Annotated in this window: 102 protein-coding genes and 1 riboswitch (2 of these 103 cut by a window edge); of the genes, 25 read left to right on the forward strand and 77 right to left on the reverse strand. The window is 71.5% G+C overall.

Going from position 1 to position 112234, the window contains the following annotated elements:
* The 5 genes from ACFYX0_RS00790 to ACFYX0_RS00810 all read right to left on the reverse strand — a co-directional run.
* Nucleotides 1-328, reverse strand: partial view of a malate dehydrogenase gene (locus ACFYX0_RS00790; protein WP_355909200.1) — the beginning only. It extends 662 nt beyond the left edge of the window; the window shows 328 of its 990 coding nt (coding positions 1-328); the start codon lies at nucleotides 326-328; its stop codon lies off the left edge, out of view.
* Between the two features lie 568 nt (nucleotides 329-896).
* Nucleotides 897-1862 (reverse strand): XRE family transcriptional regulator, encoded by a 966-nt coding sequence (locus ACFYX0_RS00795; RefSeq protein WP_388964868.1) that lies wholly within the window; start codon nucleotides 1860-1862, stop codon nucleotides 897-899.
* 195 nt (nucleotides 1863-2057) lie between these two features.
* A complete protein-coding gene (locus ACFYX0_RS00800; protein ID WP_388964871.1) occupies nucleotides 2058-2666 on the reverse strand; it encodes a helix-turn-helix domain-containing protein in 609 nt (202 codons plus the stop codon).
* 311 nt (nucleotides 2667-2977) lie between these two features.
* Complete coding sequence (locus ACFYX0_RS00805; protein WP_388964874.1) at nucleotides 2978-3466, reverse strand: DUF3017 domain-containing protein; 489 nt, start codon at nucleotides 3464-3466, stop codon at nucleotides 2978-2980.
* Entirely contained in the window at nucleotides 3456-4310 is an 855-nt protein-coding gene (locus tag ACFYX0_RS00810) for a bifunctional methylenetetrahydrofolate dehydrogenase/methenyltetrahydrofolate cyclohydrolase (RefSeq protein WP_388964876.1), read from the reverse strand. Before ACFYX0_RS00810 ends, ACFYX0_RS00805 begins: the two co-directional genes overlap by 11 nt.
* A 269-nt stretch (nucleotides 4311-4579) precedes the next feature.
* On the opposite strand from ACFYX0_RS00810, the gene ACFYX0_RS00815 reads away from it, so the two are divergent.
* Nucleotides 4580-5239, forward strand: a complete 660-nt coding sequence (locus ACFYX0_RS00815) for an RDD family protein (protein ID WP_355909215.1) — start codon at nucleotides 4580-4582, stop codon at nucleotides 5237-5239.
* A gap of 149 nt (nucleotides 5240-5388) precedes the next feature.
* On the opposite strand, the gene purH is transcribed toward ACFYX0_RS00815, so the two are convergent.
* Both purH and purN read right to left on the reverse strand, forming a co-directional pair.
* Complete coding sequence (gene purH, locus ACFYX0_RS00820) at nucleotides 5389-6963, reverse strand: bifunctional phosphoribosylaminoimidazolecarboxamide formyltransferase/IMP cyclohydrolase (RefSeq protein WP_388964879.1); 1575 nt, start codon at nucleotides 6961-6963, stop codon at nucleotides 5389-5391.
* Complete coding sequence (gene purN / locus ACFYX0_RS00825) at nucleotides 6960-7607, reverse strand: phosphoribosylglycinamide formyltransferase (RefSeq protein ID WP_355909221.1); 648 nt, start codon at nucleotides 7605-7607, stop codon at nucleotides 6960-6962. Before purN ends, purH begins: the two co-directional genes overlap by 4 nt.
* 352 nt (nucleotides 7608-7959) lie before the next feature.
* On the opposite strand from purN, the gene ACFYX0_RS00830 reads away from it, so the two are divergent.
* Nucleotides 7960-8742: a hypothetical protein gene (locus tag ACFYX0_RS00830; RefSeq protein WP_388964882.1), complete on the forward strand. Its 783-nt coding sequence runs from the start codon at nucleotides 7960-7962 to the stop codon at nucleotides 8740-8742.
* 42 nt (nucleotides 8743-8784) lie between these two features.
* On the opposite strand, the gene ACFYX0_RS00835 is transcribed toward ACFYX0_RS00830, so the two are convergent.
* Nucleotides 8785-10383 carry a DUF6350 family protein gene (locus ACFYX0_RS00835; protein WP_388964885.1) on the reverse strand — a complete coding sequence of 533 codons (1599 nt, stop codon included), beginning with the start codon at nucleotides 10381-10383 and terminating at the stop codon, nucleotides 8785-8787.
* A gap of 151 nt (nucleotides 10384-10534) precedes the next feature.
* Here ACFYX0_RS00835 and ACFYX0_RS00840 point away from each other — a divergent pair, with 151 nt between their 5' ends.
* A complete protein-coding gene (locus tag ACFYX0_RS00840) occupies nucleotides 10535-11329 on the forward strand; it encodes an RNA polymerase sigma factor (RefSeq protein WP_388964888.1) in 795 nt (264 codons plus the stop codon).
* Nucleotides 11330-11670: 341 nt separating this feature from the next.
* On the opposite strand, the gene sucD is transcribed toward ACFYX0_RS00840, so the two are convergent.
* The 7 genes from sucD to ACFYX0_RS00875 all read right to left on the reverse strand — a co-directional run bounded on the left by sucD (nucleotide 11671) and on the right by ACFYX0_RS00875 (nucleotide 22560).
* Nucleotides 11671-12555 (reverse strand): succinate--CoA ligase subunit alpha, encoded by an 885-nt coding sequence (sucD, locus tag ACFYX0_RS00845; RefSeq protein WP_355909232.1) that lies wholly within the window; start codon nucleotides 12553-12555, stop codon nucleotides 11671-11673.
* 21 nt (nucleotides 12556-12576) lie between these two features.
* Nucleotides 12577-13758, reverse strand: coding sequence for an ADP-forming succinate--CoA ligase subunit beta (gene sucC / locus ACFYX0_RS00850; protein ID WP_355909235.1), 1182 nt, complete (start codon nucleotides 13756-13758; stop codon nucleotides 12577-12579).
* 419 nt (nucleotides 13759-14177) lie between these two features.
* Nucleotides 14178-15944, reverse strand: a complete 1767-nt coding sequence (locus tag ACFYX0_RS00855; RefSeq protein WP_388964891.1) for a hypothetical protein — start codon at nucleotides 15942-15944, stop codon at nucleotides 14178-14180.
* Nucleotides 15945-16201: 257 nt separating this feature from the next.
* Entirely contained in the window at nucleotides 16202-17410 is a 1209-nt protein-coding gene (locus ACFYX0_RS00860; RefSeq protein WP_388964893.1) for a hypothetical protein, read from the reverse strand.
* Between the two features lie 137 nt (nucleotides 17411-17547).
* Nucleotides 17548-18714, reverse strand: a complete 1167-nt coding sequence (locus tag ACFYX0_RS00865) for a VWA domain-containing protein (protein WP_388965322.1) — start codon at nucleotides 18712-18714, stop codon at nucleotides 17548-17550.
* Between the two features lie 128 nt (nucleotides 18715-18842).
* Nucleotides 18843-21293: a DUF5682 family protein gene (locus ACFYX0_RS00870; RefSeq protein WP_388964896.1), complete on the reverse strand. Its 2451-nt coding sequence runs from the start codon at nucleotides 21291-21293 to the stop codon at nucleotides 18843-18845.
* Nucleotides 21294-21423: 130 nt separating this feature from the next.
* Nucleotides 21424-22560, reverse strand: a complete 1137-nt coding sequence (locus ACFYX0_RS00875) for an AAA family ATPase (RefSeq protein WP_388964899.1) — start codon at nucleotides 22558-22560, stop codon at nucleotides 21424-21426.
* 131 nt (nucleotides 22561-22691) lie between these two features.
* On the opposite strand from ACFYX0_RS00875, the gene ACFYX0_RS00880 reads away from it, so the two are divergent.
* Together ACFYX0_RS00880 and ACFYX0_RS00885 are read left to right on the forward strand one after the other, a co-directional pair.
* On the forward strand, nucleotides 22692-24044 hold the full coding sequence (locus tag ACFYX0_RS00880; RefSeq protein WP_388964902.1) for an SWIM zinc finger family protein: 1353 nt from the start codon (nucleotides 22692-22694) through the stop codon (nucleotides 24042-24044).
* A 41-nt stretch (nucleotides 24045-24085) separates the two neighbouring features.
* On the forward strand, nucleotides 24086-25699 hold the full coding sequence (locus ACFYX0_RS00885; RefSeq protein ID WP_388964905.1) for a DUF5691 domain-containing protein: 1614 nt from the start codon (nucleotides 24086-24088) through the stop codon (nucleotides 25697-25699).
* A gap of 126 nt (nucleotides 25700-25825) precedes the next feature.
* On the opposite strand, the gene ACFYX0_RS00890 is transcribed toward ACFYX0_RS00885, so the two are convergent.
* Nucleotides 25826-26242, reverse strand: a complete 417-nt coding sequence (locus tag ACFYX0_RS00890) for a cobalamin B12-binding domain-containing protein (protein ID WP_311691157.1) — start codon at nucleotides 26240-26242, stop codon at nucleotides 25826-25828.
* A gap of 616 nt (nucleotides 26243-26858) precedes the next feature.
* Here ACFYX0_RS00890 and ACFYX0_RS00895 point away from each other — a divergent pair.
* Nucleotides 26859-27719 (forward strand): alpha/beta fold hydrolase, encoded by an 861-nt coding sequence (locus tag ACFYX0_RS00895; RefSeq protein WP_355909255.1) that lies wholly within the window; start codon nucleotides 26859-26861, stop codon nucleotides 27717-27719.
* 210 nt (nucleotides 27720-27929) lie between these two features.
* Nucleotides 27930-29534: a peptidoglycan DD-metalloendopeptidase family protein gene (locus tag ACFYX0_RS00900; RefSeq protein ID WP_388964908.1), complete on the forward strand. Its 1605-nt coding sequence runs from the start codon at nucleotides 27930-27932 to the stop codon at nucleotides 29532-29534.
* 55 nt (nucleotides 29535-29589) lie between these two features.
* On the opposite strand, the gene pcrA is transcribed toward ACFYX0_RS00900, so the two are convergent.
* On the reverse strand, nucleotides 29590-32112 hold the full coding sequence (pcrA, locus tag ACFYX0_RS00905; protein WP_388964911.1) for a DNA helicase PcrA: 2523 nt from the start codon (nucleotides 32110-32112) through the stop codon (nucleotides 29590-29592).
* A 252-nt stretch (nucleotides 32113-32364) separates the two neighbouring features.
* Nucleotides 32365-32534, forward strand: a riboswitch (cyclic di-AMP (ydaO/yuaA leader).
* 8 nt (nucleotides 32535-32542) lie between these two features.
* Here pcrA and ACFYX0_RS00910 point away from each other — a divergent pair.
* Both ACFYX0_RS00910 and ACFYX0_RS00915 read left to right on the forward strand, forming a co-directional pair.
* The gene (locus ACFYX0_RS00910) at nucleotides 32543-33718 is read left to right on the forward strand and encodes an NlpC/P60 family protein (protein ID WP_388964914.1); all 1176 of its coding nucleotides are present in this window, start codon (nucleotides 32543-32545) and stop codon (nucleotides 33716-33718) included.
* Between the two features lie 140 nt (nucleotides 33719-33858).
* Nucleotides 33859-34827: a tellurite resistance/C4-dicarboxylate transporter family protein gene (locus ACFYX0_RS00915; RefSeq protein ID WP_388964917.1), complete on the forward strand. Its 969-nt coding sequence runs from the start codon at nucleotides 33859-33861 to the stop codon at nucleotides 34825-34827.
* On the opposite strand, the gene ACFYX0_RS00920 is transcribed toward ACFYX0_RS00915, so the two are convergent.
* Nucleotides 34805-35158, reverse strand: a complete 354-nt coding sequence (locus ACFYX0_RS00920) for a hypothetical protein (RefSeq protein ID WP_388964920.1) — start codon at nucleotides 35156-35158, stop codon at nucleotides 34805-34807. The two genes, ACFYX0_RS00915 and ACFYX0_RS00920, sit on opposite strands and share 23 nt — an antisense overlap.
* Before the next feature lie 449 nt (nucleotides 35159-35607).
* Between ACFYX0_RS00920 and ACFYX0_RS00925 the strand changes: the two genes are divergently transcribed.
* The gene (locus ACFYX0_RS00925) at nucleotides 35608-36660 is read left to right on the forward strand and encodes an NlpC/P60 family protein (RefSeq protein ID WP_388965325.1); all 1053 of its coding nucleotides are present in this window, start codon (nucleotides 35608-35610) and stop codon (nucleotides 36658-36660) included.
* Between the two features lie 23 nt (nucleotides 36661-36683).
* Here ACFYX0_RS00925 and ACFYX0_RS00930 read toward each other — a convergent pair whose 3' ends face one another.
* On the reverse strand, nucleotides 36684-37409 hold the full coding sequence (locus ACFYX0_RS00930; protein ID WP_311691141.1) for a response regulator transcription factor: 726 nt from the start codon (nucleotides 37407-37409) through the stop codon (nucleotides 36684-36686).
* Nucleotides 37406-38734, reverse strand: coding sequence for a PspC domain-containing protein (locus ACFYX0_RS00935; RefSeq protein WP_388964923.1), 1329 nt, complete (start codon nucleotides 38732-38734; stop codon nucleotides 37406-37408). Before ACFYX0_RS00935 ends, ACFYX0_RS00930 begins: the two co-directional genes overlap by 4 nt.
* A 141-nt stretch (nucleotides 38735-38875) precedes the next feature.
* Here ACFYX0_RS00935 and ACFYX0_RS00940 point away from each other — a divergent pair, with 141 nt between their 5' ends.
* Together ACFYX0_RS00940 and ACFYX0_RS00945 are read left to right on the forward strand one after the other, a co-directional pair.
* Nucleotides 38876-40405: a PspC domain-containing protein gene (locus ACFYX0_RS00940; RefSeq protein ID WP_388964925.1), complete on the forward strand. Its 1530-nt coding sequence runs from the start codon at nucleotides 38876-38878 to the stop codon at nucleotides 40403-40405.
* Nucleotides 40392-40634, forward strand: coding sequence for a hypothetical protein (locus ACFYX0_RS00945; RefSeq protein WP_355909283.1), 243 nt, complete (start codon nucleotides 40392-40394; stop codon nucleotides 40632-40634). The genes ACFYX0_RS00940 and ACFYX0_RS00945 overlap by 14 nt, the downstream gene beginning before the upstream one ends.
* A gap of 34 nt (nucleotides 40635-40668) precedes the next feature.
* Here ACFYX0_RS00945 and ACFYX0_RS00950 read toward each other — a convergent pair whose 3' ends face one another.
* The 3 genes from ACFYX0_RS00950 to ACFYX0_RS00960 all read right to left on the reverse strand — a co-directional run bounded on the left by ACFYX0_RS00950 (nucleotide 40669) and on the right by ACFYX0_RS00960 (nucleotide 43807).
* Nucleotides 40669-41193: a DoxX family protein gene (locus ACFYX0_RS00950; protein ID WP_388964928.1), complete on the reverse strand. Its 525-nt coding sequence runs from the start codon at nucleotides 41191-41193 to the stop codon at nucleotides 40669-40671.
* Nucleotides 41194-41540: 347 nt separating this feature from the next.
* Nucleotides 41541-42830: a hypothetical protein gene (locus tag ACFYX0_RS00955; RefSeq protein WP_388964930.1), complete on the reverse strand. Its 1290-nt coding sequence runs from the start codon at nucleotides 42828-42830 to the stop codon at nucleotides 41541-41543.
* 182 nt (nucleotides 42831-43012) lie between these two features.
* A complete protein-coding gene (locus ACFYX0_RS00960) occupies nucleotides 43013-43807 on the reverse strand; it encodes a class II aldolase/adducin family protein (RefSeq protein ID WP_355909289.1) in 795 nt (264 codons plus the stop codon).
* Nucleotides 43808-43963: 156 nt separating this feature from the next.
* Between ACFYX0_RS00960 and ACFYX0_RS00965 the strand changes: the two genes are divergently transcribed.
* On the forward strand, nucleotides 43964-44437 hold the full coding sequence (locus ACFYX0_RS00965) for a pyridoxamine 5'-phosphate oxidase family protein (protein WP_388965328.1): 474 nt from the start codon (nucleotides 43964-43966) through the stop codon (nucleotides 44435-44437).
* Between the two features lie 18 nt (nucleotides 44438-44455).
* Here the strand turns inward: ACFYX0_RS00965 and guaA are convergent, their stop codons facing one another.
* The gene (gene guaA / locus ACFYX0_RS00970) at nucleotides 44456-46045 is read right to left on the reverse strand and encodes a glutamine-hydrolyzing GMP synthase (protein ID WP_355909292.1); all 1590 of its coding nucleotides are present in this window, start codon (nucleotides 46043-46045) and stop codon (nucleotides 44456-44458) included.
* 347 nt (nucleotides 46046-46392) lie between these two features.
* On the opposite strand from guaA, the gene ACFYX0_RS00975 reads away from it, so the two are divergent.
* A complete protein-coding gene (locus ACFYX0_RS00975) occupies nucleotides 46393-46731 on the forward strand; it encodes a chorismate mutase (protein WP_388964932.1) in 339 nt (112 codons plus the stop codon).
* Nucleotides 46732-47328: 597 nt separating this feature from the next.
* On the opposite strand, the gene ACFYX0_RS00980 is transcribed toward ACFYX0_RS00975, so the two are convergent.
* The 9 genes from ACFYX0_RS00980 to ACFYX0_RS01020 form a co-directional block, all read right to left on the reverse strand.
* The gene (locus ACFYX0_RS00980; RefSeq protein WP_388964934.1) at nucleotides 47329-49149 is read right to left on the reverse strand and encodes a GMC family oxidoreductase N-terminal domain-containing protein; all 1821 of its coding nucleotides are present in this window, start codon (nucleotides 49147-49149) and stop codon (nucleotides 47329-47331) included.
* A gap of 62 nt (nucleotides 49150-49211) precedes the next feature.
* Nucleotides 49212-50852 carry a succinic semialdehyde dehydrogenase gene (locus ACFYX0_RS00985; protein WP_388964937.1) on the reverse strand — a complete coding sequence of 547 codons (1641 nt, stop codon included), beginning with the start codon at nucleotides 50850-50852 and terminating at the stop codon, nucleotides 49212-49214.
* Nucleotides 50853-50967: 115 nt separating this feature from the next.
* Nucleotides 50968-52698, reverse strand: coding sequence for a protein kinase (locus ACFYX0_RS00990; RefSeq protein ID WP_388964940.1), 1731 nt, complete (start codon nucleotides 52696-52698; stop codon nucleotides 50968-50970).
* A 66-nt stretch (nucleotides 52699-52764) separates the two neighbouring features.
* On the reverse strand, nucleotides 52765-54771 hold the full coding sequence (locus ACFYX0_RS00995) for a glycosyltransferase (protein WP_388964942.1): 2007 nt from the start codon (nucleotides 54769-54771) through the stop codon (nucleotides 52765-52767).
* A gap of 396 nt (nucleotides 54772-55167) precedes the next feature.
* Complete coding sequence (locus ACFYX0_RS01000; protein WP_388964945.1) at nucleotides 55168-56829, reverse strand: serine/threonine-protein kinase; 1662 nt, start codon at nucleotides 56827-56829, stop codon at nucleotides 55168-55170.
* Between the two features lie 281 nt (nucleotides 56830-57110).
* On the reverse strand, nucleotides 57111-58742 hold the full coding sequence (locus tag ACFYX0_RS01005; RefSeq protein WP_388965331.1) for a serine/threonine-protein kinase: 1632 nt from the start codon (nucleotides 58740-58742) through the stop codon (nucleotides 57111-57113).
* Nucleotides 58743-58988: 246 nt separating this feature from the next.
* Nucleotides 58989-61544 carry a protein kinase gene (locus ACFYX0_RS01010; RefSeq protein ID WP_388964948.1) on the reverse strand — a complete coding sequence of 852 codons (2556 nt, stop codon included), beginning with the start codon at nucleotides 61542-61544 and terminating at the stop codon, nucleotides 58989-58991.
* A gap of 170 nt (nucleotides 61545-61714) precedes the next feature.
* On the reverse strand, nucleotides 61715-63847 hold the full coding sequence (locus ACFYX0_RS01015) for a serine/threonine-protein kinase (RefSeq protein ID WP_388964950.1): 2133 nt from the start codon (nucleotides 63845-63847) through the stop codon (nucleotides 61715-61717).
* Nucleotides 63848-64396: 549 nt separating this feature from the next.
* On the reverse strand, nucleotides 64397-66103 hold the full coding sequence (locus ACFYX0_RS01020) for a glycerol-3-phosphate dehydrogenase/oxidase (protein ID WP_388964953.1): 1707 nt from the start codon (nucleotides 66101-66103) through the stop codon (nucleotides 64397-64399).
* 268 nt (nucleotides 66104-66371) lie between these two features.
* On the opposite strand from ACFYX0_RS01020, the gene ACFYX0_RS01025 reads away from it, so the two are divergent.
* The gene (locus tag ACFYX0_RS01025) at nucleotides 66372-67580 is read left to right on the forward strand and encodes a nucleotide sugar dehydrogenase (protein WP_388964956.1); all 1209 of its coding nucleotides are present in this window, start codon (nucleotides 66372-66374) and stop codon (nucleotides 67578-67580) included.
* 525 nt (nucleotides 67581-68105) lie between these two features.
* Here ACFYX0_RS01025 and ACFYX0_RS01030 read toward each other — a convergent pair.
* The 4 genes from ACFYX0_RS01030 to ACFYX0_RS01045 all read right to left on the reverse strand — a co-directional run bounded on the left by ACFYX0_RS01030 (nucleotide 68106) and on the right by ACFYX0_RS01045 (nucleotide 72607).
* Entirely contained in the window at nucleotides 68106-69230 is a 1125-nt protein-coding gene (locus ACFYX0_RS01030) for a GuaB3 family IMP dehydrogenase-related protein (protein ID WP_355909321.1), read from the reverse strand.
* A 147-nt stretch (nucleotides 69231-69377) separates the two neighbouring features.
* Complete coding sequence (guaB, locus tag ACFYX0_RS01035) at nucleotides 69378-70883, reverse strand: IMP dehydrogenase (protein WP_355909323.1); 1506 nt, start codon at nucleotides 70881-70883, stop codon at nucleotides 69378-69380.
* Nucleotides 70884-71163: 280 nt separating this feature from the next.
* On the reverse strand, nucleotides 71164-71739 hold the full coding sequence (locus tag ACFYX0_RS01040) for a sigma-70 family RNA polymerase sigma factor (protein ID WP_030571403.1): 576 nt from the start codon (nucleotides 71737-71739) through the stop codon (nucleotides 71164-71166).
* A 256-nt stretch (nucleotides 71740-71995) separates the two neighbouring features.
* The gene (locus tag ACFYX0_RS01045; protein WP_003948568.1) at nucleotides 71996-72607 is read right to left on the reverse strand and encodes a response regulator transcription factor; all 612 of its coding nucleotides are present in this window, start codon (nucleotides 72605-72607) and stop codon (nucleotides 71996-71998) included.
* 380 nt (nucleotides 72608-72987) lie between these two features.
* On the opposite strand from ACFYX0_RS01045, the gene ACFYX0_RS01050 reads away from it, so the two are divergent.
* Nucleotides 72988-73320, forward strand: coding sequence for a WhiB family transcriptional regulator (locus tag ACFYX0_RS01050; RefSeq protein ID WP_310765088.1), 333 nt, complete (start codon nucleotides 72988-72990; stop codon nucleotides 73318-73320).
* A 111-nt stretch (nucleotides 73321-73431) separates the two neighbouring features.
* Here ACFYX0_RS01050 and ACFYX0_RS01055 read toward each other — a convergent pair whose 3' ends face one another.
* Entirely contained in the window at nucleotides 73432-74328 is an 897-nt protein-coding gene (locus ACFYX0_RS01055; protein WP_388964959.1) for a LysR family transcriptional regulator, read from the reverse strand.
* 80 nt (nucleotides 74329-74408) lie between these two features.
* Here ACFYX0_RS01055 and ACFYX0_RS01060 point away from each other — a divergent pair, with 80 nt between their 5' ends.
* The 3 genes from ACFYX0_RS01060 to ACFYX0_RS01070 all read left to right on the forward strand — a co-directional run bounded on the left by ACFYX0_RS01060 (nucleotide 74409) and on the right by ACFYX0_RS01070 (nucleotide 76757).
* Nucleotides 74409-75083: an MOSC domain-containing protein gene (locus ACFYX0_RS01060; RefSeq protein WP_388964962.1), complete on the forward strand. Its 675-nt coding sequence runs from the start codon at nucleotides 74409-74411 to the stop codon at nucleotides 75081-75083.
* Between the two features lie 89 nt (nucleotides 75084-75172).
* Complete coding sequence (locus ACFYX0_RS01065; RefSeq protein WP_388964965.1) at nucleotides 75173-75946, forward strand: SDR family NAD(P)-dependent oxidoreductase; 774 nt, start codon at nucleotides 75173-75175, stop codon at nucleotides 75944-75946.
* A 103-nt stretch (nucleotides 75947-76049) separates the two neighbouring features.
* The gene (locus ACFYX0_RS01070) at nucleotides 76050-76757 is read left to right on the forward strand and encodes an ester cyclase (protein ID WP_388964968.1); all 708 of its coding nucleotides are present in this window, start codon (nucleotides 76050-76052) and stop codon (nucleotides 76755-76757) included.
* Nucleotides 76758-76860: 103 nt separating this feature from the next.
* Here ACFYX0_RS01070 and groL read toward each other — a convergent pair whose 3' ends face one another.
* The 3 genes from groL to ACFYX0_RS01085 all read right to left on the reverse strand — a co-directional run bounded on the left by groL (nucleotide 76861) and on the right by ACFYX0_RS01085 (nucleotide 79939).
* Nucleotides 76861-78486, reverse strand: coding sequence for a chaperonin GroEL (gene groL, locus ACFYX0_RS01075; protein ID WP_311691090.1), 1626 nt, complete (start codon nucleotides 78484-78486; stop codon nucleotides 76861-76863).
* A gap of 147 nt (nucleotides 78487-78633) precedes the next feature.
* Entirely contained in the window at nucleotides 78634-78942 is a 309-nt protein-coding gene (groES, locus tag ACFYX0_RS01080; protein ID WP_234513400.1) for a co-chaperone GroES, read from the reverse strand.
* A gap of 214 nt (nucleotides 78943-79156) precedes the next feature.
* The gene (locus tag ACFYX0_RS01085; RefSeq protein WP_355909436.1) at nucleotides 79157-79939 is read right to left on the reverse strand and encodes a polysaccharide deacetylase family protein; all 783 of its coding nucleotides are present in this window, start codon (nucleotides 79937-79939) and stop codon (nucleotides 79157-79159) included.
* Nucleotides 79940-80166: 227 nt separating this feature from the next.
* Between ACFYX0_RS01085 and ACFYX0_RS01090 the strand changes: the two genes are divergently transcribed.
* Nucleotides 80167-81339 carry a methyltransferase domain-containing protein gene (locus ACFYX0_RS01090; RefSeq protein ID WP_388964971.1) on the forward strand — a complete coding sequence of 391 codons (1173 nt, stop codon included), beginning with the start codon at nucleotides 80167-80169 and terminating at the stop codon, nucleotides 81337-81339.
* A gap of 15 nt (nucleotides 81340-81354) precedes the next feature.
* On the opposite strand, the gene ACFYX0_RS01095 is transcribed toward ACFYX0_RS01090, so the two are convergent.
* The 6 genes from ACFYX0_RS01095 to tsaB form a co-directional block, all read right to left on the reverse strand.
* The gene (locus ACFYX0_RS01095) at nucleotides 81355-82617 is read right to left on the reverse strand and encodes an RNA polymerase sigma factor (protein WP_388964974.1); all 1263 of its coding nucleotides are present in this window, start codon (nucleotides 82615-82617) and stop codon (nucleotides 81355-81357) included.
* Nucleotides 82618-82661: 44 nt separating this feature from the next.
* Complete coding sequence (locus tag ACFYX0_RS01100; RefSeq protein ID WP_388964977.1) at nucleotides 82662-83018, reverse strand: YciI family protein; 357 nt, start codon at nucleotides 83016-83018, stop codon at nucleotides 82662-82664.
* A 122-nt stretch (nucleotides 83019-83140) separates the two neighbouring features.
* Nucleotides 83141-83398, reverse strand: a complete 258-nt coding sequence (locus tag ACFYX0_RS01105) for a hypothetical protein (protein WP_388964979.1) — start codon at nucleotides 83396-83398, stop codon at nucleotides 83141-83143.
* Nucleotides 83395-84492 (reverse strand): tRNA (adenosine(37)-N6)-threonylcarbamoyltransferase complex transferase subunit TsaD, encoded by a 1098-nt coding sequence (gene tsaD / locus ACFYX0_RS01110; protein WP_388964981.1) that lies wholly within the window; start codon nucleotides 84490-84492, stop codon nucleotides 83395-83397. Before tsaD ends, ACFYX0_RS01105 begins: the two co-directional genes overlap by 4 nt.
* Nucleotides 84485-85015, reverse strand: a complete 531-nt coding sequence (gene rimI / locus ACFYX0_RS01115; RefSeq protein ID WP_388964983.1) for a ribosomal protein S18-alanine N-acetyltransferase — start codon at nucleotides 85013-85015, stop codon at nucleotides 84485-84487. The genes tsaD and rimI overlap by 8 nt, the downstream gene beginning before the upstream one ends.
* Complete coding sequence (tsaB, locus tag ACFYX0_RS01120; protein WP_388964986.1) at nucleotides 85012-85665, reverse strand: tRNA (adenosine(37)-N6)-threonylcarbamoyltransferase complex dimerization subunit type 1 TsaB; 654 nt, start codon at nucleotides 85663-85665, stop codon at nucleotides 85012-85014. Before tsaB ends, rimI begins: the two co-directional genes overlap by 4 nt.
* A gap of 179 nt (nucleotides 85666-85844) precedes the next feature.
* Between tsaB and ACFYX0_RS01125 the strand changes: the two genes are divergently transcribed.
* Nucleotides 85845-86390, forward strand: coding sequence for a hypothetical protein (locus ACFYX0_RS01125; protein WP_355909357.1), 546 nt, complete (start codon nucleotides 85845-85847; stop codon nucleotides 86388-86390).
* Nucleotides 86391-86458: 68 nt separating this feature from the next.
* Here the strand turns inward: ACFYX0_RS01125 and ACFYX0_RS01130 are convergent, their stop codons facing one another.
* The 8 genes from ACFYX0_RS01130 to ACFYX0_RS01165 form a co-directional block, all read right to left on the reverse strand.
* A complete protein-coding gene (locus tag ACFYX0_RS01130) occupies nucleotides 86459-86656 on the reverse strand; it encodes a hypothetical protein (RefSeq protein WP_388964988.1) in 198 nt (65 codons plus the stop codon).
* A 258-nt stretch (nucleotides 86657-86914) separates the two neighbouring features.
* Nucleotides 86915-87445: a tRNA (adenosine(37)-N6)-threonylcarbamoyltransferase complex ATPase subunit type 1 TsaE gene (gene tsaE / locus ACFYX0_RS01135; protein ID WP_388964991.1), complete on the reverse strand. Its 531-nt coding sequence runs from the start codon at nucleotides 87443-87445 to the stop codon at nucleotides 86915-86917.
* On the reverse strand, nucleotides 87414-88643 hold the full coding sequence (locus ACFYX0_RS01140; protein ID WP_388964993.1) for an alpha/beta fold hydrolase: 1230 nt from the start codon (nucleotides 88641-88643) through the stop codon (nucleotides 87414-87416). The genes tsaE and ACFYX0_RS01140 overlap by 32 nt, the downstream gene beginning before the upstream one ends.
* A 94-nt stretch (nucleotides 88644-88737) precedes the next feature.
* Complete coding sequence (gene alr, locus ACFYX0_RS01145; RefSeq protein WP_388964996.1) at nucleotides 88738-89901, reverse strand: alanine racemase; 1164 nt, start codon at nucleotides 89899-89901, stop codon at nucleotides 88738-88740.
* Between the two features lie 108 nt (nucleotides 89902-90009).
* The gene (locus ACFYX0_RS01150) at nucleotides 90010-91443 is read right to left on the reverse strand and encodes an NAD(P)H-hydrate dehydratase (RefSeq protein ID WP_388964998.1); all 1434 of its coding nucleotides are present in this window, start codon (nucleotides 91441-91443) and stop codon (nucleotides 90010-90012) included.
* A 43-nt stretch (nucleotides 91444-91486) separates the two neighbouring features.
* Nucleotides 91487-91858 carry a holo-ACP synthase gene (locus tag ACFYX0_RS01155; protein WP_355909375.1) on the reverse strand — a complete coding sequence of 124 codons (372 nt, stop codon included), beginning with the start codon at nucleotides 91856-91858 and terminating at the stop codon, nucleotides 91487-91489.
* Nucleotides 91859-91867: 9 nt separating this feature from the next.
* Nucleotides 91868-92278, reverse strand: a complete 411-nt coding sequence (locus ACFYX0_RS01160; RefSeq protein WP_388965001.1) for a hypothetical protein — start codon at nucleotides 92276-92278, stop codon at nucleotides 91868-91870.
* A gap of 69 nt (nucleotides 92279-92347) precedes the next feature.
* Nucleotides 92348-93265, reverse strand: coding sequence for a hypothetical protein (locus tag ACFYX0_RS01165; protein WP_388965004.1), 918 nt, complete (start codon nucleotides 93263-93265; stop codon nucleotides 92348-92350).
* Between ACFYX0_RS01165 and ACFYX0_RS01170 the strand changes: the two genes are divergently transcribed.
* Nucleotides 93249-93677, forward strand: coding sequence for a hypothetical protein (locus tag ACFYX0_RS01170; protein ID WP_388965006.1), 429 nt, complete (start codon nucleotides 93249-93251; stop codon nucleotides 93675-93677). The two genes, ACFYX0_RS01165 and ACFYX0_RS01170, sit on opposite strands and share 17 nt — an antisense overlap.
* A gap of 58 nt (nucleotides 93678-93735) precedes the next feature.
* Here ACFYX0_RS01170 and glmS read toward each other — a convergent pair whose 3' ends face one another.
* Nucleotides 93736-95583, reverse strand: a complete 1848-nt coding sequence (gene glmS / locus ACFYX0_RS01175) for a glutamine--fructose-6-phosphate transaminase (isomerizing) (protein WP_388965009.1) — start codon at nucleotides 95581-95583, stop codon at nucleotides 93736-93738.
* A 239-nt stretch (nucleotides 95584-95822) separates the two neighbouring features.
* On the opposite strand from glmS, the gene ACFYX0_RS01180 reads away from it, so the two are divergent.
* On the forward strand, nucleotides 95823-96044 hold the full coding sequence (locus ACFYX0_RS01180) for a hypothetical protein (protein ID WP_388965012.1): 222 nt from the start codon (nucleotides 95823-95825) through the stop codon (nucleotides 96042-96044).
* Nucleotides 96045-96191: 147 nt separating this feature from the next.
* Nucleotides 96192-97160: a type I pantothenate kinase gene (gene coaA / locus ACFYX0_RS01185; protein WP_355909395.1), complete on the forward strand. Its 969-nt coding sequence runs from the start codon at nucleotides 96192-96194 to the stop codon at nucleotides 97158-97160.
* A 155-nt stretch (nucleotides 97161-97315) separates the two neighbouring features.
* Here the strand turns inward: coaA and glmM are convergent, their stop codons facing one another.
* From glmM to rplM, 3 genes are all read right to left on the reverse strand, one after another.
* Nucleotides 97316-98674, reverse strand: a complete 1359-nt coding sequence (gene glmM / locus ACFYX0_RS01190; RefSeq protein ID WP_355909398.1) for a phosphoglucosamine mutase — start codon at nucleotides 98672-98674, stop codon at nucleotides 97316-97318.
* A gap of 261 nt (nucleotides 98675-98935) precedes the next feature.
* Nucleotides 98936-99448, reverse strand: a complete 513-nt coding sequence (gene rpsI, locus ACFYX0_RS01195) for a 30S ribosomal protein S9 (protein WP_311696760.1) — start codon at nucleotides 99446-99448, stop codon at nucleotides 98936-98938.
* A 42-nt stretch (nucleotides 99449-99490) separates the two neighbouring features.
* Nucleotides 99491-99934 carry a 50S ribosomal protein L13 gene (rplM, locus tag ACFYX0_RS01200; RefSeq protein ID WP_311696761.1) on the reverse strand — a complete coding sequence of 148 codons (444 nt, stop codon included), beginning with the start codon at nucleotides 99932-99934 and terminating at the stop codon, nucleotides 99491-99493.
* Between the two features lie 337 nt (nucleotides 99935-100271).
* On the opposite strand from rplM, the gene ACFYX0_RS01205 reads away from it, so the two are divergent.
* Nucleotides 100272-101138: a hypothetical protein gene (locus tag ACFYX0_RS01205; protein ID WP_388965015.1), complete on the forward strand. Its 867-nt coding sequence runs from the start codon at nucleotides 100272-100274 to the stop codon at nucleotides 101136-101138.
* A gap of 30 nt (nucleotides 101139-101168) precedes the next feature.
* Here the strand turns inward: ACFYX0_RS01205 and truA are convergent, their stop codons facing one another.
* The 18 genes from truA to rplE form a co-directional block, all read right to left on the reverse strand.
* Nucleotides 101169-102023: a tRNA pseudouridine(38-40) synthase TruA gene (gene truA, locus ACFYX0_RS01210; RefSeq protein WP_388965018.1), complete on the reverse strand. Its 855-nt coding sequence runs from the start codon at nucleotides 102021-102023 to the stop codon at nucleotides 101169-101171.
* Between the two features lie 73 nt (nucleotides 102024-102096).
* Complete coding sequence (gene rplQ, locus ACFYX0_RS01215; protein ID WP_388965021.1) at nucleotides 102097-102582, reverse strand: 50S ribosomal protein L17; 486 nt, start codon at nucleotides 102580-102582, stop codon at nucleotides 102097-102099.
* 182 nt (nucleotides 102583-102764) lie between these two features.
* Nucleotides 102765-103787 carry a DNA-directed RNA polymerase subunit alpha gene (locus ACFYX0_RS01220; RefSeq protein ID WP_003966937.1) on the reverse strand — a complete coding sequence of 341 codons (1023 nt, stop codon included), beginning with the start codon at nucleotides 103785-103787 and terminating at the stop codon, nucleotides 102765-102767.
* A 164-nt stretch (nucleotides 103788-103951) separates the two neighbouring features.
* A complete protein-coding gene (gene rpsK, locus ACFYX0_RS01225; RefSeq protein WP_003956432.1) occupies nucleotides 103952-104356 on the reverse strand; it encodes a 30S ribosomal protein S11 in 405 nt (134 codons plus the stop codon).
* A gap of 65 nt (nucleotides 104357-104421) precedes the next feature.
* Complete coding sequence (gene rpsM / locus ACFYX0_RS01230; RefSeq protein ID WP_311696765.1) at nucleotides 104422-104802, reverse strand: 30S ribosomal protein S13; 381 nt, start codon at nucleotides 104800-104802, stop codon at nucleotides 104422-104424.
* A 187-nt stretch (nucleotides 104803-104989) separates the two neighbouring features.
* The gene (gene rpmJ, locus ACFYX0_RS01235; protein WP_003974245.1) at nucleotides 104990-105103 is read right to left on the reverse strand and encodes a 50S ribosomal protein L36; all 114 of its coding nucleotides are present in this window, start codon (nucleotides 105101-105103) and stop codon (nucleotides 104990-104992) included.
* Between the two features lie 83 nt (nucleotides 105104-105186).
* Nucleotides 105187-105408, reverse strand: coding sequence for a translation initiation factor IF-1 (infA, locus tag ACFYX0_RS01240; RefSeq protein WP_003948620.1), 222 nt, complete (start codon nucleotides 105406-105408; stop codon nucleotides 105187-105189).
* Between the two features lie 141 nt (nucleotides 105409-105549).
* Nucleotides 105550-106386: a type I methionyl aminopeptidase gene (map, locus tag ACFYX0_RS01245; protein ID WP_311696766.1), complete on the reverse strand. Its 837-nt coding sequence runs from the start codon at nucleotides 106384-106386 to the stop codon at nucleotides 105550-105552.
* A 197-nt stretch (nucleotides 106387-106583) separates the two neighbouring features.
* Nucleotides 106584-107246: an adenylate kinase gene (locus ACFYX0_RS01250; RefSeq protein ID WP_388965023.1), complete on the reverse strand. Its 663-nt coding sequence runs from the start codon at nucleotides 107244-107246 to the stop codon at nucleotides 106584-106586.
* Nucleotides 107246-108559: a preprotein translocase subunit SecY gene (gene secY, locus ACFYX0_RS01255; RefSeq protein ID WP_355908316.1), complete on the reverse strand. Its 1314-nt coding sequence runs from the start codon at nucleotides 108557-108559 to the stop codon at nucleotides 107246-107248. The genes ACFYX0_RS01250 and secY overlap by 1 nt, the downstream gene beginning before the upstream one ends.
* A gap of 248 nt (nucleotides 108560-108807) precedes the next feature.
* A complete protein-coding gene (gene rplO / locus ACFYX0_RS01260) occupies nucleotides 108808-109263 on the reverse strand; it encodes a 50S ribosomal protein L15 (protein WP_023547373.1) in 456 nt (151 codons plus the stop codon).
* 2 nt (nucleotides 109264-109265) lie between these two features.
* Entirely contained in the window at nucleotides 109266-109448 is a 183-nt protein-coding gene (gene rpmD, locus ACFYX0_RS01265) for a 50S ribosomal protein L30 (RefSeq protein WP_039656212.1), read from the reverse strand.
* 2 nt (nucleotides 109449-109450) lie between these two features.
* Nucleotides 109451-110056 (reverse strand): 30S ribosomal protein S5, encoded by a 606-nt coding sequence (gene rpsE, locus ACFYX0_RS01270; RefSeq protein ID WP_189782213.1) that lies wholly within the window; start codon nucleotides 110054-110056, stop codon nucleotides 109451-109453.
* Nucleotides 110057-110093: 37 nt separating this feature from the next.
* The gene (gene rplR / locus ACFYX0_RS01275) at nucleotides 110094-110477 is read right to left on the reverse strand and encodes a 50S ribosomal protein L18 (RefSeq protein ID WP_311696770.1); all 384 of its coding nucleotides are present in this window, start codon (nucleotides 110475-110477) and stop codon (nucleotides 110094-110096) included.
* Nucleotides 110478-110480: 3 nt separating this feature from the next.
* Nucleotides 110481-111020: a 50S ribosomal protein L6 gene (gene rplF, locus ACFYX0_RS01280; protein ID WP_355908322.1), complete on the reverse strand. Its 540-nt coding sequence runs from the start codon at nucleotides 111018-111020 to the stop codon at nucleotides 110481-110483.
* A gap of 24 nt (nucleotides 111021-111044) precedes the next feature.
* Nucleotides 111045-111443, reverse strand: a complete 399-nt coding sequence (gene rpsH / locus ACFYX0_RS01285; protein WP_030046382.1) for a 30S ribosomal protein S8 — start codon at nucleotides 111441-111443, stop codon at nucleotides 111045-111047.
* Nucleotides 111444-111652: 209 nt separating this feature from the next.
* On the reverse strand, nucleotides 111653-111838 hold the full coding sequence (locus ACFYX0_RS01290) for a type Z 30S ribosomal protein S14 (protein WP_003948630.1): 186 nt from the start codon (nucleotides 111836-111838) through the stop codon (nucleotides 111653-111655).
* Nucleotides 111839-111843: 5 nt separating this feature from the next.
* A protein-coding gene (gene rplE / locus ACFYX0_RS01295) for a 50S ribosomal protein L5 (RefSeq protein ID WP_023547375.1) crosses the window boundary here: on the reverse strand, nucleotides 111844-112234 show its 3' portion. Its footprint extends 167 nt past the window's final position; only the last 391 of its 558 coding nucleotides appear in the window; its start codon lies beyond the right edge, outside the window — the gene reads right to left on this strand; the stop codon is at nucleotides 111844-111846.

Consider the following 112234-nt stretch of genomic DNA (forward strand, 5'->3'; position numbering starts at 1 on the left):
AGATGCCGCCGTTGGCCTCCAGGAGGTCACCGCGCTCCATGCCCTTGGTGCGCGGGCGGGCGCCCACGAGGAGGGCGACGTTGGCGCCGTCGAAGGCGACGTTCGGGTTGTCGCTGATCTCGATGCCCTGCAGCAGCGGGAACGCGCAGTCGTCGAGCTCCATGGCCGTGCCCTCGGCGGCCTTCAGCGCCGGGGTGATCTCCAGGAGGCGCAGCTTGACCGGCACGTCCGCGCCGAGCAGCTGGCCGGAGGCGATGCGGAAGAGCAGTGCGTAGCCGATCTGGCCGGCCGCGCCGGTGACGGTGACGTTCACGGGAGTGCGGGTCATGGCGTTCTCCGTAGGACAGCTGGCGGTAGGGCTTCGTCGCCCCGGGGTGCGGGATCCCCGCCGGCTCGTGGCCGACGCCCGCCGCGATGATCGATCAAGGGTAGGGATGATCGATCTCTTGGCGTCAAGAGAGATCCAGCGGTCAGGCTATCGCGCATCCGTGATCCCGCACTCCCGGGCCCGTGTGGCCCGTCCCACAACAGGCTGAGGGCTGCGTCCGTCCGCCTCGGCGGGCGCGAAGGAGCGGCGGCCGTCCGCTCCGAAGAGGGGGACTGAGCGGCGGCCGCCGCAGGGGGGACGTCCAGCCGGAAGGGTTGCCGGCCTTCCGGCGCTGCCGGACTCCCGTGGGGGTAGCGTGCGCCTGCCCCGTGTCGGCGGGCTCATGCATGGCGAGGGCGATTCTTTTCGACGGATCTCTTCGGCCGGGCTTTCCGACGGGTCTTCCCGCAGGTCCGCCCGGCGTTCTCGGCGGGGACGCGGCCTTGTTCCGCACGCCTCCCGGGCACGGGAGGACGGCTTTCCCGGGAACGGGAAGACGGCTTCGCGCGCGCCCCGCGGGTCGTATGCACTACTTCGTGCACCCCTTGCGCCCCGACGCGAGCGTCACGCACGCCTTCGCCGCGGCCGGGTCCTTCACGGACACCATGGGGGTGTAGGCGTCCGTGTCCGCCGCCTCGGTCACCGAACCGGTCTGCCTGGCCGATCCGCTCGCGGACACCTCGACCGTGTCGCCCGGTGCCGCCCGCGTGATACGGGCCCACGCCGCCCCGCACGTCCTGCTGTACCGGACCTCGACGAGGGTCGTGCCCACGGTGGCGGTGGCGGTGCTCCTGGCCTGGGTGCCGCCGCAGCCCATTTTCTCCGGGTCCTTGCCGGTGCAGTCCGCGCCGCCGCATCGGACGCCCGCCGGCAGGTTCGTGCTCGCGCCCGCCGAGGTCGGGGCCGGTGCGGGTGCCCCGGCGGACTCCTTCCCCTCGCCGCCGGTGAGGAGGAAGGCCACCCCGATCACCACGAGCGCCCCGGCCAGCCCCGCGAGGAACGTCACCAGCCGCCGCCTGCGCTGTGCGTCCGGCCGTCCGGCGCCGGGAGGCCCGCCCGCCGTCGGGGGTCCGAACTCCCCTGCCGATCCGACCGTTCCCGGCAGGCCCGTCCGTGCCTCACCCGCGGTGCCCGGGGTCCGAGCGGCCCCCGGCTGCGGCTCCCCGGGCGCGGTGCGCACCTCGGGGATCCGGGCGGCCTGCGTGGTCATGTCGTGGTGCATCTCCGTGCGGCTCCAGGCACGCTCGGCCGGCTCCCACAGGGCGACGAGACGGACGGGATCGGTGCCGGTCGCCTCGGCCAGGGCGACGACGGCGCCCTTCGGCGGGAGCAGCCGGCCGGCCAGATAGCGTTCCCAGGACGTCTTGCTGTAGCCCGTGCGGTCGGCCACGGCGAAGACGCTGAGCCCGCTGTGGTCCACGAGCCGCCGTAGCTGTCCCGCGAACTCCCTCACCTGCGGATCGAGTTCCTCGGGCAGGGCCTTCCAACGAGGCATCGCTTCCCCCCTCATTCCCCCGGTGCGCGCTGAGGCGGTCTCCTGACGGGTGCGGGCGCTCGGGACGCCCCCGGACCGTCCCGAGGAGACACGTTAGCCCCGGCTCAGCGAGCATTCGGGGCCATCCGCGAACTTGTCGACGCATCGGCACAACCGGGACACGGCGGCGACCTCAGCGGTCACACCGGACTCAGGTCACCCGAACGTGACGGCACCGGCGACGGCGACGACGAGCAGCACCAGCAGGGCGAGGAGCGCGGCGAGCAGAAGCCGGCGTCCGGCGGGCCGCCGCGGGGGCTCCGTCTCGGGCAGGTCCCACCACGGAACGGTCGGATCATCCTCGTACTCCCCCGGCACGGGGCCGTCCACAGCTGTGGGTACGGGAGCGGTGCCGGTCGGGGCGGGTACGGGAGCGGTGCCGGTCGGTGGGGTCGTGGAAGCGGAACCCGTCGGGACGGGCATGGGAGCCCCGCCCGTCGGTATGGGCGTGGGGTCGGTGTCCGCCGGTGCTGGGGGCGGGGCGGGCTGGCGGGGCCAGGCGTCCACGGCCAGTTCCCAGCGGACGCCGAAGCGTTCGGCCTCCTCGCGCTTCAGTCCCGCGACCCGGCACAGCGCCGCGACCGCCTGGCGGGGCGGCGGCTGGGAGGCGTTGAGATAGCGCTGCCAGGAGGACTTGCTGTACGCGGTGCGCGCGCCGAGAGCGACGAGGCTGAGTCCGGTGCGGTCCTTCAGGAGCCGCAGCTGTTCCACGAAGTGCCGTACCTCCGGCGGCAGACCGTCCGGCAGCGGCTGCCAGGCGCCCATCGCTCACCCCTCCGCGTCACCCCGACCCAAGCGTCCATTCGTTCGATTGACGGTGTCAGGGGCCGGATCGGTTCCGCCGCTGGGCACGCGGACCATGGCGGAACGGTCACTTCCGTGCCACAGCAGCCCCTCAGGTGTTGAACAGCTCACGCTCGTACACAAGGGTGTTTCCCGGGCGGCCCGGCCGCCCCGGGCGCCCGGCCTTCCACGGGGGAGAGGCCGAGCGCCCCCCTTCGCCCGTACGACGACGGCGGGCCGCCCCTTCAGGAGAAGGGGCGGCCCGCCGTGGTGCGGGGGCGACGGCCGTGGTCTCAGGCGCGGACCGTGAAGTGCAGCGTGTCGTCCAGGAACGGTATCTCCAGCCATGGATCGGGCTGGGCCATCATCGCGAGCAGCACGATGGCCAGGCCCAGGACGCCGTAGGTCACCATGTCGGTGAAACGGGACCGCACGGCGAGCATGCCCACGTCGGGCAGTATCCAGCGCATCGCCGCACCGCCCAGCAGCGCGACGCCGATCAGGATGGTGCCGAGGCGGAACGCGTCCAGCGCGGTCACCAGCAGCCCCAGCCCGACGACGCCCAGCACCACGAGGATCGGCCACTGCCGGGCGGGCGCGGGCGCGTCACCGGGCGCGGCCCGGCCGCCGCCCTCGGGCCGCGCGGTGTCCCGGGTGACCCGCGGGAACCGACGGGTCGTCCGCGGCGGCCGGCCGACGGCGTCGGGGGTGCCGACCGCGTCCCGCACGACCGGCTCGGTCTCCTTGTCCCGGGTGCCCTCGGGCTTGCCGTCAGCCGGCACTGCGCTCCGCCGCCTCGACCACGTTGACGAGCAGCTGGGCACGGGTCATGGGGCCCACACCGCCCGGGTTGGGGGAGATCCATCCGGCCACCTCGGCGACGCCCGGGTGCACATCGCCGACGATCTTGCCCTCGGCATTGCGGGAGACACCGACGTCGAGGACGGCGGCGCCCGGCTTGACGTCCTCGGGCCGGATCAGATGCGCGGAGCCCGCCGCGGCGACGATGATGTCGGCCCGCCGAAGATGCGCCGAGAGGTCGCGGGTGCCGGTGTGACACTGGGTGACCGTGGCGTTCTCGCTGCGCCGGGTCAGCAGCAGCGGCATCGGGCGGCCGATGGTCACACCGCGGCCGACGACCACGACCTCGGCGCCCTTGATCTCGACGCCGTAGCGGCGCAGCAGGGTGAGCACGCCGTTGGGGGTGCAGGGCAGCGGCGCCGGCTCGTTCAGGACCAGGCGGCCGAGGTTCATCGGGTGCAGACCGTCCGCGTCCTTCTCCGGGTCCATCAGCTCCAGGATCTGGTTCTCGTCGATGCCCCTGGGCAGCGGCAGCTGCACGATGTAGCCGGTGCAGTCCGGGTCCTCGTTCAGCTCGCGGACGACCGTCTCGATCTCCTCCTGAGTGGCGGTCGCGGGCAGTTCGCGCTGGATCGACGCGATGCCGACCTCCGCGCAGTCGCGGTGCTTGCCCGCGACGTACTTCCGGCTGCCGGGGTCGTCCCCGACCAGGATCGTGCCGAGGCCGGGCGTGACGCCCTTCTCCTTCAGCGCCGCCACGCGGGCGGTCAGATCGGACTTGATCGCGGCTGCGGTGGCCTTGCCATCGAGAATCTGGGCGGTCATGTCTCCCATCCTCCCGGATGACCCGCCCCCGGTTCCAATCCGGGTGGGAACCGGTGCGGACGGCCGTCGGCGGGCGCTTCCGGCACCGGATGATCATCCACATTGCGACTGCACAACACATGTCTCCGCTGACTGGACAAATCGCCACCGCTGCTAGAACGATGAACGGCGCAGTTCTGCGGTTCATGTTCGGGGGGCAAACCGCTCAGTTCGTGACGTTCCTCCGCGCAATCCGCACCGTCCCCATGCGTCAACGGAGGAAACCGGCCATGAGTTTCGGCTCGCCCAACAACCCCTACGGTCAGCCGCAGAACCCCCAGCAGGGGTACGGCTACCCCCAGCAGGGTCAGCAGCCCGGCTACGGCTACCCGCAGGCACCGGGCGTGCCGCCGCAGGGCGCCTATGGCTACCCGCAGGACCAGGGTTACGCGGGCCCTCCCGCTCCCCGGGTCGCGTCCATGGGCCGCCGGTTCGGCGCCCGTCTGATCGACGGCGCCGTCTTCGCCGTCATATACGCGGTCCTCGCCGTCGTGGGTGTCGCCGGTGCCGTCGGTGAGGCCAAGAACTGCGACCCGAACGCCGCGGACTACAACACCTGCATCAACAACGCCGGCTCGGACTTCGCGGCCAAGTTCGGCGCCATCATCGGCGTGCTTGCGATCATCGGCCTGCTCTACGAGTGGCTGATGGTCGGCCTGGTGGGCCGCACCCTGGGCAAGATGGCCGTCGGCCTGCACGTGGTGAACGCCGAGACGGGCGGGAAGCCGGGCCTGGGCAAGTCGTTCATCCGCTGGATCATCCCGACGGTCGGCTCCGTGCTCTGCGGCATCGGCCAGCTCCTGGTCTACCTGTCCCCGTTCTGGGACAAGTCCGGCCGCCAGCAGGGCTGGCACGACAAGGCCGCGGGCACGATGGTCATCCAGAACTGACCGCACCGCACCGCACGAAAGGGCCGTGTCCCCCCGGACAAGGGAGGCACGGCCCTTGGTGTGTCGTCCCGCGGCGCATGCCCGGGGGGAAATCCCCGGGGAGGCCCGCTTCCGCCCGTTGGCGGCCGCTGGCCCCGCGCCCGCCGGTGTCAGTGGAAGAAGTGGCGCGTGCCCGTGAAGTACATGGTCACGCCCGCCTTCTGCGCGGCCTCCACGACCTGCTCGTCACGGATCGAACCGCCCGGCTGGACAATCGCCTTGACGCCCGCGGCGATCAGGATCTCCGGACCGTCGGGGAACGGGAAGAAGGCGTCCGAGGCGGCGTAGGAACCGCGCGCCCGCTCCTCGCCGGCCCGCTCGACGGCCAGCTTGCAGGAGTCCACCCGGTTGACCTGGCCCATGCCGACGCCGACCGAGGCGCCGTCCTTGGCGAGCAGGATGGCGTTGGACTTGACGGCACGGCAGGCCCGCCAGGCGAACGCCAGCTCCTTCAGTTCGTCGGCGGTGAGCGCCTCGCCCGACGCCAGCGTCCAGTTGGCCGGGTCGTCGCCGTCGGCCTGGAGGCGGTCGGTGGCCTGGAGGAGGACGCCGCCGTCGATCTGCTTGGCCTCCACCCGGTTGCAGGGGCCGTTCGGGGCCTTGAGCACCCGGATGTTCTTCTTCTTGGTGAGGGCCTCCAGCGCGCCCTCCTCGTAGTCGGGCGCCACGATGACCTCGGTGAAGATGTCCGCGACCTGCTCGGCCATCTCCTTGCTGACCGGCCGGTTGACGGCGATGACACCGCCGTACGCGGAGACCGGGTCGCAGGCGTGCGCCTTGCGGTGCGCCTCGGCGACGTCCGTGCCGGTCGCGATGCCGCAGGGGTTGGCGTGCTTGATGATCGCGACGCACGGCTCGTCGTGGTCGTACGCGGCACGGCGCGCGGCGTCCGTGTCCGTGTAGTTGTTGTACGACATCTCCTTGCCGTGCAGCTGCTCCGCCTCCGCGAGGCCGCCGCCGTTGCCGTCGACGTAGAGGGCGGCGGGCTGGTGCGGGTTCTCGCCGTAGCGCAGGGTGTTCTTGCGCTCGTAGGTGGCACCCACGAAGTCAGGGAAGGCGCCCTCGGCGTTCTCGTCGACGGGCGCGTACGAGGACGCGAACCAGGAGGCGACCGCGACGTCGTAGGAGGCCGTGTGCTGGAAGGCCTCCGCGGCGAGCCGCTTGCGGGCGGACAGGTCGAAGCCGCCGTCGCGGACCGCGGCGAGGACGTCGGCGTACCGCTCCGGGCTGGTGACCACGGCTACGGACGGGTGGTTCTTGGCGGCGGCGCGGACCATGGAGGGGCCGCCGATGTCGATCTGCTCGACGCACTCGTCGGGGGACGCCCCGGAGGCGACGGTCTCCCGGAAGGGATAGAGGTTGACGACGACGAGGTCGAACGGCTCGACACCCAGCTCGGCGAGCTGCTGCCGGTGGCTGTCGAGGCGCAGGTCGGCGAGGATGCCCGCGTGGACCTTGGGGTGCAGGGTCTTGACCCGGCCGTCCAGGCACTCGGGGAAGCCGGTCAGCTCCTCGACCTTGGTGACGGGAACGCCCGCGGCGGCGATCCTCGACGCGGTGGAGCCGGTGGAGACGAGCTGGACACCCGCCTCGTGGAGGCCTCGGGCCAGCTCTTCGAGCCCGGTCTTGTCGTAGACGCTGACGAGCGCGCGCCGGATGGGCCGCTTGGTGCTCTCGGCGGTCACTGGATAACTACCTTTCGTCCCTCAATGCGGTAGCCGTTGCGGGCGAGTCGCCCCACGACCTCGACGAGCAGCCTTCGCTCGACTTCCTTGATGCGCTCGTGCAGAGCGCTCTCGTCGTCCTCGTCCCGGACCTCCACCACGCCCTGAGCGATGATCGGTCCGGTGTCGACGCCGTCGTCGACGAAGTGGACGGTGCACCCGGTGACCCTGGCGCCGTACGCGAGCGCGTCCCGCACACCGTGGGCTCCGGGAAAACTGGGCAGCAGAGCGGGGTGGGTGTTGACGAACCGCCCGCCGAACCGCGCGAGGAACTCCTTCCCCACGATCTTCATGAAGCCCGCGGAGACGACGAGGTCGGGCTCGTGGGCCGCGACCGCCTCGGTGAGGGCCGCGTCCCAGGCCTCACGGCTCTCGTGGTCCTTGACCCGGCACACGAAGGTGGGCAGCCCGGCCCGCTCGGCGCGGGCGAGGCCCTCGATGCCGTCGCGGTCGGCACCGACGGCGACGATCTCGGCGCCGTAGGCGGGCCCGGTCTCGGCGATGGCGTCGAGGAGCGCCTGCAGATTGGTGCCGGACCCGGAAACCAGGACGACCAGGCGTTTGGCCGCGGACTCGGAGGCGGTCTCGGCCACGGACTCGGCCACGGCGGGGCCCTTTCTCGGGAGAGCGTTCGTGCGGTCGCTCGGCGAGCGGATGCCCGGGAGAGCGTTTGTATGGTCGTACGAATGCTTCGCGCCCCCGAATACGGGGAAGTCTACGAAGCGGTCGACCGTCAGCAACGATACCGGCACTCCGGACGGCCCCCACGGGACGGGGGCGTGGCCGGAAGGTAGCGTCTGGGGGGAACCGCCCGGGGAAGCGGATCGACGCGGGGGAACGACGCGCCTGCGCCGGACGTTGATCCGGGCAAGAACGCCTGCCCGGGCGTGCCCGCCTCGCGGCACTCTCCGCCGACGAGCCGCCCGCCAGATTCACCAAGGGGAAGACGCACACCTGATGCCGGACCGCAGTCTCCGACTCCCTCCGCTGCTGCTGCGCGAGCGGCGCCCTTCCCCTGTGCCGCCACGGGAGAGCGACGAGACCCCTGGGAACGGGGGTGACTCCGCGAGCGGCGGGCGGGGCCAGGGGACGCCCGCGGACGACAACCCCTTCGCGCCACCGCCGGAGGGCACCCCGGACCAGCCCTGGCGGCCGCGCCACCCGGCGCCCGGCAAGGGCAAGGGACAGGACGGCTCGGACGACGAGGGCGGACGTTCCGGGTGGGGCAGCCAGTGGAGCGACCGGCAGCCCGGACCCGCGTCGGGCGGCCGCTTCGGCGACCGTCCGAGCGGCTCCGGCGGACAGGGCGGCCCCGAGGGACCCGGCGGTCAGGGCCCGGCCCTGCGCTGGGACCCCACGGACCCCGCCCAGCGGCGTGCGCGCTATGCCCTGCTGTCCGGCATGTGGGCCTTCTTCTTCGCGCTCTTCAGCTGGCCGTACGTGGCCCTGCTGCTGGGCGCGCTGGCCGTGTACTGGGGTGCGAGCGCGCTGCGCGCCAAGCCCCGCACCCCCGACCCGAAGAGCTCGGCGCCCCCGGCCCGTCCGCAGACGACGGCGGCGATCAGCGGTCTGGTCACGGCGACCCTGGCGATCGCGATGGTGGCGGCCACGTTCACGGCCCAGCTGGTCTACCGCGACTACTACACCTGTCTGAACGACTCGCTGACGGCCGTGGCGAAACACTCGTGCAACGACCTGCTGCCGAAGGATCTGCGAGGGGTTCTGGGCACCCAGAACTGAGCCGTCGGCCGGCTCCTCGGCGGCAGGGCGCCCCGGGGCCGCTCACGGGTTCGTCCCCGGAGGCGGCGGCGGGGGCTCGTGCCCCCCGAAGTCCGACAGGAACGGGTCCACCTCCCCCGACAGCACCCCGTACGGCTGGAGATCGGGGTCCTCCCACAGCACATGGCCCGGCTTGCGGGCCCCGGCCGGTTCGGGGACCGTCGGCGACGGCACCGAGGGGGCGGGCGGTGCGGGGGACTCCCCTGCCTGCCGGGGCCATGGCCACCGCACCCGCCGCTGACCGCTCCGCTCCGGCCTGGCGCTCCCACGCAGCCGCCAGGCCCGTACGCCCAGCGCCACCGGCAGTCCCGCCGCCACCGTCCAGCCGGCCGCGGCACCGCCCACCTGCCACCCCACCGGCCCGAACCGCGCCAGCCTGGCCACCCCGAGCGACCCTCCCGCCGCCTCCGCGAGGCCGCCGAGCAGCATCCCGCACACCAGCGCCGCCATCGCCGCGGCCGCCGCCGTCCGGCCCGCCGACCACGCCGTGTCCCGGTCCCGCCGCGGCTCCCCGCCCCGGCACGCCGCGCCCGCCACGAACCATCCGACCGTCACCCCCGCCACGGCCGGCACCGCCCCCACCGCCCACGCCAACGGCCCGCCGTCCGCGTCCGGCACCGCCGCCAGCAGCGGAAAGGGGGGCAGGGTCGCCGGGGGCCGGCCCGTCGACAGCGGCCCCATGGCATGCCCCGCCCCCAGGACGAACCCGGGCCCTAGCGCATAGGCCGCGCCCCACACCGCCGCGTTCGGCACCAGCGCCAGGGCCAGCAGCACTACCGCGCACCGGCCCGACCACCCCGCCGTGAGCTGGAGGAACGACGCCCGCGTGGCCGCGCCGTGCCACACCAGCGACGCGCCCACGAGCAGCGCGCCGCCACCGACGAGCGCGGCCGTCCCGGCCAGGGCGGCCCGCACGGAGGCCGCCAGCCACCTCCGGCCCTCGGCGTCCGCCGGCCCGGGCCCGGCCGGGGAGAGCCACGCGAGCACCCGGCGGACCCACACCGGACCGTCCGGCCGCTCGTGCGCCGTCCACACACCGGCCCCCGCCGCGACCACGGTGACCAGCGGCAGGCAGAGCGTGATCCAGGCCCACGACGGCCGCAGGTTCCCGCCCGAGGCGTACAGCGCCGCCACCAGGCCGACCCCGAGGTAGCCCGCCGTCACCCCGGGCCAGGCCGTGCGCGCCGGGACGAGCGGAGCGTCGTCCGCCGCGCCTTCGAGGTCCTCCGCGTCCTCCACGCCGTCCACCGCGTCGCGTCCCGCCCGGTACAGCAGCCACACCGGCAGTACGCCCAGCAGCAGGGGGGTCACGCCGACGGGCGCGGGCACCCCGGAGAGCGTGTCGGTGCGGACGAGGACGACACCGTGCGCCAGCAGCCAGAGGGAGGCCGCGAGGCGCACCGCGCCGCCGGGGCCGTTGTCGGGGAACGGAGAAGTGATCCACAGCAGGATCACGAGCAGGGTGAGCGAGCCGAGCCCCAGCGCGGCGGCGACGGCACCGCCCAGGAGACTGCCGCCCAGCCCGGGCCATCGGTCGCGCGACCGAGTGGGCTGGGGCGACGGCGGGGTGCGGTGGTCGGTCCATGGGGTCACGCCCGCCATGCTGCCAACGACACGCGCTTTCCTGTCGTAACAAGGGAAGCGCCGATGTGTCGCTCAATATACGTTTATGTACTTTTTTACACGGAAGGCCGCAGGCCGCCCTGCGACGCAGGGTTCCGCCTCCCCCCAACCGCGGGGCGAGCGGCCCCCCGTGACGCCCCCGGAGGCCTTCGACGCGTTGTACGAGTCCTGCGTCCCCGCCCTCGTACGGCAGACGTATCTGCTCACCGGCCGCCCCCTGCTGGCTCGCGAATCCGTCGAGCAGGCCTTCCAGCAGGCCTGGCGGAGCTGGCCCGAGGTGGCCGTGGACCCCGATCCCGCCGGGTGGGTACGAGCCGCGGCGCACGACTGGGCGCTCGCGCCATGGCACCGCTTCCGCCCGCGCCACCGGCAGCCCGGCCCGCCGCCCGCCGACCTGGACAACCGCGAGCTGCTGCACGCGCTGCTGACACTGCCGCCCGCGCACCGGCGCACGCTGCTGCTCTACGACGGCGTAGGCCTCGGTCTGCCGGAGGCCGCGGCCGAGACACAGGCGAGCACGCCGGTCGCGGCGGGCCGGCTGCTGTCCGCGCGGGAGGCGCTCACCGCATTGGTACCGGACCAGGCCGCGCCGCCCGTGCTGCGGCACAGGCTGAGCGAGCTGGCCACCGCGCAGCCCCTGCGCGCGGCCAGGCCGCCCACGGTCCGCACCCGGGGCGAGCGGCGCACCCGGCGGTGGACCGCGGCGACCTTCGCCTTCACGACCGCGATCGTCGCCGCGACCACACTGACCCTGCGGGTCGCCGAGGACCACCACGAACGCCCCGTGGCCCGCGGGACGGAGATCCGGGACCTGCCGCCGCCGGGGGCCGAGGGGCCGCTGTCCGAGGAGCAGCAGGAGATCCACGCACTGCTGGAGTCACTGCTCCTTCGCGGGCCGGAACGGCTGGTGCCGGAGGCGCGGTGACAGGTCGTTCGGCGGCCGGCCTGCCGTGCCCCTTCAGCCCACCTGTTCAGCCCGCCTGTTCAGCCCGCCTGTTCAGCCCGCTGCGAGAGGGACGCGTCGATCAGCGTGACGGCCGCCGCTCACGCGTCGTTCGCCGGCCCGAGCCGGACAGCCCCGCAGCGGCATGTCGGCCGGGGGCTCGGCGAACACGGCGCCCGTCTGCACCCGACCGCGTACACGCCCGGAAACGCCGGTGGGCCCGCGCTCCCCGAAGGGAACGCGGGCCCACCCGTGGTTCAGCCACGGTGGCGTTCAGCCGCTCGGGCCGTTCGGCCGGAGCCGCGAACGCCGGAGAGGAGAACTCAGCCGGCGAGGATCTCGCGGGCCAGCTTCGCCGTCTCGGTCGGCGTCTTGCCGACCTTGACACCGGCGGCCTCCAGGGCCTCCTTCTTCGCCTGGGCGGTGCCCGACGAACCGGAGACGATGGCGCCCGCGTGACCCATGGTCTTGCCCTCGGGCGCGGTGAAGCCCGCGACGTAGCCGACGACCGGCTTGGTCACGTTCTCCTTGATGAAGGCCGCGGCCCGCTCCTCGGCGTCGCCGCCGATCTCACCGATCATGACGATGAGGTCGGTGTCGGGGTCGTCCTGGAACGCCTTGAGGGCGTCGATGTGGGTGGTGCCGATGATCGGGTCACCGCCGATGCCGACGCAGGTCGAGAAGCCGAGGTCACGCAGCTCGTACATCATCTGGTACGTCAGCGTGCCGGACTTCGACACCAGGCCGATGCGGCCCGGCTTGGTGATGTCGGCCGGGATGATGCCGGCGTTCGACTGACCGGGGGTGATCAGGCCGGGGCAGTTCGGGCCGATGATGCGGGTCTTGTTGCCCTTCTTGCCGGCGTACGCCCAGAAGGAGGCCGTGTCGTGCACCGCGATGCCCTCGGTGATGACGACCGCGAGCGGGATCTCGGCGTCGATGGCCTCGACGACCGCGTCCTTGGTGAACTTCTCCGGGACGAAGATGACCGTGACGTCGGCGCCGGTCTTCTCGATGGCCTCCTTGACGGAGCCGAAGACGGGTACCTCGGTGCCGTCGAAGTCCACGACCTGACCCGCCTTGCGCGGGTTCACGCCACCGACGATGTTCGTGCCGGAGGCCAGCATGCGCTTGGTGTGCTTCTGGCCCTCGGAGCCGGTCATGCCCTGGACGATGACCTTGGATTCCTTGGTGAGGAAGATAGCCATGGGTGTCTGTGACCTCGTCCCTTACTTCGCGGCAGCAGCCAGCTCGGCGGCCTTGTCGGCCGCGCCGTCCATGGTGTCCACGCGCTGCACGAGCGGGTGGTTGCGGTCGTCCAGGATCTGGCGACCCAGCTCAGCGTTGTTGCCGTCGAGGCGCACGACCAGCGGCTTGTTGACCTCTTCGCCCTTGGACTCGAGGAGCTCCAGGGCCTGCACGATGCCGTTGGCGACCGCGTCGCAGGCGGTGATGCCGCCGAAGACGTTGACGAACACGGACTTGACGTCCGGGTCGCCGAGGATGATCTCCAGGCCGTTGGCCATGACCTCGGCGGAGGCGCCACCGCCGATGTCGAGGAAGTTGGCGGGCTTGACGCCCTTGTGGTTCTCGCCGGCGTAGGCGACGACGTCCAGGGTCGACATGACCAGACCCGCGCCGTTGCCGATGATGCCGACCTCGCCGTCGAGCTTGACGTAGTTGAGGTTCTTCTCCTTGGCGGCCGCCTCGAGGGGGTTGGCGGCGGCCTTGTCGTGGAGCTCCTCGTACTCGGGGTGACGGAACTCGGCGTTCTCGTCGAGCGACACCTTGCCGTCGAGGGCGATGACGTCACCGGAGGCGACCTTGGCCAGCGGGTTGACCTCGACCAGGAGGGCGTCCGACTTGATGAAGGTGTCCCAGAGCTTGATCAGGACGTGGGCCACCTTGTCGGCGACCTCGGCCGGGAACTTGGCCGCGGCCACGATCTCCTGGGCCTTGGCCTCGTCCACACCGTCGATGGCGTCGATCGCGATCTTCGCGACGGCCTCGGGGCGGGTGGCCGCGACCTCCTCGATCTCCATGCCGCCCTCGACGGAGGCGATGGAGAGGAAGGTGCGGTTGGCGCGGTCGAGGAGGAAGGAGACGTAGTACTCCTCGACGATCTCCGGGGCGGTCTCGGCGATCATGACCTTGTGGACCGTGTGGCCCTTGATGTCCATGCCGAGGATGTCCGTCGCACGGGCGACCGCCTCGTCCGGGGTGGCGGCCAGCTTCACACCGCCGGCCTTGCCGCGGCCACCGACCTTCACCTGCGCCTTGACGACAGACTTGCCGCCCAGCCGCTCGGTGATCTCGCGCGCCGCCTCAGGCGTGTCGATGACTTCACCGGCCAGCACCGGTACACCGTGCTTGGCGAAGAGGTCCCTCGCCTGGTACTCGAACAGGTCCACGCGCTTCCGTCCCTATCAGTGATCTCGCGGTTCGTTGGATGCGTGGGCGTGCCGCGAAGGGCAACGTGACGTCCGCATGTGTCACAAGGGAGGCGCACACGGTGTCCGAGCGCGCGGCATGTCCGTCTCGCAGGTTATCGCCGCTTGCGGTGGGGCTCTAAATCGCAGATCACACCTGAGCGGTGATACCTGTCACACGTGCACAGGACGGGAAGGGTCCCACCGGGTTGGGGTTGGCCCGGTGGGACCCCGTGCCGCCCCGGGAGGGGCGCGGAGCGAGTGGTCCCCACCCCAATGGGGCCACTCGCCCGGTCCACGGGGTTTCGGCGGGGCAGGCCGACGGGTTTCGGCCTGCCCCGGTGCCTCATTCCCCGCGGAGGCGTTCGGACGCCGCACGGCGGTGCCGCGCGGCGTCGGTCTCAGAGGGAGTACGTGCCGTGGTGCAGGTACTCCGGGGTGACGGACGCGGCGACGTCCTGGGCGCCGGTCACCGCGTGGCCGGTCAACGCGCCGCCCGCGGAGCCCGCCGTCCCGGCCAGATCACCGGCGAAGGGCGCCACCGGCCCGGCGACCCCGTGCGCGAAGCCGCCGGCCTCACCGGCGACCCCGTCCGCGAAGGGCCGCACATCACCCGTCACTCCGTAGGCCAAACGGGTGACGCTGTCCGCCACCGGCTGCACGACGGGCCGCACGGTGGCGTTCGCCGTTCGCACAACCTCGTGTGCTGTGCCCAGGGCCTGGTGCGCCGTCTCCACGACCGGGCGCAGCGAGCCGGCCACGCCCTGCGCGAACGGCTGCACCTCGCCCCCGACGCCGTACGCCAGTTCCGACGCGCCCGCGGCCACGCCCCCGGTGAACGACGGAACCCGCGCGGCGGTCCCGACGGTTCCGTCCGCAAACGGCCCCACCTCGCCTGTCACGCCGTATGCCAGCCCCGTCGCGTCCCAGGCGGCCTGCCCGGCGACCGGCACGACGCCGTCCACGGCGGTACGGGCGACCGGCGGCAGCACCGCGGCGGCCGTCGCGTCGACCACCGGGGTGACCGTCCCGTAGGCCGCCGCCTGAGTGTCCGTGGCCGTCCCGTACGCGAGCGTCGCCGCGTGGGCCTGCGCGTGCCGGGCGAGCGGCTGGGCATCCGCGACGGCCCCGGCCGCCAGACCCACCGCGCCGCCGACGGCATGAGCGGCGACCGGCACGACCCCGTCCACGGCGGTACGGGCGACCGGCGGCAGCACCGCGGCGGCCGTCCCGTCGACCACCGGGGTGACCTTGCCGGGAACACTGCCGACCGTGACCACGACCTGCTGCCGCACGCCCATGACGTCACCCGTGAGATGGCCCGGGACCGCGGCTACACCGGCCTGGGCCTCTTCGGCCCGGCCCTGCGCGAGGGCGGTCACGTCCGCCGTACGGCCCTCGGTCCCGGCGAACGTCTGCCGCGCGGCGCCGGTGCCGGTTCCTGCGGTGCGGCCCGCGCCCGCGACCCCGCGGTGTGCCTTCGTACGAACCACTCCGTCGACGCCCTGCGCCTGGGCGCGCGCCGTGTTCTGCACGGCCTGGAGCCTGGTCTGCGCGGCGGCGAGCGCCTGCTCCAGCTCGGGGGCGAAGGCCGACAGCGGGCCGAAGAGGTAGTCGATCTCGTGCTGCTGCGGCGCGGCGGCCGCGTCGGCGACGGTGGCGGCGGCCGTGCCCCGGGTGTGGTCCGCGAGCCCGGCGGCCCGGCCCACGCCGGCGTGCGCGGCACCGCTCGGGTGGGATGCCCGCGCGGCGGACACCTCGGCGTCGACATACCGGCGGGCGTGATCCACGGCGGGCGCGGCCTTCCGGACCTGCGTCCCGGACTGCTGCTCGACCTGTCCGGCCTGGTTCCCGGCCTGGTGGGTGAGGTGGGTGGCGGCCCGGGCGGCGGTGTGCGTGCCGTCCGTGAGGGTGGTCGTGGCCCGGTTCGCGGTGTCGGTCACGGCCGTACCGTGCGTGACCCCGGAGCCGGTGTTCTGCACATCGGTGACGACACCGCCCACGGTGCCGGTGACCGCGCCGACAGTGTCCGCGGTGTCGATGCTCACGTCGGGCGTGGACACGGAGGACGCCGCCAGCTCGTCCGCGCTGGCGACGGCCGAGCCGAGCGCCCAGGCACCGGTGACTCCGGCGGCTATGACGATGGAGCGGCGGATGTTCTTGTTCATGTGTGCGTCAGATCCTTCGGGATTCTGGAATTCCGGGAGTTCGGGACCATCGCTGCCGAGTCCTGTGGCCGGCGCCGGCGCGGGGCCGGCGGATCCATGGGCGATCCGGAGGGACCGGCGGCCATGGAGGTGATCCGGCTGTGCGGCTCGGGTCCGATGGCTTCCGTCCGGGGAGGGCCGCTGAGTGGGGCCCGGACGACGGGCAGACCTGTTCCGCCCCCGCGCGGAAGGTCTCGCGGGGAGGAGGTGCTGCCGCCCTAGCCGGGGAACTCGGGAATGTCCCGGTGTCGGTCCCGGGTCCCGTCCGCGGTGACGACCGCGGTGGCGCCGGGCAGAAGCCGCAACGGCGCCCGGAGGTTCAACGCGACGGCGTGCCCGTCACTGTGTCGCGGCGCCCCGTCGTCGCCGACCGGCTGCGTGCCGGACAGCCCCGACGGCGCATCGCCGGGCGACTGGTGCAGGGGCGCGTGCGCGGTCCGGGAAAGACGGAGCGCACGGTGCGCGTACCGCCCCGCCGCTCCAGCGGCCACGGCGACCCGCGGCCCGGCCTCCCGCCGCTCCCCCGTCCGGTGGTGCTCAGCCTCGCCCGACGCCCGGTCCGCGACCGACGGCCCGGACGGCGTCGACGCTCCGGGCACACCCGGCAGCCCCGTCTCGCCTGGAAGTCCGGGGAGTTCGGGAAGTACGGGGAGCTCGGGCACCGACGGGGCCGAGGGGAGGACGGGGAGGGACGACAGGGAGGGAACCGCCGGGAGGGACAGCCATGGTGACGGCGCGTCCGCCAGCCCCTCGGACACGGTCCGCACCAGGGTGTCCCCCACCGGTCGCACCACCGTGGAGACCACCCGGGTCACGGAGGTGACGCGAGTGACACCGGTGACATGGGTGACATGGATGATGGGGTCGGCGAGCGCGCCGAGCGCCGTGGGTGCGGGTCGGAGGGTGGATGTGGGGCCGGTGCTCGGCGCGGGCCGAGTGGCGGACGTGCGGCCGGTGTTCTGCGTGCGCCGAGCGACAGACGTACGGCCGGTCTTCGGCGCGGGCCTAGTGGCGGACGTGCAGCCGGTGTTCTGCGTGACGTGTGTGGTGGACGTGGAGGGGTGGGCGAGGGAGGATCCCTGCCGCAACGCTCCTCCGACCGTGCTGCTGACGGCCCCTTCGATGTGCAGAACCGTCTGCTGGACCGGTCGCCGCACCTCGGCGTGGGCCGGGGCGCGGGTCGCGGCGGAAGCCGTCGGAGAGGTCGTGGCGGCAAGGGTTCCGTCCGCCGCGTGGGCCTGTCCCTCGCAGAGCAGCCCCAGTGCGAACAACCCGCCCACCAGCACCCCCAGATGCAGCGCACGCCGCCCCGCTGCCGCACGCATCACGCGCAGTGCGGCACCGGCGAAGGGCAGTGCGGCGGGCAGGGTCACGACGGGGAGAGCCTCCGTGCGGCGGAACTGGACGGTACGGGCGACACGGCGCACCGCCGAGGTCGAAGCGCCGTCGATCCTCGCACGGCCCTCCCTCCGTTGCGCAAGTCCCCTGTTACCGATGGGTAGCCATGTCCGGTTTCCTCCTTGCGTCAAACCGTGTCCTGTTTGCGAGGTGTCTCTCGCCCTGCTCAGGCGGTCTCCGGCACCGGCAGGGGCCGCTTCTCGATCGCCGCCGCCATCACCTCCGGGAACAGATCGGGCGTGCACGCGAACGCCGGTGCCCCCAGTGCCGCCAACGCCGCCGCATGCTCACGGTCGTACGCGGGCGCCCCCTCGTCGGAGAGCGCGAGCAGCGCCACGAACTGCGCCCCCGACGCCTTCATCGCCGCCACCCGCTTGAGCATCTCGTCCCGGATCCCCCCTTCGTACAGGTCGCTGATGAGAACCACGACCGTCTCCGTGGGCCGGCTGATCCGCGACTGGCAGTACGCCAGCGCCCTGTTGATGTCCGTGCCGCCGCCGAGCTGGGTGCCGAAGAGGACGTCGACCGGATCGTCGAGTTGGTCGGTGAGATCCACGACGGAGGTGTCGAAGACGACGAGCCGGGTCGCGAGGGACCGCATGGACGCGAGGACCGCCCCGAACACCGACGCGTACACCACCGAGGCCGCCATCGACCCCGACTGGTCGATGCAGAGGATGACCTCCTTCTTCATGGACTGCGACGCCCGTCCGTACCCGATCAGCCGCTCCGGTACGACCGTTCGGTACTCCGGCAGGTAGTGCTTGAGGTTGGCGGCGATCGTGCGGTTCCAGTCGATGTCGTGGTGGCGGGGCCGGTGGAGCCGGGCGCTGCGGTCGAGGGCTCCGGTGAGCGTGGCCCGGGTGCGGGTGGCGAGCCGCTTCTCGAGATCCTCGACGACCTTGCGCACCACCGCCCGTGCCGTCTCCCTGGTGGTCTCCGGCATCGCCTTGTTCAACGAGAGCAGCGTGCCGACCAGGTGCACGTCCGCCTCGACGGCCTCCAGCATCTCCGGTTCGAGCAACAGCGCGGACAGGCCGAGGCGATCGATGGCGTCGCGCTGCATGACCTGGACCACGGACGACGGGAAGTACGTCCGGATGTCCCCGAGCCAGCGAGCGACGGACGGCGCCGACGCCCCCAGCCCCGCCGAACGGTCCCGGCCCTGACGCGAGGCGTCCCCCTTCCCGTACAGCGCGGTCAGCGCCCCGTCCATCGCCGCGTCCCGCCCGGTCAGCCCGTACCCGGTTCCGTCCGCCGAATTCCCTCCGAGCACCATCCGCCAGCGCCGCAACCGCTCGTCTGGCCCGGCCGAGCCGGCCGCACCGGTCATGTCGGCCGCCCCCGTCACGCCGGCCGCATCAGCGGGGCCGGTCCCTCCGGCCATTCCGGTCACTTCGCCCGCGCCGTCGTCCCGTCCCCCGGCCGGCGTCGCCGCCCCGCTGTCGATCGCATCCGTACTCATCGAGCCACCCCCACCAGCTCGCCGCCCTCTCCTCTGCCCCCGGGGCCGTTGAGATCACTGCCGCCGGGCTCGCCCGGATCACCACCCCCGGGGCCGTCCAGTCCGAGCAGCAGCCGTACCACCGGGACCACCGCGTCCGCCCGCCCGGCGTCCAGGTCGGACGCGAACCCTGACACGCCCGCGCCGAGGGCCACCACGCTTCCCTGTGCCTTCGGCCCCCGTCGGACCAAGTCGCCGAGGGTGCGTCTGACTCCCGGCTCGTATGCCGAGAACGTGCGCCGCAGCAGCGGCAGTACGCCGGTGAACGCCTCCGCCGGCACCCCCGTCAGCCAGGCGTCCACCAGCCCGAGCAGCCGCTCGTCGTGCACCAGCAGCATCCCGCCGGCGCCGCCCCCGACGAATCCCTCGATCCACGCGGCCGCGTCCGTCGGAGCCGTGCCCGGCGACAGCGCGAACCGCATGAGCCGCGCGGCCTCGTCCTGTCCCAACTCCCCCTCGTCCAGGAGAAGTCGCACGGCACGCCCACGGACGACCCCCGCGACGGTGTCCCGGCCGGACAGGGCACGCAGCACGGAACGCCACCGCGCCCGTATCTCGCCGTCGGCCTCCCGTGCTCCCTCCGCCAGCAGACCCACCGCCCCGTGCACCGCGTCCACATGACGGCGCATCTCCTCGGCCGCCTCCGCGTCGAGCGCGGTGCACGCGGGCGGCAGTCCAACGAACACCCGCTCCGCGAGACCCGCCGCGACCTCGGCCAGGGCCCGGGTGTCCGTGCCGCGCACGTCTCCGTAACGCAGGGAGCGGACCAGGGGGGGCAGTGCCTGGGCAAGGTGGCCGACGTCGGCGTCCAGGGCCGCCCGGTCGGCGAGCACCCGCATCACGACGGGCAGCGCGTCGGGCAGTTCCGCCAGGAGGCATCGCTCGGCGAGCGCCGTGATATCGGCGAGCGCCCGCGCGGCGAGGGCGTCCGCCCCGGTCTTGCCGGTCGCGGCGCCGAGCACGGTCGTCCCCCACACCCCCGCCTCCGCGATCCGCACCGCCAACTCCGGCTCCCAGCACAGCCGCCAGGTCTCCCGGAACGTGCCCGTACCGCCGCGCGGGACCGTGGGCTCGCCCCAGCCGATGCCGAGGAGACACAGCCGGTGCAGCAGCCGACTGCGCCCGACGTCGGTCTCTTTGCGCAAGTCCAGCTCCAACTCCCGCTCCGTCGGCTCTGGTTTCAGTCGCAGCCGCTTCTGGAGCCGCGCGACGTCCCGCTGCAAGGGCACGGCGGGAGCCGACGCCGGCACCTCCCCCAGGACGTCACCGACCACGAGGCGGTCGCGCACCAGTGCCAGTGGCACGTCGGAGCCCTCGCACATCACCGCCCGGACGGCGTCGGTCGTCTCGGACAGTCCCGGCAACGGGCGCCCGCGCAGCGCCGCGAGCGTGTCGGCGAGCCGCACCGCCTCGATGACATGCGCGGACGACACGACCCGGTCCTCCTCCCGCAGCAGTCCGGCGACCTTGGTCAGCCATCGCTCGACGGGACGGTCGGGCGCGGCGAACAGATGCGCGTACCAGCCGGGCGATTCGATCCCCGCCCCGTAACCACCGGCCCGGGACAGCCTCCGGTGGGTCCAGGGCACCCAGGTCATGTCCGTCCGCACCTTGGGCAGCCCCTTCAGCAGGGCGCGGTCCGCTGAGACGGCGGTCCTCCGTCGCAGTGCGGGCACATGCCACGCCCCGCACACCACGGCCACCCCGGGACCGAACTCCCGCAGGGACGAACGCACCTGGAGTCGCATGTACGCCTCGCGCACGGTGTCGCGCCGGTGTCCCCCGGTGCCGTACTCCTCCCACAGGGCCGCCATGGCCTCCTCCAGAACCGTGAACGGCGCGAGCGGGTCCCCGCTGCCCGCACCCCGGTGCTCGACGACGTCCTCCCACCACCGCTCGGGGTCGTCGTACCCGGCCGCCTCGGCGAGCACGGCCAGCGGGTCGACGCGGAGGGCGTCACCGGAACCGTGCACCGAACGGGACGCCTCGTCCTCGGGCGACGCCGCTGCGTCCCCGGGTGCCCCCGCCGTCGGTGGCCGTTCCCCCTTGTCCCAGGCCAGCGTGTGCGTCGCCGGGAGGTCGATGAAGCGGGCCGGGGCTCCGTGGTCCAGGGCCCAGCGGAGCGCCACCCACTCGGGGGAGAACTCGGCCAGCGGCCAGAACGCCGAGCAGCCGGGTTCGTCCACGGCGTGGGCGAGCAAGGCCACCGGCGGGCGCATCTCCTCGTCCGCCGCCAGCGGGATCAGGGCGTCCGCCTCCGGTGGCCCCTCGATCAGCACGGCCCGCGGTCGCGCCGCCTCCAGCGCCGCCCGCACCGCACGGGCGGAGCCCGGCCCGTGGTGCCGCACCCCGAGCAGCAGCGGCCCCTCACCGGCCGAGTCGCCCGGCGGCCGGTCCACGCCTGTCATGTGCTCCCCCTCACGCACCCGGACACCTCCGGTCCACCGGTCCCCCTCACCGCCGGGACGCCGAGCTCCCCCGCACCCACCGGTCCCCGCGCCCCGCTCACCAGACCCCCCGCGGGACGGAACCCGCCGTTCATACGGTCACCTCCCGGCAGGCCCGGTAGAAGTCCGTCCAGCCGTCCCGCTCCCGGACCACCGCCTCCAGGTACTCCTGCCAGACGACGCGGTCGGCCGCCGGATCGCGGACGACGGCGCCGAGGATGCCCGCGGCGACGTCGCCGGCGCGGAGCACGCCGTCGCCGAAATGGGCGGCCATCGCGAGTCCGCCCGTGACCACGGAGATGGCCTCGGCGGTGGACAGCGTCCCGCTGGGCGACTTCAGCTTCGTCCGGCCGTCCGCGGTCACTCCGTCGCGCAGCTCGCGGAAGACCGTGACGACCCGCCGGATCTCGTCCATGCCATCGGGCATCACCGGCAGGTCGAGGGAGCGGCCGATCTGCTCGACCCGGCGGGAGACGATGTCCACCTCCGCGTCGGCGGTCTCCGGCAGCGGCAGCACCACCGTGTTGAAGCGGCGGCGCAGGGCGCTCGACAGCTCGTTCACCCCGCGGTCGCGGTCGTTGGCCGTCGCGATCAGGTTGAAGCCGCGGACGGCCTGCGTCTCCTGCCCCAGCTCCGGTATCGGCAGGGTCTTCTCGGACAGGATCGTGATCAGCGTGTCCTGTACATCGGCCGGGATACGGGTCAGCTCCTCGACGCGGGCGACCCTGCCCTCGGCCATGGCCCGCATGACCGGGCTCGGTACGAGCGCGTCACGGCTGGGGCCGTGCGCAAGCAGCCGCGCGTAGTTCCAGCCGTAGCGGATCGCCTCCTCCGGTGTGCCGGCCGTGCCCTGGACGAGCAGGGTCGAGTCGCCGCTGACGGCCGCCGCCAGATGCTCGGACACCCAGGTCTTGGCCGTGCCGGGCACACCGAGCAGAAGCAGCGCGCGATCGGTGGCGAGCGTGGTGACGGCCACCTCGACGATGCGGCGCGGACCGACGTACTTCGGGGTGATCACCGTGCCGTCCGGCAGGGTGCCGCCCAGCAGATAGGTGGCCACGGCCCAGGGCGACAGCCGCCAGCGGGCCGGGCGTGGCCGGTCGTCCTGCGCGGCCAGCGCGGCGAGTTCGGCCGCGAAGGCGTCCTCGGCGTGCGGCCGCAGGGCCCCGGCCGGAGCGGACTCGCTCGGGTTCGGTTCGACGGACATCGGATCAACGGACACACGCATGGCCACATCCCCCTCAGCTCGGCCGGTTCGGATCTGCCACCAACCGTGCACCACCCCACTGACAATGCGCGGTGACCTGCGCAGACTCCCCTCGCCCGGCCATTGTCAGTGCCGGGACCTACCTTCGAGACATGACTGAGCAGGGGGTGCGCTGGACCGCGGAACAGGTGCTGGCACTGGCGCCTGACGCCGCGTCACGCGAGGCGGGGAGCAGACTCGGCGTGGCCGGGCCGTGGTCGGAGGCGGGCAGTTCCGACGAGGGGGCGGTATGGGGGCTGTGCAAGGGCAGCGGCAGCAGTCCGTACCGGACGGTCGTCGATCTCGCGGACGCGGCCGGTCCGGCGTACAAGTGCAGTTGCCCGAGCCGCAAGTTCCCGTGCAAGCACACGTTGGGTCTGCTGCTGCTCTGGGCGGCCGGGGACGGGACGGTGTCGCGGGGGCAGGCGCCGGACTGGGCGGAGCAGTGGACAAGGGGACGCGGACAGCAGACGGACGAGAGGCGTCCGGCCGGTGGCTCGGACTCCGCGACGACCGCTGATCCGGAGGCGGCCCGCCGCAGGGCGGAGCGACGGGCCGAGCGGATCACCGCGGGGGCGACGGAGCTGGAGCAGCGGCTGGCCGACCTGCTGCGCGGCGGCCTCGCCACGGCCGACCGGGACGGATACGGCACCTGGGAGGAGACGGCGGCCCGTATGGTCGACGCGCAGGCCCCGGGACTGGCCGCGCGGGTGCGGGAGTTGGGGGCGATCCCGTCGTCGGGGCCGGGCTGGCCGGTGCGCCTGGTGGAGGAGTGCGCGCTGCTGCACCTTCTCGACCAGGCCTGGCTGCGCCGCGAGCTGCTGCCGGACGGGCTGGCGGCGACGGTCCGTACCCGGGTGGGGCTTTCGGGCTCGCCGGAGGGTCCGCCGGTCCGTGACCGCTGGCTGGTCCTGGCGCAGTACGACACCGCGGACGCGCGGCTGACGACGCGTCGCATCTGGCTGCACGGCGCGCACTCGGACCGCACGGTGCTGCTCCTCTCTTATGGGGCGGCCGGACGTATCCCGGAGCCGACGCTGCCGGTGGGCCTGGCGCTGGAGGCGGAGGTGTCCGCTTATCCGGGCGCGGGGCAACTCCGGGTCGCGCTGGGCGAGCAGTTCGCGCCCCCGGCACCGGCAGGGATGCGGCCGCCGGGCGTGACCACGCCCGAGGCGGTGGCGCGGTACGGGGAGGCCCTGCGGGAGGATCCGTGGCTGGAGTCGTTCCCGGTGACTCTGGACCGGGTCATACCGACGCCGGTCGAGGACTCCTGGCAGCTGGCGGACGCGGACGGCGACACGGCGCTCCCCCTCACCCGCACAGTCGGCGCGCGCCCGGGGCTGTGGCGTCTGGTCGCCCTGTCGGGCGGAGCGCCCGTCACGGTCTTCGGCGAGTGCGGTCACCGCGGCTTCACCCCGCTCACCGCCTGGCCGGAGGGCGCCGGAGGGGCGGTCCCGCTGTGCTGACGACACCGAAGCGACGTGCGAGCGATAAAGAAGGGACTGATATGGCCGCGATCCCCACTCCGCCGGACACGCCCTCCGCCGTTCCCTGGCAGGAGCTGGTGACTGTGGCCCTGCTGGGCACCGACCGGCGTACGCCGTCGTGGACGTCCGGCCGTGCGGCGCCGACGGCGCTGCTGGACCTGGCCGCCGTGGAGACCGTGCGCCGCAGGGCCGGGCTGCGTCCGGCTCCGGCCGGGGCCAGGCCGGAGCCGGCGGCACCGGACACGCGTCCGCCGCTGCCGCCCGCGGCGGCCCGCAGACTGGCCCTGCTGCTGTCCGACCGTCCCGGCACGGGCGGCGGAGGCCGCCGGGGGACGGCGCCCGACCTCATGGAACTGCTGCCCCAGTGGCTGACGCTGGCCGACGCGCGCGGTTTCGCGCCACCCCCCGAGGCGCTGCCCGCGCTCCTGGACGCGGCCCGCGGGCGTACGGATCTGCGCCCCGCGGTGCTGGCCTTCGCCGGCCCGCGCGCGCTGTGGCTGGCCCGGCTCAACCCGGACTGGCGGTTCGCGCTGCGTTCCGCGCCCGGCGGCGGATCCCCGCTGTCGCCGGAGGATCCCGAGCAGGTCCGGCTCCTGTGGCAGCAAGGGCTGTTCGCCGAGCGGGTGGCCCTGCTGGGTGCCCTCCGTGCGCGGCAGCCGGCCGCCGCGCGTGAGCTGCTGGCCGGGACCTGGGCGACCGAGCGGGCCGAGGACCGCTTGATGTTCCTCGACTCCCTCCGCGCGGGTCTGGAGCCCGCGGACGAGCCGTTCCTGGAACAGGCGCTGTCCGACCGGAGCCGCAATGTGCGGGCAACGGCGGCGGAGTTGCTGTCGGCGCTGCCGGGGTCGGCCCTGGCGGGGCGGATGGCGACGCGGGCGGCGGTCTGTGTGGCGGTGGACCGTACGGCGGGGGAACCGACGCTCGTGGTCGAGGCGCCGCACGAGTGCGATCCCGGCATGGAGCGCGACGGAGTGGTGCCGAAGCCGCCGACCGGTCGGGGCGAACGGTCCTGGTGGCTCGGCCAGTTGCTGGAGGCGGCTCCGCTCGGCACCTGGCCGGCACGATGGGGGCGTACACCGACGGAGATCGTCGCACTGCCGGTGGCGGACGACTGGCGGGACGAACTGCACGCGGCCTGGTGCCGGGCGGCGGTCCGGCAGCGGGACCCCGGCTGGTCCCGGGCGCTGCTCGGGCCGCCCTCGGCACCGGAGGCCGGCGGCCCGGGCGCGGTCTCCCTGGCCGAACGGGCCAAACTGCTGTCGACGCTGGGCGCGGACGAACGGGCCGAGTGGGTGGCCGGGTTCATCGCCACGCACGGACTGTCGGAGGCGTTCCAGCTGCTCGGGGTGTGCGCGGTCCCGTGGGTCGCCCCGCTGGGCCGGGCGGTGGTGGACGCGCTCAACATCGCGCGGGACGCCGGGAGTTATCCATGGAGCTTCAGCGGGGTGATGGGGCTCGCGGAACGGTGCCTGGATCCCGCGGAGGCAGGCCGCCTGGCGGCGCTGACGGCGATACCCGACGAGCCGGAGGACGCGTCGCCGGGAGCGGTCGGCTACTGGACCGAGGCCTTCCAGCGTCTGACGACGACGCTGCGCCTGCGCGCGACGATGAGAGAGGAGCTGGGCGAGCCGTGAACCGGCCCGCCCCAGAGGGTCCGGGGGCGAGGCAGCCCGGCCGAGGGTCGCCCAAAAAGCCGGCCGCCGGTCCCGTAGGACTCAGGGCCGGACTCCGACCCCCGTGAGACTCAGGTCCCGTGGACCTCAGGCCCCCGCGGGCTGACGTACGTTCGCGCGGACCCAGTCCACGATCGACGCGGTCGTCGCGCCGGGCGTGAAGATCTCCGCGACGCCCTTCTCCTTGAGCAGCGGGATGTCCGCCTCCGGGATGATCCCGCCGCCGAAGACGAGGATGTCCTCGGCCTCGCGCTGCTTCAGCAGTTCGATCACCGCGGCGAACAGCGTGTTGTGCGCACCGGACAGGATCGACAGTCCGATCGCGTCGGCGTCCTCCTGGATCGCCGTGTCCACGATCTGCTCGGGCGTCTGGTGGAGGCCGGTGTAGATGACCTCCATACCCGCGTCACGCAGCGCCCGTGCGATCACCTTGGCCCCGCGATCGTGGCCGTCGAGCCCCGGCTTGGCCACCACCACGCGGATCGGACCGGCTGCCACACCCATCACTGCCTCCATGAAGCGACTACTCCACCCTGTACCCGATGTACCACCCCGCCGCCACACCACGCACCGGTTGACACACGGGCCGCGAGCCTCGCGGCACAGGCGTCCCGCGCCGACCGACCCGGGAAGTGAACGAACGTTATCGCCAGCATCCCGCAACCGGCAGTTTCGCGGTGGTCACCGAGGGGGAAATCACACAATGGGACACGTTCGCCGCGCAGGGTCCCCCCTCCCCGCGGCACTCGCGCCGCAGCATGAGCGGCTCGCGCGCCGTGGTCCGAGGGGATCGTGCGCACGGAGAGCCGCATCAAGGCGGCCACCCACCGTCGGCCGGGCGCCGGGTGGCTGGCCCGCCGGCGAAAGGATTGCAAGGGCACGACGACAGCGGGAGCCGCACCCGTACCAGGAGAACGGGGACCGCATCACGCGGACGGCGGGGAGCCTTTCGTCATCACGACGAGAAGGGTCACCCGCCGCGCCATCGGCTCATATGCCGCATTCGCGGTACGGCCGCCCGTAGCCACGGCAGCTGCCCCGCAGGCCACCGCCAGCCGGCTTTCCACAAGGGCACACGGGGGACGCAGGCGTCCTCGCGTGCGCCGACGGGAGGTCGGCCATGATGGTCACGCGGGCAGTGCAGCCCTTGCTACCGCTGTGCCAGCGCATGTTTCCCAGCAGGCTGGCCGGTCTCTCCATGGCCCTGCTGAAGGCGACCGCCCTGGAGCTCGCGATACTCGCCGGGCATCTGCTCCTCTATCCCTCCGGGATCATCCAGGAGCGCCATGCCCACGCACTCCCCATCCCACCGGGTGCCGCGACGCTGCCGACCGAGGCCAAGCCACCGGTCATCCTGGTCCACGGGTTCATCGACAACCGCTCGGTCTTCGTCCTGCTGCGCCGCAGCCTCGCCCAGCACGGCCGGCAGCACATCGAGTCACTCAATTACTCGCCGCTGACCTGCGACATCCGCACCGCGGCGAAACTGCTCGGCCGGCATATAGAAGAGTTGTGCGAACGCACCGGGCATCCGCGGGTTGACGTCGTCGGCCACAGCCTGGGCGGACTGATCGCGCGGTACTACGTACAGCGCCTCGGCGGTGACCTCCACGTCCGTACGCTCGTCACGCTGGGTACGCCCCACTCCGGCACCCGGGTGGCCCCCCTCGCGAACGCGCACCCCATCGTCCGCCAGATGCGCCCGGGCTCCGAGCTGATCGAGGAGCTGCGCGAACCGGCACCCGGTTGCCGTACACATTTCGTGAGTTTCTGGAGCGATCTGGACCCGCTGATGGACCCGCTGGAGACGGCCTGCGTCGACCACCCGGACCTGCTCGCGCACAACATCCGGGTGAGCGGCATCGGCCATCTGGCCCTGCCGGTCCACCCCGCGGTCGCGACCGGGATCCGGCAGGCGCTGGATCTCGCGCAGCCGGCGGCACCGGCGGACGCGCCCGCCGGGGGCCTGACGGTGGCGTGACAGCTGCCCCGACACCTCCCGGCCACCCTCCGGCCCTCGAACGTTCATCGAACGCAAAGCCAAGCCCTTGCCCGGGGGCCGCCGAAACACGGGCGATTGCCCGTTTCCTGACGCAGGGAAACCTGCGGAAGATTGTCGTGCCCTCGTACCGCCGGGTACAGTCACCGCACTGCTCTGCCAGCCCCTGCTGTCGAGGCGAAAGAGAAGTTGGTGAACGACCGTCACCCGTCGGGGACCGCGACGCCCCCGGCTCCGGCCCCCGATGCCGCCGAGGCGCACTACGCGCCGTACGGCGTGCAGGGCGGCCAGTACGGTGAGTTCACCACGTCGTACGCCGATCCCGCCGCGACCGCGTTCGGCGCCCACGGCCACACGGCGACGGCCTTCTCGGCCGACCCCCTCTTCGGCGACCTCCCGGGCCATGGCGCGACCGGCTCGTACGACACCTCCGCGTGGTCGACCGCCGGTCACCCGGGTCACGCGGACGCCCATCCGCACGGCACCGGCACCCACGAGGCGCTCCACTACGACCCGTACGCCGCCCAGCATCACGCCGCGTTCGACACCGGCAGCCATGACACGACCGCCTGGGGCGCGGGCTACCAGCACCTCGCCGCCGGTATCCCCGCGCAGGGCGGGGCCCCCGAGGCCACCGGCCAGTGGGACGCGGGGGCCTGGCGCGAGGCCGGCCAGTCCGCGGACGGGACCCAGCAGTGGGACTGGGGCACGCAGGGGGTCGACACGGGGGCGTACGACGCCACTCAGTGGAACTCGGGCGGCACCGCCGAGCACGAGGCGCACGACCGGCAGACGGCGGCGCACTTCGATCAGGCCGAGTTCTTCGACCCGTCGGCGACGCAGACCTTCGAACACCCCCAGACACAGGTCTTCGACACCGCCGACGCCTACGACCACCAGGCCACCTCCGCCTTCGAACAGCTCCCGTACGAGCAGCACGACGCCACGGACGACGAGCCGGAACCCCCGTACGAGCCGTCCGACGACGCGGCCCTGCTCGACGACCAGGAAGAGACCGCTCCCGCGCCGGCCTCACGCGCCGCGTCCCGCACGGCCGGCCGGTCCCGGCGCCGTACCCCGGCGAAGCGCTCCGCGCTGCTGACCGTCGCCGTGCCGTCGGCGTGTGTGATGGGGGTCGCCGGGATCGCCGCCGCGACCGTCGGCGTGGGCGGCGGGAGCGACGCCAAGGACACGACGGCGAGCGCGCCCGACGCGGCGCCGGTCAAACCCTCCGCCGCGAACGTCAAGCTGGACTCCCAACTGCAGAACCTGTCCGCGGGCGCGAACGACTTCGCGGACCGGGCGAGCCGTACGCAGCAACGTATCGACCTCAAGGCCGAGCAGGCCGCCGAGCAGAAGAAAGCGGCGGCGGAGGCGGCCCTCAAGGAGCGGCTGCGCCCGAAGTTCGTGCTGCCGGTCACCCAGAAGGGGCTCAGCGCCTACTTCGGCCAGGCCGGGGTCAACTGGATGTCGGTGCACACCGGCATCGACTTCCCCGTCTCGTACGGCACGACGGTCATGGCCGCCACCGACGGCACCGTCACCACGAAGTGGAACAGCGCCTACGGCAACATGATGATCGTGACGGCGAAGGACGGCACGGAGACCTGGTACTGCCACCTCTCCAGCTACCGCGTCGCGTCCGGGGCGGTCGTGAAGGCCGGCCAGCCGATCGCGTACTCCGGCAACTCGGGCAACTCCACCGGCCCCCATCTGCACTTCGAGGTGCGGCCGAACGGCGGCGCCGCGATAGACCCGCTGCCCTGGCTGCGCAGCCACGGGCTGGACCCCACCTGATCGAAGACCCACAGAGGAGAGCCTCTGCCGTGCGGCGGGGGCTCTCCTGTGTGCCCTACAGCTTCTCCACCGGCGCGTACCGCAGCAGCAGCCGCTTCGGCTTCGTGTCCCCGAAGTCGATCGTCGCCTCCGCGTTCAGGCCCGTGCCCTTCACGCCGACCACCGTGCCCAGGCCGAACTGGTCGTGCGTGACGCGGTCGCCGACCGCCAGGGAGACCACCGGCCGCTCCGTCGCACCACCCCGGCGCGTGGCGAAGCCGGACGCGCCGGCGGCCGAGGACCGCGACCGGGCCGACGAGAGCGACGAGGACAGGGAGGCCGCCACACCCGAGACGGGACCCGAGGAGACGGGCGCGGACGAGCCGCCCGTCCGCTTCCACTCCACGTGCTGGTCCGGGATCTCCTCCAGGAAGCGCGAGGGCGGGTTGTACGAGGGCTGGCCCCAGGCGCTGCGCATGGCGGACCGGGTGAGGTAGAGCCGCTCCCGCGCGCGGGTGATGCCCACGTACGCCAGGCGGCGCTCCTCCTCCAGTTCCTTGGTCTGGCCGAGCGCGCGCATGTGCGGGAAGACGCCGTCCTCCATGCCGGTCAGGAAGACCACCGGGAACTCCAGGCCCTTCGCGGTGTGGAGGGTCATCAGCGTGATGACGCCGCCGCCCTCCTCCTCGTCGGGGATCTGGTCGGAGTCGGCGACCAGGGCGACCTGCTCCAGGAAGTCGGACAGCGTGGCCGCCGGGGTGCCGGCCCCCGGTGCCGCCGCGGCCTCGCCGCGCTCCTGCTCGAACTCCAGGGCCACGGCGGCGAGTTCCTGGAGGTTCTCGATGCGGGTCTCGTCCTGGGGGTCGGTCGAGGCCTGGAGTTCGGCCAGATAGCCGGTGCGCTCCAGGACGGCTTCCAGGACCGTGGCCGGGCCCGCGCCCGACTCCACGATGGTCCGCAGGTCCTCCATCAGCGCGTTGAACCGCTTGACCGCGTTCGTCGAGCGGGCCGCCATGCCGTACGCCTCGTCCACGCGGCGCAGCGCCTGAGCGAAACTGACCTTCTCCCGCTGGGACAGGGCGTCGATCATCGCCTCGGCGCGCTCGCCGATGCCCCGCTTCGGCACGTTCAGGATGCGCCGCAGCGGAACGGAGTCCTCTGGGTTCGCCAGCACCCTCAGATAGGCGAGGACGTCCCGGACCTCCTTGCGCTCGTAGAAGCGGACGCCACCGACGACCTTGTAGGGCAGGCCGACGCGGATGAAGACCTCTTCGAAGACACGGGACTGGGCATTGGTGCGGTAGAAGACGGCGACGTCGCCCGCCTTGGCCTCGCCCCGGTCGGTGAGGCGGTCTATCTCGTCGGCGACGAACTGCGCCTCGTCGTGCTCCGTGTCGGCGACATAGCCGGTGATCCGCGCGCCCGCGCCCGCGTTGGTCCACAGGTTCTTGGGACGGCGCGACTCGTTGCGCTCGATGACCGCGTTGGCGGCACTCAGGATCGTCTGTGTGGAGCGGTAGTTCTGCTCCAGGAGGATCGTGGTGGCGTCCGGGTAGTCCTCCTCGAACTGGAGGATGTTGCGGATGGTGGCGCCGCGGAAGGCGTAGATCGACTGGTCGGCGTCACCCACGACGCACAGCTCGGCAGGCCGGAGGTCGTCCTCGCCCGGCGGCACGTCCACGGGGTGCCCGGAGGTGCCGACCAGCTCGCGGACCAAGGCGTACTGCGCGTGGTTCGTGTCCTGGTACTCGTCGACGAGGACATGGCGGAAGCGGCGGCGGTAGTGTTCGGCGACGTCCGGGAAGGCGCGCAGCAGGTTGACCGTCGTCATGATCAGGTCGTCGAAGTCGAGGGCGTTCGCCTCGCGGAGCCTCGACTGGTACAGCGCGTAGGCCTGGGCGAGGGTCTTCTCGAAGCCGTCGGCGGCCTGGGCTGCGAAGTCCTCCTCGTCGATCAGCTCGTTCTTCAGGTTGGAGATCTTGGCGCTGAACGACTTGGGCGGGAACCGCTTGGGGTCGAGGTCCAGGTCGCGGCAGACGAGCGCCATCAGCCGCTTGCTGTCGGCGGCGTCGTAGATCGAGAAGGAGGACGTGAAGCCGAGCTTCTTGCTCTCGCGGCGCAGGATGCGGACGCACGCGCTGTGGAACGTCATCACCCACATCGCGTTCGCGCGCGGGCCGACGAGTTGCTCGACGCGCTCCTTCATCTCGCCCGCGGCCTTGTTGGTGAAGGTGATCGCGAGGATCTGCCCGGGATGCACGCCCCGCTCGGCCAGCAGATAGGCGATGCGGTGGGTGAGCACCCGGGTCTTGCCGGAGCCGGCGCCGGCGACGATGAGCAGGGGGGAGCCGGCGTGCACGACCGCCGCGCGCTGGTTCTCGTTCAGCCCCTCGACCAGGGCCCGGGGGTCGAGGACCGGGCGGGGCGCGCCGTCGCGGTAGTGGGTGTCCCGGGTCGGCGGCACGTCGAAGTGCCCGCCGAACAGATCGTCCGGAACCGGCTCCGGAGCGTGATCGTCCTCGGGCGGCGGGGGCTCCCCCTCCGGGGCCGAGTCGGCCTGGAGGTCCGCCAGGAAGCTGTCGTCAAAGAGGCTGCTCATCGCTCTCCGAGTCTAGGGTGCCCCACCGACAACCGACCGCCGTCCCGGAAACTCCACACTCGGACCGGCTCCGCGCCTCACCTGTCACCATACGGGCCTGCCTGCTCACGGTACGCGCCCGAAGCGAGGGTCTGTAGTCAAGATCACGGAAATGTATCGGGCATATCACGCATCAACCTTCACAGGAGCCACAACAGTTGGCTAGCGTGCCGGGCGGGCCGCACGACCCCCACCGGCGAACGTCGCCGGGTCGCGCGGCCTCCGCCGAGTCCGGTGCGCCCTGCGGCAGCCGGAGCCGGGGACCCACCCGACCTGGGGTGAATCGGCCACGCGTCCTGGGGGACTTGGCCGTAGGGCACACACCTTCCGAACCACCCGCCCGAACCCGACAGCTAACCCGGTAGGCGGTGTACGGAAGGAGACGCCTTTCATGGCGCCGCACCGCAAGTCCCGCCCCTCGGGCCCACGCATCGCGGGCATACGCACCCCCGCCCTCGCGACGGCGGCCCTGACCTCCGTGGCGCTGCTCTCGCAGACGGCCCAGGCCGCCCCCTCCACCGACGGCAGACCCAGCATCGAGGAGGTCGAGAAGAAGGTCGACGACCTCTACCGCCAGGCGGAGTCGGCCACCGAGAAGTACGACGCCGCCAAGGAGCGATCGGCCGAGCAGCGCAGGCACGTCGACAAGCTCCTCGACGACGTGGCCCAGCGCACACAGAAGCTCAACGACGCGCGCGAGGAGCTCGGTTCGTTCGCCGCCGCGCAGTACCGGACCGGGGAGGCGGCCCCCGACACGGCCACCTTCCTGCTGGCCGACAACCCCCAGGACTACTTCGACCAGACACAGCTGATGAGCCGGCTCACCGGCCGTCAGAAGGAAGCGGTCGACCAGTACGCCACCGCCCAGGCCGCCACGATGAAGAAGCGGCAGGAGGCCGCCGACAGCCTCCGGACGCTCGACGAGTCGCAGACGGCCCTGCGGACGGCCAAGACGGACGTCCAGGACAAGCTCTCCGCCGCACGCCGGCTGCTGTCCGACCTGAACGCCCAGGAGAAGGCGCGGCTCGCCGCGCTCGAGAAGAAGAAGCAGGAGGAGGCCCAGCGCCAGGCGGAGGCGCTGGCCCGGCAGCAGGCGGCCCAGCAGAAGGCGGCCCAGCAGCAGTCCTCGTCGAGCACCTCGAGCGGCTCCTCGGGGTCCTCCACCACGGCCCCCTCCGCGGGGTCCACCGCGACGGGCTCCTCGTACGCCACGAAGGCGGAGAAGGCCCTCGCCTTCGCCCGCGCGCAGATCGGCAAGCCGTATGTGTGGGGCGCGACGGGCCCCGGGTCCTACGACTGCTCGGGCCTGACCCAGGCAGCCTGGAAGGCCGCCGGGGTCACGCTGCCGCGCACCACGTACGACCAGGTGAACGTCGGCACGACGGTGCCGCTCGCCGACGCCCAGCCGGGCGACCTGATCTTCTTCTACGACGACATCAGCCACGTAGGCATGTACATCGGCAACGGCATGATGATCCACGCCCCCAAGCCGGGCGCCTATGTCCGCGAGGAGTCGGTCTACTACGGCGGCGCGTCGATCATCCACAGCGTGGTGCGACCGGCCTGAGTCCTACGGCGCCGGGTGCCGCGGGCGGCACCCGGCGCACGAGGTCGTCTGCGGGGTTCACGCGCGCGTGGGGTTGTTTTCGGGCTCCACGCGCGCGTGGCCCGTACGCAAGCCGGGCGCGCGTCCTTAGCATCGGGCGCATGTCTGGCACCTCCGCGCTCCGCACCCGGTGGGCGCAGCGTCCGCCCGCCACCGGGGCCGCCGTGATGGCGACCGGCATCCTGTCGATCGGGCTGCACCAGGCCGGGTACGAGCTGCTCTCCCGTATCGCCCTCGTGCTGGCGGGCGTCGCCTGGCTGGGAGTGGCCGCCGTCATCGCACTGCGGCTGCTGGGGGCGCGCCTGGAGTGGCCGGTCAACTCCCCGGCCGCGCTCGCGGTGGTCCCGGCCACCACCGTGCTGGGCACCCGGTTCGCGCTCCTGGGCCGGCCGCAGCTCGCCGAGGCGCTCTTCGTACTGGCCCTCGTGCTGTGGGCGGTTCTGGTCCTCCCGGTCGTACAGGACTGGGAGCGCGGTATGTCCGGGGTGGTGTTCCTCGGCTGTGTGGCGGCGGAGGCGATCGCGGTGCTCGGGGCGGTGCTGGCCGCGGCCCTACGGGTGCCCTGGATCGCCCATCTGGCGCTGGTGTTCTTCTGGTTCGGGCTGGTGTTCTACCTGATCGGGCTGTGGTGCTTCGACCGGCGACAGGTGGCGGTCGGCGCGGGCGACCAGTGGGTGGCGGGCGGTGCGGTGGCCCTTTCCGCGGTGGCCGGGACACGGCTGATCCGCGCCGCCCACTCCGGCCTCTACCTCTGGAACGTCGACGACACCGGCGTCCTGCGGAGCGTCACCATCGCCCTCTTCGCCCTCGCCTTCGCCTGGTACTGCGTACTGGCGACGGCCGAGCTGCGCCGGCCACGCCCCGGTTACGACGTACGGCGGTGGTCGACCGTCTTCCCGATGGGGATGACGGCGGTGGCGGCGCTGTCCGTGGCCGGCGCCCTCAACGCGTCCTGGCTGCGCGGCCCCGGTCAGGTGCTGCTGTGGATCGCGGTGGCCGTCTGGTGCGCGGTCCTCGTGGGAGCCGCCGGGTCCCTCGCGGGCAGCGTCAGGTCCACAGCACGGCGATGAAGATGTTCACCGTGGTCAGCGCGCCGACCAGGGCGAAGAGGGGCTTCTCGACCCGCTCCTCGTCGCGCTTCACATAGACCAGGCCGAGGATCACGATCAGCAGGGCCAGCTTGATGCCGATCTTGATGGTGTTGATGTGGTGGTGCTCGGCCTGATTGAGGCCGACCAGCGCCACGCCCGTGACCAGCATGGTCAGCGCACCGTGCAGCATTCCGGGCACGAAGCGGGCCGTGCCCCGGCCCATCGCCTTCATCTGGGTCAGGAAGCCGCCGAGGAGCGCGGCGATGCCGACGATGTGCAGGCCGACGAAGAGATGGATGAGTACGTCCATGAAGCCGGAGCCTAGTGAGGGACACGGAAGACTCTGACACCGGGCCACGGGGTGTGACGGCGGCTACAGCGGTGCGAGCTCCGGGAGGTGGCACCGGGACACCGTGAGCGCGCATATATGCGGCCTATAGCACTCCGCGATGTCCCTGTGTCGCGGAACTACCGCATCGGTCATCGCACAGTGTGAAGTCGGCGGCCTCGGAACGGGATCGCGCTCGCATACGGTCACCGTCAGTCCGCTAGAGCCACTTCCGTACATTGCGTCACGGTGCGGTCACGGTCCGGTTTAGCGTCCTCCACCAGGTGACCGGCTCCCCACAGCCGCCCGCGCCAGGGCGGCCGCCGGAGACCACCGCCGAGAAGGTCCGGCGGCGGCCTGCTCCCCCTGTGCGGGCCGCCGCCGGACGCGTGGTCGCCCCGGCGGTCGTAGGAAAGGACGTGACGGTTCAGGTGGCAGCGCACCGAAAACCCAGGCAGCGTTCGCTCGGCGGGACCACGGTCCGGACCGCCGTCACGATCGCCCTCGCGGGAGCGGCGACCGCGACCGGCTTCGACGGCACCGGATATGCCGAGCCCCCGCTCTCCCCGGCCCAGGCCAAGGCCGAGGTCGACCGGCTGTACCGGGAGGCGGAGGTCGCGACCGAGAAGTACGACGGGGCGAAGGAGCAGGCGGCCGGCGCCCAGCGACGACTCAGCGCGCTGCGGGACGAGGCCGCGCGCCGCATGGACCGGCTGAACTCGGCCCGCGAGGCGCTGGGTTTCGCCGCCGCGGCGCAGTACCGCGGGGGCGGTGTCGACCCGACGGTGCGGCTCCTGCTCTCCTCGGATCCCGGGCAGTACCTCGACGACGCCGCGTTCGCCGAGCGGGTCGACGGCCGGCAGGCGGCGGCCGTGGCACGGGTGCGCGCGCAGTTGCGGGAGATCGAGCGGCTGCGCGGAGCCGAGCGCGTGGAACTCGCCTCGCTGACCTCGCGCCAGGCGGAGCTTCAGCGGCAGAAGCGGACGGTCACCGAGAAGCTCGGCGAGGCACGGTTGCTGCTGTCCCGGCTGACGGAGAGCCAGCGCGCACAGGTCGCGGAACCCGCGTCCCGGTCCGCGGGGCGCGGCCTCCTCGGGGCCGTGCCGGCGTCGCAGGCCGCCGCGGAGGCACCCGACGCCCGGGCGGCGGCCGCGCTGTCGTACGCGTACGGCAAGCTCGGCAGCCCCTATGTCTGGGGCGCCACCGGGCCCAACGCCTTCGACTGCTCCGGGCTGGTGCAGGCCGCGTACCAGTCGGCGGGCGTCTCACTGCCCCGGACGACCTACGCCCAGATCGATGCGGGCCGCCGCATCCCGCGCTCCGCACTCCTGCCCGGCGACCTCGTGTTCTTCTACTCCGGGGTCAGCCATGTGGGGATCTACGTGGGACACGGCCAGATGATCCACGCGCCGAACCCCTCGGCGCCCGTACGACTGGCGCCGATCGACGAGATGCCGTTCGCGGGGGCCACCCGGGTGGTGTGACCCCGGCTCCGGGCGACGGCCCGTCAGACCAGTCGGCGTGCCGTCGCCCAGCGGGTCAGTTCATGACGGTTGGACAGCTGGAGCTTGCGCAGCACCGCCGAGACATGGGACTCGACCGTCTTCACCGAGATGAACAGCTGCTTGGCGATCTCCTTGTACGCATAGCCGCGGGCGATGAGGCGCAGGACCTCGCGCTCGCGCTGGGTGAGACGGTCGAGGTCCTCGTCGACGGGCGGGGCGTCGGTCGAGGCGAAGGCGTCGAGGACGAAGCCGGCCAGCCGCGGGGAGAAGACGGCGTCGCCCTCCTGCACGCGGAAGATCGAGGCGACGAGGTCCGTGCCGGTGATCGTCTTCGTCACGTAACCGCGGGCACCGCCGCGGATCACCCCGATCACGTCCTCCGCCGCGTCCGAGACGGACAGCGCGAGGAACCGGACCGGCCGTTCGGCGTCCGCCGTCAACGCGGCACAGCGGCGCAGCACTTCGACACCGCCGCCGCCCGGGAGATGGACGTCGAGGAGCACCACCTCGGGCCGTGTCTCGGTGATCACCGACACCGCCTGGTCGACGTCCGCGGCCTCCCCCACGACCTCGACGCCGGTCCGCTCGGTCTGTCCGATCTCCGCCCGGACTCCCGTACGGAACATACGGTGGTCGTCGACGAGCACGACCCGCACGCGCCGCTCCCCCGTGCCCTCGCCCGCCCGCTCCGGCTCCACCGGGCCGGCCGGCTCGTTCGCGTCGCTCATGTCGTAGTCTCCGCCCTCTCCATCTCCAGCTCGACCTCCGTGCCGCCCCCGGGCACCGCGCGCAGCCGTGCGGTGCCGCCGTGCCGCTCCATGCGGCCGATGATCGATTCTCTGACACCCATACGGTCCGTGGGTATCGCGTCGAGGTCGAAACCGGGGCCCCGGTCGCGGACGGACACGAACACGGTCCTGCCCTCGACCTCGGCGTAGACCTGGACGGCGCCGCCCTCGCCACCGTACTTGGCGGCGTTCACCATCGCTTCGCGCGCGGCCTGCATCTGCGCGCTCGTCCGCTCGTCGAGGGGGCAGTCGCCCACGATGACGACCTCGATGGGGACACCGTGCTTGTCCTCCACCTCCGCCGCGTTGCGCCGGACGGCGTCCGCCAGGGTCCGGGGCTCCTCGTCCTCGTCCTTTCCGGTGCCCTCCGGCTTGTAGAGCCAGGCGCGCAGGTCGCGCTCCTGGGCGCGGGCGAGGCGGCGCACCTCGCCCGCGTTCTCCGCGTTGCGCTGGATCAGGGTCAGGGTGTGCAGCACCGAGTCGTGGACATGGGCGGCGACCTCAGCGCGCTCCTGGGCACGGATGCGCATCAGCCGCTCCTCGGACAGGTCCTGGGACATCCGCACCAGATACGGTCCGGCGAGCAGCGCTATGCCGACGAGGACCGCGAGCGCCGCCTGCAGGACGGAGCCGAGATGGGCCGCGGAGCCCTGCAGCACGAAGATGCCGGAGACGCCGGCGGTGACGAGCAGCACACCCGCCGCGGCGCGCAGCAGGGTGAGGGTGCGCCGGCGGCCGCCGACCTCCATCCAGCGGGCCCGCCGTGCGTTGTCCGCCTGGCGCCAGACCAGGGCGACGCCCGCCGCGACGAGGACGGCCGGGATGAGATACGCCTTGGTGCCGCCGCCGAGATTGACACTGCCGACGAAGGTCAGCGCCACGACGACCATGAGGAGCAGGGCGACGATCTGGCCCCGGTCGGGTCTGCGGGCGACCAGTCTGCGACGGCCGTCGGGCGAGGTCTCGGTGCCGACCAGCGACGGGGAGCGGCGCTCGTCGACGCCGCCGACGCCGAGCGGGACGAAGAACCAGAACGCGGCGTACAGCAGTGCGCCTAGGCCGTCCGCCATCATCAGGCCCACGAACACGAGGCGCACCCAGATCACGGGCAGCCCGAGATGCCCGGCGAGCCCCCGCGCCACTCCGCCGAGCCAGCGTCCGTCGCTGCTGCGGTAGAGCTTGCGCGGCGGCCGCGGTTCGGCGAGGGGCACTCCTGCGGTGTCCGGCATGCCATCGATGGTCACACGAGCGGCCCGCCCGGACATCAGGGTGGACCCCCTAGACTCCCCTGATCTTCGAATCCGGGCGGTCGAACACTTCCCTTGACGGCGGTCAGGGCAGATTTCAGGGTTCGGCCAGGGTCGTCCCGACTCCCGTGAGGCGGCTGGGGCGGCGACCATGGACACATGACGGATCAGCGGCACACGGCAGCGGGGCGGGACCCCGGCGCGGGGCACGGCCCCGACGCCGGGCATGCTCCGGCTGCCCGGGGAGAGGCGCCGCGCGCACACGAGGACACGGCCGTAGGGCAGGATGCGGCCGTGCGGGAGAACGGAGCCGAGTACGGGAACGCGGGCGACGGTGTGAGCGAGGACAGGCACAAGGACGCGGTTCCAGACCCGGACCCGGCCGGGCACGACGGCACGTCCCCCGAGGGCGGGGCCGGGCCGGCCGAGGGCGAGAGTCCCTTCCGGCGTGACCGGCGGTACAAGATGCTGGCCGGCGTCTGCGCCGGGCTCGGGCGGCAGTGCGACATGGACCCGGTGATCTTCCGGATCGGCCTGGCCGTGCTCTCCGCGGCCGGCGGCCTCGGTCTGATCTTCTACGGCTTCTGCTGGCTCTTCATCCCCTACGAGGACGAAGAGGAGAACGAGATCCGCAAGCTGCTGACCGGCCGCGTCGACGGACAGGGCCTGGCGGCGGTTCTCTTCGCCCTGGTGGGCTGCGGGGTCTTCCTGTCGATGCTCAGGAACGGCGGGGTGCTGACCTTCGCCGCCGTCCTGTCCCTGCTCCTCGCGGGCGCGGGGTACTGGTCGCGGCAGCGCGGCGCCCCCGACCCGGACCCGCTGGCCGCCCAGGCGGTGGCCGACGCGCCCCCGGAGGCGACGGCACCGCCCGTCCCCACCGGCTCCCCCTCCTGGTGGCGCGACCCCATCGTCAAGGACGGCACGCATGTGGGGGGCACGGGATATCTGTGGGGCCCGAGCGACACCCCCGGCCGTGATGTCGCGGCGGCGGTCAACATCGCCCGCGACACCCCGTACAGACAGCAGATACGCACCACGCCCCGCCCCGAGCCACGGGGTCCGCGCTGGATCGGCGGCTGGGTGTTCCTGTTCGCGCTCATCGCGGGCGGTCTCGGCACCGGTCTGACGTGGCACGGCCAGGCACTCGGCAGCAGCCTGCAGACGGGCCTGGCGTGTGCGCTCGTCGTGTTCGGCGCGGGCATCGCGATCAGCTCCTTCCTGGGGCGTACGGGAGCGGGCTCGATGTTCCTGGCGATGCTCACGGCGGCGCTGCTCGCCGCGTCGGTGGCGCTGCCCAAGGACATCGGCACGCACTGGACGCACACGACCTGGGCGCCGGTCTCGGCGGCCGCGGTCCAGGAGAGGTACGACCTGGGCACCGGCGAGGGCACCCTGGATCTCAGCCGGGTGAAGCAGACGGGGAACCGGACGGTGACGGCCCGGGTGGAGGTGGGCGTGGGCAAGCTGAAGGTCGTGCTCCCCGAGGACGCGACGGTGAGACTGAAGATCGACACGGGTGTCGGCGACATCCGGTTGCCGGGCGACTCCAGGAGGGACGTGGACGTGGAGGCCGGCAGGCACAAGCAGCTGACGCTCTCTCCCCCGGCGGGGACGAAGAGCATGGCCACACTCGATCTCAGCCTCGAGGTCGGACTGGGCCGGGTGGAGGTGACCCGTGCTGCGTCATGAGTTCCAGCCCGGACGACTCGTCGCCGGTGCCTTCCTGGCCGCCGCGGGTGTCGCCTTCGTCGGCGACGCGAGGGGGGTTTGGGAGACGCCGTGGTTCGCGATCGTCCCCCTCGTCGGGGGCGGGCTCTGTCTGGCGGCCGTGACGGGCATGCTGTCCCGCGCGATACGCAGGGGCCGCTCGTCCCGCCGGCGACCGCACACGGAACGGGACGGGGCGACGGCTCCGTAGACGCCGTCGCCCCGTCCCTGGGAACTTCCCGGGCTCAGCGGTAGAGATCCGGGCGCTGGCGTTGGCGGCGACGGGAGTGGAGGGCGGCGTCCAGGGAGAGGACCGGGGCGCCGGCCAGGACCAGGGGCAGCCAGGCCATCAGATAGGCGAGGTCGTTGCCGTAGTAGTAGGGGCTGGAGGCCCAGCTCACGGTCAGCCACAGGCTCAGGGAGATGAGCGCTCCGCCGAACGCGGCGAGGCGGGACAGCAGACCGACGAGCGTACCGAGGCCGACGGCCAGCTCACCGAAAGCCATGGCGTATCCGAAGCCGGTGGGGTTCTTCAGCGCGAGATCGACCATCGGGGGGATCGCGGAGGAATCGCGCACGGCGTGCATCAGGTCGCCGATCGAACCAGAACCCGAACTGTGCAGGAAGGTGCTGCTGGTGAGCTTGTCCAGGCCCGCATAGATAAAAGTGACGCCGAGGAAGATCCGCAGGGGAAGAAGTGCGTACCGGGTGGCGGTGTCCCGCCAGGAGCGGTTCTCCTCGAAATACGAAGTGTGCGACTCCGTACGCATGCCTTGAGCCATCGTCTCCGCCGCCTCTCGCCTGCCAGTGGTTGACCCCTCAACAGACCATACGTGCGAAAGGGGACGACCGCTCAACCGGTGTGCGCCGATTTTTTCGGGTTCTTGTGCCCGGATGGCTCCTTGCCCGGGCGCCCGTCGGCGGGAGCGGTCCCGGGCCCGGGCCCGCGTTCCTTCTCCTGTCCCCAGCGTTTCATCGTGGCGGGCCGGTCGTCGCCCGGAGTGGGCCGAAAGGCGGAAGCCGATCTCCGCCGGTCCGCCGCCCCGCCACCCTGCAATTCCGTCGCCCCGTCACCCCGTGACTCCGTCGCCCCGTCACCCGCAAATCCGTGGCTCCGTCACTCCGTCACGTCGATCGTCACGCGGTTGGTCTCCACCCCGGCCGCCGTGACCACCTGGACGTCGACCTTCCCCGGTTCCACGTCGGCCGGCACGGGGACCGTCAGCAGCGTGTCCGTCGGGTTGCTGAAGCCGCCGGGGACCGGGACCAGGGGCACATGGACATGGACCGCGCCGATCCGGACCGCCATCCGGGACAGCCGGCCCGCCGACTCGGCGCCCGGCGGTACGAAGCCGGCGCCGCGGATCTCGATGTCGTCGCCGGTACGGATCGGTGCGTCCAGATCGCCCGCCTCCCGCGCCCGGACCACCGAGAGGACCACCGGACGGCCGCCCTCGGCGTACTTCCCGGCGAGGTAGGTGGCCGCGGAGACCAGGACCAGCAGGGCCAGACCCCACGGCAGATCGGGGAGCTGGTCGGGGCGGCGGGCCAGCCGTACCGCCGCGAAGACCAGTGCGACCCCGCTGATCAGCAGATACTGGGTGTCCGCGAAGCTGCCCCGGCCGGAGTCGTCCGTGAGCAGGTCCGCCGCCCGCGGCCGTTCGGCCCGCACCTTCTGCAGCCGCTGGCCGAGGACCCGCAGCCCCACCACCCGGCGGACGAGGACCGCGATCCCGCTCACCACGGCGACCACGGTCACCACGCCCACCCCGCGCGCGAGGTCGAGCCCGGCGATCAGCGCGTCGCGCCGGTCGTGCGCCGAGGCCACCGCCAGCTCACCGATCAGCACCAGCAGCGCGTACACGACGAACAGCACCCAGGCCGCCGCCACCGCGCGCGAGGTCGACAGCCGGTTGTCCTCGCCGATGACGGGCGCGAGCGCCCCGCCGCGCGCCCGGTGCAGATATCCGGCGGCGGTCAGCGCGGCACCCGCCAGCACGGCCGCGACCAGTCCGGCCGTGCGCGCCGCGGTCCATCCGGCCCCGATCGCCGTCATCGCCTGAGCCAGCAGCAGGATCGCCACCGCGCCCCACACCACGATCGCGGTGAACCGCCACAGCCGGGCCAGCCAGGCCTCGCCGTCGGCCCGGCTCCGCTCGGCGACCAGGTCCGCGGACTGGGTCAGTTCGTCGGACACCCACTGGCGGGACGCGGACGCGGAGTACGCGACCGCCGGGGGCAGCCCCCGTCCGGAGGCGAACTCGTCGCGTTTCGCCAGGAATTCGGCGACCGCTCGCCGGTGTCCCTCACGCGCGCCGTACGGGCAGTCCCCGCAGGTGCAGCCACCCTCGTGGGCACCCGGACCGCTTCCGCGCCCCGCACCCTGTCTCGCCTCCTGCACCGCCACGACCGCTGCCGCCTTCCACGCGCCAGATCCCAAGTCGCAACCGCCACGGCAACTGGCATGCGACGACAGCGAATTGTGCCGTACGGAACACGCCTCGCGTCCGTCAGGTCCGGTCAGGGCGGGTGAAAGAACAGCCGCTCGATTGACAGACGCAGACGACGGACGGCAGGCGACAGGCGCCGTCAGCTCAGCAGATCGGGCTCGCTGCGGCTGATGTCCTGCCACAACGGCTGGTAGTTGATCCAGGCCACCAGGTCCCCGCCGAGCTGCTCCCGGGTCGCCACCGCCTGCCGGTGGTCGATCAGCACGGGGCGGCCCGCGGCCTTCGCGGTCAGCTGCACCTGGCAGGAGCGTTCCATCGACACAAACCACCAGGCCGCCGCGTCCACCGAGTCGCCGACGGTCAGCAGCCCGTGGTTGCGCAGCACGAGCGCCTTGCGGGTGTCGAGCGCGTCCGCGATCCGGCGGCCCTCCTCGGCGTCCACGGTGACGCCGGTGTAGGCGTCGTAGACGGCGTGGTCCTCGTAGAAGGCGCAGGACTCCTGGGTGATCGGGTCCAGCAGATCACCGAGCGCCGCGAGCGCCCGCCCGTGCACCGAGTGGCAGTGGGCGACGGCGACGACGTCGGGGCGGGCGGCGTGCACCTGGGCGTGCACGGTGAACGCCGCCTGGTTCACGTGGTAGCGGCCCTCGATCACCTGCCCGTCCTGGTTGGCGAGCACCAGGTCGCTCACCGTGACATGCCGGAACGGCATCCCGAACGGGTTGACCCAGAAGCAGTCGCTGAACTCGGGGTCGCGGGCCGTGATGTGCCCGGAGACACCGTCCTCGAAGCCGAGCCGGGCGAAGATCCGCAGCGCGCCCGCGAGCCGCTCCTTGCGGTGCGCCCGTTCGTCCTCGACCGACTCGTGCATCGGCGGCATGGCGAACGTCAGCCGGTCGGTCGGCAGGGGCGGGGGCGGAGTGGGGACGTGCATGGGTCCTCCGGCACTGGATTGCTTGACGGGCCGGAAGTTACCGGCGGTCAGGCCCGGATGACAGCGCGGGTTTGTAAAGATGACGCACATACCTGATATCCGACAGAAGATGTCCGGATTCGGCGCAAGACTCGCCCCATGACGACAACAGATCCCATGGCGGCGAACTGGGCGGCGTTCGCCGCGGCGGAACCCGGTCTCGCCACCACCGTCGAGGCACGCTTCAAGGCGTTCACCCACCATGTCCTCGCGACGCTCCGCAAGGACGGCTCACCGCGCACCACCGGAATGGAGGTGCGCTTCGTGGACGGCGAGCTGTGGTTCGGCATGATGCCGGACTCGGTCAAGGCGCTGGACCTGCGCCGCGACCCGCGTTTCGCGCTCCAGGCGAACCCGGGGCCGGGCACGGAGATGGGCGGCGGGGACGTGCGGATGAGCGGGCGGGCCGTCGAGGTCGACGATCCCGCGACCAAGGGCGCGTACGTGGAAGAGGTGGAACCGCCGCAGCCGTTCCACCTCTTCCGCACCGAGCTGACGGAGGTCGTACGGATCTCCGTCGAGGACGACACCTATCTGGTCGTCGAGACCTGGAAGCCCGGAGAGCCGGTGCGCACTCTCAGGCGGACATGACCCGGGAGGTACCCGGGATCACTCCCACTCGATGGTCCCCGGCGGCTTCGAGGTCACGTCGAGGACGACCCGGTTGACGTCACGGACCTCGTTGGTGATCCGCGTGGAGATCTTCGCGAGCACCTCGTACGGCAGCCGCGACCAGTCGGCGGTCATGGCGTCCTCGGACGAGACCGGGCGCAGCACGATCGGGTGGCCGTACGTCCGGCCGTCGCCCTGGACGCCGACGCTGCGGACGTCGGCGAGCAGGACCACCGGGCACTGCCAGATGTCACGGTCGAGGCCGGCCGCCGTCAGCTCCTCGCGGGCGATGGCGTCGGCCTCGCGGAGCAGGTCGAGCCGCTCCTTGGTGACCTCGCCGACGATGCGGATGCCGAGACCCGGGCCCGGGAAGGGCTGGCGCTGGACGATCTCCTCCGGCAGGCCGAGCTCCTGGCCGACCATGCGGACCTCGTCCTTGAAGAGCTTGCGCAGGGGCTCGATCAGCTGGAACTCGAGGTCCTCGGGGAGGCCGCCCACGTTGTGGTGGGACTTGATGTTGGCCGTGCCGGTGCCGCCGCCGGACTCGACGACGTCCGGGTAGAGGGTGCCCTGGACGAGGAACTCGACGGGCTCGCCGCTCGCGCCGGCCTCCGCGATGATCTCCGCCTGGGCCTGCTCGAAGACCCGGATGAACTCGCGGCCGATGATCTTCCGCTTCTCCTCGGGATCGGAGACGCCCTGGAGCGCGGTGAGGAACCTCTCCTCGGCGTCGACGACCTTCAGCTGGACGCCGGTGGCCGCGACGAAGTCCTTCTCGACCTGCTCGGTCTCGCCCTTGCGCATCAGGCCGTGGTCGACGTAGACACAGGTCAGCTGGGAGCCGATGGCCTTCTGGACGAGGGCGGCGGCGACAGCGGAGTCCACACCGCCGGACAGACCGCAGATGGCCCGCCGGGTGCCGACCTGCTCGCGGATCGCCTCGACCTGCTCCTCGATCACATTGCCCGTGGTCCAGGTCGGGGACAGGCCCGCGCCCCGGTACAGGAAGTGCTCCAGCACCTGCTGGCCGTGCGTGGAGTGCATGACCTCGGGGTGGTACTGGACGCCGTAGAGCTTCTTCTCGTCGTTCTCGAAGGCGGCGACCGGGACGAGGTCCGTGGACCCGGTGACGGTGAAGCCCTCGGGGGCGGCGGAGCACGCGTCGCCGTGGGACATCCAGACGATCTGCTCGGCGGGGGTGCCCTCGAAGAGGGTGGAGGACGGCTTGGAGACGGCCAGCTCCGTACGGCCGTACTCACGGGAGCCGTTGTTGTCGACGGTGCCGCCGAGGGTCTGGGCCATCAGCTGGAAGCCGTAGCACATGCCGAAGACGGGGACGCCGGCCTCGAAGAGGGCACGGTCGACGGTCGGGGCGCCCTCCTCGTAGACGGACGAGGGGCCGCCGGAGAGGATGATGGCCGCCGGGTTCCTGGCGAGCATCTCCTCGACCGGCATGGTGCTCGGCACGATCTCGCTGTAGACCCGGGCCTCGCGGACGCGGCGGGCGATGAGCTGGGCGTACTGCGCGCCGAAGTCGACGACCAGGACGGTGTCGGGGGCGGCGGCAGCGTGGGTCGCTGATGACACGTGGTGCCTTCCGGCGGTCGGGCGGGGGGTCTGTGCCATCGATTCTAACGGGGTGCCCGTGCGCCCCCCTCCGCGTCGCGGGGACGGCCGCCGCCGGACCCTCGCGATCTCACCATCCGAACGTGGTTGGACGCCGCGCGTCACCACGGCATACTGGGTCCATGCTCTCCTACACGACATTCGTCTTTACCTATGGCACCGGGCCCGCCGGATGCCATGGTCGTGCTGCTTGAGCCACTGACAAGCGACTTCCCAGGCGCCCCGGGCCGATATGGTCCGGGGCGCCTGGCGTTTGCGGACCGTGCCGATCCGGGGCTCCCGTCACCGACCTTCGAGGAGCCCGGACCATGACCGCCACCAGCACCGAGCAGACCACCGCCGAAAACAGCCCCACCGCCGAGAAGAGCACCGCCGCCGAGCGGACCGGCGCGCACACACCCGAGGCCGTCGATGTGATCACCGGCGCGCGTGAACGCATCGACGCGCTGGACGACCGCATCATCGGCCTCATCCAGGAGCGCATGGCGGTCTCCGCCGTGATCCAGGAGGCCCGTATCACCTCCGGTGGCCGCCGGGTGAACCTCTCCCGCGAGATGGAGATCCTCGGCCACTACCGGGACGCTCTCGGCAAGCCCGGCACGGGCCTCGCGATGACCCTGCTCGAGCTGTGCCGGGGCCGTGTCTGAGACCGGGCACGGATCCCCGTACGAGCGGATACACGTTCACCCGCCGCCTCACCCGCACGGTGCGTGACCGGGCCGTGGTGGGCGTCGTTGGTACCGGTGTCCGCGCCAGCCAGGGGCGGGCCCGAGAGAACCACGCGTGGCTCCGCTGGAGCGATGAGGTGTGCGGATCATGCCGTAGGCCGTGGGACCTCGCTCCAGAAAGATGACCGGACGGCAGGGGACAGCAGCCCGGTCAGCACTGAACGGCCGGTTCCGGGGACGCCCGGAGCCGGCCGACGGAATCCGCCCGGAGACGGCCGACCCCCTCGGCGACCGGACAGAGGGCCGACACCGGCGGCACAGCACACAGACAGGCGGCGCGACCCCCCGGCGCCGCTCCGGGCACCGGCGCCGCCCTGACGCCGATGCCGACGAGGCAAGGGCCCCGCGGCACGACCGCGGGACCCTTCGCCTGTGGACGTCGGCGCCCCTGGGTCCTGTCGTCAAACTCCCGTCGTCCGCCCGGAGGGCGGGCTCTGCGGCGGCGTGGGGGAGCGTGCATGGCGTCGCGGGGCAGGCGGGAGTTCGACGACAGGGCCTAGCCCGGGGCGCCCGATGTCACTCGCCCTCGCTCTTGTCCTTGGGCGGCACGGTCGGCATCCCCAGGAACGGCAGCCGCAGCGCCCCGAACGCCTTCTCGGGCACCGCCGGGTGCCGGGGCTCCACCGGTTCGAGGCGCTCGTAGGCCGCGCCCTGGGCCGGGCGCGGGTCCGCCTCGCCCTTGTTCGGCCAGTACGACATCGCCCGCTCGGCCTGCGCGGTGATCGTCAGCGACGGGTTGACGCCCAGGTTCGCCGACACCGCCGCGCCGTCGACCACCGAGATCCCCGGGTAGCCGTACAGCCGGTGATACGGGTCGATCACGCCCGTCTCGCGCGAGTCCCCGATCGCACAGCCGCCGAGGAAGTGCGCGGTCAGCGGGGTGCCCATCAGCTCGCCGACATTGCTGCCCGCGAAGCCGTTGATCTCGACGGCGATCGCGTCCGCGGTCTCCGTACCCGCCTTGATCTGCTTCGGGTTGGGCGCGCCATGCCCCTGGCGGGCGGTCAGCAGGCCCCGACCCGGGCCCTTCGGCCGCAGATACGTCGTCAGGGAGTTGTCCAGCGACTGCATCACCAGGGCGATCAGGGTCCGCTCCGACCAGCGCCGGTACGACATGGAGCGCAGCATCAGCCACGGGTGCCGAGCCACGTTCGCGAGCCAGGCCAGGGCGCGGGAGGAGCCCTCCGCGTAGGGGACCTGAAGGGTCGACAGACCGCCCATCGCGTTCGAGCCCTTGCCATAGCGGACCGGCTCGATGTGCGTGTTCTCGTCCGGGTGGATCGAGGACGTGATCGCGACGCCCTTGGTGAAGTCGACCCGGTCCGTGCCGTGCGCCTTGCGGTAGCGGCGGTCGTCCGTGCGCGCGCCCACCAGGGCCTCGGAGTTGGTGCGGGTCAGCTCGCCCAGCCGGTCGGAGACATGGGGCAGCCGGCCGTGCGCCTTCATCCGGTGCAGCAGCGTCTGCGTGCCGTACGTGCCCGCCGCGAGGACCACCCGCCGCGCCGTGAAGAACCGCCCCTTGCCCTTGCGCCTGTCGTCGGTCGGCAGGGTCGCGACGGCGAAACCGCCCCGGGAGTCGTCCGTGACCGACACGACCGTCGTCATGGGATGGACGGTCGCGCCCGCCTTCTCGGCGAGGTAGAGGTAGTTCTCGTTGAGGGTGTTCTTCGCGCCGTGGCGGCAGCCCGTCATGCACTCGCCGCACTCGGTGCACGCCCGGCGGGCGGGCCCCGCGCCGCCGAAGTACGGGTCCGGGACCTCCGCGCCCGGCTCGGCCCTGGCCGATCCGTCCGCGTCGTCGCCGTCACCGAAGAAGACGCCGACCGGCGCCATGTGGAAGGTGTCCCCCACCCCGATCCGCTCGGCGGCGGCCTTCAGATGGACGTCCACCGGGGTCATGGTGCGGTTGAGCCGGACACCCAGCATGCGCCGCGCCTGGTCGTAGTACGGCGCCAGCTCCTCCTGCCAGTCGGTGATGTCCTTCCACTGCGGGTCGTCGAAGAACGCCTTCGGCGGTACGTAGAGGGTGTTGGCGTAGTTGAGGGAGCCGCCGCCTACCCCCGCGCCCGCGAGCACCATCACGTTGCCGAGCAGATGGATGCGCTGGATGCCGTACAGACCGAGGGCGGGTGCCCACAGGTAGTTCTTCACGTCCCAGGAGTTCTTCGGCAGCGAGGCGCGGGTGAAGCGGCGGCCCGCCTCCAGGACACCCACACGGTAGCCCTTCTCGGTCAGCCGCAGGGCGGTGACGGATCCGCCGAACCCCGATCCCACGACGATGACGTCGTAGTCGTACCCGTCCTCGTCCCGGGTCTGGACAGACTTCTCCTGCGACACGTGCTCTCCTCGTTGAGAACGGGTGAATTCGGGCGGACAGAGGGGCGGTTGACGGCCCGGCGCTAGCGGAGGCGGAACGCCTTCATCAGACGCAGACTCCGGCTGATGAACGCCGCGTACTGCTCGTCGTCCATGCCGAGCGACGGCGCCATCGGCAGCAGCCGCTGCTGCGCGACGGTCTGGGCCTCGGTGTACTTGAGGATGCCCTCGGAGCCATGGCGGCGGCCGAGGCCGGAGTCCCGCATGCCGCCCATCGGGGACTGCGCGCTGCCGTACGCCGGCGCATAGCCCTCGTTGACGTTGACCGTGCCGGTGCGCAGCCTGGCGGCGATCGCGCGTCCGCGCCGGCCGTCCTTCGTCCAGACCGAGGAGTTGAGACCGTACGGCGTGGCGTTGGCGCGTTCGACCGCCTCGTCCTCCGACGAGAAGCGGTAGACCGACACCACCGGCCCGAAGGTCTCCTCCGCGCACACCGCCATCGGCGCCTCGACGCCGTCGAGAACGGTGGGCTCGAAGAAGTACGGGCCGATGTCCGGGCGGGCGACGCCGCCGGCCAGCACCTTCGCGCCCTTGGCCACGGCCTCCTGGACGTGCCGGGTCACCGTCTCCAGCTGCCGGTCGCCGACCAGCGAGCCCATGTCGGCCCCGTACGCGAGGGACGTGCCGAGCCGCATGGCCCTGGTGCGGGCGACGAAGCGCTCCAGGAAGGCGTCCGCGACCGACTCATGGACGTACAACCGCTCGATGGAGATGCACAGTTGACCTGCGGACGAGAAGCAGGCGCGGACGGCACCCGCGGCGGCCTTGTCGAGGTCGGCGTCCTCGAGGACCAGCATGGCGTTCTTGCCGCCGAGTTCGAGCGAGACGCCGACGAGACGGGCGGCGGCGCCCTGGGCGACCTCGCGGCCGGTGCGGGTGGAGCCGGTGAAGGAGACGTAGTCGGCGTGCCGGACGATCTCCGGGCCGACGACCGGTCCCTCGCCGATGACGACCTGGAAGACATCGGCGGGCAGCCCGGCCTCGATCAGCAGGTCGCGCGCCCACAGCGCGGTCAGGCACGTCTCGGTGTCGGGCTTCATCACGACAGCGTTGCCCGCGACGAACGCGGGGAGCGCGTCGCCGACCGACAGCTCCAGCGGGTAGTTCCAGGGCGCGATCTGGCCGACGACGCCGCGCGGGTGGCGCAGTTCGGTGACCTTCGTCAGCGTCGGGATGGCACCGGTGTGCCGCTTGGGCCGCAGATACGAGGGGGCCTTGCGGCCGTAGTGCCGGGCCGCGATGGTGACGGCCTGCACCTCCTCGTGGGCGTGGAGGCGGGCCTTGCCGGTCTCCAGCTGGATCAGGTCGAGGACCTCGGCCTGGCGGGCGAGCACCAGGTCGTGGAAGCGGAGCAGGACGGCGGCGCGCTTGTGCACCGGGGTCGCGCCCCAGGCGGCCTGGGCGACGCGGGCCCGCTCGAACGCGACAGCCACGTCCTCGGGGGTGGACTCGGGCAGGTCGGCCAGCTTCTCGCCGGAGAACGGCGTGTGGTTGGCGGTGTGGCCGGAGCCGACGACACCCTTGGTGAGCTGGGCGACCAACTCCGGGGTGACCACGTCGGCGGCGGTGCGGGCCCCGGCGGGGGCGGGGGCGAGCGGGTTGGTGCCGGCCGCGCCCGTACGGGTCTTGTCGGTGGCCTTCTCCGGGGCCTGCGAGTCCGTCATGAGGCGCAGCGTATGACGGGGTGAGGCGTTTGGGTACCCGTCGGTAATGCGCTTTCACCGGGTGTCCACACCGTGCCAGTGACCGCTGGCAGTAAATGCGCTGATCAGTGCGTTGTCAGGAGCCCAGCAGGGTACTGCCGACTTTCAGGCGGTCCCGGGCGCCCTTGAACAGCGCGGTGCCGCGTCGCTCGTCGGGAGTGCCTTTCGGCATGTCGACGCGCAGCGCGTAGGACTCGTGGGCGGCCGTGACGACCAGGAGCTGAAGCACCCGGTACTGCTTCCGGCCCACCCGGTAGGTGGTGTCGGTGAGCATGGCGTCGTCGCCGTGGAAGCTCGTGGGTGTGGAGAGAGTGTGCGCGTCGTCGCCCGGCCAGCCCGCGGTGGCCTGCCGCGCCCATGCCGTCAGGGGGGTGGGGGCCGACTTCTCCCGGGTCAGACGGAGCCGGACGGTGTCGTCGCCGTAGGTGACCGTGCGGTCCGTGGCGGAGTCCCGTGCGGTGCCCGCCGGTACGGACACGATCGCGTCGAGCCGTGGCTCACGGTGGGCGGTCCAGGTGCCGGCGGCGGGACTCGCGGCGACGGCCCCGGGCGCCGAACGGTAGGTCGCGTGCTCCTCCGTGACGCCCCCGTCGCCGGAACCGCCGAAATAAGAGGTACCGAGCCAGGCGCCGCCCATGAGCAGGACGCCGAGCGCGGCGGCCGGGGCGGGACGGAGCAGGAACCGACGTCCTGACCGGGGGGCGGCCGGCGTGGTGACGGTCGGTGGGGAAGCGGGAGGCGCGGGGGACTCTTGCGCGGAGGTGGGGGGCGCGGGGGATTCCTGCGTGGAGGGAGAGGGCGCGGGGGATTCCTGCGTGGAGAGGGAGGACGCGTGGGATTCCTGCGTGGAGAGGGAGGTGGCCTCCGGGGTGGCCGGGACGGACGGCGCGGCGCCCAGGCGGAACGTTCCCGCGTCCTCCGTGAACTCCCGTAGGCCCGTCACGTCCTGGGGCCGCGCGGGCTCCTCCCGCGCCGTGTCCGGCACGGGCCATCCCTCGGCCACCGCCTCCAGGGCCGCCCGCGTCTCCTGCGCGCCGGGCCTCTGCTCGGGTTCCTTCACCAGCAGCCGCCCGATGAGCGGGGCGAGCGGCCCGGCCCGCTCGGGCTCGGGCGGGTCGGCGGCGAGCACCGCGGCGAGGGTGGACTCCACCGTCGTACGACGGAAGGGGGACCAGCCCTCGACGGCCGCGTACAGCAGCACGCCCAGCGACCACAGGTCCGAGGCGGGACCGGCGTTCCGGCCGGACATGCGCTCCGGCGCGATGAACTCCAGCGAGCCGACGAACTCCCCGGTGACGGTGAGGGACTCCTCGCCCTGGACGTGAGCGATGCCGAAGTCGGTGAGCACGACCCGGCCGCCCGGTCCGAGCAGCACGTTCGCGGGCTTCACATCGCGGTGCACGATGCCGACCCGGTGTGCCGCGTCGAGCGCGCCGACGACGGCCACCCCGATGCGTGCGGCCCCGACCGGGGCCAGCGGACCGCGGCGCAGCGCCTCGTCCAGGGACTCCCCGCGGACCAGCTCCATGATGATCCAGGGAGAGCCGTCCTCGACGACCACGTCGTGGATGGACACGGCCGCGGGATGGTCGACACGGGCGGCGGCACGCGCCTCGCGGTAGATCCGGTGGGCGGCCCGCTGGTGCGCCGCGTCGTCCGGATCGCCCGGCAGACGGGGCTGCTTGACGGCGACGTCCCGCTCCATGAGTTCGTCCACGGCGCGCCATACGGTGCCCATGCCGCCGGAGCCGATCCGCTCGGTCAGCCGGTAGCGGCCGTCGATCAGGCGTCCCGCATCAGTACGCATGTCTCATCAGTACCGTGCGGGATCACCCGTTGTCGACGCGGGCCGCCTCCAACCACCGTGCCGCACTCAGGACTTGACGCGGCGCGCGACCGCCCTGACCAGTTCGGTCCTGGCGACGCGCAGCTCGAACCGGTCGCGCTTGCCGTCGACCTGCTTGGCGTACCAGGGCAGCCCCAGCCGGCGCCACTTGGCCGGGCCGAGGGACCTGGGCAGCGCGGGCAGCGGTGTGGCGAGCCCCGCGGGGTCCCCGAACCGGAGTTCGCCCTGCCACACGCCGGGTCCGAGGTCCCGTACGTCCACGCGCGCGGTGAAGCCGTCGGTGTGCGGGGTCCGCTGGGCGGGGAGGACCGCCGTCGCCCCGTTGTCGGAGGTGAGGACGACCTTCAGCGCGTCCGGGAACCCGTCGAGCGCGCTGGTCCCGCCGATCAGCAGTTCCGTCGGGTTGCTGGCCGACCAGCGCACCGCGGCGACCTTGACGCGGGAGGCGACGCGGTGCTTCTTCTGGCCGAGGTCGAGGGTGAAGTTCCCGTACGGCTTGGTGGTGTAGAGCGTGACGGCCCGCGGGCCGTCGCCGGCGCCGTTGACGACGCGCGTGGCGGGACCGCCGGAGACGTCGTCGGCGCGCTTGCTGCCGATCCGCACCTCGCGCGTGACGCTCTGCGCGCCGATCGCGAGGGAGATGTCCCACAGCCCGTCGGGCAGCGGCTTGCCGTCGGCGGCGGTGGCGATGTCGACGGCCGCCTCGAACCCGGCCTCCTCGTACGCGAACCGGCCCTCGTCCTCGTCCGCCCCGAGTCCGGGCGTCGCGGTGTGCGTGACGGGCAGCCGGTACTCGGTACCGCTCTCCCGCTCCCGCAGCAGCAGTTCGGTGGTCACCTCCCGGGTCTCGACCCGGTGCAGATAGCCGTGTCCCGCCAGGTGCAGGGTGGTGCCGCTCAGCTCGGCACGGCTGACGTGGTGCCGCACGCCGAGCTGGGGGGTGACGTCGTAGACAGAGTCCGGGACGGCGCGCGCCGGGTCACGGAAGAAGGGGTAGCGGGCGTAGGCGCGGCCGCCCTCGGCGTGCACCGGGGTCGACACCTTGATCTTGGCCAGCTCCCGCTCGAACCTGAGCAGTTCGAGGACCTCGTCGAGCATCTGGTGCCGCACCAGGTACAGCCGCAGCCGGGCCATCGCGGAGAGATGCTCGTCCATGCCCTCGTGCCACAGTGGGGCGATGGTGTCGGCGAGCCGGGCGAGGGTCTTCTCCGCGTCCTCGCGCGGCTCGCGCGAGATGTGGGCGAGGAGGTTCTGCACCTCGATGGTCAGATGGCGGTGGGCGAGGTGGTCGCGGTTCCGGCCCGGCGGCACGTTCTCGATGAGGAGATCGATCATGTACGGGAGGAACCGCAGCCGGGGCTCCGACCCCTTGGTGCGGGACGTGGTGTTGCCGCCGTCCTCCCGCAGGGTGCAGAAGAGGCAGTCGTAGTCGGCGATCACGGAGATGCCGCCCTTGGCCGCCAGATACGCCAGTGCCGTGAACGGCTGGTCCTCACCGATGGGCAGGCCGGTCGGGAAGCGCAGTCCCTCCCGCTCCAGCAGTTCGCGGCGGAACAGCTTCAGCGGGTTCAGGGCCCAGTAGACCCGGGAGTTGAAGACGTCGGTCTTGGGCTGGGTGCGCTTGAACATCGACGCGGGAAGGCCGCGTCCGTTCACGCCGACCATCTTGCCGAGCACGATGTCGGTGCCGTTCTCCTCGGCCATCGCCACCATGCGTGCCAGGGTCTCGGGCCCCAGATAGTCGTCGGCGTCCAGGAAGAACACGAACCGCCCGCGGGCGTGCTCGAGACCGACGTTGCGGGGCGCGGAGGGGCCACCGGAGTTCTCCTGGTGGATGACGCGCATCAGACCCGGATACACCTCGGCGAGGCGCTCCAGTTCCTCACCCGTTCCGTCGGTCGAACCGTCGTTGACCGTGATGACCTCCAGGGCCTCCCGGCCAATGGTCTGTTCGGCAACAGAAGTGATGGAACGCGTCACATACGGCATCGCGTTGTATGCGGCGACAATCACCGAGACAGTGGGGCTGACCATCCTCACGCTCTCCAGAAACTAGGGCACGCCCCACTTTTCGATTGATCCCGGGCTCGACGCCGCCGCTTCAGGAGCGCCGCCGTTTGCTCACTCTTAAGGGGCAGGCAAGATGCCGGTAAGAATCATGAAGATATCATGATTCGTCAATGACCTTGCCGTGAAAATTCAATGACCGGCAATGTCCAGCGTGACGTCGGTCACCGGGGGCGCCCGAGCGGTCGGGCTGTACGGCGCAATCCGCACACGCACGGTGATTGTTCGCATTCTGGAAGATGATCCGGAAGCCCGGGCCGGACGTACGGTCGCTGGTCTCGGACTCTCAGGTTTCGCCGGTTGCAGTCCGGAACTCGCCACTCGGGGCTCGTCGGGCCGGGGCCGCCCCGGGTCGACCGCGGATCACCCCGGTGCGAACGTGTCGACGGCGACGTCGAAGTACTCCTTCGCCTCCTTCACCTTCCCGACGGGCGCCGACACCCACACGTCGTACATCCGGCCGCCCTCCTCCCAGCACAGGTCGTAGGTGTGCCGGGGGCCCTCGGCGGCCGTGTAGCCGTTCCAGCTGAACTCCCACAGCGCGGCCGGGCTGCCGCGGTGCGAGGTCTCCGTGACGCTGCCGTCGTGGTACCCCGGGTTCGTGGAGGGACCGTCCGCCGCGGAACGCCGCATCACCGCCAGCGGTCCGCCCGCGCCGGGGTCCGTCACCTTGATGCCGAGACGGAAGGTCTGTCCCGGGGACAGATAGAAGATCCGCTCCCCCTGCGGACTGCGGGTGAACCCGTCCGGCACGGCCAGCGAGAACCCACCGGGGTCCCGCACCTGCCGATAGCCCGAGGGCGCCGTACGGCCGACGGCCGTGGCCGGGGACGGCGAACGGGTCACCGTCACCGTGGGCCCGGGCGTGGAGCCGGAGGAGGACGGGCGCGGGGACCCGGAGCCGGCCGACGGGCCCGCGCCCGTACCGGCCGACGGGTGCGACGGTGCCGTGGGACCGGGCCCGACCCCGCCCTCTCCGCGCATCAGCAGCGCCGCCGCCGAGAGGCCCGCGCCCGCCATCGCCGCGACCAGGGCGGCCACGACGACGCCCCGCGCCGACCGCCGGACGGGCCGTGCCTCGGCCCCCTCCCGGCTCGCCGCCGTCTCGGGCTCCTGCCGCGAGGGCAACGGCAGCACGTGCCGGGGGACGTCCCGCTGTGTCGGTGTGTAGGGCACCGGCGCCCGTGGCGTCCGGCCCGTCTCCAGAAACTCCCGCAGCAGCCGCTCCGCCTCGGCCGCGTCCAGGCGCCGCGCCGGGTCGCGCTCCAGCAGCCCCCGTACGACGGGCAGGATCGGCCCGGCCTGCGCGGGCGGACGGATCTCGTCGACGACGACCGCGTGCAGGATCCCGCCCAGCGAGTCGCGCCGGAAGGGCGACTCGCCGCTCAGCACCGCGCACAGCAGCGCGCCCAGGGACCACAGGTCGGACTCGGGCCCGGTCCGCTCGCCGGACATCCGCTCGGGGGCGGTGTACTCGGGGGAGCCGACGAAGGAGCCGGTCTCGGTGAGCGTCGTGGCGCCCGTGACCTGGGCGATGCCGAAGTCGGTGAGGACGACGCGGTCGGTGCCCGTCTCGATCAGGACGTTCGCCGGCTTCAGATCGCGGTGCAGGACGCCGGCGTCATGGGCACGGCGCAGCGCGCCCAGCAGGGCGATGCCGATACGGGCGGCCTCGCGGGCGTCGACGGGTCCCCGCCGGGCGATACGCTCGGCCAGCGAGCCGCCGTCGATCAGCTCCATCACGATGTACGGGCGCTCGTCGTGCTCGACGACGTCATGCACGACGACGATGTGCGGATGCTGCAACTGCGCCACCGCCCGCGCCTCGCGCAGGGTGCGCTCACGCTGGAGCCGGGCCTCGTCGGCGGAGAGCGAGGGATCGACCGTGAGTTCCTTGACCGCCACCTGACGGCCGAGCAGTTCGTCGGACGCCCGCCAGACAACGCCCATGCCACCGCGGCCGATCCGCTCCTGAAGCCGGTAGCGGCCCGCTATGACACGGACGTTCTCCCCCTCGGTCCCCATACGCCCCATCATGCCGCACCTGATGGGAACCCTCCGGGGAGCCGGCACCACGGTGGCCGACAAGCGACGTACAAGGGCGCGCGAACGGGCGGGTGGGGCGCACGAAAGGTGTACGCGGGGTGCGCCGACGGGGGTGCGAGCGCCCTGAAGTGACGCTCCGTCAGCGATGGTCCGTCATAAGCGGCGTGAACGGCGCGAGTTCGGGCGCCGCACGCCTCGCGCGCCGGACGCTCGCCTCGCGCTCCCCCTTGCCGGTCGCCCGAGGCCCCTCCCGCCGCGCGTCACCCCTCCGGCTGACCCCACCCCCGCAGCACCACGTCGAACTGCTTGCGCGTCGTGTCCCAGTCCGCGGCCGGGCCGGACATGTAGACGGCGTACTCCACACCGTTGCGCGCGAAGTACGTCTCCTCCACGGCGTGCCGAGGGCCCGGGAACGGCGTGTCCTTCGCCAGTGCGGTCCATGTGTACTCCCACAGGGACCCGGGCCGGTCACGGTAGATGTTCTCGCGCAGGGTCACCCGCCGGTAGTCGACGAGCCGCTGGAGCTGCTGCTCCAGGTCGAGCTGGTGATCGTGCGCGTCCGCGAAGTCCGGCGAGCTGTCCACGGCGATACGGACGAAGTGCTTGCCGCCGTCGGGCGTGTAGTCGGTCTGGAAGGAGTCGTACGGCATCCGCTTCCACTGCTTGCCGGGCAGGACGAGGCTGAAGCCCGCGGGGTCCTTCTTGCGCACCCAGCCGTCCGGGATCGCACCCGTCGCCTGCGCCTGCGTGCTCGTGGTCGGCGTCGGCGTCGACGTCGGGTCGGTGGTGACGGTGTTCGCCGTGCTGCCGTCGTCGGCGTTGCCGAAGGAGTTCACGGCCACCGCGCCCGCCGCACCGAGGATCGCGGCCACCGCGAGGACGAACGCGACCGTACGGCCGCGCCGGCGCCTGCGGGGAGCCGGCACCTGGGCGACGGCAGGGGCGGGCTGGTGCAGCGTGCTGCCGGACGCGTGCGCGCCGCGGTTCTCGCGCTGACCCGTGGCCGTCGTGCTCGGGTCACCGACGCCGCTCGTGTCCAAGTGCTGCGTCGCCACGTACTCCTGCGCCGCCTTCGGCCGCCGTCCCTCCGCGGCCTCGGCCAGCATCTGTTCGAGCAGTTCCGCGTCGGGCCGTTCGGCCGGGTCCTTGCGCAGCAGCGCGGCGATCACCGAGTCCAGGGCGCCCGCGTGCGCCGGCTGCGCGGGCTCCTCGTCGACGACGGCCTGCATGGTGGTCAGCGGCGAGGTCCGCCGGAACGGCGACCTGCCCTCCACCGCCGTGTACAGGGTGGCGCCGAGCGCCCACAGGTCTGAGGAGGGGCCCGGGTCGTGGCCTCGGACGCGCTCGGGCGCCAGGTAGTCCACGGAACCGACGATCTCTCCGGTACGCGTGATGGTGGTGTCGCCCTCGACCTGGGCGATCCCGAAGTCGGTGAGCAGCACGCGCCCGTCGGCCGCGAGCAGGACGTTGCCGGGCTTCACGTCGCGGTGCAGCACACCCGCCGAGTGCGCGGCACGCAGGGCCCGTAGGACCCACAGTCCGATGCGCGCGGCCTCGTCGGCCTCCAGCCGGCCGCGCTCCTTCACCGCGTCGGCGAGCGAGCCGCCCTCGACCAGTTCCATCACGATCCAGGGCCGGTTGTCGTGCTCCAGGACGTCATGGATGGTGACGACGGCCGAGTGGTTGATGCGCGCGGCGGCGCGCGCCTCGGCGTGGGTCCGGGCGAGCAGGACCGACCGGTCACTCTCCGTGACGTACAGTGCGGCCGTCAGTTCCTTGATGGCGACTGCCCGATGAAGCACCTCGTCGTGGGCGCGCCACACTCGGCCCATACCCCCGCTGCCGATGGAGTCGACAAGCCGGTAGCGGCCCGCGAGGAGCAGGCCCTGCATCTGATTCACGTTTCCCCGCAATGGTCTTGACGAGGTCAGACTAAAGAGCACCCCTCACGCTGGGAACGGGTGGGGTGGTAACGGAGACCGCACTGTGACGGTTCTCCCTTCCCCGTGGGGGACGGAACCACCGCACTCTCAGCGCAATCGGACCTCGCCTTCCTGAGAACCGGCGGGCCGCCATCGGCCCTTCACCACAGTCATGTCCTGGGCCCGTGTTCTGTGTGCATGTGCTGTGCGCATGCCTCAACCGATCGCCTGATACGTCTGTTCCGCCTGCTCGAACAGCCGGGTCACCTCGTCCACTTCGGCCTCCGGGCCGCGGACCTGCACCACGTGGTAGCGGCCGCCGACGACGAGGGCGAGATTGCGTACGTACAACTCGCGCCCATTGCCGTCCGTCCAGGTGAACTGCCCTTCCGACATGGTCCGTCCGCCGACGTCGATGCGCCGCATCCCGCTGGAGGTGGCCCAGGTCGAGTCGCGGAACGGCTGCAGTTCGGGCTCCGACTCCCGCTGGTACGTCAGCGGATCGGCGCCGTATCGGCTCGTGCTGTCGCGTCCGGGGACGACGATCAGATCGAAATCGCCCTGGGAGTAGACGATCTGACCGCTGTTGTTCTTCGGTGTCCGGTTCCAGCCGCTCGCCACGGCGACACGGAAGCCCTCGGGGTCCGTGCGCAGGGTGAAGCCCTGGGCGACCTGGTGCTCATCGGTCTGGGTCTGCGGGGAACCGTCCGACGGCGAGGGGCTCTTGGAGCTCCCGCGACCCGACTGCTGCGCGCCGCCCGGGGCGGAGTGCCGTGGCGTCGGGGTGGCGTCCTCGGCGGCACCGGCGTTCTCGCGCGCGGCGCCGGCGCCGGTGGTGTCACCCGCCTTCGGCATGAAGACCAGGGCGTACGCGATCGCGCCGGCCAGCGCGAGCAGGATCAGCAGAAGCAGGGTGCGGCCGAGTCTGCGCGGCTTCTGCGGGCGCTCGTCCCGGGCACGCTTGTGGCGGGCGCGGGTGGTCGCGGGCAGCCCGGCGCGGCGCCTGCGGACCAGTTCGCCCCGGCGCCGTACGATCGGCAGCCGGCTGGGGTCGACGGGCGGCGCCGCGACCACGTGCGTCCCCGCCTCGGGTTCGGGCGCGGACCGCACGAGTGATCGCAGCCAGCCGCGCAGCTCCTCGAAGTCCAGGCGGTCGGTGGGGTCCTGACGGAGCAGCGACTCCACGACCGGGCGCAGCGGACCGCACTCCTCCGCGAAGGCGGGCGGTTCCGAGCAGACGAGCTGCACCAGCTCGGCGGTGCTCTCCTCGGGATACGGCGCATGCCCCTGCACGGCCCGGAACAGCAGCGCGCCCAGCGCCCACAGGTCGGTGGCGGGACCGATGGGCGGGGCCAGCTGCCAGTTCTCGTGCACGGGACCGGCCTGTTCGGGCGCCCAGCGCTCGGTGACGGGCCCGACGACGGCCATCCGCGCCTGCCGGGCACGCTCGGCGGCGAGGGCGGTGGCGGGACCACGGTGGTTCCAGGGGGTGCCCACGGCACCTGGCTCGGTGCCGTGCGCGTCGGGGGCCGCCGGTGCGTACGGGCCACTGCGTGTGCCGTTCTCGTGCGGGCCCGGGTTCTTCTCGTACGAACCCACGCCCTTCCCGTGCGGACCCGTGCCGTCGTTCCGGGGCGCGGGGCTGCTGCCCGGCAGTGCGGGCCGGTCGTCGGCGGCGGGTGCCGCGGGGCGGGGTACCGCTCCGTGCCAGGACGTCGTGCGGCCCACCCCGTAGGGGTCGGCGATCTGCCCCGGCGAGGTGCCGGGCGCGCTCTCCACGCCGTTCTCGGCCTGCCGGGGCGCGGGCAACGCCGCCCGTCCACCCCGCTGTTCCTCCTGCACGCGTGCCGCGGCCCGGGCCCCGGCGCGGTACGCCGCGATCGCCCCGGCCCGCGCGGCCCGCACGTCCTCGGCGGACTCCAGCGCCCGGGCGACGGCGGGACCAGCGCCGGGCGCGCCTGCGCCGGGAGCCGCGCCGGGCGCCCGCGCCTCGATCGCGGCCCGCCGGGCGGCCTCGGGGTCCGTGCCCGCGAACCCTCCCGGGCTGCCAGGAGCATCACCCCCGGTACGGCCCCCGGAATCCCCGCGCACGGCCCCCTGCGGGTCCCCGCCCGGGTCGGGCGGCCCGGCATCGCTCTCGCTCTCGGTCTGCTGCGCCGGCACCGGGTCGTACCCGCACAGCGCCTCCTCCGCCGCCCCCACCGCGAGTCCGGTCAGCATCACCCGGCCGTCGTCGCAGACGAGCACCGTGCGCGCCGTGATGTTCCGGTGCACCCAGCCGTGGCCGTGCAGCACCCGCAGGGCCATGAGGACGTCGGAGGCGACCTCCGCCGCGCGGTACGGCGTCAGCGGCTTCTCCGCGAGCAGCGCCGCCAGCGACCGTGCGGGGACCAGCTCACTGACGATCCACAGCGAACCGCCCTCGGCGAACACGTCGAAGACCTGGTCGAGCCGGGGGTGGTCGGGTATCCGGGCAGCGGCCTGGGCGGCTTCGATCGCCCGCCGCACGGCGGGCTCGGCGGGCCGGCGCGTGGCCGTCGTACGGCCGACACCGCCGCGGTCCCGGCCGTCCCGGGCCACGTAACCCTCGGGCAGCCCGTCCGCGTCGAGCACCTCCGCCTCGACGACCTCGGGCAACGGCACCTGACGTACCAGGACTTCCTGCCCGCTGTAGGTGTCGAAGGCCCGGGTCTCGGCGAGTTCGAACTCGTCAGCGGGCGGCAGCGGCAGGCGATAGCGGTCGGCGAGTACCCGTCCCGCATAGTCGTCCACGATGCCTCCCCCGGCCGCCCGGTTGGTCAATTCCGTTCGCGTTGCGCCCCGTTCTGGATGCCTGCGGTCCGCAATTCCTCACGATACGTGCCGGAGGCAACCTGCAACCCGGGGATGGCATATCTCCCCACGACACGAGCGCACGGAACGTCAGTCGGCCGTTCGGTACGTCACGACTTCGGCTGGAAGGTCCCGGTCAGCGTCTTCCAGGTGTTCGTGCGCAGATCACCGTCCCAGTCGCCGGCCTTCGCCGTGTACATCAGCCCGTACGCCTGGTGCGGGTTGACGACGAATCCACGGTCGATCACCCGGTTCGTCGTACCGCCATCGACGTAGGTGAACTCCCAGTCGGCCGTGTTCCAGCTCTTGTACTCCACCTTCGCGATACGGATCCTCTTGTACTGAGGGCGCTGCATGTAGCGCTCCTGGTTCTCCCAGTCCGCCACCGGGTCGTCCTTGGGCGTGGACGTCCAGGCGACGAGCAGCCGCTGCCCGTCGGGACCGGTGAAACGGTCACTGGCGTCGTCCGACGACTGGTACTTCCAGCCCTTCGGCAGGCCGATGGAGTACCCCTGACCGCCCTTGTACGTCTTCACCGAGCCGCCGTCGTCGCCCGAGGACCCGGAGGAGGCGTCGTCGCTCCCGCCGGGGGCGGCCGAACCGTCCGAGGTGTCCTGAGGGTCCGACCCGCTCGTCGCGGTGCCGCCGTTGTCCGTGTGCGTGCTGCCGCCGCTCCGGCCGTTGCCGTTGCCGCTTCCGCCGCCCTTGCCGCCGCCGCTGCGAGCCGTCGCGCCGCTGGTCGCGGCGGACTTGGCGCCGCCCTTCTTGCCGTCCTGCTCGTCGCTGCCGCCGTGGAGGGTGAGCGCGAGCACCGTGCCCAGCACGGCCAGCACCACGACGACCGCCACGATCACCAGCGTCCGCTTCGGCACCACGTCGGTGAGCGGCGCCCTCGGCGGCTGCGCCGGCCGCGGGGGCCGGTCCGGGTCCGGCAGTATGGGCCATCCCGAACTCGGCTTCGATGAACCGGAGTTCGATCCGGTGGTGCCACTGCCGCTCCGCGCGCCCGTGGAGTCCGCTCCCGCAGCGGACGAGCCGGACGAACCGGATGCGCTCGACGCGTCGGACGAACCGGCTCGACCGGCCGGGCTCGACGTCCCGGCGGCGGGCGTCTTGGCGCTCGGGGTGCTCGGGGAGCCCGCGTCCTGGGACGCCTGCTCCGCCTCGGCTTTCGAGGACTTGGTGCGCCCGGTGGAGGTGGCGGCGGCCGTGGCCGCACCGAGCGACGCCGCGGACCTGCGCACGGAGCGCAGCGCACCGCGCAACCGCTCGGCCGCCTCCTCGCCCCGCTTGCCCCCGGCGGCCGAGGTCCCCTCGTCCGCGCTCTTGCCGGGTACCGGCGGCAGCGGCACGACCCGCGTCGCGTCCGCGGCCACCTTCTCCTTCTCGTCCGGCGCGTGGATGACCTCGTTGAGCATCGCCCGGGCGCCCGCGTCGTCGAGACGCTGCTGCGGATCCTTCGCGAGCAGGCCGTAGATGACGCTCTTCAGCGGACCCGCGTTCTTCGGCTCCTCCAGGGGCTCGGTCATCACCGCGGTCAGCGTGGCGATCGCCGACCCCTTGTCGTATGGCGGAATGCCCTCGACCGACGCGTACAGCAGTCCGCCGAGCGACCACAGGTCCGCCGCCGGGCCGGGCTTGTGCCCGCGCGCCCGCTCCGGCGAGATGTACGAGGGGGCGCCGACCAGCATGCCGGTGGAGGTGATGGAGGGGTCGCCCTCGACCTGCGCGATGCCGAAGTCCGTGAGCACGACCCGGCCGTCCTCGGCGATGAGCACGTTCGACGGCTTCACGTCGCGGTGCAGGATGCCCTCACGGTGCGCGGCGCGCAGCACGTCGAGCACCACGAGTCCGACCTCGGCGGCGCGCTTGGGCTCCAGCACGCCGTCCTCGCGGATGACCTCGGCGAGCGACTTGCCCTCGATCAGCTCCATCACGATCCAGGGCCGGTCGTCCTCGTGGACCACGTCGAAGACCGTCACCGCGCCGTTGTTGCGGATCCGGGCGATCGCCTTGGCCTCCCGCAACGTACGCGTGATCAGACGCCGCTTCTCGTCCTCGTCGATGCTCGACGGGAACCGCAGTTCCTTGACCGCGACCGTGCGGCCCAGGGTCTCGTCCTCGGCCCGCCACACCGTGCCCATGCCGCCGCGGCCGAGTACGTCCCCCAGCCGGTACCGCCCGGCGAGGAGACGTTCGCTCTTGTCCTGACGGGGTGTCCCCGCCCGCTCCGCGTCCGACATGCGTCCCCTCATGCAACCCGCCCTGACAGAGCCTCCATTGTCCCTCACGCGCGGACCGCCCAACGCCCAGGGTGGCCCTGGTTCGGCGGGTCGTCCCACGCCGGAGGGCGTCCTGAGAGACCCGCCGGAGCATGAACGAGACCCGGACAGGGCGCCCGAAGGCCCGGTCTGCACCGCTGCGTCCGCTGTGCACCCCCGGCGCGGTCATGTCCCGTCGCCGGAACCGGTCCCGCGGGAGGCCCGATCCGTCCCTGTCACAGGTTCGTCCCATGATGGGCCGAGGCGAGGAGGGATCGCACTGCCGCCGCGCCGGACAACCGCATCAGGCCCCTCCGGTCGCACGGCCGTGCCCCGGCCGCCGAGGGCTCCGACGGCTCGACGACACGCGACCCCGCCGACCCGCGCACCCGGACGGGGTCATGGACTCCGGTCCGGAACAGGCCCTGCTCACGGCCGAATTCCGCCCCGTGCCCCTTGGCACGACCCGGTTCCGAACAAAGGTCCCAGTCCGCGCCGCCCGTTCGAGTGAACCCGGGTACATCCCGGCGGCTACAGCGGCACTATGTCCGGCGCCCCCAGCCTCGCCGCGTCCGCCGTCAGATCGTCGGGCTGACGCTGCGACTCCCGCTCCGCCTCCACCCGCTTCTCGTAGTGCTCCACCTCGCGCTCTATCTGGTCCATGTCCCAGCCGAGCACCGGGGCCATCAGTTCGGCCGCCTCCCGGGCGCTGCGCGTGCCGCGGTCGAAGGTCTCTATCGAGATGCGGGTCCGCCGGGTCAGCACGTCGTCCAGGTGCCGGGCGCCCTCGTGCGACGCCGCGTACACCACCTCGGCGCGCAGATAGTCGTCGGCCGCGTGGAGTGGTTCACCCAGTGAGGGGTCGGCCGTGATCAGGTCGAGCACCTCCTCCGCCATCGAGCCGTAGCGGTTCAGCAGATGCTCGACGCGGACCACGTGCAGTCCGGTGCGGGCGGCTATGCGCGCCCGCGCGTTCCACATCGCCCGGTAGCCCTCGGCGCCCAGCAGGGGGACGTCCTCGGTGACGCACTCGGCCACCCGCCGGTCGAGGCCGTGCACCGCCTCGTCGACGGCGTCCTTGGCCATCACGCGGTACGTCGTGTACTTGCCGCCCGCCACGACCACGAGTCCGGGCGCCGGGTGCGCCACGGTGTGCTCGCGGGACAGCTTGCTGGTGGCCTCGGACTCGCCCGCAAGGAGGGGCCTGAGGCCCGCGTACACCCCCTCGACGTCGTCCCGCGTGAGCGGCACCGCGAGGACCGAGTTCACATGCTCCAGCAGATAGTCGATGTCGGCGCTGGAGGCCGCGGGGTGCGCCTTGTCGAGACTCCAGTCGGTGTCCGTCGTGCCGATGATCCAGTGCCGGCCCCACGGGATGACGAAGAGGACGGACTTCTCGGTCCGCAGGATCAGCCCCGAGGTCGAGTGCACCCGGTCCTTCGGCACGACCAGATGGATGCCCTTGGACGCCCGGACATGGAACTGGCCCCGCTCGCCCACCATCGCCTGGGTGTCGTCGGTCCACACCCCCGTCGCATTGACGATCTGCTGGGCGCGGACCTCGTACTCCCCGCCTCCCTCCACGTCCTGGACCCGGGCGCCGACGACCCGCTCGCCCTCGCGCAGGAAGCCGATCACACGGGCCCGGTTGGCGGCCTTCGCGCCGTACCACACGGCGGTGCGCACCAGGGTCGCCACGAAGCGCGCGTCGTCCATCTGCGCGTCGTAGTACTGCAAGGCGCCGACCAGGGCGCCCTTCTTCAAGCAGGGGGCGACGCGCAGGGCGTGACTGCGGCTCAGGTGACGGTGCAGCGGCAGGCCCCGGCCGTGGCCGCGCGCCATCGACATGGCGTCGTAGAGCGCGACGCCCGAGCCCGCGTACAGCCGCTCCCAGCCCCGGTGCTGAAGGGGGTACAGAAACGGGACCGGCTTCACGAGGTGGGGCGCCAGGCGCTCCAGCAGCAGCCCGCGCTCCTTCAGCGCCTCGCGCACGAGCGCGAAGTCCAGCATCTCCAGATAGCGCAGTCCGCCGTGTATCAGCTTGCTCGACCTGCTGGAGGTGCCCGACGCCCAGTCACGGGCCTCGACCAGGCCCGTGGACAGGCCCCGGGTGGCGGCGTCCAGCGCCGTGCCCGCGCCGACCACGCCCCCGCCCACGACCAGCACGTCCAGCTCGCGCTCGGCCATGCCCGCCAGCGACTCGGCACGCTGCGCCGGCCCCAGTGTCCCTGTCCTCACCGCTGCCTCCCGCCATGTCGCGCCGGCCACACCCGTCAAGCGAGACCCGGCTCACCTCTCCTCATGCCCAAAGTCTGACCGCGATGCCCGACTTCGGCCACCACGCACCGGCAGCCTGTGGACAAACACACGAGGAAACACGCGTAGTCAATCACGCAAATCGGTCATATTTACTCCTAGTCTGACATTGCCCTCGTCGCTCGCTCATTCTGTCCACAGCAGTTGCGCACCTCTCCCGCCTCGGCTACTGGGAAGGACGGCCCACGTCATGCCCGCAGATCTCGCCGTCATCGGACTCGGTCATCTCGGCCTGCACCTGGCCCAGGCCGCCGTCGCGGCCGGCATCCCGACACTCGGGTACCGGACCGGCCCCGAGGCCGGCTCCCTCACCGCCGCCGAACTGCGCCGGATGCTCGCACGCGGCTTCCGGCCCGCCTCCAGCCCCGCCGAACTCGGCCGTGTCCGCACCGCCGTCATCTGCGCCCCGGTCCCGCGCGGCGCGGACGGCGCACCCCACCTCACCCAGGTGGAGTCCGCCGCCCGCACCCTCGCCGAGCAACTGCGCGCGCACACCACCGTCATCCTGGAGTCACCGGTTCCGCCCGGCACCACGGAGGATCTCCTGCGTCCCCTCCTCGAAGCGGGCTCCGGGCTGCGCGCGGGCCGCGACTTCCACCTCGCCTACTCGCCGAGCCGCGTCGACCCCGGCAACCGGGACTTCGGGGCCGCCAACACGCCCAAGGTCATCGGCGGCCTCACCCCCGCCTGCACGGAGTCCGCCGCCACCTTCTACGGACGTCTGACCGACAAGGTGGTACGCGCGCGTGGGCCGCGCGAGGCGGAGACCGTGCAGGTGCTGGAGACGAACTACCGACAGGTCAACATCGCCCTCGTCAACGAGATGGCAGTGCTCTGCCACGACTTGGGCGTCGACCTGTGGGACGTCATCCGCTGCGCGGAGACCAAGCCGTTCGGCTTCCAGGCGTTCCGCCCCGGCCCCGGCGTCGGCGGCCACGCCGTCCCCCAGGACCTGGCGGCCCCGACCGGGCGCAGCCTGCGCATGGTCGAACTGGCGCAACAGGTCAACAGCCGGATGCCGCCGTACGTCGTACAGCGCGCCGCCGCCCTCCTGAACGAGCACGGCAAGTCGGCCCGCGGCGCCCGGGTCCTGCTGCTCGGCGTGACCTACAAGCCGGACCTCGCCGACCTCCAGGGCTCGCCCGCACACGAGATCGCGCTGCGTCTGATGGAGCTGGGCGCGTCGGTCAGCTACCACGACCCGCACGTCCCGGCATGGAGCGTCCTCGACCGGCCGATCCCGCGCGCGGACTCCCTCTACGAGGCGGCGGCGGGCGCGGACCTGACGATCCTGCTCCAGCAGCACCGCACCTACGACCTCCAGGGCCTCTCGGTGAAGGCCCAACTGCTCCTGGACACACGGGGGGCCACACCCACGGGGGCGGCGCATCGGTTGTGAAGGGGACGCATGAGGTCCCCGAGTCTGGGACGGTGGCACACGGGGCGACTGGCGCCGCTACGGTACGGGCAGACGGACCCGTCGCCGGGGCACTGCGGCAGGCCCCGAAAGGTGATCGGAGTGTCCACCCCTACGTCTCATAGGGGCGGCCGCTCACCATCCGAAAAGCCGTAGGATCCACCCCCTCCGGTACCGGACCACCCGACGGCGGATCCGGTAGCGTACAAAAGGCGGAGCCCGCCGCAATGGGCGTTGCGGCAGGTTCCAGACGGGTTACGTGTGTCCGCCCCTAGTCTGTATAGGCGCGGCCGCTCACGGTCCGTCAATCCGCAAGATCCACCTCCTGCGGCACTTCATCATCCACAGACGGATCCGGTCCAAGCGAGTGGGCTTGCGGTGACGGCCCAGGGGCGCGCCCCCTTCCATGACGCCGCCCAGTTGCCCGGTGGACACACGAAGGGGCCTGGTTCACCCGTCGGGGTGAACCAGGCCCCTTCGTCCGCTCAGGCCGAGCGAGGCGTCAGGTCACCGCCGGTGCTGCGAGTCCGCCACCGTGACCTCGACCCGCTGGAACTCCTTGAGCTCGCTGTAGCCGGTGGTCGCCATGGCCCGGCGCAGGGCGCCGAAGAAGTTCATCGAGCCGTCCGGGGTGTGCGAGGGGCCGGTGAGGACCTCCTCGATCGTGCCGACCGTGCCGAGGTCGACCTTCATGCCGCGCGGCAGCTCCTCGTTGACGGCCTCCATGCCCCAGTGGTGGCCCTTGCCGGGCGCGTCCGTGGCGCGGGCCAGCGGGGAGCCCATCATCACGGAGTCGGCGCCGCAGGCGATCGCCTTGGGGAGGTCGCCGGACCAGCCGACGCCGCCGTCCGCGATCACGTGCACGTACCGTCCGCCGGACTCGTCCATGTAGTCGCGACGGGCCGCCGCCACGTCCGCGACCGCCGTGGCCATCGGTACCTGGATGCCGAGCACGTTGCGCGTGGTGTGCGCGGCGCCGCCGCCGAAGCCGACCAGGACGCCGGCCGCGCCGGTGCGCATCAGGTGCAGGGCGGCGGTGTAGGTGGCGCAGCCGCCGACGATCACCGGGACGTCGAGCTCGTAGATGAACTGCTTCAGGTTCAGCGGCTCGTGCGAGTGGGAGACGTGCTCCGCCGACACCGTCGTACCGCGGATGACGAAGATGTCCACGCCCGCGTCCACGACGGCCTTGGAGAACTGCGCCGTGCGCTGCGGGGAGAGCGCGGCCGCCGTGACCACGCCGGAGTCGCGCACCTCCTTGATGCGCGCGCCGATCAGCTCCTCCTTGATCGGAGCCGCGTAGATCTCCTGGAGGCGGCGGGTCGCGGCCTCGACCGGCAGCTCGACGATCTCGTCGAGCAGCGGCTGCGGGTCCTCGTGCCGCGTCCACAGGCCCTCGAGGTTCAGCACGCCCAGGCCGCCCAGCTCGCCGATGCGGATCGCGGTGGCCGGGGAGACGACCGAGTCCATGGGGGCGGCCAGGAAGGGCAGCTCGAAGCGGTAGGCGTCGATCTGCCAGGCGATCGAGACCTCCTTCGGGTCCCGCGTACGGCGGCTGGGGACGACGGCGATGTCGTCGAAGGCGTACGCCCGGCGGCCGCGCTTGCCGCGCCCGATCTCGATCTCAGTCACGTCTGTGGCCTTTCCCTGATGCGTTTCAGCGTCTTCCAGTATCGCCGACGGCCGCGCCGGGAGCCGCCCCGGACGGACGACGAGGGCGGTCCGGAAGTTTCCGGACCGCCCTGCGAGGTCGTCACCCGCGCTGCATGCGCGTATGCGTCACCTGCCGCTGTAGTTCGGCGCCTCGACCGTCATCTGGATGTCGTGCGGGTGGCTCTCCTTGAGGCCCGCGGACGTGATCCGGACGAACTGGCCCTTGGCCTGCAGATCGGGAACCGTCCGGCCGCCGACGTAGAACATCGACTGGCGCAGACCGCCCACGAGCTGGTGCACGACCGAGGAGAGCGGGCCGCGGAAGGGCACCTGGCCCTCGATGCCCTCCGGGATCAGCTCGTCGTCCGAGGCGATGCGCTCCTGGAAGTAGCGGTCCTTGGAGAAGGACTTGCGGTCGCCGCGGGACTGCATGGCGCCCAGCGAGCCCATGCCGCGGTACGACTTGAACTGCTTGCCGTTGATGAAGAGCAGCTCGCCCGGCGACTCCTCGCAGCCGGCGAGCAGCGAGCCCAGCATCACCGTGTCGGCGCCCGCGACCAGGGCCTTGGCGATGTCGCCGGAGTACTGCAGGCCACCGTCGCCGATGACCGGGACACCGGCCTCCTTGGCGGCGAGCGAGGCCTCGTAGATCGCGGTCACCTGGGGCACGCCGATGCCGGCGACCACACGGGTGGTGCAGATGGAACCCGGGCCGACACCGACCTTGATGCCGTCCACACCGGCGTCGATCAGGGCCTGCGCGCCGGCGCGGGTGGCGATGTTGCCGCCGATGACGTCGACGCCGGACGAGTTCGACTTGATCTTGGCGACCATGTCGCCGACCAGTCGGGAGTGGCCGTGCGCGGTGTCGACGACGATGAAGTCGACACCCGCCTCGATCAGGGCCTGGGCGCGCTCGAAGGCGTCGCCCGCCACGCCGACCGCGGCACCGACGATGAGCCGGCCCTTGGCGTCCTTGGCGGCGTTCGGGTACTGCTCCGCCTTGACGAAGTCCTTGACCGTGATCAGGCCCTTGAGGACGCCCTCGTCGTCGACCAGCGGAAGCTTCTCGATCTTGTGGCGGCGCAGCAGCTCCATGGCCTCCGCGCCGGTGGTGCCGACCCGGCCGGTGACCAGGGGCATCGGGGTCATGACGTCGCGCACCCGGCGGGAACGGTCGCTCTCGAAGGCCATGTCACGGTTGGTGACGATGCCGAGCAGCTTGCCGGCGGGGTCGGTGACAGGGACACCGCTGATCCGGAACTTGCCGCACAGGGCGTCGGCCTCGGCCAGGGTCGCGTCCGGGTGGATGGTGATGGGGTTGGCCACCATGCCGGACTCGGAGCGCTTGACCAGGTCGACCTGGTTGGCCTGGTCCTCGATGGACAGGTTGCGGTGCAGTACACCGACGCCGCCCTGACGGGCCATCGCGATCGCCATGCGCGATTCGGTGACCTTGTCCATGGCGGCGGACAGAAGCGGGATGTTGACCCGGACGTTCTTGGAGACGTACGAGGCGGTGTCGATCTCGTCGGGCGCCATGTCCGACGCGCCCGGCAGCAGCAGCACGTCGTCGTAGGTCAGCCCGAGTGTCGCGAATTTCTCGGGCACTCCGTCGACGTTGGCAGTCATGACACCTTCCCCAAATGGCCTTGATCGGTGCGGATGTCCATGCTAACGGGAAGCGTGGGTATCTCATTCCACGACGGGAAGTGACCCTCGGCTTCGTATGTTCGTACGGAAACGAGGGTCCGCCGGTTCAGACACGGGGCCGACGGGGCCGTGCCGCGCACCGGCCGGGCGGGCCCCGGGACCCCCGCACTCCGCCGTTCTGGCTGGTCGCCGTTGCGACGGTGAAGAAGCCGCGGCCGTGGACACGAGGCCGCGGCACGCAGGGACGACGGCGGTGCCGCTACTGCTCGGCGAGTGCGCGCAGCCTGCTCAGCGCCCTGTGTTGCGCCACCCTCACAGCTCCCGGTGACATTCCCAACATCTGACCTGTTTCCTCCGCGGTCAAGCCCACGGCGATCCGCAGCAGGAGCAGCTCGCGCTGGTTCTCGGGGAGGTTGGCCAGGAGTTTCTTGGCCCACTCGGCGTCGCTGCTCAGCAGCGCGCGCTCCTCGGGACCCAGGGAGTCGTCCGGACGCTCCGGCATCTCGTCCGACGGGACCGCCGTCGAGCCCGGATGGCGCATCGCCGCGCGCTGCAGGTCCGCGACCTTGTGCGCGGCGATCGCGAAGACGAACGCCTCGAACGGGCGCCCGGTGTCCTTGTAGCGCGGCAGCGCGAGCAGCACGGCCACACAGACCTCCTGCGCCAGGTCCTCGACGAAGTGCCGCGCGTCGCCCGGCAGTCGCGACAGCCGCGTACGGCAGTAGCGCAGGGCCAGCGGGTGAACGCGGGCGAGCAGGTCATGGGTCGCCTGCTCGTCGCCGTCGACGGCGCGATGGACGAGCGCACCGATCACCGTTGTCTCGTCGTCGCGCATCGGTCCATGGTGCCTTGGCGTCGTCCGATCCGTGGCACCGCGTCCGTAGTTGTGCACCGAAGCGTTATGAGCAGGTGCGCCGGAACCCATCGCCTGCGCCCTCCCCTCCCGCTCGACCGACTCGTCCCCGAGGAACTCCACACCTCAAGGATGCGGCATCCGCGGCGAAACGAGCAGCGGGCACCCGGCGGGCCCTGTCGCGGGCCCCGCCCACCATGCGGTAGGCGGGGATCTGCGTACCCCCGCGGTGGTCCACTTAGCGGACCAGACCCCATCGGAAACCGAGCGCCACGGCGTGCGCACGGTCCGAGGCGCCGAGCTTCTTGAACAGCCGACGGGCATGCGTCTTGACCGTGTCCTCGGAGAGGAACAGCTCACGGCCGATCTCCGCGTTCGAGCGGCCGTGACTCATGCCCTCCAGGACCTGGATCTCACGCGCGGTGAGCGTGGGCGCGGCGCCCATCTCGGCCGAGCGCAGCCGCCGCGGGGCGAGCCGCCAGGTCGGGTCGGCGAGCGCCTGCGTGACGGTCGCGCGCAGTTCCGCGCGCGAGGCGTCCTTGTGCAGATAGCCGCGCGCGCCGGCGGCGACCGCGAGCGCCACCCCGTCCAGGTCCTCCGCGACGGTGAGCATGATGATGCGCGCACCGGGGTCGGCGGACAGCAGCCGCCGCACGGTCTCGACGCCGCCCAGACCGGGCATGCGTACGTCCATCAGAATCAGGTCCGAACGGTCGGCACCCCAGCGGCGGAGGACTTCCTCGCCGTTGGCCGCCGTCGTCACGCGCTCGACACCGGGCACGGTCGCCACCGCACGGCGGAGCGCCTCTCGGGCAAGCGGGGAGTCGTCGCAGACGAGGACGGATGTCATGACCGCCCTCCGCAGCTGATGCGCGTCACCTTGAGCCTCCAGGCTGTTACGAATCGTCACCTGAGCGGTCGACGCCCTCGGACGCCTGCCCGAGCGCTTGTTGTTTCAACCGCCTCCGCACTCTCAACGATGGTCACTCGAAAGAGTTACGGTGCAGCCACTCGTCTTCGGCACTGTACGTGAGGGCACGGACACGGTGCATACATGCGCGGCGGGCCCCTCGAACTTTCATCACAACCCATGCCCCATTTAGCCGCTTTTCTTCCCGTTTGCTGGTGTCTAGGGCTAGATTCGCAATGAGTCATATTTTCATATCCTTAGATCGTCGATGTACGGTCAGGGGCAGGTATCCGCCCAAAACGGCAACAAGGGGACACGCAATGGCAGATTTCTCCCGCCTTCCCGGTCCGAACGCGGATCTGTGGGACTGGCAGCTCCATGCGGCCTGCCGTGGGGTCGACAGCTCGCTCTTCTTCCATCCCGAGGGAGAACGCGGGGCGGCCCGGAGCGCTCGTGAGAACTCGGCCAAAGAGGTCTGCATGAGGTGCCCCGTACGCGCCGAGTGCGCAGCTCATGCACTGGCGGTGCGCGAGCCGTACGGCGTATGGGGCGGACTGACCGAGGACGAGCGCGAAGAGCTCATGGGGCGAGCACGGAACCGGCTGGTACCGGCCTCGACCTCCAGCGGGGGCTCCGCCGCCTCGAACAACTGAAGGAACGTTTTTGTATGACGGGCACGCACGCGCGTGCCCATTTTTGGGGTACGCCGGGTCTCCCGGGGTGCCGCCGGGCCGCATGACAGGCGGCCCCCTTCGCGGATCGGGCTAGCGCACGGCCGCCCGCGCCAGTTCCTCCAGCGTCGCCGCCACCGCCGGGACGTGCGCCAGATCCGGCAGAGTCAGGGCGACGATCTCCCGCCGCACCACGGGTTCCAGCGCCACCGGGCGCACTCCCCTCGGCCGTACCGACTCGATCGCGAGCTGCGGCAACACGGCCACCCCGAGCCCGGCACCCACCAGCCCGACCACCGCCGGATAGTCGTCGGTCGCGAAGTCGATACGGGGCGCGAAACCGGCGCTCTCGCACACCTCCACGAGCTGTCCCCGGCAGCGCGGGCAGCCCGCGATCCACGGTTCCCCGGCCAGTTCACCGATGGCGACCGACTGCGCGTGGGCCAGCCGGTGCCCCTCGGGGACGAGGGCGACCAGCCGGTCGCCGAGCAGGGGGCGCACGAACAGGTCGTCCCACTCCTCGGCACCCGCCGCGCCTTCGTAGCGGAAGGCGAGCGCCACATCGCAGTCGCCCGCGCGCAGCTTCTCGACGGACTCCGGCGGTTCGGCCTCCTCCAGGGAGACCCGGGTGCCCGGGTGCGCGGCGCGCAGGGCGGCCAGCGCGGTGGGGACGAGCGTGGAGCTGCCGCTCGGGAAGGAGACGAGACGGACCCGGCCGGCCCGCAGCCCCGCGATGGCGGCGACCTCCTCCTCGGCGGCGGTCAGCCCGGCGAGGATGCCCGACGCGTGCCGTACCAGCGCCTCGCCGGCCTGGGTCAGGCGTATCGCGCGGCCGGTGCGGATGAGCAGGGGTGTGCCGACGGACGCCTCCAGCGCCTTCATCTGCTGGCTCACGGCGGGCTGGGTGCAGCCCAGCTCGCGCCCCGCCCCCGAGAAGGAACCGGTGGTGGCCACGGCGCGCAGCACGCGGAGATGACGGGCCTCGATCACCCTGTGAGCATAAGCGCATCTTGGGGACAGCGGCACAAATCACGTCGACGCTTTGACCTCCGCTCCCCTACCGTGCGGGCATGAAGCTTGTTTCTGTAAACCTGGGCCGGCCCCGGTCCGTCGACTACACCGACCAGGCCGAGGGGCTCACCGGCATCGACAAGCAGCCCGTGGACGGACCGGTGCGGGTGTCGGCGCCCGGGCCCAAGGGGACCGGCGCGAGCGGGGTCGCCGGGGACGCGGTGTGCGATCTGCGGTTCCACGGCGGCGACGAACAGGCGGTGTACGCGTTCGCCCGCGAGGACCTCGACGCCTGGGAGCAGGAGCTGGGCCGCCGGCTGCCGAACGGCTCCTTCGGCGAGAACCTCACCACCGAGGGGCTCGACGTGTCCGGCGCCCGGATCGGCGAGCGCTGGCGCATCGGACCCGAGGTGGTGCTGGAGGTGACCTCTGGGCGCGTACCGTGCCGCACCTTCCAGGAGCATCTGGGCGAGCGCGGCTGGGTCAGACGGTTCACGCGGCAGGGCGCCCCCGGCGCGTATCTGCGGGTGATCACGCCAGGTGAGATACAGGTCGGCGATCCCGTGGAGATCGTGCACCGGCCCGGCCACGACATCACGGTCGCCCTCCAGTTCCGGGCGTCGACGACGGAACGGCACCTGCTGCCCCGTCTGTTGGCGGCGGCCGATGCGCTGCACTCGGAGAGCACGGCGGCGGCTCGTCGGTATGCGCGCGAGCAGGCCTCCGGGAACTGACGCGAGATGTGCGGACGTTGGCGGTGGAGCCGGTGAAATCCCCGGTCCGGCGGGCGGACTCCGTCAGTCCGGGTCACTATCGTTGGCGCATGACAACGGCTCTGATTACGGGATCGACCGCGGGCATCGGCGCCGCGTTCGCACGGCGCCTCGCCGCCGACGGCCATGACCTCGTCCTCGTGGCACGCGACACCAAGCGGCTGCGCGAGCAGGCGACGGAACTGCACGACCGTCATGGCATCGAGGTGGAGGTACTCACCGCGGACCTGGCCACCGACAAGGGCATCGAGGCGGTGGCCACGCGCGTGTCCGACCTCAGGAACCCGGTAGACCTGCTCGTCAACAACGCGGGCTTCGGGAACAAGGGCCGTTATCTCGAGGTGCCGATGGCCGACGAGCTGCGGATGCTGAAGGTGCACTGCGAGGCCGTGCTGCGGCTGACCAGCGCGGCGGCCGAGGCCATGCGCACCCGCGGGCGCGGCGGCATCGTGAATGTGGCCTCGGTGGCGGCGTTCGTCCCGCGCGGCACCTACGGCGCGTCCAAGGCGTGGGTCGTGCAGTTCACTCAGGGCGCGGCCCGGGACCTGGTCGGGTCGGGCGTACGGCTGATGGCGCTGGCCCCCGGCTTCGTACGCACGGAGTTCCACCAGCGGGCCGGGATGGGCACGGACAACATCCCGGGCTGGATGTGGCTGGACGCCGACAAGCTGGTCGCCTCGGCGCTCGCGGACCTGGCGCGGGGCAAGACGCTGTCGATCCCGGACCCGCGCTACAAGGCGCTGATGGGCCTGGCGAAGGTGACGCCGCGCGCGCTGCTCGGCGGAATCAGCTCCCGGACGGGGCGCAAGTACGGGCCGCAGTGACGGGCGGATGCTCCGTACGGAGATGACGGGCGGAGGTGGCCTCGCCGCTCCGGTGCGAAAATGGCCATGACCGAGCCGGACGCAGCGCGCCGGAGGCGACGTCATGACCTTCGTACAGCTCATCGAGTGCAGGACGGACCGGTTCGAGGAGATGAACCGGCTGATCGACGCATGGGTCGAACAGACCCGGGGGAAACGCACGGCCACGCACGACCTGGTCGGCAGAGACCGGTCCGACGGGTCGCACTTCGTCGAACTCGTGGAGTTCCCCTCATACGAGGAGGCGATGCGGAACTCGAACCTGCCCGAGACCGGCAGGATCTACCAGGAGATGGTCGCCCTGTGCGACGAGATGCCCGTCTTCATGGATCTCGACGTGGTGCGCGACGAGCAGTTGTGGACCGACGCCGTGCGGCGCTTCTTCGACACGCTCTCCACGGCGGGTGAACTGCCGCCGCTCAACGACCTGATCACGGAGGACTGCCACAGTCACGACCCCGTCAACCGGCAGGACACCATCGGACTGGACGCGATCCGGCGCGAGTGCCGGATGTGGCGGGACGCCTTCGACTTCACCTTCACCACCGAGGACCTGATCGCGCAGGGCGAGCGGGTCTGCGCACGGTGGACCTGGAACGCCACGCACAAGGGCGAGTTCCTCGGGATCACGCCCACCGGACGGCGGGTCACCATGACCGGGATGACTCTGTTCCGGTTCGGGCCGGACGCGAAGATCGCCGACATCTGGTGGCAGTACGACCAGCTGGGGCTGATGGACCAGCTCGGCGCGCTCGACGCGCTGGAGGACTGAGGGCTCCGGCCTCGCCCCTCGGGGGACCGGCGGCGGAACGCGCCGAGGCCCGGCGCCCCGTTCCCAGGGCGCCGGGCCTCGGCCGGCTCAGAAGGATCAGCCGTCAGTGGGAGTGACCGTGACCGTGACCGGCGGCGGCCGGCTCCTCCTCTTCCTTCTTCTCGACGACCAGGGTCTCGGTCGTGAGCAGCAGGGAGGCGATGGAGGCGGCGTTCTCCAGAGCGGAGCGGGTGACCTTGACCGGGTCGATGACGCCGGCCTTGATCAGGTCGCCGTACTCACCGGTGGCGGCGTTGTAGCCCTGGCCCTTCTCCAGCTCGGCGACCTTGGAGGCGATGACGTAGCCCTCGAGGCCCGCGTTCTCGGCGATCCAGCGCAGCGGCTCGACGACCGCGCGGCGGACGATGGTCACACCGGTGGCCTCGTCGCCCTGCTTGCCGAGGCCGCCCTCGAGCACCTTGGAGGCGTGCACCAGCGCGGAGCCACCACCGGAGACGATGCCCTCCTCGACCGCGGCGCGGGTCGCGGAGATGGCGTCCTCCAGACGGTGCTTCTTCTCCTTCAGCTCCACCTCGGTGGCGGCGCCGACCTTGATCACGCACACGCCGCCGGCCAGCTTCGCGAGGCGCTCCTGGAGCTTCTCGCGGTCCCAGTCGGAGTCCGTGGTCTCGATCTCGGCCTTGATCTGGGCGACGCGGCCCACGACGTCCTCGGACTTGCCGCCGCCGTCGACGACGGTGGTGTCGTCCTTGGTGACCGTCACGCGGCGGGCGGAGCCCAGCACGTCCAGGCCGACCTGGTCGAGCTTGAGGCCGACCTCCTCGGCGATGACAGTGGCGCCGGTGAGGATCGCCATGTCCTGCAGCATCGCCTTGCGGCGGTCGCCGAAGCCGGGGGCCTTGACGGCGACGGCGTTGAAGGTGCCGCGGATCTTGTTCACGACGAGGGTGGACAGGGCCTCGCCCTCGACGTCCTCGGCGATGATCAGCAGCGGCTTGGAGGCGCCGGCCTGGATGATCTTCTCCAGCAGCGGCAGCAGGTCCGCGATGGCGGCGATCTTGCCCTGGGTGATGAGGATGTAGGGGTCGTCGAGGACGGCCTCCATGCGCTCCTGGTCCGTCACGAAGTACGGCGACAGGTAGCCCTTGTCGAAGGCCATGCCCTCGGTGAAGTCCAGCTCCAGACCGAAGGTGTTGGACTCCTCGACGGTGATGACACCGTCCTTGCCGACCTTGTCCATCGCCTCGGCGATGAGCTCGCCGACCTGCTGGTCCTGGGCGGACAGCGCGGCGACGGCGGCGATGTCGGACTTCTCCTCGATCGGACGCGCGGTGGCCAGCAGGTCCTCGGAGACCGCGGCGACGGCGGCGTCGATGCCCTTCTTCAGGGCGGCCGGGGAAGCACCCGCGGCGACGTTCTTCAGGCCCTCGCGCACCAGCGCCTGGGCGAGCACGGTGGCGGTGGTGGTGCCGTCACCCGCGATGTCGTTGGTCTTGGTCGCCACCTCCTTCACCAGCTGGGCGCCGAGGTTCTCGTACGGGTCCTCGACCTCGACCTCACGGGCGATGGTGACACCGTCGTTGGTGATGGTCGGAGCGCCGAACTTCTTGTCGATGACGACGTTGCGGCCCTTGGGGCCGATCGTCACCTTGACCGTGTCGGCAAGCTTGTTGACGCCGCGCTCGAGGGCGCGACGGGCGTCCTCGTCGAACTTCAGGATCTTCGCCATGGAGCGTTTCAGTCCTCTCGTTGCGATCCCCGGCCGCTCCCGGGGAGCAGCCGCCATCGCGGTGAAAAACGAACAGCGCCCCCGACACCCGGCTGATCAACGGTCGCGGGGCCAGGGGCGCAGCTCAAAGCAGTCTGCTTCGGTGAATTACTTCTCGATGATCGCGAGCACGTCGCGAGCCGAGAGAACGAGGTACTCCTCGTTGTTGTACTTCACCTCGGTGCCGCCGTACTTGCTGTAGAGCACCACGTCGCCGACCTTGACGTCGAGCTCGACGCGCTTGCCGTCCTCGATGCGGCCCGGGCCCACGGCGAGGACGACGCCCTCCTGGGGCTTCTCCTTCGCGGTGTCCGGGATGACCAGGCCAGAGGCCGTGGTCTGCTCGGCGTCCAGCGGCTGGACCACGATGCGGTCCTCGAGCGGCTTGATGGCAACCTTGGAGCTGGTGGTCGTCACGATCCGACCTCCCCCTTCGGAGATCTCACGGGGTTAACTGTCTGAGGTGGCGACCAGGTGGATCCGTCGTCGCGGGTGCCGGACCTGCCCGTCGCGTATTGGCACTCTCCAGTGGGGAGTGCCAGGGCCGAGACTATGACCGCGATTAGCACTCGGTCAAGCGGAGTGCCAATTGCCGGTGGCGCGGCGTGTGACCAGAGTGTCCGGGCCCGGCCTACAGGTAGTCCTCCAGGCGCCCGACCGTGAACCCCCTTGCCTGGATACGGCGCAGAAGCCGGGCCGTCTCGACGGTCAGCGAGGCGAGGGGGCGACCCGGCTCATGGGCGAGGACGATGTCCCCCGAGTGGGGAGTCACACCCCGGCCACGGCGGCCGGCCCCCAGGCCCCGGACGGGGCGCCAAAGGATCAGCGCCTTGACGCCGCAGTCCGCCGCGGCCTCCAGCGTCGTACGGTCGTATCTGCCCTGCGGCGGCCGCAACAGCCGGGTCGGCGCGCCCAGCCGCGCCTTCAGCCGGTCGCGCTGGCCGCAGATCTCCGCGCGCTGCTCGTCGTACGGGCGGCCGCGCAACGCGACGTCGTGCAGGGCCTGGTTCTGGACGACCGCGCCGGCGGCCCGCAGCCGCGAGACGCGCGCGTAGCCCGGCCTCATGCTGCTGTCGGTGAGGAACACGCTGACCGGCAGCCGCAGTTCGCGGATCATGTCGATGAACCGGGGGTCGTTCTCGACGCCCTCGTCGTAGGTCAGGAAGACGACCTTGTCATGGGTGGGGACACGGTCGAGCACCGGCGGCAGGTGCTCGTCCGCCCGGCCCGCGGGGCGGTCGGGCCGGGGCGCGGGCGCGAGCGGCGCGGGCAGGCCCCAGCGCCGGTAGGCCCGGCCGTGGTGGCTGTGCATGGGGTGGACCCGCTGGGCAGCCTTCAGGCCCAGCCGTTCGATGGGGTCGACGGACTGGGCGCAGCCGGACAGCAGCGCGGCGGCGAGCGCTCCGGCGAGCATCGCCCGCACCGGGCGCCGCCCCCTCACGGGTGGCCCTCCGGACGTGCCGTCACGCACCCCTCGCCCGTGGCCTTCTTCGGGAGTCTTCTCATGTCACCGTTCGCACGCTTTTGTTCATTTTGTCGTACGAGCCGCATGGTGTCGGATCCTCGCAGCCGACACGGGCCGCGGCGGGCCGACACCGCGGCCGGACGCACGCCATCCACCGACTGGCCGACAATGGCCCCGTGAACGACCTCTCCCTCGACTCCCTCCTCGGCCCCGAGGGCCGCGCCCTCCTCGACGAGGTGCGCGGCACCGCCCCGGCCGAGGAGCTGGCCGTCGCCACCCGGCTGCGCCGCGAGCACCCCGCCGAACTGGTGTCGGCGGCCCTCACCCAGGCGCGGCTGCGCGAGCGGGCGGCGGCGAAGTTCGGGGCCGAGGACGCACAGCGGATGTTCTTCACCCCGAACGGCGTCGAGCAGTCGACCAGGACGACGGTCGCCGCCCATCGGGCGCAGCGGCTGCGGGCGATGGGTGTGACCTCCGTCGCCGACCTGTGCTGCGGCATCGGCGGCGACGCGATCGCGCTCGCCCGGGCCGGCGTCCGGGTGCTGGCCGTGGACCGCGACCCGCTGACCGCGGCGGTGGCGCGGGCGAACGCCGAGGCGCTCGGTCTGTCCGCGCTGATCGAGGTGCGCGAGGCCGATGTCACGCGGGTGGACGTGGCGTCGTACGACGCCGTCTTCGTGGATCCGGCCCGGCGCGGCGGGCGCGGCCGCATCTTCGACCCGGAGGCGTACTCACCCCCGCTGTCCTGGGCCGTGGCCGCGGCCCTGAAGGCGCCGCGCGCCGCGCTGAAGGTCGCGCCCGGCATCCCGCACGAGGCGGTGCCCGCGGAGGCGGAGGCCGAGTGGATCTCGGACGGCGGGGACGTGAAGGAGGCGGTGCTGTGGTTCGGCACCGAACCCGGTCTCGTCCGCGCCACCCTGCTGCCCGGCCCCCGCGAGCTGCGCGGCCGCGGCCTCCCCGATCCGCCGGTGCGCCCGCTCGGCCGCTATCTCTACGAGCCCGACGGCGCCGTGATCCGCGCCCATCTGGTGGCGGAGGCGGCCGAGGAACTGGACGGCGGGCTGATCGACGAGACGATCGCGTACGTGACCGCGGACGCGCGGCACGACTCCCCCTACGCCACCGCCTACGAGATCACCGACCACCTCCCCTTCAACGTGAAGAAGCTGAAGGCCCTGTTGCGGGAGCGGGAGGTCGGGGTGCTGACCGTGAAGAAGCGCGGCTCGGCAGTGGAGCCGGAGGAACTGCGCCGCAAGGTCCTGCCCAAGCCGCACGGCCCCCACGCGGTGACCGTGTTCCTGACCCGGGTGGCGGGAGCACCGACGATGCTGCTGGGGCACCCGGCCTGAGGGGCTCACGGCCGCCTAGCCGCACTCCCGGGCGCGGGCCTGGAGGAGTTCCCGTTCGCGTTCGTTGCGGGCCAGGAAGGCGGCACGGACGAACTCGGCGCGGGCCTCGGCCGGGCGGCCCAGCCGGGCCAGCAGATCGCCGCGCACGCTCGGCAGCAAGTGGTAGTCCCGCAGGGCGGGTTCGGCGGTCAGCCGGTCGACGATCTCCAGGGCCGGTCCGGGACCTTCCGCGTGCGACACGGCGACCGCGCGGTTCAGCTCCACGACGGGGGACGGGGACCGGACGGCGAGCAGGCCGTAGAGGGTGGCGATGGCGGTCCAGTCCGTCTCCTCGTAGGTGTACGCGTGCGCGTGGCACGCGGCGATCGCCGCCTGGAGGGCGTACGGGCCGGGCGTGCCGGTGGCGGTCGCCTCGGCGCGGGCCAGGGCGTTGATGCCGCGGGCGACGAGCATGCGGTTCCAGCGGCGGCGGTTCTGGTCCCTGAGGAGGACGGGGGCGCCGTCGGGCCCGGTGCGGGCGGGGGCGCGGGACGCCTGGAACTCCAGGAGCGAGGTCAGCGCGTGCACCTCCGGTTCCTTCGGCATGAGGGAGGACAGGATCCGTGCCAGGCGCAGGGCGTCCTCGCACAGGGAGGGCCGCAGCCAGTCGTCGCCGGAGGTGGCCGCGTAACCCTCGTTGAAGATCAGGTAGATGACGTCCAGCACGGAGCCGAGCCGGGCCGCGCGGTCGGGGCCGTACGGGACCTCGAAGGCGATGTTCCGCGTCGCCAGCGTGCGTTTGGCGCGGACGATGCGCTGGGCGATCGTCGGCTCCGGGACGAGGTACGCGCGGGCGATCTCGGCCGTCGTCAGACCGCCGAGCAGCCGCAGGGTGAGGGCGGTGCGGGCCTCGGCCGACAGCACCGGATGGCACGTGGTGAAGACCAGGCGGAGCAGGTCGTCGTCGATGTCGTCGGGATCCGCGGGCTCCTCGGGCGCCGCGGTGGTCTCCAGGTCCCGGCCGATCTCCGCCAGCTTGCGGGCGTAGCGCTCCCGGCGGCGGACCAGATCGACGGCGCGGTGCCGGGCGGTGGCCATGAGCCAGGCGCCCGGGTTGTCCGGCACGCCGTCCCGGGGCCACTGCTCCAGGGCCGCGACCAGCGCGTCCTGGGCCAGTTCCTCGGCGATCCCGACGTCCCGGACGATACGGGCGACTCCCGCGACCACCCGGGGCGACTCCAGACGGAAGACGGTCTCGATGGCATGGCCGGCGGGGGCGGCGGTGGGCTGCTGTTCCACAGCCCACCATGCAACACCCCTGCCGGGCGTAGGCCAAGGAACGGTCAGCCCTCGGCGATCTCCCGCACCTCGCAGGTCACGGTCCAGTGCTCCTCGTGCACCTTCAGGAACCGGTTGGTCCACTCCACCGCCTCGGCCATGTCCTTGCACTGCATGATCGCGTAGCCGCCGACGACCTCCTTGGACTCGGTGAACGGCCCGTCGGTGACGGACAGCTTCCCGCCCTCCCAGCGCACGGTGGCGCCCTGGGCGGAGGGGGTGAGCCCGGCGGTGTCGAGCATCACGCCGGCCTTGGTGACCTCCTCGATCAGCTCGCCCATCCGCTGCATCAGCTCGGGGCTGGGGCCCTCGGCGGGGGCGGTGGACTCGTCGATCCGTACGAGCGACAGATAGCGGGGCATGGTGACTCCTTCGATCCGGAAGCGGCGGGGCCTGTCCCCGCCTCTCACCTGTGCGTCGATCGGACGGCGCCCGGATCGACATGGTCGCCGGAATTCTTCGAAGATTTTTTTCTCGGGGCCGTTCAGCCGCCGTCGACCGACTCGAAACGCCAGCGGTGCACCGCGCGGGTCACCAGCTCGCCGTCCGGCTCGGGCAGTTCGGGGAGGGTGGCGGCGAGGTCCGCGTCCCACCAGGTGATGACGAGCACCCGGTCCTGGGGAGCCCGGAGGGTCTCGCGCCGCAGCGGCGCGGGCACCAGCTCCTGGGCCCGCGCCCAGGCCAGCAGGTCCTCGCCCCGCCCGGCCACCGCCCGGGCCTCCCACATCAGCGCGACCGTCACGAGTACAGGTTCTCCTTGCTGATCTCGTGGACGTGGTCGTGGGCATGCGCCTGGCCGGGCACATGCGGGTCCGTCACCGGCAGCGACGAGTCCGCCGACAGATCCCAGTCCGAGGCGGCCCGTCCGCGGGCGACCATCTCCGCGCCGAGCGCGGCGACCATCGCGCCGTTGTCGGTGCACAGCTTGGGACGGGGCACCCGAAGCCGGATGCCGGCCGCCTCGCAGCGCTCCTGGGCCAGGGCGCGCAGACGGGAGTTGGCCGCCACTCCACCGCCGATCATCAGATGGTCGACGCCCTCGTCCTTGCAGGCCCGCACCGCCTTGCGGGTCAGCACGTCCACCACCGCCTCCTGGAAGGAGGCCGCCACGTCACGCACCGGGACCTCCTCGCCCGCCGCGCGCTTCGCCTCGATCCAGCGGGCCACGGCCGTCTTCAGGCCGGAGAAGGAGAAGTCGTACGCGGGGTCGCGCGGACCGGTCAGCCCGCGCGGGAACGCGATCGCCTCCGGGTCGCCCTCCCGGGCGTACCGGTCGATGACCGGGCCGCCGGGGAAGCCGAGGTTCAGCACGCGGGCGATCTTGTCGAAGGCCTCGCCCGCCGCGTCGTCGATGGTCGCACCCATCGGCCGTACGTCCGCGGTGATGTCGGTGGAGAGCAGCAGCGAGGAGTGCCCGCCGCTCACCAGCAGCGCCATCGTCGGCTCGGGCAGCGCGCCGTGCTCCAGCTGGTCCACGCAGATGTGGGAGGCGAGGTGGTTCACGCCGTACAGCGGCTTGCCCAGGGCGTACGCGTACGCCTTCGCCGCCGAGACGCCGACCAGCAGCGCACCGGCGAGCCCGGGCCCGGCGGTGACGGAGATGCCGTCCAGGTCCTTCGCGCTCACCCCCGCTTCCTGCAGCGCGCGGTCGATGGTCGGCACCATCGCCTCCAGATGTGCGCGGGAGGCGACCTCCGGGACCACGCCGCCGAAGCGCGCGTGCTCGTCGACGCTGGAGGCGATGGCGTCCGCGAGAAGGGTGGTGCCGCGGACGATGCCGACGCCGGTCTCGTCGCAGGAGGTCTCGATCCCCAGGACCAGGGGTTCGTCAGCCATTGTTGTCGGTTCCTCGTGCTGAAGGGGGGCCCGCAGCGAAGCCGCTGTCGGGCGAGGTGGTCAGGCGCATCACCAGGGCGTCGACGTTTCCCGGCTGGTAGTAGCCGCGTCGGAACCCGATGGGCTCGAAGCCGTAGCGCTCGTAGAGCTTCTGTGCGCGCACGTTGTCGACCCGGCACTCGAGCATCACCTGGGCGCACTCGAACGCGGTGGCGGCCCGCAGCAGTTCGGTCAGCAGCCGTCCGCCGAGTCCCGTGCCCCACAGGCCGCGGGCCACAGCGATGGTCTGGATGTCGGCCAGGTCGCCCTGGGCGGCCAGCCCCGCATAGCCGACGATGCGCTCGCCGTCGACCGCCACGATGTACCGCCGGGTCGCCTCCGCTCCCCTGGCGTGCGCGAGCTCGGACCAGAACATCCCCCGCGACCAGGCGTCCTCAGGGAAGAGCTCCTTCTCCAGCTCCAGGACGGGGTCGATGTCCCACCAGCGCATCTCGCGCAGCACAGGTGTCACGGGCCCGGTCACTTGGGGGTGACCACCTTGTAGTTCTTCGGCACCTGCGCGTCGGGGCGGCGCAGATACAGCGGGCGGGGCGCGACCAGTTCCTCGCCCGCCGCCAGCCGCTCCGCCGCCAGGGACGCGAGCGCGGCCGCCGAGACATGCTCGGGCTCATGGGCCTGCGGGAACGTGTCCGGGTACAGCAGCGCGCCGGCGCCGACGGCGGGCAGGCCCTCGACCTGCTCCGCGATGTCCGCGGGACGGTCCACGGCGGGGTCGGTCACCCGGGTCCGGGCGTTGTCGTACCGCGCCCAGTAGACCTCCTTGCGCCGTGCGTCGGTGGCCACGACGAAGGGCACCTCCAGGTCGGAGGCGTAGGCGAGACCGTCGAGGGTGCACACGCCGTACACGGGCACCCCGAGCGCGAGACCGAAGGTGTCGGCGGTCATGAGACCGACACGCAGCCCGGTGTAGGGGCCGGGGCCCACGCCCACGACGATGCCGGTGACGGCGTCGAGCCGGGTGTCCGCCTCGGCGAGGACCCGGTCGACGGCAGGCAGCAGCAGTTCCCCGTGCCGCCGCGCGTCGACCTGGGTGGACGAGGCGACGACGGACGTGCCGTCGTGCAGGGCGACGGTGACGGCGGGGGTGGCGGTATCCAGAGCGAGCAAGAGCACGCAAACAGCCTACGGCGCCCGCGCCCGACGCACGGCCGGGCCGGTCCGGCACGCGCCTGCTGCTACCGTCACAGCGAAGAAGTACGACGGATCGATCAACGAACGGATACGTCGTCGTACGAGTGGTGGTCCGAGCGACGCACTGCTTCCGCGTGCGGGGGTCGAGAGGTGGGCACAGGGTGGCTAGGAGCAGCTCGGGAATCGTGGCCGGGCTCACCGTGGCGGCCGTCGCCATGGTCGGTTTCCTCGCCTACCAGGCGTCGGCGCACGTGCCCGACACGCTGGGGAAGCCGCAGGTGAAGAGCTCGGCCCCGGCCAAGCCTCCCCGGGCCAAGAAGAACCCGGCGGCGCTGCCCGCAGCCTCCGGCACGGGCGAGCGGGTCGTGTACGCGCTCGACGACGACCGGGTGTGGCTGGTCGGCCAGGACAACAAGGTGCAGCGCACGTTCAAGGTCACGCCGGGGACGGTGGACCCGCTGCCGGGCACGTACAAGGTGACCACCCGGACCGCCGCCGGAAACGGTTCGGACGGTACGGCGGTCGAGCACATCGTGCGATTCGCGATGAACCAGGGCGTGGTGATCGGCTTCAGCGCGGCCGTGGACGGTACGACGGCCAAGCCCGACGCCTCGAGGAAGCTGGGCGGAATCCGCGAGTCCCGTGCGGACGGCACGGCGGTGTGGGAGTTCGCGACGACCGACGAGAAGGTCGTCGTCGTCCCGTAGGGACCTTCATCGGCCTCTTCGGGCTTCTTCGGCTACGCGCGGGCCGTGCTCCGGCGCTCTCGGGGGCTCTACGCGGCCCTGCGGGGCGCCTCGGTCACCTCGGTCCCAGGGGTCGCCGGGGTCGCCTTCGGTGCGGGATCCGGGTCGCGCGGCGGGGTCGAGACGGTCTTCGCCGCGGCGCACGCCGCCAGCAGGTCCCGCATCGACACTCCGGCCGCCCCGGCCGCGACACGCCGCGGCGCCTCGTCGCGCTCTGAAGCCGGCATGGACGCCTCCTGGACTCGCCGGGGCGGGCGTGGTTAGGCAGCCCTAACCACGGACTCATGTCCATGTGACCACGCCCGGCACCTGCGGCGCAACACCTTGCCGACGAGTTGTCGGCATGTTCGACCGAAAATACGAACGCGCGTCCCGCGGCCCTGAGAGGCCTCTCAGGGCCTGGGCGGGGGCGGCTTCAAGGCTTCGGTGGGGGCGGCCTCAGGGCTTCGGTGGGGGCGGCTTCAGCGCTTCTGGCGGGTGCGGCCTCAGGCCGACAGGACGGCCAGGTCCACCGTCGCCCAGCGGTGTCCGATTCCCGTGAGGGTGACGTGGCGCACCTCGTCCGTCGTGTCCCCCACCGCCCGGTGGATGACCACGTGCAGCCGGTCGTCCGTCAGCTCCTCGACCTTGCCCTCGCCCCACTCCACGACGACCACGGAGTCCGGCAGCGAGACATCGAGGTCGAGGTCCTCCATCTCGTCGAGCCCGCCGCCCAGCCGGTAGGCGTCCACATGGACCAGCGGCGCGCCGTCCACGAGGGACGGATGCACCCGGGCGATCACGAAGGTCGGCGAGGTGACCGCGCCGCGCACCCCGAGCCCCTCACCGAGGCCGCGGGTCAGCGTGGTCTTGCCCGCGCCCAGCTCGCCGTTCAGCATCACGAGGTCGCCGGCGCGCAGCAGCTTGGCCAGACGGCGGCCCAACTCCTGCATCTGTTCGGGGGAGGTGACGGTGAACTCGGCGGTGACGCCCGGCAGCGGGGACTCAGCCGGGCTGTGCGGTGCTGGTGCTTCCATAGCCCCCCACGGTAGCCCCTGCGGGGACCGCTCCCGAGCGTGTCAGGAGGTCGGCGAGGCGGTCGGTGACGGCCTCGGGGTGCTCCAGCATCACCAGATGTCCGGCGTCCGGCACGAGCACGAGCTCGGCGTCGGGCAGCAGATCGGCGATCACCTCGCTGTGCTCGCTCGGTGTCACCAGGTCCTGGACCCCGGCCAGCACCAGCACCGGAAGATCGGCGAAACGGGCCAGAGCCGTGGTCTTGTCGTGGTCGGTGAACGCCGGATAGAACTCGGCGACCACGTCGATCGGCGTCGCCTCGATCATCCGCTCGGCGAACCGGGCGACGGCCGGGTCGACGTCACGGGAGGCGAACGAGTACCGCTTGATGATCCCCGCGAACAGGTCGGCGGTGGCCCTGCGCCCCCTCTCCACCAGCTCGGCCTGCTGCCCCAGCGCCTTCAGCACCCCGGGAAGTATGCGACGTATAGCGTTGACGCCCGCGATGGGCAGTCCGAAGTTGACCTCGCCGAGCCGCCCGGGCGAGGTGCCGACCAGGGCCACGCCGACGACCCGGTCGCGGATCAGCTCGGGGAACTGGTCGGCGAGGGCCATCACCGTCATGCCGCCCATCGAGTGCCCGACGAGGACGACCGGCCCCTCGGGCACGGCCGCGTCCAGCACGGCCTTGAGGTCGCGCCCGAGCTGGTCGATGGAGACGGGTGTGCCGTCCGCCTGGGCGAGCCCGCGCCCGGAGCGGCCGTGGCTGCGCTGGTCCCAGTAGACGGTCCGGACGACGCCGCGCAGGGCGGCCCGCTGGAAGTGCCAGGAGTCCTGGTTGAGGCAGTAGCCGTGGCTGAAGACGACGGTGACCGGGGCCGGGGCCTTACGGCCGAAGAGCCTCCGGCGGCGCGGTGCGGGACCGCCCTCCGGCTCCGCGTCGTCGACCTCGTAGTACAGCTCGGTGCCGTCGTCCGCGTAGGCCTTGCCGGGCGTGCCGCGGAGCGTTCCGTAGGGGCCGGTCGAGTCGAGGGCGAGCCGGGCCTTGCGGCGCATGCCTCGGCCGACCGTCATCCGTTCGAGGGCGACACCGGCCGCGGCGCCCGCCGCGACCACGCCTATCGCGGCGCCGGCGATGCCGGCGAGGCGCCAGTTCCCGGTCGTGACGGCGGTGGCGCCCGCGACAGCCTCCACGGCCTCCGCGCTCGTCTCGCTCACGTCCCCCTCCTCCTCGCCGGATGCTCCGCCCGTACTGCTCTGGGCGGTGGCTCCGCTCGTCCCGCCTACGTCTGCCCCGGATCACCCGTGTGGGTTACCCGTCCTGTTCTGTCTTCACATTTACGTAGACGCGGGGCACGCGGGTTCCGATCCGGGTCACGATTTCGTAAGCGATGGTCCCGGCCGCCTGCGCCCAGTCCTCGGCGGTGGGCTCGCCGTGGTCGCCGGGACCGAACAGAACGGCCTCCGTACCGGGCGGGGGTTCGTCGCCGCCCAGGTCCACCACGAACTGGTCCATGGCGATCCGGCCAGCGGCCGTACGGAGCTTGCCGTCGACCAGGACCGGGCCCGCGCCGGAGGCATGGCGCGGAATGCCGTCCGCGTAGCCGACCGGGACCAGGCCGAGGGTGGTGGTGCCGGGGGTGGTGTAGAGGTGGCCGTAGCTGACGCCGTGGCCGCCGGGGACCTGCTTCACCAGGGCGAGCGAGGCCTTCAGGCTCATCACGGGGCGCAGTCCGAGGTCGGCGGGAGTGCCGAGTTCGGGGCTGGGCGAGAGGCCGTAGACCGCGATCCCCGTGCGGACGAGGTCGAAGTGCGCCTCGGGCAGGGTCAGCGTGGCGGGCGAGTTGGCGATGTGGCGCACCTCCGGGTGCACGCCCTGGTCCTCGGCGTACGCCACCATCTCCCGGAAACGGCCCAGTTGTTCCTGGATGGAGGGGTGGCCGGGCTCGTCGGCGCAGGCGAAGTGCGACCACAGGCCCACGACGGTGAGCAGGCCGTCCGCCTCGGCGCGCAGGGCCTCGGCGACGAGTTCGGGCCAGTCCGCGGGCTGGCAGCCGTTGCGCCCCAGGCCGGTGTCGGCCTTGAGGTGGACCCGGGCGGGCACGCCCGCGGCGGCCGCGGCCTCGCGCAGTTCCCCCAGCGCCCACAGACCGCTCACCGAGACGTCGACATCGGCCTCGATCGCCCGGCGCCAGGGGCCGCCGGGGGTCCAGAGCCAGCACAGAACGCGCCCGGGCAGACCGGCCTCACGCAGGGCGAGGGCCTCCTCGGGGGTGGCCGTGCCGAGCCACTGGGCACCGGCCTCCAGGGCCGCACGGGCGCACGGGACGGCCCCGTGGCCGTACGCGTCCGACTTCACGACGGCCATCAGGGCCGCGCCGGGCGCGAGGGCACGCAGGGCACGCACGTTCGCCCGCAGGGCCGCAAGATCGATCTCGGCGCGGGCACGCAGGGGTGGTGTCTCAGAACTCGTCATCGCGCCACCAGTGTCTCAGAGGCCTCCGACAGCGCTCCGGCACCGGTACGGTCTCGCGCGGCGGCAGGGCGAACGCCCCTGTGGCAGGCGCCGAGAGGGCGGCCCGTCTCAGCTCCGTACGTCCCGCCACGCCTCCGGGATGGCGTTCGCCACGTCATGGGCGCCGGCGGGGGCGCCGTCCGCCGCGTAGCGGCCTGCGAGACCGTGCAGATAGGCCGCCGCACTGCCCGCGTCCCGCGCCGTGAGACCGGCCGCGAGCAGCGAGCCGGACAGCCCGGACAGCACGTCCCCGCTGCCCGCGGTCGCGAGCCACGGTGTGCCCGTGGCGTTCACCCGCACCGGCCCGCCCTCGGGATTCGCCACCAGCGTGGTGGAGCCCTTGAGCAGGACGGTCGCCCGGTACCGGGCCGCCAGTTCCCGCACGGCCGTGAGCCGGGCGCCCTCCACCTCCTCGCGCGACACGCCGAGCAGCGCGGCCGCCTCACCGGCGTGCGGGGTCATCAGCGTCGGTGCGCTGCGGCCGCGTACGGCGTCCCGGTCGGCCAGCCGCAGCCCGTCCGCGTCGACGAGCACCGGCACGTCCGCCTCCAGGACCTCCGCCACCGTCGCCGCGTCGTCCCCCGCGCCGGGGCCGACCACCCACGCCTGCACCCGCCCGGCCTTCGCGGGCCCCCGGTCGGACACCAGCGTCTCCGGGAAACGGGCGATCACCGCGCTCCCGGCGGGCCCCACATACCGCACGGCCCCGGCCCCGCCCCGCAGCGCGCCCGCCACGGCGAGCACGGCCGCGCCGGGGTAGCGCGCGGAGCCGGCGGCGATGCCGACCACTCCGCGCCGGTACTTGTCGCTCTCCGCCTGCGGCAGCGGCAGCAGCGCCGCCACGTCCGCGTGCTGCAGCGCCTCGAGTTCCGCCTCCTGCGGCAGGTCGAGCCCGATGTCGACGAGGCGTACGGAACCGGCGTACTCCCGCGCCGGGTCGATCAGCAGGGCCGGTTTGTGGGTACCGAAGGTCACCGTGAGGTCCGCGCGGACCGCCTCGCCGCGCACCTCCCCGCCGTCCGCCTCGACCCCGCTCGGCAGATCGACGGCGACGACGGCCGCGCCTGACCGCTCGGCGAGCGTGGCGAGCGCGGCGGCGTCCGGGCGCAGTCCACCCTTGCCGCCGATGCCGACGATGCCGTCGACGACGAGATCGGCCCGCCGGATCAGCTCCTCGGCGGCCGGCGAAGGCTCGGTGACCGAGCCGCCCGCCCTCCGCAGGGCGGCGAGCCCGCCCTGATGGGCGCGTTCGGGCGACAGCAGTACGGCCGTGACCCCCGCCCCGCGCCGGGCGAGCCGTGCCCCGGCGTACAGGGCGTCACCGCCGTTGTCCCCACTGCCGACCAGCAGCACCACCCGGCTGCCGTACACCCGTCCGAGCAGGTCCGCGCAGGCCGCGGCCAGTCCCGCGGCGGCGCGCTGCATCAGCGCCCCCTCCGGAAGCCGTGCCATGAGGGAACGCTCGGCAGCCCTGACCGTCTCCACGCTGTACGCAGTACGCATACCGTCGAGTCTCCCCCACCGCCGTCACACCATGACGGAGGCTCTACCCCTCGGCCACGACCACCGCCGAGGCCACACCGGCGTCGTGACTGAGCGACACGTGCCAGGTCTGAACGCCGAGTTCCGCCGCGCGGGCCGCGACCGTGCCCTTCACCCGCAGCCGGGGCTGCCCGCTGTCCTCGACGTAGACCTCGGCGTCGGTCCAGTGCAGCCCGGCGGGCGCGCCCAGGGCCTTGGCGACCGCCTCCTTGGCGGCGAACCGCGCGGCCAGCGAGGCGATGCCGCGGCGCTCGCCGTTCGGAAGCAGCAACTCCTCGGGAAGGAAGACACGTTGGGCCAGCCCGGGCGTACGCGCCAGCGACGCCCGGAACCGGTCGATCTCGGCAACGTCGATCCCCACTCCGATAATGCTCACCCAGGCACTTTACGACCCACCCGCCGACCGCCGGCCCGGCTCCCCGGCGACCACATCGGTCTCGTGCGTCGCGGTGACGGCCCGATCGAGAAAGCGGGTGAGCGCATCCGGGTCGACGCACAGATTGAGCCCCCGGTGGAGATCCTTGGAGAACCCGACACCGCGCGTGTCCAGAACGCGCAGGGCGGCTGCCGCCCAGGCCGAGCGATACCCGGCGGCGAACCCTGCGGCCCACTGCTCCGGGGGATCCACTCCCGCCGTGACGGCGCGGATCCGGGCCGCCTCCTCAAGGGGAAGAACCCCACGCTGCCTGAGCCTCTCCAACCCGAACCAGAAGTCGCCCGCCACCTTGGGCACGGGGATCCCCAACGCGAGACACGTCGTCGTGAACCGGTAGAGGTCGAACAGCTCAGGCGACACGTCCTGCTCACCCTCTTGCTGACTTTCCTGCCGGTCGTCTAACCGGCTGTCCTGCTGATCGGCCAATGCTCAGCCCTGCCCAGGTCCGGCACCCGGACCCTCGGGGTCCTCGGCGAACAGATCCCCGGCCGCGGTGGCTGTCAGGGAACGGTCGAACCAGAGGGCGAGGGTGTCGAGGTCGGTGCACGAGGTGATGCGCTCCCGCGTCTCCTCGGGTACGGGGACCCCGTGCTTCTCCAGGACGCGGAGGATCAGCGAGGCACGGTCTTCGACCTTGCCTTCGACCTTCCCTTCGGCCTTTCCTTCGGCTTTTCCTTCGGCTTTTCCTTCGGCTCTTCCTTCGGCTCTTCCTTCGGCTCTTCCTTCAGCCTTGCCTTCGGCCTTGCCTTCCAGGTAGGCGGTTTCGCGGACCGTTCCTCGGCCGGGGAAGTAACTGACGAACGACATGATTTCCTTCAATTTCTGTCCGGCTGGGGTGTTACCCAGGCTGATTTCCAGGAAGTCGATGAAGTAGTCGGCGGTCTCGGGGTCCGTGTCCCGGATCTCCTCAAGGGCGGCTGTGAGTGCCCTCAGTATGGCCTCGCAGTCGGCGCTGCGGGCGTGTGCCAGGGCGGAGAGCACCGCCAGGGCGAGGTTCTTCGCCGCGGTCCTCATGTCGGTGATCTTCGGCAGGTTGTCCGGCCTCGCGACCAGCGGATACGTCCGCTGAGCCGTCCAGCCGCGCGCAGCGCAGTCGAAGGGGCCGCTCGCCCACTTGGCCGTGGTCGGGTCCTGGCACACCACGAGAAGCAGCACAGGCAGGCGGAACTTCGCCCGCAGGTAGGCGACGTAGTACGCCCAACTGAACGCCTTCTCCTCGTCCTTGCCGGACTGCGACTCGATGGCGAGCAGGAAGTCCCCACCGTCGGACGGGCCGACACGCAGCACGGTGTCCACGCGTCGCTCCAGTGGCCGGGCTTCCGTCACGTCCGTGGTGACGGCGTCCACGGTCGCCTTGGCGGACAACGGGACACCCAGCACCCCGAAAACGGGGACCCTGTTCCGGGATGTCACGGCCGAGCGGATCGCGGCGCTGGACGCCGCCGTCCCCGCCGCCGCGGTCGTAGCCCTGCCGGCCCGCGACCCGGAACGGATCCTGCGGCCGCGCGAGCGCGAGACCCCCGTGCCGGAGAACGGGCGCGGTGCGGACAAGAAGGCGTCCGCCCGGAGACTGCCCGTCTGGTTCATCCTGCTGGTCGTGGCGGAAGTCGTGCTGGGCCTGGGCTTCCTGGTCGCGGTCCTGACGGGGGACCCGGCCCACCTGGCCTGGTACTACCTCCTCCGCGCGGTCATACCGACCATCGTGGTGGTCCGCCTCACCCGGCGGGCGTACCACCGCGCGACGAGCGGTCGCCGCTGACTCCGGTCCGCCCCGGCACCCGGGCCGGGGCGGACCGGCCCCACGCCCGAAACGCCCTCTACTCCACGGTCACGGACTTCGCCAGGTTGCGCGGCTGATCCACCTCGTTCCCCCGCGCCGTCGCCAGCTCACAGGCGAACACCTGCAACGGGACCGTCGCGACCAGCGGCTGAAGCAACGTCGGGGTCGCCGGGATGCTGATCAGATGGTCGGCGTAGGGCGTCACCGCCTCGTCGCCCTCCTCCGCGATCACGATCGTGCGCGCGCCCCTCGCCCGGATCTCCTGGATGTTCGACACGATCTTGTCGTGCAGGACCGACCGGCCACGCGGTGACGGCGCCACGACCACCACCGGCATGTCCTCCTCGATCAGCGCGATCGGCCCGTGCTTCAACTCGCCCGCCGCAAAGCCCTCGGCGTGCATGTAGGCCAGTTCCTTCAGCTTGAGGGCGCCTTCGAGGGCCACCGGGTAGCCCACGTGTCGGCCCAGGAACAGCACGGTGTTCTTCCCGCTGAGCGAGCGCGCCAGCTCCCGTACCGGCTCCATGGTCTTGAGGACCCGCTCGACCTCCTGGGAGATCTTCGACAGATCGCGGATCACGGCCCGGATCTCGTCGCCCCACTTGGTGCCGCGCACCTGCCCCAGATACAGGGCCACCAGATAGCAGGCGACGAGCTGCGTGAGGAACGCCTTGGTGGAGGCCACCGCGACCTCGGGCCCGGCGTGCGTGTACAGCACCGCGTCCGACTCGCGCGGGATGGTCGAGCCGTTGGTGTTGCAGATCGCCAGCACCTTGGAGCCCTGCTCACGGGCGTGCCGGAGCGCCATCAGGGTGTCCATGGTCTCGCCGGACTGCGAGATGGCGACGACGAGCGTGCGCGGGTCGAGGATCGGGTCCCGGTAGCGGAACTCGCTGGCCAGCTCCACCTCGCACGGGATGCGGGTCCAGTGCTCGATGGCGTACTTGGCGATCAGCCCGGCGTGGAAGGCGGTACCGCAGGCCACGATCACGACCTTGTCGATCTCGCGCAGCTCGGCGGTCGAGATCCGCACCTCGTCCAGCGTGAGCGAGCCAGCCGCGTCGATCCGGCCGAGCAGGGTGTCGGCGACCGCCTTGGGCTGCTCGGCGATCTCCTTGAGCATGAAGTAGTCGTAGCCGCCCTTCTCGGCGGCCGAGGCGTCCCAGTCGACGTGGTACGAACGGACGTCGGCCGGACGGCCGTCGAAACCGGTGACCGTCACCCCGTCCCGGCGCAGCTCCACCACTTGGTCCTGACCCAGCTCGATCGCGGAACGGGTGTGGGCGATGAAGGCGGCCACATCCGAGGCGAGGAAGGCCTCACCCTCGCCTACGCCCACCACGAGCGGGGAGTTGCGCCGTGCGCCCACGACCACGTCCGGGTCGTCGGCGTGCACCGCGACCAGCGTGAACGCGCCCTCCAGCCGCCGACACACCAGCCGCATCGCCTCCGCGAGATCCGCGGTGGCGGAGAATTCCTCGGCGAGCAGATGCGCGACAACCTCGGTGTCCGTCTCGGAGCCCAGGGCGTGGCCCCGCTCCTCCAGTTCGGCCCGCAGCGTCGCGAAGTTCTCGATGATGCCGTTGTGGACGACGGCGACACGTCCGGCGTTGTCGAGGTGGGGATGCGCGTTGGCGTCCGTGGGGCCACCGTGGGTGGCCCAGCGGGTGTGGCCGATCCCCGTACTGCCGCTCGGCAGCGGCCGTTCGACCAGCGCCTTCTCCAGGTTCACCAGCTTCCCGGCCCGCTTGGCGGCGGCCAGGCCGCCGTCCGCGAGCACGGCGACGCCTGCCGAGTCGTAACCCCGGTACTCCAGCCGCTTCAGCCCCGCCACGACAACATCGAGCGCCGACTGCGGCCCCACGTATCCCACGATTCCGCACATGTGCCGCAGCCTACGGTCCGTTCGGCGCCCCGACCTCCCGAATCCTGCCCGAAATCGGAAATACCCACTGGCGTACGAACGCCACATCAACCCGCACCCACACCGACCGGAACCCGAGCCAGGGCCACCGCCACTCCGAAGAGAGGCCGGAATCCGGCCAACCTTGCCGAACACCCTGAGGCTCACCTGACCACCCCTCACAACCAGAACACAGCCTTCACGTCCCCTCCGCACGTGCGGTGGTCACGCATCGACCCGGCCGGCGCGACTTCGCCATCGGCCGTTTCGGTCTGCCGATGCTCGCGGCCGTGTTCTTCGGGACGGACGGGCGGTACGAGGGCACCGTGCAAGAGAACATCGAGAGAGTCGACGCCCAGCGCGCCCGCCATAAAGCAATCGCTCAAATATTCGACTACAGCGCTGATCACGTCGCCGATCGGCTGCCCCCTTGCCCCCTGTGATCCGCAGTGCCCGCCTCCGCCACGCTCTCCGGATCCGCCCCCGCTCCCCCGGCCACATCGCGTCACGCGCTCCCGGCGTGACGCACCCCACCCCGCCGCTCGTTCAAACTCCGTTAACAATGGACTGTGATCTCTCCGGTCTCCTCGATGCCCCGGAGCGCCCACCGGCCCAGGCCGGAGGCGACTCCCTACGTCGACCTCACCCGCGCCGAGTGGAGCGCGCTGCGCGACAAGACGCCGCTCCCCCTGACCGCCGAGGAGGTGGAGAAGCTCCGCGGCCTCGGTGATGTGATCGACCTCGACGAGGTGCGGGACATCTACCTCCCGCTGTCCCGGCTCCTCAATCTCTACGTCGGCGCCACGGACGGTCTGCGCGGCGCCCTGAACACCTTCCTCGGCGAGCAGGGCTCCCAGTCCGGGACGCCGTTCGTGATAGGCGTGGCGGGCTCCGTGGCCGTCGGCAAGTCGACCGTGGCCCGGCTGCTCCAGGCCCTGCTGTCCCGCTGGCCCGAACATCCCCGGGTCGAGCTGGTCACCACCGACGGTTTCCTGCTGCCCACCAAGGAACTCCAGGCCCGCGGGCTGATGTCCCGCAAGGGCTTCCCCGAGTCGTACGACCGCCGCGCACTCACCCGGTTCGTCGCGGACATCAAGGCCGGCAAGGACGAGGTGACGGCCCCGGTCTACTCGCATCTGATCTACGACATCGTCCCCGGCCAGAAGCTCACCGTCCGCCGGCCGGACATCCTCATCGTCGAGGGCCTCAACGTGCTCCAGCCCGCCCTCCCCGGCAAGGACGGCCGCACCCGCGTCGGTCTCGCGGACTACTTCGACTTCAGCGTGTACGTCGACGCCCGCCCCGAGGACATCGAACGCTGGTACCTCAACCGGTTCAAGAAGCTCCGTCAGACCGCCTTCCAGAACCCGTCGTCGTACTTCCGCAGGTACACCCAGGTCTCCGAGGAGGAGGCCCTCGACTACGCCCGGACGACCTGGCGGACCATCAACAAGCCCAATCTGCTGGAGAACGTCGCCCCGACCCGCGGACGCGCCACGCTGGTGGTGCGCAAGGGTCCGGACCACAAGGTGCAGCGGCTGAGCCTGCGCAAGTTGTAGACCTGAATGCGCCGGGCCGTCGCCGTCAGAAGACGGTGCCGTCAGAATCAGAGGACGGCTGCACCGGCGGAAGAAGACCGCCGGCACACGAACGCCGCCCGGCCCGGAGGCGACTCCGGGCCGGGCGGCGTTCGTGTGTCAGTGGGCGGCCGGTCCTAGCCGAGCGCGGACTTCACGGCGTCCGCGAGACGGCCCGCGACCGACCGGGCCTGCTCGATGTCCGCGGCCTCGACCATGACCCGCACCAGCGGCTCCGTGCCCGACGGACGCAGCAGCACCCGTCCGGTGGCCCCCAGTTCCCGCTCGGCCTCGGTCACGGCGGTGGCCAGTTCGGCGGAGGTGGCGACGCGGGACTTGTCGACGTCGGGGACGTTCACGAGGACCTGCGGCAGCCGCTCCATCACGGACGCGAGGTCCTTGAGCGTACGGCCGGTCTCCGCGACCCGCGCGGCCAGCATCAAGCCGGTCAGCGTGCCGTCGCCGGTGGTGGCGTGGTCCAGGATGATGACGTGGCCGGACTGCTCGCCGCCCAGGGCGTAGCCCTTGCCCTTCATCTCCTCCAGCACGTACCGGTCGCCGACGGCGGTCTGCACGAGTTGGATGCCCTCGCGCTCCATGGCCAGCTTGAAGCCCAGATTCGACATGACCGTCGCGACAACGGTGTCGGAGCGCAGTGCGGAACGCTCCCGCATCGCCAGCGCGAGCACGGCCAGGATCTGGTCGCCGTCCACCTCCTCACCCGTGTGGTCCACGGCGAGACAGCGGTCGGCGTCCCCGTCGTGCGCGATGCCGAGGTCGGCGCCGTGCTCGACCACGGCCGCCTTCAGCTTCTCCAGGTGGGTGGAGCCGCAGCCGTCGTTGATGTTGAGCCCGTCCGGCTCCGTGCCGATCGTGACGATCTCGGCACCCGCCCGGCTGAACGCCTCGGGCGAGACCCGGGCGGCGGCGCCGTGCGCCTCGTCCAGGACGATCCTGAGCCCGTCGAGCCGGTTCGGAAGAACCCCGATCAGGTGAGCGACGTACCGGTCGAAGCCCTCGCCGTACGACTTCACCCGGCCGACGCCGGCGCCGGTGGGCCGGACCCAGGGAGCGCCGGTGCGGTGCTCCTCGTACACGGTCTCGATCTTGTCCTCCAGCTCGTCGGCCAGCTTGTGGCCGCCCCGGGCGAAGAACTTGACGCCGTTGTCGGGCATGGCGTTGTGGCTGGCGGAGAGCATGACACCGAGGTCCGCGCCCAGCGCACCGGTCAGATACGCGACGGCCGGGGTGGGCAGCACACCGACGCACAGCACGTCCACGCCCGCGCTGGCGAGGCCCGCCACCACGGCGGCCTCCAGGAACTCTCCGGACGCACGCGGATCGCGTCCGACGACCGCCGTCGGCCGGTGGCCCTCGAACGTACCCGCCTCGGCCAGTACGTGAGCCGCCGCGACGGACAGGCCGAGTGCCATCTCAGCCGTGAGATCCGCGTTGGCGACACCGCGCACGCCGTCCGTGCCGAAGAGTCGTCCCACTGTGGTGTCCTCCGAACTTGCTGCAAATGTGCGGCTCATGCCGAGTGTCCAGACCGGCACGGGATACGTACATCCCCCGGGCCTGTCTTGAGGCTTATCCCACGCGGCCGCCCCGGGCCTGCCGGGATTGCTCCATAAGCCCCATAAGCCGGTGATAAGCATCTTTCCGCGTAAACGAACCGCCCCGGCGGCACAGAGCGTGCAGCCGGGGCGATACGAGCGCGCAGCAGGCGGTACGAGCCTGCGCGACCAGCGGCGTGATTAGCGCTTGCTGTACTGCGGAGCCTTGCGGGCCTTCTTCAGACCGGCCTTCTTGCGCTCGACCGCACGGTCGTCGCGGCGCAGGAAGCCCGCCTTCTTCAGCGCGCCACGGTTGTTGTCGACGTCCGCCTCGTTCAGCGCACGGGCGACACCGAGACGGAGCGCACCGGCCTGACCGGAGACACCTCCACCCGCGATGCGGGCGATGATGTCGTAGCGGCCCTCGAGCTCGAGCACCTTGAAGGGCTCGTTGACTTCCTGCTGGTGCACCTTGTTCGGGAAGTAGTCCTCGAGGGTGCGACCGTTGATCTTCCACTTGCCGGTGCCCGGAACGATCCGGACACGGGCGATGGCGTTCTTGCGGCGGCCCAGGCCGGCGGCCGGCTGGGGCTCACCGAAGCGCGAGGCCATGGACTCGGAGGTGTACTCACCCTCGAGCGGGACCTCGGTCTCGGTGGTGTAGCTGTCGATGTCAAGCTCTTCGAGCGGCTGCTCGGCAGTGGTCTCGGCCACGATTCTCCTCAGATTCTCTTCAGCTTTAGGGGGTGGCCGGAATTACTGCGCGACCTGGGTGATCTCGAACGGCACCGGCTGCTGGGCAGCGTGCGGGTGCTGGTCACCCTTGTAGACCTTCAGCTTCGAGAGCATCTGACGGCCGAGGGAGTTCTTGGGGAGCATGCCCTTGACGGCCTTCTCGACGGCCTTCTCCGGGTTGTTCGCCAGCAGGTCGTCGTAACGGACGGAGCGCAGACCACCCGGGTAGCCGGAGTGGCGGTACGCCATCTTCTGGGTCCGCTTGTTGCCGGACAGGTGCACCTTGTCCGCGTTGATGATGACGACGAAGTCACCAGTGTCCACGTGGGGCGCGTAGATCGGCTTGTGCTTGCCGCGCAGAATGCTGGCGGCAGTGGTGGCGAGACGGCCCAGGACAATGTCCTGAGCGTCGATGACGTACCACTGGCGCGTCACATCGCCGGGCTTGGGGCTGTACGTACGCACGGTTCGTAGCCTTCGCTTCTTCAGTGAGGATCCTGACAAGGTCACCGAAGACGATCACGACAGCCCAGACCGCACTGCGGTGACGCAAACCGCGTGCTGGTCGCTGGTCATCGGCCCGGTGGACCGGTGTAAGGGCCCCTCACGTGAGAATGAGCAAGCCAATACACATAACGAACAGCCAGGATAACGGGGCCACCGACATGGGTCAAAACGGAGGCGCCGTCACTCGGCCGCACCAACCGGGTGACCGGAGCTTTGTCTCGCTTGGGATGTGATGTCGCCGTGGTGCTCACAGAAGGGGAACAACGCGGTCCACGGCGCGTCTAAGATGCGCCGCATGAGTTATGGGCAGGGGGAGCCTCAGTGGGATCCCTGGACACCGAGTTCCCAGCAGGACAGCCGTGGCGGCACCCCCGACTGGGCCGCGCTCGCCGAGCAGTCCGAGGCGCGCAACAAGCGCCGTCGGCTACTGCTGATCCTCGGCGGGGCCATGGCCACGATCGGCATCGGCGCCGCCGTCACGGTCGCGGTCGTGAACGCGAACGGCACCGCGAAGGCCTCCAACCAGCCGGCCAGCGCGCTGCCCAGCAACGCGGCCATCCCCGGTGAGAGCGCCGATCCGGTCCCGACCTTCGCCCCGACGTCGGCCCCTCCCCCGCTGAACCCGATGGACTTCATCTCCAGCGCCAAGAAGGACACGGCCCCGATCAGCGCGAACACGCTGTTCCCCGGGACCCAGCTGACCGTGGGCGCGAACATCTACAAGCGGGGCCCCTCGGCCACCACGGCCAACTGCGCGTCGGGCGTCCAGGGCACCCTGCCCGCGGTGCTCACCAAGAACGACTGCACCAAGCTCTTCCGCGCCACCTACACCAAGGACGGCGTCGCGGTGACGGTCGGTGTGGCCCTGTTCGACACCGCGTCCCAGGCGACGAAGGCGAAGCAGGAGACGGACGGCAAGAGCATCATCACCTCGCTGTTCGGCAAGGGCGTGCCCCCGTTCTGCCGGACGAAGATCTGCCGCTCCACCACCAACTCCTACGGCCGCTACGCCTACTTCACGCTCGCCGGGTTCACCAGCGGCAAGGACGTGACGGCCAAGGACGCCAAGGTCTTCACGGCCGGCGACGACCTGGCGGAGTTCACCTTCCGCCAGATACGCCGCCGCGGCGAGGCCCAGGCCTCCGCCGCCTCCAACCAGTAGCACCGCGGCGCCACGGACGCTGCCGGGGGCTCAGCAGCAGCCCGCCCCCGGCAGCGTCCGCTTGTTCCGCGCCTCCTTGTTCCGCGCGGCGAGCAGCTCGTCGGCCGGGTAGCCGACCTCCTCCAGGGTGAGCCCGTTCGGCCGTACGACATGGACCGCCGAGTCCCGCACCCCGGCGGCCAGCACCTTCCCGGGCCAGTCCGGCGGGCGGTGCCCGTCCCCCACGAACAGCAGCGCCCCGATCAGCGAGCGCACCATGTTGTGACAGAACGCGTCTGCCCGGACCGTGGCGGTGACGATCCCGTCCTGGCCGCGCACCAGGCTCAGCTCCTGGAGGGTGCGGATGGTGGTCGCGCCCTCGCGCTTCTTGCAGTAGGCGGCGAAGTCGTGCTCCCCGAGCAGCGGCCGGGCCGCCTCGTTCATGGCGTCGACGTCGAGCGGCCAGTCGTGCCACAGCACATGGCCCCGCAGAAGGGGATCGACACCGCCCGGGTTGTCGGTGACCCGGTACGCGTAGCGCCGCCAGACAGCCGAGAAACGGGCGTTGAAGCCATTGGGAGCCTCCCGCAGGGCCCACACCCGTACGTCTTTGGGCAGGCGCCCCGCGAGCCGCTTCAGCAGCTTCCCACGGTGCTCGCCCCAGACCTCCAGGGGCAGATCGACATGGGCCACCTGTCCCCGGGCGTGCACGCCGGCGTCGGTCCGCCCGGCCACGGTCAGCTCGTAGGTCTCCCGGGACCGCGTGACCGTCCGCAGCGCGTCCTCGATCTCTCCCTGTACCGTCCGCTTGCCACCGGCCTGCTTGGCCCAGCCGTGGAAGTCGGTGCCGTCGTAGGAGAGATCGAGACGGACGCGGACGTGCCCGGGCTGTACTTCGTCACTCACTGCTCGATCCTCTCAGGTACGCGAAAGCGGGCCCGCCCCGAAGGGCGGACCCGCTTCAGTGCGAGGGCGGACGTCAGGCTTCCTTCGACTCCTCGGCCGGAGCCGCGTCCTCGACCTGGGTCTCCTCGGCCTTGGCGTCGGCCTCCTTGACGGCACGCTTGGTCGCCGCCTCGGCCTCGCCGACCGCCTTCTGCTGCACCGTCAGCGCCTCGACCAGCTCGATCACGGCCATGGGCGCGTTGTCGCCACGGCGGTTACCGATCTTGGTGATACGGGTGTAGCCACCGGGACGGTTCTCGTAGCGCGGGCCGATCTCGGTGAAGAGCGTGTGGACGATGCCCTTGTCCGTGATCACCTGGAGCACCTGACGGCGGTTGTGAAGGTCGCCCTTCTTCGCCTTGGTGACCAGACGCTCGGCGTACGGACGCAGCTTGCGCGCCTTCGCCTCGGTGGTGGTGATACGGCCGTGCTCGAAGAGCGCCTTCGCGAGGTTCGCGAGGAGGATCTTCTCGTGCGCGGCGCTGCCGCCCATACGGGCGCCCTTGGTGGGCCTCGGCATGGTGTTTCTCCTAGGTGTCTGCCCCGGCCGTGTCAGGTACCAGGGTCAGTATCCGAGCGAGCGGTTGCCCGTCGGAGATCCGGAGACAGCCCCGAGAGGGTGCCTCCGGAAGGGGCGCGGGGAACTGCGCGGCCGGCCACGACCGGCCCCGCAGACACAGTACGGCCTCCCCGCGGAGCGCCTCAGTACTGCTCGGTCTCGACGAACCCGGCGTCCGCGTCGTCGTCCGCGCCGAAGGCGTCGGCGGCGGCGGTGGGGTCGAATCCGGGCGGGCTGTCCTTCAGGGCCAGGCCCATGCCGGCCAGCTTCGCCTTGACCTCGTCGATGGACTTCGCACCGAAGTTGCGGATGTCCAGGAGGTCGGCCTCGGAGCGGGCGACGAGCTCACCCACGGAGTGGATGCCCTCACGCTTGAGGCAGTTGTAGGAGCGGACCGTGAGCTCCAGCTCCTCGATCGGCAGCGCCAGGTCGGCGGCCAGGGCGGCGTCCGTCGGGGACGGGCCCATGTCGATGCCCTCGGCATCGATGTTCAGCTCGCGGGCGAGGCCGAACAGCTCGACCAGGGTCTTGCCGGCCGACGCCATGGCGTCACGCGGACGCATGGCCTGCTTGGTCTCGACGTCGACGATCAGCTTGTCGAAGTCGGTGCGCTGCTCGACACGGGTCGCCTCGACCTTGTAGGTGACCTTGAGAACCGGCGAGTAGATCGAGTCGACCGGGATACGGCCGATCTCCTGGCCCACCTGCTTGTTCTGCACGGCGGAGACGTAACCGCGACCGCGCTCGACGGTCAGCTCCATCTCCAGCTTGCCCTTGCCGTTGAGCGTGGCGAGGACGAGGTCGGGGTTGTGCACCTCGACACCGGCCGGGGGCGCGATGTCGGCGGCGGTGACGAGACCCGGGCCCTGCTTGCGCAGGTACATCACGACCGGCTCGTCGTGCTCCGAGGAGACGACCAGCTGCTTGATGTTGAGGATCAGGTCGGTGACGTCCTCCTTGACGCCCGGCACGGTGGTGAACTCGTGCAGAACGCCGTCGATGCGGATGGACGTGACCGCCGCACCCGGGATCGAGGAGAGGAGCGTACGACGCAGGGAGTTGCCGAGGGTGTAGCCGAAGCCCGGCTCCAGCGGCTCGATCACGAACCGGGAGCGGAACTCGTCGACGACCTCTTCGGTCAACGAGGGACGCTGAGCGATCAGCATGTGTGGATCAGATCCTTCATTCGTGGACGCCCGCTATTTGACGTCCGACGGAGACCGCACCCGCGAAAGGTGCGGGTACTGCAAGGGTACGGGCGGCACGGCCCGAAGAGGCCGTACCGCCCGGAAACCACTGCCCGACGGTTGCCGGACGAAGCAGCCGTGCGTCAGACGCGGCGGCGCTTCGGCGGACGGCAGCCGTTGTGCGGGGTCGGGGTGACGTCCTGGATGGAGCCGACCTCGAGGCCCGTGGCCTGCAGGGAACGGATCGCGGTCTCACGACCGGAGCCCGGGCCCTTGACGAACACGTCGACCTTGCGCATGCCGTGCTCCTGGGCGCGGCGGGCAGCCGACTCGGCGGCCATCTGCGCGGCGAACGGCGTGGACTTCCGGGAGCCCTTGAAGCCGACGTGGCCGGCGGAGGCCCAGGAGATCACGTTGCCGGACGGGTCCGTGATCGAGACGATCGTGTTGTTGAACGTGCTCTTGATGTGCGCGTGGCCGTGAGCGACGTTCTTCTTTTCCTTGCGGCGCACCTTCTTGGCAGCGCCCTGACGTCCCTTGGGGGGCATCTACTAACTCCTACGGGAGGTGGTCGGTCCTACAGCGAAGACCGTGGACAGGTGTCCGCTGCGGACTACTTCTTGCCCGGCTTCTTCTTGCCGGCGATGGCGCGACGCGGGCCCTTGCGGGTACGGGCGTTGGTGCTGGTGCGCTGACCGCGGACGGGCAGACCGCGGCGGTGCCGCAGACCCTGGTAGCAGCCGATCTCCACCTTGCGGCGGATGTCGGCCTGGATCTCACGACGGAGGTCACCCTCGGTCCTGATGTTGTTGTCGACGTACTCGCGGATCGCGACGAGCTGCTCTTCGGTCAGGTCGCGAACGCGGGTGTTCGGGTCGACGCCGGTCGCAGCCAGCGTCTCCTTCGAGAGGGTCCGGCCGATGCCGAACACGTAGGTGAGGGCGACCTCCACGCGCTTTTCGCGCGGGATGTCAACACCGGAAACGCGTGCCATTCAATGGCTCCAGTTAAATACTCGGAGGTCTTCCACAGAACCGACTCCCAGCCGCCGTACGAGGTACGAACTGGGTCCCCGGCCTCCGAACCGGGGGTGTCGAGCCATACGGCTCGGGCCCTGCGTATGAACTATTCAGCTTGCGTCGCGCGAATCTCTGCGAAGGTGCAGAGGGTGCGGTCCTGCGTCAGCCCTGGCGCTGCTTGTGGCGCGGGTTGTCGCAGATGACCATGACCCGGCCGTGACGGCGGATCACCCTGCACTTGTCGCAGATCTTCTTGACGCTCGGCTTGACCTTCATGGGATTGAGGTTCTCCGGGTCAGTGCCACCACCCCGCTGAAGCGGGATGCACACCCCACGAACACGGGGGGTGCGGGCAAGATCTACTTGTAGCGGTAGACGATCCGGCCACGCGTCAGGTCGTACGGAGAAAGCTCCACCACGACCCGGTCGTCAGGGAGGATGCGGATGTAGTGCATACGCATCTTGCCGCTGATGTGTGCCAGGACCTGGTGGCCGTTCTGGAGCTCGACCTTGAACATGGCGTTCGGCAGAGACTCGACGACAGTGCCCTCGATCTCGATGGCACCTTGCTTCTTGGCCACGCTTCGCCCTTCGAATCGACTACCTTGATCGACCCCGTACGAGCGCATGCGGACATGCGGATGCACGAGAGCCGACGAGTCAGTCTACGTCAGCGCACCAGGAAACACGAATCGGGGGAGTCTGCCCCACACCGAAGATCATTATGCGAGAGGGTCGGGAGCGACGGTGACGCCGTACTCCGCGAGCTTCGCCTTGCCGCCGTCGGGAGCCGTGAGCACCAGCGGGCCCTGCTCGGTCAGGGCGACGGAGTGCTCCCAGTGCGAGGACCAGGTGCCGTCGGTGGTGATGACGGTCCAGTCGTCCTTGAGGACCTCGGTCCGCGGCGTGCCCAGCGAGACCATCGGCTCGATCGCCAGACAGAAGCCGGGCACCAGCTTCGGGCCCTTGCCGCGCCGCCGGTCGACGTAGTTCAGCAGGTGCGGGTCCATGTGCATCTCGGTGCCGATGCCGTGGCCGCCGTAGTCCTCGATGATCCCGTAGCGCCCGCCGCCCGGCTTGGGCTGCCGGCGAATGTACGTCTCGATCGCCCGGGAGACGTCCACGAGCCGGTGTCCCTGCTTCACGGCCGCGATCCCGGCCCACATGGACTCCTCGGTCACCCGGGACAGCTCGATCAGCTCCGGGGCGTGACCGGATCCCACGAAGGCGGTGAACGCCGCGTCCCCGTGCCAGCCGTCCACGATGGCGCCGGCGTCGATGGAGATGATGTCGCCGTCCTTCAGGACCACCTCGTCGGAGGGGATGCCATGGACGACCACCTCGTTCACGGAGGTGCAGATGGTCGCGGGGAAGCCGCCGTAGCCCAGGAAGTTCGACTTCGCCCCGTGCTCGGCGAGGACCTTGCGCGCCACCTCGTCCAGGTCCTTCGTCGTGGCGCCCGGCACCGCCGCCTCACGGGTGGCCGCGTGCACGGCGGCGACGACCAGCCCCGCCTCACGCATCTTGGCGATCTGCTCGGGGGTCTTGATCTGCACCATGAGGGCTGCGGCCTTTCTGACCGGGGCTACGAATACCTTCAACGATACGGGGACGCGTCATCCGGCCGGGTTCGCGTGCGGGGAGGGCATCCCGGCGGAGGCCCGGGAGCAGGGCTTCCGGAGATCCGGCGCCACCGGCACCGCCCACAGCTCGGCCGCGGCCCCCGGCAGGGGAACCGCGGCCGTGGCGGCGACGACTACTTGTCGCCGTCCTTCTGCTTGAGCGCCTCCATCGCGCGCCGGGTGACCTCTTCCACCTTGCCGAGCGCCGAGATGGTGACCACCAGGCCCTGGGCCTTGTAGTAGTCGATGATCGGCTCGGTCTGCGTGTGGTAGACCTCCAGCCGCTTGCGGACGGTCTCCTCGGAGTCGTCGTCGCGCTGGTACAGCTCGCCGCCGCAGATGTCGCAGACGCCCTCCTGCTTCGCGGGCTTGTACGACACGTGGAACACGTGCGACGAGTCGTTGCGGCACACGCGGCGGCCCGCGATGCGCTTGACGACCTCGTCCTCGGGGACCTCCAGGTCGAGCACCGCGTCGAGCTTCATGCCCTCGGCCTTGAGCATCTCGTCCAGCGCCTCGGCCTGCGAGACGTTGCGCGGGAAGCCGTCGAGCAGGAAGCCGCCTCGCGCATCCGACTGCTCCATGCGGTCCTTGGCCATCGCGATGGTGACCTCGTCCGGGACCAGGTTGCCCGCGTCCATGTAGGACTTCGCGAGCTTCCCGAGCTCCGTCTGGCGGCTGATGTTGGCGCGGAACAGGTCGCCCGTGGAGATGTGCGGGATCGACAGGTTCTTGGCGAGGAACGCAGCCTGCGTTCCCTTGCCGGCACCGGGCGGCCCGACGAGGACGATTCGCATCAGCGGAGGAACCCTTCGTAATTGCGCTGCTGGAGCTGGCTCTCGATCTGCTTCACCGTCTCGAGACCGACACCCACGATGATCAGGATGCTGGTCCCGCCGAACGGGAAGTTCTGGCTCGCCCCGAAGCCAACCAACGCCATTGTCGGTACGAGAGCGATCAGACCCAGGTACAGCGAACCCGGCCAGGTGATCCGGTTGAGCACATACGACAGGTACTCAGCGGTGGGCCGACCGGCCCGGATGCCCGGGATGAAGCCACCATACTTCTTCATGTTGTCCGCGACTTCCTCGGGGTTGAATGAGATCGCCACGTAGAAGAACGCGAAGAAAACGATCAGGAGGAAGTACACGGTGATGTAGATCGGGTGGTCACCCTTGGTGAGGTTGTTCTGGACCCAGGTCTTCCAGCTGGAGTTGCCGCCCGCGAACTGGGCCACCAGGCTCGGGATGTAGAGCAGCGACGAGGCGAAGATCACAGGGATCACACCCGCCTGGTTGACCTTCAGCGGGATGTACGTGGACGTGCCTCCGTACGACCGGCGTCCGATCATGCGCTTCGCGTACTGCACGGGGATCCGTCGCTGGGCCTGCTCGACGAACACGACCAGACCGACCATGACGAGACCCACGAGGATCACGGTGGAGAACTCGATCCAGCCACCGGCCAGCTTGCCCTGGATCTTGATCGTCCACAGGGCGCTCGGGAAGGTCGCGGCGATCGAGATGAACATCAGGATCGACATGCCGTTGCCGATGCCGCGGTCGGTGATGAGCTCACCGAGCCACATGACGACACAGGTGCCCGCGGTCATCGTGACGACCATGGTGATGGTGGTGAAGATCGACTGGTCCGGGACGATCTGGGTCGCCACCGGGCAGCCGTTGAACAGCGCGCCGCTGCGGGCGGTCGCCACCAGGCCGGTGCCCTGGAGGATGGCGAGCGCCAACGTCAGGTAGCGGGTGTACTGCGTGATCTTCGCCGTACCGGCCTGGCCCTCCTTCTTGAGGGCTTCGAGGCGCGGGATGACAACGGTCAGCAGCTGGAGAATGATGCTCGCCGTGATGTACGGCATGATGCCCAGCGCGAAGACCGTGATCTGCAGCAGCGCTCCGCCGCTGAACATGTTGATCAGGCTGAACAGCCCGCGGTTCGAGCTGGCCACCTGCATGCAGGTCTGGACGCTCTTGTAGTCGACGCCGGGGATCGGGATGTGCGTACCGATTCGGTACACCACGATGATCGCGAGCGTGAAGAGCAGCTTCTTGCGCAGGTCGGGCGTCCTGAACGCCCGGGCGAACGCGGTGAGCACGGTGCCTCCTGCGACCCCCGCGCAACTGCGTCAAGGGTGACGGTCTTGAGATTCCGACTGAACGAACAACGACATAGGTAACGGACGACTGCCGCCTCGAGTGCCCGAACCGCGGCACCCTGTGAAAGTTGGCAGTGCAGGCCACCTTACCGGCGAGACTGCCCCCCTTGGAACGACCAACCGGGGATACCCCTTATGTGGGATATCCCCGGTTGCGACCGTTCAGGTCATCGAGATGTCCGAAAGACTCAGACGAGCTCGGTGACGGTACCGCCGGCAGCGGTGATCTTCTCCTTGGCGGAGCCGGAGACGGCGTCGACCGTCACCTGCAGCGCCACGGAGATCTCGCCCTGGCCGAGGACCTTGACGAGGCTGTTCTTGCGAACGGCACCCTTGGCCACCAGACCCTCGACCGTGACCTCGCCACCCTCGGGGTAGAGCGCGGCCAGCTTGTCGAGGTTCACGACCTGGAACTCGGTCTTGAACGGGTTCTTGAAGCCCTTCAGCTTCGGGAGGCGCATGTGCAGCGGCATCTGGCCACCCTCGAAGCGCTCCGGAACCTGGTAGCGGGCCTTGGTGCCCTTGGTACCACGACCGGCCGTCTTACCCTTCGACGCCTCACCACGACCGACACGGGTCTTGGCGGTCTTGGCGCCGGGGGCGGGACGGAGGTTGTGGATCTTGAGCGGGTTCTGCTCCGCCATGATCAGTCGACCTCCTCGACCGACACGAGGTGGCGGACGGTGTGCACCATGCCGCGGAACTCGGGGCGGTCCTCCTTGACGACCACGGTGTTGATCCCCTTGAGACCAAGCGACCGCAGCGTGTCACGGTGGTTCTGCTTGCTGCCGATGTAGGACTTGACCTGCGTGATCTTGAGCTGCGCCATCGTCACGCACCCGCCCCGGCACGCGCACGCAGCAGGGCCGCGGGAGCGATGTCCTCAAGCGGCAGACCACGGCGAGCCGCGATCTCCTCGGGACGCTGCAGGCCCTTCAGGGCCTCCACGGTCGCGTGCACGATGTTGATCGCGTTGTCGGAGCCGAGCGACTTCGACAGCACGTCGTGGATACCGGCGCACTCGAGCACGGCACGCACCGGGCCACCGGCGATAACACCGGTACCGGGCGACGCGGGCTTCAGGAGCACAACGCCGGCAGCCTTCTCACCCTGGATCGGGTGCGGGATGGTGCCCTGGATCCGGGGGACCTTGAAGAAGTGCTTCTTGGCCTCCTCAACGCCCTTGGCGATGGCGGCCGGCACCTCCTTGGCCTTGCCGTATCCGACACCCACGGTGCCGTCACCGTCGCCCACCACGACCAGCGCGGTGAAGCTGAAGCGACGACCACCCTTCACAACCTTGGCGACGCGGTTGATCGCGACGACGCGCTCAACGTACGCGGTCTTCTCGGCGGCAGCAGCGCCGCCGTCACGGCCCTTCCGGTCCCGCCGCTCGCCGCCACCGGCACCGCCACCGCGGCGCTGGGGTCCAGCCATTGGATCTACCTCTCTCTTTTCCGCTAGCTACGGCGGCTCAGAACCTGAGCCCGGCTTCGCGGGCGGCGTCCGCCAGGGCGGCGATGCGCCCGGCGTACTGGTTGCCACCACGGTCGAACACGACGGCCTCGACACCGGCGGCCTTGGCACGCTCGGCGACCAGGGCGCCGACCTGCTTGGCCTGCGCGGACTTGTCGGCCTCGCCACCACGGATCGAGCTGTCCAGGGTGGACGCCGAAGCCAGGGTGTGCCCCTTCAGGTCGTCGATCACCTGCGCCACGATGTGGCGGTTGGAGCGGGTCACGACCAGACGGGGGCGCTCCGCCGTACCCGAGACCCGCTTGCGGATCCGAATGTGACGGCGCTTGATCGCGGCGCGCTTGTAGGCGTCGCCCTTGAGGATCTTCTGCCCGTATGCCATGGCTTACTTACCCGCCTTTCCGACCTTGCGGCGGATGACTTCGCCCTCGTACTTGACGCCCTTGGCCTTGTACGGGTCGGGCTTGCGCAGCTTGCGGATGTTGGCCGCAACCTCGCCGACCTTCTGCTTGTCGATGCCCTCGACCTGGAAACGAGTCGGGGTCTCCACCTTGAAGGTGATGCCCTCGGGGGCCTCGATCAGGATCGGGTGGCTGTAGCCGAGAGCGAACTCGAGGTTCGAACCCTTGGCGGTCACGCGGTAACCGACACCACTGATCTCGAGCTTCTTCACGTAACCCTGGGTCACGCCGGTGATCATGTTCGCCACCAGCGTGCGGGACAGGCCGTGGAGGGCCTTGTTCTGACGCTCGTCGTTGGGGCGGGTCACCTGGAGGGTGCCGTCCTCGTTCTTGACGATCTCGATCGGCGCGACGAGGTTGTGGGTCAGCTCGCCCTTGGGGCCCTTGACCGAAACCGCGTTGCCGTCGATGGTGACGTCCACGCCGGCGGGAACCGCGATGGGGAGCTTGCCGATGCGCGACATAGCTGTTTCCTCCGTTCCCTTCCGTTACCAGACGTAGGCGAGGACTTCCCCACCCACGCCCTTCTTGCCGGCCTGCTTGTCGGTGAGGAGCCCGTGCGACGTGGAGATGATCGCCACGCCGAGGCCGCCGAGCACCTTCGGCAGGTTGGTGGACTTCGCGTAGACCCGGAGACCGGGCTTGGAGATCCGCTTGATGCCCGCGATGGAGCGCTCACGGTTCGGGCCGAACTTCAGCTCGAGGACGAGGTTCTTGCCGACCTCGGCGTCCTCGACACGCCAGCCCGTGATGAAGCCCTCCTGCTGGAGGATCTCCGCGATGTGAGACTTGATCTTCGATGCCGGCATCGTCACGGAGTCGTGGTACGCCGAGTTCGCGTTCCGCAGACGCGTCAGCATGTCTGCGATCGGATCAGTCATGGTCATGAATTGGCCTTCGGCCTCTCTCGCCGGGGTTTCCTGGTGCGCCATCCCTCTCCCCGATCCGAGACGGGACGGGTGCGGCGCGGTGGACCTACGGCGTAGTAAGTCGTACGGGCGACAGACGCCCAACCACACAAGCCTAAGGCATGTGAGATGGGACGCCTGCCGACCCAGATGCTTACCGAGAGCCCGGCATCAACCCAACTGGGCTGTTACCAGGAGCTCTTGGTCACGCCCGGCAGCTCGCCACGGTGAGCCATCTCACGAAGGCACACGCGGCACAGGCCGAACTTGCGGTACACGGAGTGCGGACGGCCGCAGCGCTGGCAGCGGGTGTAGCCACGCACACCGAACTTGGGCTTGCGAGCAGCCTTGGCAATCAGAGCCTTCTTCGCCATCTCGCTCACGCCTCCTTGAACGGGAAGCCGAGGTGACGAAGGAGCGCACGGCCCTCAGCGTCGTTGGTCGCCGTGGTGACCACGGTGATGTCCATGCCCCGGGTACGGTCGATCTTGTCCTGGTCGATCTCGTGGAACATGACCTGCTCCGTGAGACCGAAGGTGTAGTTGCCACGGCCGTCGAACTGCTTGGGGGACAGGCCGCGGAAGTCGCGAATGCGCGGCAGCGCGAGCGACAGGGTGCGGTCCAGGAACTCCCACATGCGGTCGCCACGGAGCGTGACGTGGGCACCGATCGGCTGGCCCTCACGCAGCTTGAACTGCGCGATGGACTTGCGGGCCTTGGTGACGGCCGGCTTCTGACCGGTGATCGTGGTGAGGTCGCGGATGGCGCCC

The sequence above is a fragment of the Streptomyces sp. NPDC002573 genome (genome assembly GCF_042889625.1).
In the GTDB taxonomy this organism is placed as follows: domain Bacteria; phylum Actinomycetota; class Actinomycetes; order Streptomycetales; family Streptomycetaceae; genus Streptomyces; species Streptomyces gibsoniae.

What these genes read in the sequence shown, in the direction of transcription:
- ACFYX0_RS00870 (WP_388964896.1), bottom strand. Translation starts at nt 21,293, where the DNA reads ATGACAGGCGTGGACCGGCCGCCGGGCGACTCGGCCGGTGAGGGGCCG.
- guaB (WP_355909323.1), bottom strand. Translation starts at nt 70,883, where the DNA reads ATGACTGCCAACGTCGACGGAGTGCCCGAGAAATTCGCGACACTCGGG.
- ACFYX0_RS00875 (WP_388964899.1), bottom strand. Translation starts at nt 22,560, where the DNA reads ATGCGTGTGTCCGTTGATCCGATGTCCGTCGAACCGAACCCGAGCGAG.
- tsaD (WP_388964981.1), bottom strand. Translation starts at nt 84,492, where the DNA reads ATGGCTGACGAACCCCTGGTCCTGGGGATCGAGACCTCCTGCGACGAG.
- rplF (WP_355908322.1), bottom strand. Translation starts at nt 111,020, where the DNA reads ATGTCGCGCATCGGCAAGCTCCCCATCGCGGTTCCCGCCGGCGTGGAC.
- ACFYX0_RS00810 (WP_388964876.1), bottom strand. Translation starts at nt 4,310, where the DNA reads ATGACCGCCCAGATTCTCGATGGCAAGGCCACCGCAGCCGCGATCAAG.
- ACFYX0_RS00950 (WP_388964928.1), bottom strand. Translation starts at nt 41,193, where the DNA reads ATGCGTACGGAGTCGCACACTTCGTATTTCGAGGAGAACCGCTCCTGG.
- ACFYX0_RS01150 (WP_388964998.1), bottom strand. Translation starts at nt 91,443, where the DNA reads ATGCGTACTGCGTACAGCGTGGAGACGGTCAGGGCTGCCGAGCGTTCC.
- rpsM (WP_311696765.1), bottom strand. Translation starts at nt 104,802, where the DNA reads ATGGCACGCGTTTCCGGTGTTGACATCCCGCGCGAAAAGCGCGTGGAG.
- ACFYX0_RS00880 (WP_388964902.1), top strand. Translation starts at nt 22,692, where the DNA reads ATGACTGAGCAGGGGGTGCGCTGGACCGCGGAACAGGTGCTGGCACTG.
- ACFYX0_RS00995 (WP_388964942.1), bottom strand. Translation starts at nt 54,771, where the DNA reads ATGGTCAGCCCCACTGTCTCGGTGATTGTCGCCGCATACAACGCGATG.
- groL (WP_311691090.1), bottom strand. Translation starts at nt 78,486, where the DNA reads ATGGCGAAGATCCTGAAGTTCGACGAGGACGCCCGTCGCGCCCTCGAG.
- rpmJ (WP_003974245.1), bottom strand. Translation starts at nt 105,103, where the DNA reads ATGAAGGTCAAGCCGAGCGTCAAGAAGATCTGCGACAAGTGCAGGGTG.
- ACFYX0_RS01015 (WP_388964950.1), bottom strand. Translation starts at nt 63,847, where the DNA reads ATGTCGGACGCGGAGCGGGCGGGGACACCCCGTCAGGACAAGAGCGAA.
- ACFYX0_RS00830 (WP_388964882.1), top strand. Translation starts at nt 7,960, where the DNA reads ATGCCGGACCGCAGTCTCCGACTCCCTCCGCTGCTGCTGCGCGAGCGG.
- rpmD (WP_039656212.1), bottom strand. Translation starts at nt 109,448, where the DNA reads ATGGCGCAGCTCAAGATCACGCAGGTCAAGTCCTACATCGGCAGCAAG.
- ACFYX0_RS01005 (WP_388965331.1), bottom strand. Translation starts at nt 58,742, where the DNA reads ATGCAGGGCCTGCTCCTCGCGGGCCGCTACCGGCTTGTCGACTCCATC.
- map (WP_311696766.1), bottom strand. Translation starts at nt 106,386, where the DNA reads ATGGTGCAGATCAAGACCCCCGAGCAGATCGCCAAGATGCGTGAGGCG.
- ACFYX0_RS00795 (WP_388964868.1), bottom strand. Translation starts at nt 1,862, where the DNA reads ATGCCTCGTTGGAAGGCCCTGCCCGAGGAACTCGATCCGCAGGTGAGG.
- ACFYX0_RS01250 (WP_388965023.1), bottom strand. Translation starts at nt 107,246, where the DNA reads ATGCGAATCGTCCTCGTCGGGCCGCCCGGTGCCGGCAAGGGAACGCAG.
- ACFYX0_RS01100 (WP_388964977.1), bottom strand. Translation starts at nt 83,018, where the DNA reads ATGCCCCGCTATCTGTCGCTCGTACGGATCGACGAGTCCACCGCCCCC.
- ACFYX0_RS00990 (WP_388964940.1), bottom strand. Translation starts at nt 52,698, where the DNA reads ATGCGTACTGATGCGGGACGCCTGATCGACGGCCGCTACCGGCTGACC.
- tsaE (WP_388964991.1), bottom strand. Translation starts at nt 87,445, where the DNA reads ATGGAAGCACCAGCACCGCACAGCCCGGCTGAGTCCCCGCTGCCGGGC.
- ACFYX0_RS01070 (WP_388964968.1), top strand. Translation starts at nt 76,050, where the DNA reads ATGACCTTCGTACAGCTCATCGAGTGCAGGACGGACCGGTTCGAGGAG.
- alr (WP_388964996.1), bottom strand. Translation starts at nt 89,901, where the DNA reads ATGACGAGTTCTGAGACACCACCCCTGCGTGCCCGCGCCGAGATCGAT.
- ACFYX0_RS01085 (WP_355909436.1), bottom strand. Translation starts at nt 79,939, where the DNA reads ATGCTCGCCGGAGCGCTCGCCGCCGCGCTGCTGTCCGGCTGCGCCCAG.
- ACFYX0_RS00915 (WP_388964917.1), top strand. Translation starts at nt 33,859, where the DNA reads ATGTCTGGCACCTCCGCGCTCCGCACCCGGTGGGCGCAGCGTCCGCCC.
- ACFYX0_RS00960 (WP_355909289.1), bottom strand. Translation starts at nt 43,807, where the DNA reads ATGCACGTCCCCACTCCGCCCCCGCCCCTGCCGACCGACCGGCTGACG.
- ACFYX0_RS01045 (WP_003948568.1), bottom strand. Translation starts at nt 72,607, where the DNA reads ATGACATCCGTCCTCGTCTGCGACGACTCCCCGCTTGCCCGAGAGGCG.
- ACFYX0_RS01130 (WP_388964988.1), bottom strand. Translation starts at nt 86,656, where the DNA reads ATGCCGGCTTCAGAGCGCGACGAGGCGCCGCGGCGTGTCGCGGCCGGG.
- ACFYX0_RS00930 (WP_311691141.1), bottom strand. Translation starts at nt 37,409, where the DNA reads ATGAGCGACGCGAACGAGCCGGCCGGCCCGGTGGAGCCGGAGCGGGCG.
- sucD (WP_355909232.1), bottom strand. Translation starts at nt 12,555, where the DNA reads ATGGCTATCTTCCTCACCAAGGAATCCAAGGTCATCGTCCAGGGCATG.
- ACFYX0_RS00965 (WP_388965328.1), top strand. Translation starts at nt 43,964, where the DNA reads ATGGCGGCGAACTGGGCGGCGTTCGCCGCGGCGGAACCCGGTCTCGCC.
- ACFYX0_RS00985 (WP_388964937.1), bottom strand. Translation starts at nt 50,852, where the DNA reads ATGACGGACTCGCAGGCCCCGGAGAAGGCCACCGACAAGACCCGTACG.
- rplQ (WP_388965021.1), bottom strand. Translation starts at nt 102,582, where the DNA reads ATGCCGAGGCCCACCAAGGGCGCCCGTATGGGCGGCAGCGCCGCGCAC.
- rplR (WP_311696770.1), bottom strand. Translation starts at nt 110,477, where the DNA reads ATGGCATACGGGCAGAAGATCCTCAAGGGCGACGCCTACAAGCGCGCC.
- glmS (WP_388965009.1), bottom strand. Translation starts at nt 95,583, where the DNA reads ATGTGCGGAATCGTGGGATACGTGGGGCCGCAGTCGGCGCTCGATGTT.
- ACFYX0_RS00890 (WP_311691157.1), bottom strand. Translation starts at nt 26,242, where the DNA reads ATGGGTGTGGCAGCCGGTCCGATCCGCGTGGTGGTGGCCAAGCCGGGG.
- ACFYX0_RS00940 (WP_388964925.1), top strand. Translation starts at nt 38,876, where the DNA reads ATGACGGATCAGCGGCACACGGCAGCGGGGCGGGACCCCGGCGCGGGG.
- ACFYX0_RS01290 (WP_003948630.1), bottom strand. Translation starts at nt 111,838, where the DNA reads ATGGCGAAGAAGGCTCTGATTGCCAAGGCTGCTCGCAAGCCCAAGTTC.
- ACFYX0_RS01025 (WP_388964956.1), top strand. Translation starts at nt 66,372, where the DNA reads ATGCCCGCAGATCTCGCCGTCATCGGACTCGGTCATCTCGGCCTGCAC.
- ACFYX0_RS00975 (WP_388964932.1), top strand. Translation starts at nt 46,393, where the DNA reads ATGACCGCCACCAGCACCGAGCAGACCACCGCCGAAAACAGCCCCACC.
- rpsE (WP_189782213.1), bottom strand. Translation starts at nt 110,056, where the DNA reads ATGGCTGGACCCCAGCGCCGCGGTGGCGGTGCCGGTGGCGGCGAGCGG.
- ACFYX0_RS01060 (WP_388964962.1), top strand. Translation starts at nt 74,409, where the DNA reads ATGAAGCTTGTTTCTGTAAACCTGGGCCGGCCCCGGTCCGTCGACTAC.
- ACFYX0_RS00935 (WP_388964923.1), bottom strand. Translation starts at nt 38,734, where the DNA reads ATGTCCGGGCGGGCCGCTCGTGTGACCATCGATGGCATGCCGGACACC.
- ACFYX0_RS01040 (WP_030571403.1), bottom strand. Translation starts at nt 71,739, where the DNA reads ATGCGCGACGACGAGACAACGGTGATCGGTGCGCTCGTCCATCGCGCC.
- ACFYX0_RS01205 (WP_388965015.1), top strand. Translation starts at nt 100,272, where the DNA reads ATGAGTTATGGGCAGGGGGAGCCTCAGTGGGATCCCTGGACACCGAGT.
- pcrA (WP_388964911.1), bottom strand. Translation starts at nt 32,112, where the DNA reads ATGAGCAGCCTCTTTGACGACAGCTTCCTGGCGGACCTCCAGGCCGAC.
- ACFYX0_RS00835 (WP_388964885.1), bottom strand. Translation starts at nt 10,383, where the DNA reads ATGGCGGGCGTGACCCCATGGACCGACCACCGCACCCCGCCGTCGCCC.
- ACFYX0_RS00895 (WP_355909255.1), top strand. Translation starts at nt 26,859, where the DNA reads ATGATGGTCACGCGGGCAGTGCAGCCCTTGCTACCGCTGTGCCAGCGC.
- ACFYX0_RS01220 (WP_003966937.1), bottom strand. Translation starts at nt 103,787, where the DNA reads ATGCTGATCGCTCAGCGTCCCTCGTTGACCGAAGAGGTCGTCGACGAG.
- ACFYX0_RS00800 (WP_388964871.1), bottom strand. Translation starts at nt 2,666, where the DNA reads ATGGGCGCCTGGCAGCCGCTGCCGGACGGTCTGCCGCCGGAGGTACGG.
- ACFYX0_RS00920 (WP_388964920.1), bottom strand. Translation starts at nt 35,158, where the DNA reads ATGGACGTACTCATCCATCTCTTCGTCGGCCTGCACATCGTCGGCATC.
- ACFYX0_RS01000 (WP_388964945.1), bottom strand. Translation starts at nt 56,829, where the DNA reads ATGGGGACCGAGGGGGAGAACGTCCGTGTCATAGCGGGCCGCTACCGG.
- ACFYX0_RS00885 (WP_388964905.1), top strand. Translation starts at nt 24,086, where the DNA reads ATGGCCGCGATCCCCACTCCGCCGGACACGCCCTCCGCCGTTCCCTGG.
- rpsH (WP_030046382.1), bottom strand. Translation starts at nt 111,443, where the DNA reads ATGACCATGACTGATCCGATCGCAGACATGCTGACGCGTCTGCGGAAC.
- ACFYX0_RS00910 (WP_388964914.1), top strand. Translation starts at nt 32,543, where the DNA reads ATGGCGCCGCACCGCAAGTCCCGCCCCTCGGGCCCACGCATCGCGGGC.
- rpsK (WP_003956432.1), bottom strand. Translation starts at nt 104,356, where the DNA reads ATGCCCCCCAAGGGACGTCAGGGCGCTGCCAAGAAGGTGCGCCGCAAG.
- ACFYX0_RS01050 (WP_310765088.1), top strand. Translation starts at nt 72,988, where the DNA reads ATGGCAGATTTCTCCCGCCTTCCCGGTCCGAACGCGGATCTGTGGGAC.
- ACFYX0_RS00865 (WP_388965322.1), bottom strand. Translation starts at nt 18,714, where the DNA reads ATGACCGGTGCGGCCGGCTCGGCCGGGCCAGACGAGCGGTTGCGGCGC.
- coaA (WP_355909395.1), top strand. Translation starts at nt 96,192, where the DNA reads ATGCCCCGGAGCGCCCACCGGCCCAGGCCGGAGGCGACTCCCTACGTC.
- rplO (WP_023547373.1), bottom strand. Translation starts at nt 109,263, where the DNA reads ATGGCGGAGCAGAACCCGCTCAAGATCCACAACCTCCGTCCCGCCCCC.
- ACFYX0_RS00815 (WP_355909215.1), top strand. Translation starts at nt 4,580, where the DNA reads ATGAGTTTCGGCTCGCCCAACAACCCCTACGGTCAGCCGCAGAACCCC.
- ACFYX0_RS01065 (WP_388964965.1), top strand. Translation starts at nt 75,173, where the DNA reads ATGACAACGGCTCTGATTACGGGATCGACCGCGGGCATCGGCGCCGCG.
- ACFYX0_RS00855 (WP_388964891.1), bottom strand. Translation starts at nt 15,944, where the DNA reads ATGAACAAGAACATCCGCCGCTCCATCGTCATAGCCGCCGGAGTCACC.